We start from the raw sequence: 115,343 nt of genomic DNA on the forward strand, positions 1-115,343 counted from the left end.
CCGCTGGACACCGGCCTGCTGCGGGCGGCCGTCACCGCCCTGGCCGAGCGGCACGAGGTGCTGCGCACCCGGGTGGCCGTCGTCGACGGCACCGCCCGGCAGATCGTCATGGACCGGCTCCCGGACGGGCCGCCGCTGTCCGTCGTCCGCGTCGACCCCACGGACGAGGCGGTCGCCGCCGCGGTCACCGCCGCCCACGACACGCCCTTCACCCTCGCCACCGGACCGCTGTTCGCCGTCCGGCAGCTGACCGGCCACCCCGCCGGCGACGTGCTGGCGATCACCGCCCACCACCTCGTCTACGACGGCGACAGCGCCGCCATCGTCGCCCGCGACCTGCTCGCGGCGTACGACGCCCTCGAGGCGGGGGCGCGGCCCTGGGACGGCCGCCCCGCCCGCCCCTACCGCGACTGGGTGGCCGAGGAGGCCGCCTGGCTCGAGGGCCCCGAGGCCGCGGGCCAGCGCGCGTACTGGACCCGCACCCTCGCCGGGCCGCTGCCCCGGCTCGACCTGCCGGGCACCGGATCCCGCGAGGGCGCCGGACGCCAGGGCGCGGGACTGGTCCGGCGGGCGCTGCCCGCCGCCGTGCTGCACGCCGCGGCCGAAAGCGGCGCCGCCACCCCGTTCACCGCCCTGCTCACCGCCTGGGCGCTCGCACTGCACCGCCGCTCCGGCAGCGCAGAGGTGGTCATCGGCTGCCCGGCCGGCACCCGCGACCGGGCGGACATGGCCGAGGTGGTCGGCTGCTTCGTCAACGCCCTGCCGGTGCGGCTCGCACCCGGCACGGCACACAGCACCGCCGAACTGCTGACCCAGGTGCGCGACCGGCTCGCCGAGGCGTACGACAACGCCCGCTTCCCCTTCGACACCACCGTCGTGGAGATCGCGGAGCGGCCGGCCCCCGGCCGCCGCCCCGTCTACGACGCCGGACTGAGCTGGGAGACGGCCGAACGCTTCGAGGACGGGCCCGAGTTCCTCCCCGCGGACCCCTCGCAGGCCCCGCTCAGCGATGACCTGCGGATCTACGCGAGCGAGCACGACGGCCGGGTCCTGCTCGAACTCGTCCACGACCGGGCGCTGTTCACCGAAACCACCGCACGCGAGCTGCTCGACGAGGTGGTCGGCATCCTGCGATGCCACCCGAACTGGTACCTCGCCGCCGCGCAACGGCCCGCGGCGCACCGCGAAACCTCCTGCACCGAGGAAACCGACAGACTGCAACCCGCAGGGAGCGTACGGTCATGACCGCAGCACCCATCAGTTTTCCCGTGACGCGGGACCCGGCCACCGCGGCCACGGCGCTGCGGCCCCGGCTGACCCGCGGGGGCGTCCCCGGGCACACCAGGCGCAGCCTGCCCCTGCCCGCCGCCTCCCGTACCGCCCTGCGCGGGGCCGGCGGGCACCCCGTGGACGAACTGGTGCTGCTGTGCGCGGCGGCGGCCCTCGCCCTGGCCGCCGCGGAGGACACCGACACCCCGGCCCTGACGGTCACCGGCCCCGCCGGGCCCGTCGGCGTCACCGTCACCACCGCCCCGGCCGGCGGCCAGGACGACGGCACCGCCGGAGCCCTGCTGCGGCGGATCCGCGACGAGCTGCTCGTCGCCCGCCCCGCCGGAGCCCGCGCCGGGACCCTCACCGTCGCCGCCGAGGGGACGGCCCGGCCCGCCCCGGCCGGCGAGGCGCTGCTGCTCACCCTGGAGGGCGCCGGCGAGGACCGCACCCTGCACGCGGACGTGGACACCGGGCGCTGCGAGACCTGGTTCGCGGACGCCGTGCTGCGGGTCGTCGCCCACCTGCTGGCCCAGCTCGGCGACCCCGGCCGCGAACTCGCCGCCCTCACCCTGGCCGACGCCACCGACCGGGAGACCGTCAAGGGCTGGGGCCGGGCCGGATTCTGGCCGCCCGCCACACCGGCCACCCTGCTGGAGCGCCTGGACCGCGGCCACCAGGCGGGCGGCGACAGCCTGGCCGTCGTCACCGGCGGGGGAGCGGCCGAGGGCCCCGCCGAACTGGGCCACGCCCAGCTGCGCGCCGAGTCCGTGCGCGCCGCCCGCCGCCTGCACCACGCGTACGGGGTCGGCCGCGGCGACCGGGTCGCCCTGCTGGTCGGCAAGGGCCGCCACGCGCTCACCGCGCTGCTCGGCACCGTCCGGACCGGCGCCGCCTACGTACCGCTGGACCCGGCGCAGCCCGAGGAGCGGCTCGCGGCCGTCCTCGCCGACGTCGGCGCGGCCGCCCTGGTGGCCGAGCCCGAACACCTCGAACTGGCCCGCGCGCTGGCCGGGCGCACCGGCCTGCGCCTGCTGTCCGCCGCCGACCTGGCCGCGGACACCGCCGACCTGGCCGCCCTGCCGGAGGAGGAGCCCGAGCCGCCGCGCCCCGAGGACACGGCGTACGTCATCTACACCTCCGGGTCCACCGGGCAGCCCAAGGGCGTCGTCATCCGCCACTCGGCGATCGACAGCTACCTCGCCTGGAAGCACGACTACCACCGGCTCTCCCCCGACACCTGCCTGCTCCAGGTGCCCGCGCTGTCCTTCGACAGCTCCGTCTCGGACGTCTTCTCCGTGCTCGGCGCGGGCGGCGCCCTGGTCCTGGTCGACGGCGTGCGCCGGCTCGACGGGGCCCACCTGCGCGGGCTCGCCGAGCGGTACACGGCCACCCACGTCACCCTCGTGCCCAGCCTCTACGCCGCCGTGCTCGACGAGCTGGCCGCCGCGCGCACCCTGCGCGTGGTCACCGTCGCGGGCGAGGCCATGCCCGGCGAACTCGTCGCCCGCCACCAGCTCCAGCTGCCGCGCACCCGGCTGATCAACGAGTACGGGCCCACCGAGAACTCCGTCGGGGCCACCGCCTTCGACTACCCCGCGCACCCGCTGCCCGGCACGCCGATCGGCTGGCCGCTGTCCCACACGGTCGTCGAGGTGCTCGACGGCGCGGACCGGCCGGTGCCCCCCGGCTTCCCCGGCCAGCTGCACTTCTCGGGCCCCGGCCTCGCCGACGGCTACCTGCACCGGCCGGAGCTCACGGCGGCGGCCTTCCCCGCCGCGCCGGAGCAGCCCGGCGGCCGGCGCTACCGCTCCGGCGACCGGGGCTGGTGGCAGCCCAACGGCACCCTGCAGTTCCTCGGCCGCGCCGACGACCAGGTCAAGATCCGCGGCAACCGGGTCGAACTCGGCGACGTGGAGGCCGCCCTGGCCGCGCTGCCCGCCGTGGAGGCGGCCGTCGCCGTCGTCTGCCGGGGCGCGGGCGACCGGCCCTCGCTCGTCGCCTTCGTCACCGGCCCCGCCGCCGCGACCACCGCGGACGTCCACGCGTACGCGGGCACCGTGCTGCCCGCGCCCCTGGTCCCGGACCGCATCCTGCCGCTGGACCGGGTGCCGCTCACCACCAACGGGAAGATCGACCGGCGGGAACTGGCCGAGCGCGCCCAGGCGGCCGCGCCGGCCGACGAGCCCGTGCCGGCCGAGGCGCCCGAGTCCCCGCAGAGCCTGGAGGAGCGCGTCGGCGCCGTCTTCCGGGAGATCCTCGGCGTCGACGAGATCGGCCCCGACGACAACTTCTTCGCCTGCGGCGGCCACAGCCTGCTCGCCATCGACGTCATCGCCGCCCTCGAACAGCGCCACGGCCTGGTCCTGGGGATCGACGAACTCCTCGACGGCCCCTCGGTCAACGAGGCCTGCGCGGCCCTGCGCGGCCGCGGGGCGGACGACGGCGGCCCCGGGGCGGCCGCCACGGCCGAGGAGGGCGAGGACCACCCGCTGTCCGCCGCCCAGCACCAGCTGTGGACCCTCGCCCGGCTCGACGACGGCGCGGACAGCATCCACCACCTCACCGACGTCTTCCGGATCGACGGGCCGCTGGACGAGCGCCAGGTCGCCCAGGCCCTCGCCGACGAGGCCGCCTGCGCGCAGCTGCTGCGCGCCCGCTTCTTCGTCCGCGACGGCGAACCCCGCCAGCGCTTCGTCTACGGGGACCGGCCGCCGCTGACCGTCCTGTGGCCCGCACCCGGCACGGACACCGCCGCGACGCTGCGCGGCGAGGCCCAGCGCCCCTTCGACCTGGAGCGGCAGCCGCCGCTGCGCGCGGTCCTGCTGCGGCTCTCCCCGACCAGCGCGCTCCTCGCGCTGACGGTCCACCACATCGCCTGCGACGGCGAGTCCGCCGTCCTGCTGGCCGACCGGGTCTTCGCCCGGCTGCGGGCGCTGCGCACCGGCGCGGCCGCCCCCGGCCCGCCGACGGCAGCTACCTCACGCACATCGCCCGCGAGGCCGCCGCCCTCGCCGGCCCCGAGGCGGAGCGGGCCCGCGCCCACTGGCACACCGAGCTGGCCGGCCCGCTGCCCTTCCCGCTGCTGCCGGCCGACGGCGAGCGCGGCGCCGCGCCCGGCCCCGGCGGCTCGAGCCGGATCCGGCTCTCCGCAGGCGACAGCCGGGCCGTACGGACGCTGGCGCGCACCTGCGGCACCAGCATGTACGGGACCGGGCTGACCGCCCTGGCCGAGCTGCTCCAGCGGTTCACCGCGGAGCGCCGGATCCTCGTCGGCACGCCCGTCACCCGCCGCGACGATCCCTCGTACGCGGGCGTGATCGGCCCCTTCCTCAACACGGTGGTGCTGACCTGCGAGGTGGCACCGGACCTCGGCTTCGCCGAGCGCGCCGCCGCCACCCGCTCCGCCGTGGCCTCGGCCATGGCCCACCGGTCCCACCCCTTCGAGCGGCTCGTGAACGAGCTGCCGGGAGCCCGCGACGGCGGCCGCACGCCGCTGTTCACGGTCATGTTCACCGCCGACGAGCGCGGCGCGGCCGGCACCGGCGACGGCAGCGAGCTGGACGCCGGACCCGGACTGACCGTACGGCGGGAGCAGTACGCCGATCACGCGGCCGAGTTCGAAATCAGCTTCCACCTCGACAACTCCGCCGAACTCCTCGAGCTCACCGCCGAGTACGACGGCGCGCTGTTCAGCGCCGCCCGCGCCACCCGGCTGCTGCGGCACTGGGCCGACCTGCTGCTGCGCGCCGCCGCCGACCCCGGCCGCACCCCGGCCGGTACTCCGCTGCCCGACGCGGAGAGCGCGGAACTGGCCGCGCTGGCCGACAACTGCGCGGACCGCCCCGGCGCCCGGATCACCGACGCCGCCGGGCGGCCCGTACCGGTCGGCGTCCCCGGCGACCTGAGCACCGGAGCCGGGGCGACCGGGCTGCGGGCCCACTGGTCGGAGCGGGGCGAGCTGGTGCCGCGCGGCCGCGCCGGGCGCCTGGTGCCCGACCCGGACCGCCCCGGCACCCACCTCGACCCGGCCGAGGCCGAACTGCTGCTGCTGGCCCACCCGTCGGTGCGCGCCGCCGAGGTCCGCGCCGCGGCTCCCGGCGAGCCGGGGCCCCTGACCGCCCACGTCACCGCGCATCCCGGGCACACCGTGAGCCCCGGCGCGCTGCGCACCCTGCTGCGCCGGGCGCTGCCGCTGCGGCTGACCCCGGCGACGGTCCACGTCACGACGGAAGCGGACCGGCAGACGCAGACGCAGACGCAGACGCAGACGCAGACGCAGACGCAGGCGCCCGCCCCGGCTCCGGCGCCGGTCGCGCAGCCCGCCGCCGGTCCCGTTGAACTCGTCGCGCAGGCCGTCGCCGAGGCGCTCGGGCACGCGCGGGTGGGGCCGGACGAGGACTTCTTCGACCTCGGCGGCGGGTCCCTGGACGCCGTCGCCGTGGCCGCCCGGCTGCGGATCGCCCTCGGCAGGGACGTGTCGCCCCGGCTCGTCTTCGACTCCCGCACCCCGGCGGCCATCGCCGAGGCCATCGCGGCGGTCGCCCCCGCCCCCGGCCAAGCCGCCGCCCCCGATCAGGCCACTGCCGTCGGGCACGACGACGGGCCGGTGCGCGGATCGGTCACCGGCCCAGCACCGCTCAGCGCCGAACAGACCGAGATCTGGCAGGCCCTGCAAGGCGGCGCCGCCCCGGCCGCGTTCGTCGTGTTCGAGGCGCTGCGCGTCACCGCCCGGACCGTCGACCCGCACGCCCTGCGGCAGGCGGTCGAGCACACCGCCGCCCGCCACGACGCCCTCACCTCCCGGCTCGTCGTCACCGACGCCGGACCCCGGTGGCAGCCGCTGACCGTGCCCCGCACCGGCTGGGCCGAGGACGACCTCTCGGCGCTACCCGAGGCGGAGCGGGCGGCCGCACTCGACGCGCTGGCCCAGCGCCACCTGGAGCAGCCCTTCGACCTCGCGGCCGGACTGCTGCTGCGGGCCCGGCTGGTACGCCTGGCCGACCACGAGCACGTACTGCTGCTCGCCGTGCACCACATCGCCGTCGACGGCCGCTCCATGGAGCTGCTGGTGAACCAGACGGCCGCCGCCTACGAGGAGTTCGCCGCCGGAGGCTGGCCCGCGGACCCCGCCGGTGAGCCCCCGCTGCGGCTGGCCGACGTGGCCCGCTGGCAGCAGGAGCGCACCGCGGCCGGCGCGGACGGCGACTGGCGCCGTGCGCTGGCCGCCGGCCCGCCGCCGCAGCTCCCGCTGCCGTACGACCGGCCCCGCCTGGTACGCGGCGCGCTGATGCCGACGGAACTGCCCTTCGCGTTCCCGGCCCCCGGTGCCGGGTCCTTCGGCCGCGCCGACGGCCTGAGCCCGTTCACCCTCGGCCTCACCGCGCTGGTCGCGGCCCTGGCCCGGGGCGGCGGGGACACGGGCGGGACCCCGGACGAGGTGTGGCTCGCCACCGTCCTGAGCACCCGGTCCCGGCCCGGCCTCGCGGACGTCGTCGGTCCGCTCACCGGCACCGCCCTGCTGCGCGTGCCGATCGCGGGCGCCCGTACCCACCGCGAGCTGGCCCGCGCCGTCGGGCACGCCCTGCTCGCCGCCCACGACGACCCCGCCGCGGCCCTGGGCGCCGTGGCCGGCCTCGCCGAGGGCGAGTTCGGCGTGGACCGGGCCCGGCTCAGCCAGATCCTCGTGGTCGCCCAGGAGGACGCGGCCCCGGCCGCCGGCGCCCTGTTCACCCCGGACGGTTCGATCGCCGCCACCCGCCCCACCGCCACCGCCTTCGACCTCGTCTGGTCGCTGCGCACCGGTGAGGACGACGCGGACGGCGTCCTCACCTACAAGGGGGAGCTCTTCGACGACGCGACCGCGCAGGGGCTCGTGGACCGCACCCGGCAGGCCCTCGAGGCCCTGATCGCCCATCCCGACGAGCCCTGGCAGGAGCAGCGGTGACCACCTGGCGGCAGACCCTGGAGACGCTCAACGACACGGCCGCGCCCGTCCCGGACGGCCCGGTGGCCGAGCTGCTCGCCGCCCGGGCCCGCCCGGTCGCGGACCGGCCCGCCGTACTGGCCCGCGACCGGACGCTCACCCACGGGGAGCTGCACGGCCTCGCCGAGGCGCTCGCCGTGCGGCTGCGCGAGCACGGCGCGGGGCCGGGGGTCCTGGTGCGGGTCTGCCTGCCGCGCTCCGCCGAACTGGTCGTCGCCGTCCTCGCGGTGCTGCGCGCGGGAGCCGCGTACGTACCGCTGGACCCGGACCATCCGGCCGAGCGGCTCGCCCAGCTCGTCGACGGCGCCCCCGCGCCGATCACCCTGACCACGGCCCGGCTCGCCCACCTCCTGCCGCCCCAGGGCCTGATGACGGTGGACCTCGACGAGCTCGACGCACTGTCGCCGCTCGTGACCCCCGCCCGGTCCGTACCGCCGCCGTCCGGCCCGGCGCCGGGCCCGGCCGATCTCGCCTACGTCATCCACACCTCGGGCTCCACCGGCCGCCCCAAGGGCGTGGCCATCGAACAGCGCTCCCTGGCCAACCTGCTGGAGGCCACCGCCGTTCCCTTCGGGCTCGGCCCGGACCGGCGCGTGCTGCAGTTCGCGAGCCCCGCCTTCGACGTCTCGGTGTGGGAGATCCTCGCGCCGCTGTGGGCCGGCGCGGCCGTCGTCGTCTTCGACGAGCCCGTCGCCTCCGCCGAGGCCCTGGCCGCGCTCGTCCGCGAACGCCGCGCCGACACCGTCTTCCTGCTCGCCGCACTGCTGGCCCAGCTCGACCCGGCCGCCTTCCCGGACGTACGGACGGTCGTGACCGGCGGCGAGTCCTTCAGCCGGGCGCTGGTGGACCGCTGGGCCCCGGGCCGCGTCCTGATCTACGTCTACGGGCCCACCGAGGCGACGGTGTTCCAGTCCTGGCACCGCTGCCCGCCCGGAGTCCCTGGGGAGCCGCCCACCATCGGCCGTCCCATGGCGAACCTGCGCTACTTCGTGCGCGACGCCTCGGGCGCGCAGGTCGGCCCCGGCGTCGAGGGCGAGCTGTGGATCGGCGGCATCGGCGTGGGCCGCGGCTACCTGGGCCGCCCCGACGCGGGCGCGGCACGCTTCGTGCCCGACCCCGGCGACCCCCGCCCCGGGGCCCGGCTCTACCGGACCGGAGACCTTGCCCGCCACCGCCCGGACGGCACCCTCGACTTCCGCGGGCGCGCCGACCGGCAGGTGAAGATCCGCGGCTTCCGCATCGAGCCCGGCGAGGTGGAGACGGCGCTCGCCGCACTGCCGGGCATCGCGGCCGCCGCCGTCGTCGTACCCGAGGGGACGGCGCAGCCGCTGCTCGCCGGATACGTCGTCACCGACGGCCCGCTGCCCGCCGACTGGCGGGCCCGGCTGGCGCAGCGGCTGCCCTACTACATGGTGCCGGCGGCCGTGATCCCCGTGGAGCGGATGCCCAGCACCCCCAACGGGAAGATCGACCGCCGCGAACTGGCCGCCCGGCCGCTGTCGGACACCCCCGCCGGGCAGCCGTCCGGTGACGCCGGGGGCGAGAGCGGCGAAGAGGCCGACGAGGTACGGACCGTGCTGCGCGCCCTGTTCACCGAGGCGCTCGGCCGGCCCGTCGCGGACGACGGCGACTTCTTCCTCCTCGGCGGCACCAGCCTCAAGGCCGCCTCCCTGGCCGCGGCGGCCGCACGGCGGCTGTCCGCGCCGGTGCGGATCCGCGACGTGTTCGACTGCCCTAGCGTCGCCGCCCTCGCGGCGAGGCTCGCGCCCCGCGTCGGCACCGACTCCGGCTCCGGCTCCGACTTGCCGGCCGGGACCGCCGGGGCTCCGCAGCGCGCCTCCGCGGTCCAGCGCTGGCTCTGGCTGGAGGACCGCAGCCGGGGCGCGGGGACGGCGGGCACCGCCGCCTACCACGTGCCGATGCTGCTGGACTGCCACGGCGCCGCCGATCCCGCGGCCCTGCGCGCCGCCTTCGCCCGGCTCCAGGAACTCCAGCCGCAGCTGCGCACCGTGTTCCGCGAGGAGCGGGGGGAGCCGGTACCCGGCCCCGCGCCCGAGCCGGCCCGCCTGGAGGTCCTCGACCTGCCCGACGAGCCCGCCCGCGAGGCCGTCGTACGGGAGTGGTCCCACCGGCCCTTCGACCTGGCGGCCGGGCCGCTGGTGCGCGCGGCCCTGCTGCGCCGCCCGGGCGGCCGCGACCGGCTGCTCGTCGTCCTGCACCACATCGTCGCCGACCAGACCTCGCTCGAGGTCGTCGCCCGCGCCCTGGCCGGGGCCGGGGGGCACGCGGCAGAAGCCGCCCCCGAGCTGCCCGTCCCCGGGCCGCACGAGCAGTCGTACGACATGCAACTGGACTACTGGAAACGGCAGTTGACCCCGGCATCCGATCCGCTCCCGCTGCCCGTGGACCATCCGCGCACCGGCCCGGCCGGGCGCGGCACCGCCGTCACCTCCGTCCGTCTCGGCCCTGAGGAGCTCGGTGCGCTGGAGGAGCTCGCGCGCGGCCACCGCACCGGCCTGTTCGGCGTACTGGCCGCCGCCGTGGCCGCCACCCTGCACGAGGCGACCGGCGCCGCCGACATCAGCCTCGGCACCGCCGTCAGCCGCCGCCCCGCCCTCGGCCGGGCCGACGCGGTGGGCTGCCTGGTCAACACCGTGGTCCTGCGGACCGCAGTCCACGGGGAGCTGCCCTGCGCGGAGCTGATCGCGGACCTCGCCGACAAGACGGTCGGCGCGCTGGACCACGGCGGGCTGCCCTTCAGCGAGCTGGTCGGCGCCCTGGACCCGCCGCGCCGCCCGGGGCGCAACCCGCTCTTCGACGTGTGGGTGACCCTCTGGGACGAGATCGACACCGGGCCGGGGGAGCTGCGGCTGACGGGCGGTCCGATCCCGCTGGACGAGGGACTTTTCGACCTCTCGTTCCAGTTCGCGCGTTCCCCGCGCGGCCTGAGCCTGCTTCTCCAGTACGACCGCGCACTCTACGAACCGGGCACGGCCCGGGACCTGGCCGAGAAGGCCGCCGATGCCGCGCGCCGGCTCACAACGGCCGGTCCGCAGGCCCGGGTCTACTCGCTCGTACCCCCGGCCCCAGCGCCGCAGAGCCCCACCGGCGGCCCGGCGTTCGCGGGATTCTCCTGGGGCGCTCCCCGGCCCTGAACCCCGGACTCGGCCGTGTGGCGCGCCCCGGGTCAGCCGGTGCGGCGGTAGCTGGTCAGCAGCATGTCGCGGTAGCCGTACGCGCGGCCGGCCGCCGGGTCCAGGCGCACCGGTTCGGTGCCGTGCAGGATGCGGCGGTCGTCCGCGTACAGCGAGTCCAGCGGCGCGGCCAGCAGCGGCCGGGCCAGCGGGCGCTCGGCCGGATCGCAGATGATGCTGCGCCCGCCGGTCACCCCGGACCGGCCGATCAGGTGCAGCGAGATGTAGTCGAAGCCGTCCCGGTGCACGCCCTCGGGGGAGGGCAGCCCCTCCTCCTGGGCGCTGGCCCGGATGCGCACCAGATGCACGTCCAGTTCCCAGTCCAGGGTCCGCCCGGCCTCCGCGCCGGCCAGCTCGGAGAACACGCCGACGCCGTGCAGCAGCAGCCGCTGCAGGAACGGGTTGACCCGTACCGCCCCGGTGACGGGTGCGAACCAGCGCGGCGAGCCGCCCGCGAACGGGTTCACCTCGGCGCTCTGGTGGTAGGGGCCCGGCGGATGCGCGCGCAGCACCCCCGCCGAGGCGGCCCGGTGGGAGTAGCGGACATGGCGGCGGAAGCGGTACGCCCCGCCGTCGGCCAGGTATCCGTCCGGCTCGAGGTTCTCGTAGGCCTGGCTCAGCTGCCGGAACGCCTGAGCCCCGGAGCCGGTGTCGACAGCGGTCCCCGGGGCGAACACCCAGCCGTGCTTGCGGATCCCCTCCCCGATGTCCGTGCGGGTCAGCGGGCCGGGAAGAACTGCGGAGGGCATGTGAGGTCTCCTTGCGTCAGCCTCGTCGAATACGGAGAAATTCGGCCGGACGGCATGGGAAGTCGACCCTGAGTCGCCCGTCGGCCGGTTTCCCGATGGATTCCGGCTCGCCGCCGAGAGTCGTGTTCTGTATCTTCGGTGGGTGCGAGTCGAGCGTGTTGCCGTAGCCGCTGTAGGCCGGTGAGCTGCATCGACTGGCTCCCTTCGCTCGCTCTCGGTCCTGCCCGAAGAAATGGAAAAGGAATGCACAAAACGCAGGGACGGCGTCGTGGGAATTTCGCCCGCTGCCCTGTGGCTCGAATTGGATATTCGCTCTTCCTAGGCCTGTAGGTCATCTGCATAATGGCCTGGTGACTTTCTATACTGCGGCGCTCGAGTCGGAGTCGAGACCGGTGGACCGGTGCACCGCACCCGCCGTCGAGCTCCCCTTCTGGGGCCGGCTGCGGCCCGAGGTCTGCGCGCTGCGGGGCAACGCCACCGGCACCGCGCAGTTCTACCTCTGGGACCGGGCCGGCGGAGGGATCCGCCAGCTCACCGACGCCCCGCACGGTGTCGAACTCGGCCTGCTCGACCCGGCCGGACGCTGGCTGTGGTGGTACCACGACGAGGACGGCACCGAGCACGGCACCTGGATGCGGGCCCCGCTGCGCGGCGGTCCCGCCGTCCCCGCCCTGCCCGGCGTCCCGCCCGGCACCCCCGAGGGCCTGGCCGTCGGCGCCTCGGGCCTGGCCGTCGCCGGGGTCACCGCCGCGGACGGCCGTACGGACATCCACCTGCTGCGGGCCGGCGCGGACCGGGCCGAGGTGCTGTACGGCGCGGACACCCCGCTCTACCTCGGCGGCCTCAGCGACGACGAGGCGTACGTGCTGGTGCTGCACGCCGAGTACGGCGATCCGCAGCGGCCCTCGCTGCGCGTACTGGACCAGGGCGGCGCGCTGGTGGGGGAGCTCCGCGACTGGCCGCACAGCGGGCTGCACGTCGTGCCCTACGGTTCCCCCTTCCTGCCCGGCGGCCGGCTCGTGCTGGCCACGCACACCCGGGGCGGGCGCCCCGCCCCCCTGCTGTGGGACCCGGTCACCGGTGAGGTGCGGGAGATCGCCACCGGCCTGCCCGGCGACGTACGCGCCCGGTTCGTGCCCGACGGCACCGCGCTGCTGCTCCACCACCGCACGCACGGGCGCAGCGAGCTCTACCGCTACCGGCTCGCCGACGGGCACCTGGAGCAACTGCCCGTGGCGCCCGGCACCGTGCACGCCGCCGTGGCCCGGCCCGACGGCGACTGCTGGTACACCTTCTCCTCGGCCTCCACCCCGCCCGTCCTGCGCGACCTCGCCGGCAAGGAGCTGCTGTCCGTTCCCGGCCCGGTCGTCCCGGCCGCCCCGGTCACCGAAGTCCCCGTGCCGCACGGGGAGCTGACGGTCCCGGTCTTCCTCAGCGTGCCGGCCGCCGGCGAAGCCCCGTACCCGACGGTCTTCCTGCTGCACGGCGGCCCGCACATCGCCGACGGGGACGAGTACAACGGCCCCGCCGCCGCCTGGAACGACGCCGGCTACGCGGTGGCCCGCGTCAACTACCGGGGCTCCGCCGAGAACGGCACCGCCTGGCAGTTCGGCCACCGCGAGGCCGTCGGGCACACCGAACTCTCCGACGTCGCCGCCGTCCGCGCCCACCTGGTCGAGGCCGGCGTGGCCGACCCGGACCGCTGCGTACTCGCCGGCAGTTCCTGGGGCGGCTACCTGACCCTGCTCGGCCTCGGCACCCAGCCCGGGCTGTGGGCCTGCGGGCTCGCCGAGGGCGCCGTCGGCGACTACCCGGCCGCCTACCGCGAGCAGTTGCACAGCCTGCGCTGGGTGGACCGGGCCATGTTCGGCGGCACCCCCGACGAGGTGCCCGAGCGCTATGCCGCCGCCTCCCCGCACACGTACGCCGACGCGGTCCGCGCACCCCTGCTGGTGCTGGCCGGCGACCACGACGCGCGCTGCCCGGTCGGCCAGATCGAGTCGTACGTACGGGCGCTGGCCGCGCGCGGCGCGGACGTCGACCTCCGGCTGCGCTCCACCGGCCATGCCAGTGCCCGCGCCGAGGTCGGCGCGGACGCCATGTCAGCACAGATCGCCTTCGTGCGGAGCCGCATCGGCGGCGCCGCACCCACCGGAAAGCAGGACGCATGACCGAGCAGACCACCCCCAACGACGGCGCCGCCACCCCCGACGAGACCGCCGCCCCGGCCGCCCCGGCCGCCGCCCCGGCGCCGCGCCGCCGCTTCACCGTCCAGCGCGGCGGCTGCGGCTGCGAGGGCAAGCCCTCCCCGACCGCCCAGTCCAAGCCCACGCAGGACAGCCGATGACGCCGGAACCCGACTTCGCCGCACTCGCCCCGCTCGGCTGGCGCGGCGACCTCGCCGAGGCCTGGCCCGATCGGCTGGCCGCACTCGACCGGGCCGCACCCGGCCAGACCCGCTTCGCCGGCCGCGTCGGCCAGGTCGACCGCGGCGCCGCCACCGTGCTGACCCCCGACGGCGAGCTGCGCGCCCAGCTCGGCCCCCGGCTGTTCCGGGACGGCGAACCCCCGCTGGGCGGGGCCCAGCTGGCCACCGGCGACTGGGTCGTGGTGGGCGGACCCGCCCCGTACCTGATCCTCGACGTCCTGCCGCGCCGCTCGGCCTTCGTCCGCGGCACCGCGAACCGCAGGACCGAGTCCCAGATCGTCGCCACCAACGTCGACACCGTCTTCGTGGTCGCCGCCCTCACCGGCGAGCAGCGGCTGCGCCGCATCGAGCGCTACCTGGCCGTCGCCTGGCAGAGCGGCGCCCAGCCCGTCGTGGTGCTGAGCAAGGCCGATCTGCACCCCGATCCGGCCGCGGCGGCCGAGGAGGTGGAGCGCATCGCGCTCGGCTCCCCCGTCCACACCGTCTCCTCCCGCACCGGCGAGGGCCTCGACGCCCTGGACCGGTACGTCGAGCCGGGCCGCACCGTCGCCCTCGTGGGCCTGTCCGGCGTGGGCAAGTCCACGCTGACCAACCGGCTGCGCGGCGAGGAGGTGCTGTCCACCCAGGAGGTCCGATCGGACTTCAAGGGCCGGCACACCACCACGCACCGCGAGCTGGTCCCGCTGCCCGGCGGCGGCCTGCTCATCGACACCCCCGGCATGCGGGCGCTGGCCGTGTGGGACGCCGAGGAGGGCATCGACAAGGCCTTCGCGGACGTCGAATCCCTCACCGGCGACTGCCAGTTCCGCGACTGCGGCCACCAGGACGAGCCGGGCTGCGCGGTCCGGGGCGCGGTCGTCACCGGCTCCCTGGACGCGGACCGGCTCGGCAACTGGGAGAAGCTGCGCCGCGAACAGCGCATGCTGGAACTGCGCCAGGACGCCCGCGCCCGTTCCGAGGACAAGCAGCGCATCCGCACCCGGGCCCGCGCCCTGAAGAAGCGCCCCCACCGCTGACCCGGTCCCGGTTCACGGTTCCACGGCCGGGGCTCGAGCGTCCCTCAGGCCGCCCACCAGCGGCTCTTCCCCGGACCCCGGCACACTGCCGGGAGCGGCACCGCACGGGGGGAGAGCCGATGACACCGAGGCCGCAGGAACTTGTGCGGCGGGACCGGGAGCTCGGCAGGCTTCGGGAGCTGCTCGCGGTGACCCGGCGCGGCGAGGGCCGGGCCGCCCTGGTCACCGGCAGCCCCGGCACCGGCAAGACCGCGCTGGTCCGGGCGTTCACCGCCGAGGCGGCGGCCGCCGGAGCCTTCGTGCTGCACGCTTCCGCCTCCCCGGCGGAACAGGGCATCCCGCTCGGCGTCGCCGGGCAGCTGCTCAGCGCCGTACCCGGATTCACCGGGCCCGATCCCGATCCCGACGCCGCCCTGCCGGTGGTACGGGACGTCCTGGTGGAGCTGGCCGCCACCGCCCCGGCCGTCGTCATCGCCGTCGACGACATCGAGTACACCGACGAACTCTCCGCACGCTGCCTGCTCCACCTGTGCGGCCGGATCGGAGCCGCGCGCATCATGCTGCTCGGCGCGGGCTCCACGTACCAGCCGCCCCACCCGCCGGCCGCCGCCCTGCCGGTCGCCGAACTCGCCCGCCACCCCCGGTGCCTGGCCATCGCCCTCACCACCCTCGACGAGGACGGCGTCGCCGGGTTCCTGCGCACCCCGTACGGCGGGGCCGTGGACCCGGCCGAGGCCCGGCTGCTCGCCCCCGCCTGGCACCGGGCCACCGGCGGGAACCCCCGGCTGCTGCACGCCCTCGCCGAGGACCGGTCCCAGTGCGGACCGCTGCGCTCCGCCCGCCCGGTGGCCTCCGCCGCCTTCAAACGGGCCGTCACCGGCTGCCTGCGCCCCGGCGGAACCCGGGACGCGGCCCGGGCGCTCGCCGTACTCGGCCGCTCCGCCACCCTCACCACGCTCGCCCGGCTGCTCGGTGTCCACGAACGGGCCGTGGGGCCGCTGATGGACGTCCTCACCGACACCGGGCTGCTGGAGTCGGGACGGTTCCGCCACGAGGCGGCGCGGGCCGCCGTACTGGAGGAACTCCCGCCCCGCGAAAGCGCCCGGCTGCACACCGAGGCCGTCGAGCTGCTGCGCGCCGACGGAGCCGGAGCCGAGACCGTCGCCCGGCACCTGGTCGCCGCCGACGGGCCGGGTCCCGCGTCCGCGCAGCCGTGGGCCGTCGACGTACTGGCCGAGGCGGCCGAGCAGGCCCTGCGGGCCGTCCGGCCCAAGGCGGCCGCGGGATTCCTCGACGCCGCGCACCGCCGCTGCCCCGACCCGGTCCGCCGGGCAGCCCTGCTCGACGCACTGGCCGGCGCCGAATGGGAGAGCGACCCCGCCGCCGTGACCCGCCACCTCCCGGCCCTCGAACAGGCCCTGGACGCGGGGAGGTTCGAAGCGGACCGGGCCGCGGGCCCGCTCGGGCTGCTGCTGTGGCACGGCCGCCCGGACGCCGCGGCCCGCGCGCTCGACACCCTCGACGCCGTCGGCGCGGGCGAGCGGGCACGCGGGCTGAGGGCCGGGGCGGCGTACGTCTACCCGGAACTGGGCCCGGCGGACGGGCCGGCCGCCGAAGCCGACCGCACGGCCGCCGTGGAACGGGCCGCCGAGGCCCTCGTATCGCGCCAGCACCCGGCTCCCGGTGTGACGGCGGCCCTGTGCGCCCTGCTGTACGTGGGCGAGAGCGACCGGGCCGAGCACTGGCACGCCCTGCTGCGCGAGACGCGGACCACGCCGGGAGCCCTGGACACCCCGGCCCGCCGGGCGGTGACCGCGGCGGCCGCCGCCCTGGTGCACGGCCGGCTGGGCCGGCACGCGGAGGCGGCCGGCGAGGCGGAGCGGGCACTGGGCCTGCTGGCGCCGGAGGCCTGGGGGATCGCCGTCGGGATGCCGCTGGCCGCGGCCGTGCTGGCCGCGACCGGGCTCGGCGACCACGAGGAGGCGGCCCGGCTGCTGCGCATCCCCGTTCCGGAGGCGATGTTCCGCACCCGCGCCGCTCCCCACTACCTGCTCGCCCGCGGCCGGTTCCGGCTCGCCGCGGAGCAGCCGGTGGCCGCCCTCGGCGATCTGCACGCCTGCCGGGACCTGATGGCCCGCTGGGGCATCGAACCCTGCGAGGCCCTCGACTGGAGCACACCGGCGGCCCGGCACCAGGACCCCGTCGCACGGCTGAGCCGGGCGGAGCGGCGGGTGGCGGTACTGGCCGCCCAGGGCTGCACCAACCAGGTCATCGCCGCCCGGCTGTTCGTGACCGCGAGCACGGTCGAGCAGCATCTGACGAAGGTCTACCGCAAGCTGCGCGTGCGCTCGCGGACCGACCTCGCCGAGCTGGTCGGCCCGGGCCGCCCGGCCCAGGGAGTGCCGTCGTAGGGGGTGTCGTGCCGGTCCCTCAGCCGCGGCGCTCCCCGGTACGGAAGCCCCGCCGGTTCTTGCGGCCCAGCGCTCCCGCCGCGACCAGCTCGGCCAGGGCCGGCGAGGGCGCCAGCTCCGGCATCTCGAAGCTCTCGAAGAGCCGTTCCTGGATGGCGAGCGAGACGTCCAGCCCGATCGTGTCCAGCAGGGCGAACGGCCCCATCGGGTAGCCGTACCCCTCCTCGACGGCCGCGTCCGTCGCGGCGATGTCCGTGTCGGCACGCTCCAGCAGGTCCAGCGCGTCACCGAGGTACGGGAACAGCAGCCGGTTGACGATGAACCCGGTCCGGTCCGGGCACTCCACGGCCGTCTTGCCCAGGTCACGGCAGAGCGCCCGGGCGGTCGCCAGCGCGTCCGCATGCGCGTCCGGCGTGTGCGCCAGCTCCACCAGCCGCATCACCGGGGCCGGGTTGAAGAAGTGCAGGCCGATTACGTCGGCCGGGCGGCCCGACGCCTCGGCGCAGGCGGTGACGGACAGGCTCGAGGTGGTGGTGGCCAGGACCGTGCCCGGTGCGCAGACCTCACCGAGGCGCCCGAACAGCGCCTGCTTCGCGTCGAGCTCCTCGACGATGGCCTCCACGACCAGGTCGCGGTCGCCGAGCGCCGCCAGGTCGTGGGACGTCTCCAGCCGACCGAGCGCCGCCTCCCGCTCCGCGGGAGTGATCCGGCCCCTGCGCACCCGGCGGGTCAGCGAATCGCCGACCGCTTCCAGGGCCCGCGCGGCCTGTTCCGCGCCGCGCGCCACGAGCACCGTGTGCCGGCCGCCGACCGCCATGACCTCGGCGATGCCGCGGGCCATGGCGCCCGAGCCGACCACGCCGACGCGGGTGACCGGCCGGGCCGTGCCCGCGCTCGCGCCGCCTGCCGGCGGCGTCACCACGGCGCCCAGTTCGTCGTACGCGGCGAAGCCCTCGCCGCTCTTGCGGCCCAGGCGGCCGGCCGTGACCATCCGGCTGAGCAGCGGCGACGGTTCGAACGCGCAGTCCCCGGTGCGCCGCCAGCGGGAGAGGAGCGCCGCGTGGACCGAGTCGACGCCCATGAGGTCGAGCGTCTCCAGCGGGCCCAGCGGAAGACCGCAGCCCAGCCGCATCGCGGTGTCGATGTCCCGGGCGCTCGCGTAGCCCTCGTCGCACAGGATCGCGGCGCGGTTGAGGTAGGCCAGCACCAGGTCGTCGGCGTCCGCCGCCGACGGGACGGTGACGGGGACGGGCCGCAGGCCGAGCTCCGCCACGAGGGCGTCGAGCGCCGCCGCGGTGGCGGCCGAGGCCAGCGGGGAGTGGACGGGGCGGACGGGCCCACCGGAGGCGGGCGGAGTGAAGAACCGCAGGCCCGCGACCGATCCCGGGCTGCCCGAGGCGATGGCCAGCCGGGGCACGGACAGCGTCGTGGTGGTGGTCAGTACGGGCACGCCGGGCGCGCACCGGGCGACGATGTCGCACAGCACGGCCTTCTTGACGGCCTCGTCCTCGGATACGGCCTCGATCACCAGCTCCGCCCGGGAGAGGGCGGCCGGGTCGGTGGTCAGGGTGACGGCGGGCCGGGCGGGCCCGTCGGTCTCGTCCGTCCGCGCGGCGTCGGCGGCCTTGAGCCGCCGGGCGGTGCGGTCCAGCGCGTCCAGGGTCGTGTCGACCGCGATGACCTCGTGCCCGGCCTCGTGGGCCAGGCGCAGCAACGCCTCGCCGACCGTGCCCAGTCCGACGATCCCGGTGACCGGCTTGCGCTCCGTGGTCACTGGCCGGCCTCCTCGGTGTCGGTACGGAACCGGTTGATGGCGTCGAGGTGCGTGGCGCGCAGTTCGTGGTTCCGTACGCCCAGGCCTTCCCCCGGGGCCAGCGCGAGGACGCCGACCTTGCCGTGGTGGAGGTTCTGGTGGACCTCGTACGCGGCCTGGCCGGTCTCCTCCAGGGAGTGGACCTTCGAGAGGGTCGGGTGGATCTTGCCCTTGGCGACCAGGCGGTTGGCCTCCCACGCCTCGCGGTAGTTCGCGAAGTGCGAGCCGACGATCTTCTTCAGGGACATCCACAGGTAGCGGTTGTCGAACTCGTGCCGGTACCCGGAGGTCGAGGCGCAGGTGACGATCGTGCCGCCCTTGCGGGCCACGTAGACGGAGGCGCCGAAGGTCTCACGGCCCGGGTGCTCGAAGACGATGTCCACGTCCTCGCCGCCGGTCAGCTCGCGGATGCGCTTGCCGAAGCGCTTCCACTCCCGCGGGTCCTGGGTGTCCTCGTCCTTCCAGAACCTGTAGCCCTCGGCGCTGCGGTCGATGATCGCGGTCGCGCCCATCCTCCGGCAGATCTCGGCCTTCTGCGGACTGGACACCACGCACACGGGGTTGGCGCCGCCCGCCAGGGCCAGCTGGGTGGCGTAGGAGCCGAGTCCGCCGCTGGCGCCCCAGATCAGGACGTTGTCGCCCTGCTTCATGCCGGCGCCGTTGCGGGAGACCAGCTGGCGGTAAGCCGTGGAGTTGACCAGACCGGGGGAGGCGGCCTCCTCCCACGTCAGGTGCTCGGGCTTGGGCATCAGCTGGTTCGACTTCACCAGCGCGAGCTCCGCCAGGCCGCCGAAGTTGGTCTCGAAGCCCCAGATGCGCTGCTCGGGGTCGAGCATCGTGTCGTTGTGGCCCTCGGCGGACTCCAGCTCCACGGACAGGCAGTGGGCCACCACCCGGTCGCCGGGCTGCCAGCGGTTCACGCCGGGGCCGGTGCGCAGCACCACGCCGCAGAGGTCGGAGCCCAGCACGTGGTACGGGAGGTCGTGACGCCTGGTCAGTTCGCTGAGCCGGCCGTAGCGCTCCAGGAACCCGAAGGTCGGCAGCGGCTCGAAGATCGACGACCACACGGTGTTGTAGTTGACGGCACTCGCCATGACCGCGACCAGCGCCTCGCCCGGCCCCGGTTCGGGGGTCGGCACGTCCTGGAGGTGCAGGGACTTGCGGGGGTCCTTGTCCGCCGTCGCCATGCCTTCGAACATGCCGGTGTCTTCCTTGCGGACCACATTGCCGCGGTAGCTCTCCGGCAGCCGGAGGTTCCGGAAGTCACCCGGGGCCGCTTCCTCGGAGAGCAGAGCACTGATGATCTCGTCCACGTGATGTCCCTTGAAGTCGAGGAGCGCCTCAGCCAAACGTAGGAACGGGCTCCGGGCCCCGGCACCCCAGACGTTCCCCTAGGCCCGGACGGCGCCGGGGCCAGGGGGGTCCCAGGGGATCCGGACCCGGCCGCCGCACCCGCAGGCTGGGTATCGAGCTCTGTCCGGGAATGAGGAGATCCGATGACGCGAACGACCGACGGAAGTCCCTGGTTCAGGAACTACCGGCCCGCCCCGCAGGCGCCCGTCCGGCTGTTCGCCCTGCCGCACGCGGGCGGATCCGCAAGCTACTTCCACCCCATGGCCACCGTGCTCTCGCCCGCCGTGGACGTGCACGGCGTCCAGTACCCGGGCCGCCAGGACCGCCGCTCCGAACCGGGCGAGACCTCCCTGGAGCGGCTCGCCGACCGGGTCACCGCCGAGCTGCTGCGGCTCGACGACGGCCGCCCGTACGCGCTGTTCGGGCACAGCATGGGGGCGATGCTGGCCTTCGAGGTGGCCCGCAGGACGGAGGCGGCCGGGCAGGGCCCGGCCCACCTGTTCGTCTCCGGCCGCCCGGCCCCCTGCCAGGACAGCTACGAGGCATGGTTCCCCCGCACCGACGAGGAGGTCGTCGAGGAACTGCGTGCCCTGAACGCGACGGACGACGGACTGCTCGACGACCCGGAGGTGAGGCGGATGCTGCTGCCGCCCCTGCGCACCGACTACCGGGCGGTGCGCGAGTACCGCTTCCGGCCCGGGCCGCCGCTGCGCACCTCGATCACCGCCCTCACCGGCGACGACGACCACATGGCCCAGGTCGGCGCGGTGGACGCGTGGCGCACCCACACCGACGCCGGGTTCGAGCTGTGGGTGCTGCCGGGCGGCCACTTCTTCCTGAGCGACCGCCTCGAGGAGGTGGCGGCCGCCGTCACCGACGCGCTGGCGCGGCCCTCGGCGGTGGCCGCGTGAGCGTCCACTCGCCCGTCCTGGGATCCGTCGGCATCCTCGGCACCGGCTCGTACCTGCCCGAGCGGATCGTGCCCAACGAGACGATCGCCGCCCGCGTCGGCGTGACCCCGGCGTGGATCGAGCGCAAGACGGGGATCAGGGAACGGCGGTACGCGGCCCCGCACGAGGCCGCCTCCGACCTGGCCGTCGAGGCCGCCCTGCGGGCACTGGAGGACTCCGGCACCGACCCGGAGGACCTCGCCTGGATCGTGGTCGCCACCTCGACGCCCGACCACACCCAGCCGGCCACGGCCGCGCTGGTGCAGCACCGCCTCGGCGCCCACCGGTCGGCCGCCTTCGACGTGAACGCCGTGTGCAGCGGCTTCGCCGTGGCCCTGCACACCGGCGCCCGGCTCCTCGCCGCCCCCGAGGCGGACGGCCGGCGCCGCCCCGTGCTGGTCGTCGGAACCGACGTCTACTCCCGCATCGTCGACCCCGCCGACCGCAGGACCGCCCCCCTGTTCGGCGACGGCGCGGGCGCCGTCGTCCTCGGCCCGGTGCGCGAGGGGTACGGGCTGCTCGGTACCGGCCTGCGCACCGACGGCAGCCTGCACGGGCTGATCGGGGTCGGCGCCGGCGGCAGCCGCAAGCCGGCCGCCCTGAAGACGGTCGCCCGCGGCGAGCACTACTTCGCGATGCGGGGGCGCGACGTACGGGACTTCGTCGTACGGGAACTGCCCGGTGCGGTCGAGGAGACCCTTCGCACCTTCGGGTTCGGGCCCGAGGAAGTGGCCCACTTCGTCCCGCACCAGGCCAACGGCGAGATGCTCCGCTCCCTGGCGGGATCGCTCGGCCTGACCCGGGCCACCGTCCACCTGCCCGTGGAGTTCCACGGCAACACCGGCGCCGCCTCCATCCCGCTGGCGCTGGACCACGCCGTGCGCGGCGACGGGGGACCGGCCGACGGGGACCTCGTGCTGCTCGCCGGATTCGGCGGCGGCATGAGCGTGGGGACCGCGCTGGTGCGCTGGGGTGGCTGATCGCCGCTTTGCACGGATCTTCTAGCCGTGCTCCAGACCGAGCGGGGAGGCTCGCAGGACGGAAGCCGTTCCGCGGTGCGAGCCCGCCCGGCGCCGGGGGCCTGGAGGAAACACAGTGAAGGACAGTCGATGAGACGGGTAGTCATCACCGGAATCGGGGTCGTCTCCCCAGGCGGAGTGGGCACCAAGGAGTTCTGGGAGCTGCTCACGGCCGGCCGGACGGCGACCCGTGCCATCACCCTCTTCGACGCCTCCTCCTTCCGGTCCCGGATCGCGGCCGAGGCCGACTTCCACCCCGCCGCCCACGGGTTCGACGCGCAGGAGGCCGCCCGCCTGGACCGCGCCGCCCTGTTCGCGCTCACCAGCGCCCGCGAGGCGATCGCCGACAGCGGCGTCACCGACGGGCTGGACCCGCTGCGCACCGGTGTCAGCCTCGGCAGCGCCGTCGGCTGCACCACCGGGCTCGACAACGAGTACGCGGCCGTCAGTGAACTGGGCCGGCTCTGGAACGTGGACCACACCCGGGCCGTCTCCCACCTGTACGACTACTTCACCCCCAGCTCCCTGGCCGCCGAAGTGGCCCGGGACAGCGGCGCGCAGGGACCCGTCGCGCTCGTCTCCACCGGCTGCACCTCCGGACTCGACTCCATCGGCCACGCCGTCGAGCTGATCCGCGAGGGCACCGCCGACGTGATGGTCACCGGCGCCACCGAGGCGCCCATCTCGCCGATCACCGTGGCCTGCTTCGACGCGATCCGCGCCACCTCGACCCGCAACGACGACCCGGCGACCGCCTCGCGCCCCTTCGACCGCACCCGCAACGGCTTCGTCCTCGGCGAGGGCTCCGCCGTGCTGGTGATCGAGGAACTGGAACGGGCCCGCCGCCGCGGTGCCCGGATCTACGCCGAGATCTCCGGTTTCGCCAGCCGCAGCAACGCGTACCACATGACGGGACTGCGCTCCGACGGCACGGAGATGGCCGAGGCCATCACCGCCGCGCTCGCCGAGGCCCGGCTGGACGCCTCCGCCATCGACTACGTCAGCGCCCACGGCTCGGGCACCAAGCAGAACGACAAGCACGAGACCGCGGCCTTCAAGCGCAGCCTGGGACAGCGGGCCTACGAGGTGCCCGTCAGCTCCATCAAGTCGATGATCGGGCACTCGCTCGGCGCCATCGGCGCCCTGGAGGTGGCCGCCAGCGCCCTGGCCATCGTGCACAACACCGTGCCGCCCACCGCCAACCTGCACGAGGCGGACCCGGACTGCGACCTGGACTACACCCCGCTCACCGCCCGCGAGCAGCGCACCGACGCCGTCGTCAGCGTCGGCAGCGGCTTCGGCGGCTTCCAGAGCGCCATGGTCCTCAACCGCCCGCGCCTGAAGGAAGCCGCATGACCACGCCCACGCTCGACCCGTCCGGTGCCCCGGCGCGGACCGCCACCGCCGTCTTCACCGGCATCGGCGTCACCGCCCCCAACGGGCTGGGCGCCGAGGCCTGGTGGGACGCCGTCCTGCGGGGCGAGAGCGGCATCCGGCCGGTGACCCGGTTCGACGCGAGCGGCTACCCCGTACGCCTCGCCGGCGAGATCCCGGGCTTCGTCGACGCGGACCACGTCCCCAGCCGGCTGCTGCCGCAGACCGACCGCGTCACCCGGCTCTCGCTCGCCGCCGCCAAGGAAGCCCTCGACGACGCGGGCGCCGACCCCGAGCAGCTGCCCGCGTACGGCGCCGGCGTGGTCACCGCCTCCGCCGCCGGCGGCTTCGAGTTCGGCCAGCGCGAGCTGGAGGCCCTGTGGAGCAAGGGCGGCCAGTACGTCAGCGCGTACCAGTCCTTCGCCTGGTTCTACGCCGTCAACTCCGGCCAGATCTCCATCCGCCACGGGCTGCGCGGCCCCAGCAGCGTCATCGTCACCGAGGGCGCGGGCGGCCTGGACGCCGTCGCCCAGGCCCGGCGCCAGCTCCGCAAGGGCGCCTCCCTGATGGTGACCGGCGCCGTCGAGGCCACGATCTGCCCGTGGGGCTGGGCCGCGCACCTGGCCGAGGGCCGGATGAGCCAGGTCCCGGACCCGGCCCGCGCCTATCTGCCCTTCGACGCCGAGGCCTCGGGCCACATCGTCGGCGAGGGCGGCGCCCTGCTCGTCCTGGAGGACGCCGAGGCGGCCCGCGCCCGCGGCGCACGTACGTACGGCTCCTTCGCCGGATACGCGGCCACCTTCGACGGCCCGGACACGCCCCGGCTCGCCGACGCGGCCCGCCTCGCGCTCGCCGACGCCGGCCTGGACGCCGCCGACGTCGACGTCGTCTTCGCCGACGCCGCGGGCGAGCGCGCGGCGGACCGCGCCGAGGCCGAGGCGATCACCGCCCTGTTCGGCCCGCGCGGGGTCCCGGTCACCGCCCCCAAGTCGATGACCGGACGGCTGCTCTCCGGCGGGGCCTCCCTCGACCTCGCGGCCGCCCTGTTCACCCTGCGCGACCAGGTGGTCCCGCCGACCACCGGCACCGTGCGGCCCGCCGACGACTGCCCGCTCGACCTGGTCACCGGTGCCCCGCGGACCGGTACCGCCCTGCGCACCGCCCTGGTACTGGCCCGCGGCCGGGGCGGCTTCAACGCCGCCGCCGTGGTCCGCGCCGCCTGACACCGCACGCCGCGTGCCGCCCCGCCCGTCACGAACCCCGAACCGCCAAGAGGAGATCCCCATGCGGCACCTGGAGCTGACCGACCTGACCCGCCTGCTGCACGACTGCGCCGGTGCGGAGGAGGGCGTGGACCTGGACGGCGCCGACGTCCTCGACACCCTCTTCTACGACCTCGGCTACGACTCGCTGGCCCTCCTGCAGACCACCGGGCTCATCGAGCGCAAGTACGGGATCACGCTCGACGAGGAGGCCATGGACGAGGCCGAGACCCCCCGCAAGTACCTCGAGCTCGTCAACCGGGTGCTCTCCGCCCGCGTCAGCGCCTGAACCCGCCGGGCCCCGGGCCACCCCCTCGCGCCCCGTACCCACCTCACCAAGGAGAACTGACATGCCACGCATCCAGGCCATCAAGGAGTTCATGGTCCGCGAGTTCCTGCCGGACGTCCCCGCCCGTGAGCTGGACGCGGACCTCGACTTCCTGGAGGCGGGCATCGTCGACAGCCTCGGCCTGCTCAAGGTGATCGCCTGGCTGGAATACGCCCACCACATCAACACCGACGAGTTCGACCTGCACCCGGAGGCATTCCGCTCGGTCGCGGCCATCGACGAGTTCATCACGGACGCGTCCCGGCAGCAGGCGGAGGCCGCGTAACCATGCACGACGCCCATGCCTGAGCCGGACGCCGCCACCGCGGAGATCGCGGACGGCGTGTACGCGTACGTCCAGGGCGACGGCGGCTGGTGCCTGAACAACGCGGGCCTGGTCACCGGCGGGAACGGGCAGAGCCTGCTCGTCGACACCGCCGCCACCGAGCGGCGCGCCCGGAACCTGCGCGACCAGGTGCTGCGGCTGGTCCCCGAGCCCCCGCGCCTCCTGGTCAACACGCACTTCCACGGCGACCACACCTTCGGGAACCACCTCTTCCCCGAGGCCGTCGTCATCGCCCACGAGCAGACCCGCACCATGATGGACCTGGCCGGACTGCACCTGACCAGCCTGTGGCCGGACGTCTGCTGGGGCGACCTGGAGCTCGCGCTCCCGGACGTCACCTACCGCGACGCGCTGACCCTGCACATCGGCGGCGTACGGGCCGAACTGCTGCACCTGGGACCGGCCGCGCACACCACCAACGACACCGCCGTGTGGCTGCCGGAGCAGCGGGTGCTGTTCGCCGGCGACCTGGTGATGTCGAATGCCGCCCCCTTCTGCCTGATGGGGTCCGTCTCGGGGTCCCTCGCCGCGATGGAGCGGCTGCGCGCCCTGGGCGCAGAGACCGTGGTCCCCGGCCACGGCCCGGTCGGCGGACCCGAGCTGATCGACGCCAACGAGGCCTACTTCCGCTGGATCGCCGAGCTCGCCGAGGGCGGCGCGGCGGCCGGGCTGACCCCGCTCGAGCTGGCCGCCGAAGCGGGGGAAAGCCCGTTCGCGGACCTGCTCGACGCGGAGCGCCTCGTACCGAACCTGCACCGGGCGTACGCCGAGCTGGCCGGGGCGGCCCCCGGGGCCCCGCTCGACGTGGGCGCCCTCTTCCGGGAGATGGCCGAGTTCAACGGCGGGCTGCCCGCCTGCCACGCCTGATCTTCCCGCGCCACGGGAACAGACCGGCGGGGCCGCAGCCGCACACCGCGGCTCCGGCCCCGCCGGTCTGCTTGTGTTCGCGGACCGGGCCAGGTCCGGTCAGGTCAGGCCAGGTCGTCGCGGGTCACCCGGCGGGTCGCGACCTGCAGCGCGCCCTCGACGCGCACCAGGACGTCCTCGCAGACGCACACCCGGTGCACCTGGGAGCCGCCGCCGATGGCGGAGGCGTAGACGATCGCGTACGAGCGGACGTCCACGGCGCCGTCCGGGCGCTCGGAGACGTCGAACATGCCCATGAAGTGACGGTGGCGCAGGCCGGCCTCGGCCAGCTGGTCGGCGGTGCGGCTGGTGGCGGCGACCAGGCCCGCCCGGCCGCGCACCGGCTCCGGCAGCGTCGGCACGTCGAAGACGGCGTCCTCGGTGAACGTCTCGGCCCAGCGCTGCGACTCACCGAGGTCCAGCAGCTGCATCTGGTGGGCGTAGAACTGCTGGACCTCGGCGTAGAGGGCGCCGAAGGCCACGGCGGCCTGCTGTCCGATGCCGGCCTGGACGGTCATGGAGGACTCCGATCTGGTCGATGGCCCCACCGTCACCGCTCAGGGTCGAGCGGGATTCGAGGACACCTCGAACCGACCGCCGCACCGCGCCGTCCACGACCGGTCCTCAAGCGGCGTTCGTGCGGGCGTCAAGGGGGCCAGGACACGGTCGGAGCATCAACGCCGTTCTGGAGGTTCACCGATGACGACCGAGACGAAGCGCGTAGCCCTGGTCACCGGGGGTACGAGCGGGATCGGACTGGCCGTGGTCCGCGATCTCGCCCGCCGCGGACACCGCGTCTTCCTCTGCGCCCGTACCGAGCAGAAGGTCAAGCAGACGGTCGAGGACCTGCGGGCCGAGGGCCTGGAGGTCGAGGGCGCCGCCGCCGACGTCCGCGACGCCGCGTCCGTCAAGGCCCTGGTCGCCGCCGCCGTCGAGGCCTTCGGACCGATCTCCGTCCTCGTCAACAACGCCGGCCGCAGCGGCGGCGGCCCGACCGCCGACCTCACCGACGAGCTCTGGTACGACGTCATCGCGACCAACCTCAACAGCGTCTTCCTGCTGACCCGCGAGGTGCTCAAGAACGGCGGCCTCGAGGGCGCCCCGTACGGCCGGATCATCAACATCGCCTCCACCGCGGGCAAGCAGGGCGTGGTGCTCGGCGCCCCCTACTCCGCCTCCAAGCACGGCGTCGTCGGCTTCACCAAGTCGCTCGGCAACGAGCTCGCCCCCACCGGCATCACCGTCAACGCGGTCTGCCCCGGATACGTCGAGACCCCGATGGCCCAGCGCGTGCGCACCGGCTACGCGGCCGCGTACGACACCTCCGAGGACCAGATCAAGCAGAAGTTCATCTCGAAGATCCCGCTCGGCCGGTACTCCACCCCCGAGGAGGTGGCCGGCCTCGTCGGCTACCTGACCACCGACGTGGCCTCGTCCATCACCTCGCAGGCGCTCAACGTCTGCGGCGGCCTCGGCAACTTCTGAACCGGAAAGCAGGAACTCCACGATGTCCGCTGAGCGTGTGCACCGCACGACGCACGAGGTGACCGTCGCCGCCCCCGCCGGAGTGGTCTACGGCCTCATCGCCGACGCGGCCAAGTGGCCGCTGTACTTCCCGCCCAACGCCCACGTCGAGCAGCTGGAGTCCGACGGCACCCGCGAGCGCCTGCGCATGTGGGCCACCGCCAACGGCGAGATCAAGTCCTGGACCTCGCGGCGCACCCTGGACGTGGCGCAGCGCCGCATCGAGTTCCGCCAGGAGGTGCCCGCCTCCCCGCTGGAGTCGATGGGCGGCACCTGGATCGTCGAACCGCGCGGCGCGGCCACCTGCCGGCTGGTCCTGCTGCACGACTTCACCGTCGCCGGTGACGACGCCGCCTCCGTCGCCTGGGTCGAGAGCGCCACCGACACCAACAGCCGCGCCGAGCTCGGCAACATCAAGCAGCTCGCCGAGGGCTGGGAGCGCCTCGACGACCTGGTGATGTCCTTCGAGGACTCCGTACGCGTCGACGGCCCGGCCGAGCTCGTCTACGAGTTCCTGCACCGCGTCCAGGACTGGCCCACGCTGGTCCCGCACGTCTCGCGCCTGGACGTGGCCGAGCCCGAGCCGGGCGTGCAGGTGATGTCCATGGACACCCTGACCGCCGACGGCAACTCCCACACCACCGAGTCGGTCCGGGTCTGCTTCCCGCACGCCCGGCGCATCGTCTACAAGCAGACGGCGACGCCCCTGCTGATGTCCGCCCACACCGGCGAGTGGTCGCTCGTCGAGGACGAGACCGGCGTGACCGTCACCTCGCAGCACAGCGTCGTGCTGCGCGAGGAGAACATCACCCGGGTACTCGGCCCCGAGGCCGGCGTCGCAGAATGCCGCCGCTACGTCCGCGAGGCGCTCGGCCGCAACAGCACGGCGACGCTCAACCTCGCCAAGGCCTACGCCGAGTCCAAGGTTCCGACCCGCGCCGCATAGCTCCCGGTGGCCGCGTCCACCGCTGCTCCGGCTCTGCTCAAGCAGTCCTGACCAGGCTGGTCACGACGGAATCCTCGGACAGATACCAGGGCGGCACGCGGGGCGCTCCTCACACATGTGCAGCCCCGGTCACCCAGGCCGGGGTTGCTTTGCGTGCACCTGCGGCACCCGCTGCTTTGGCCTGAGCGGCCGCGCGTCGGCCGTTCACCCGGTTTTCCGACACACCCAAGGAGAGGTATGACCCCCAACACGATCACCGCCGAGGAGAGGCACGGAGCGGCGGTTGCGCCGACCGGTCCGCTCCCGTTCCACCTCGACCTGGTCAGCGGGACCAACGGTGCCTCCCTCGACGCGGGACTCGCCACCCTCAAGGGCGCGAGCGCCGCGGCCCCGGCCACCGCCGCCCCGGTCACCCGGCGCACCATCGGCGCCGGCTCCGGCACGCACCGCGGCGCCGTCCTGACCGGCCCCGAGGGCCCGGCCGAACTGGGCGCCAAGGAGACCGGCGCCACCGCCGCGCCGCTGGCCTTCCTCTTCCCGGGCCTGGGCGACCACTACCTCGGCATGGGCCGCGACCTGTACCGGGACTTCCCCGTCTTCCGCGCCGAGGTCGACCGCTGCGCCGAACTGCTCGCCCCCGACCTCGGTCTGGACCTCCGCGAGGTGATCTTCGCGGCCGCCGCCGAGCCGGCCGCCACGGAGCCGGCCGGCGCGAAGGCGCCCGCCATGGACCTGCGCCGCATGCTCGGCCGCGACAGCGGACCGGTCAGCGCCGAGGAGCGCCGGCTGAACGCCACGAAGCTGGCCCAGCCCGCGCTCTTCGTCATCGAGTACGCCCTCGCCGGACTCTGGCGCAGCTGGGGCGCCCGCCCGGCCGTCCTGACCGGCTACAGCCTGGGCGAGTACGTCGCCGCGACGCTGGCCGGGGTGCTCTCCCTCAAGGACGCGCTGACCCTGGTCGCCCGCCGTGCCGCGCTCATCGACGCGCTGCCGCAGGGCGCCATGCTCGCCGTCATGCTGCCGGAGCAGGACGTACGCGCCCTGCTCGGACCGAACCTCTCGCTGTCCGCCGTCAACGGCGACGCGTTCTGCGTGGTCGCCGGACCCGAGGAGGACATCGCCGCGCTGGAGACCTCCCTGCGCACGCGCGAGGTCATCAACCGCCGGGTCACCACCACGCACGCCTTCCACTCCACGATGATGGAGCCGATCGCGGGCGAGCTGACCGCGCTCGCGCGGACCCTGACGCTGAACGCGCCGAGCATCCCGTACGTCTCGAACGTCACCGGCGCGCTGATCACCGACGAGCAGGCCACCGACCCCGGCTACTGGGCCCGCCACCTCGTCAGCCCGGTCCGCTTCGCCGACGGCCTGCGCGCCATCGGCGAGGACCACGTCCTGGTCGAGGCCGGCCCCGGCCAGACCCTCGCCAGCCTCGCCACCGAGGTCCGCGGCGTCGGCAACGGCGCCGTCGTCGCCTCGATGCGCCACCCGCTGGAGCGCCGCTCCGACACCGCCGTCGCGCTCAAGGCGCTTGGCCGGGTGTGGCTGGCGGGCGGCGCCGTGGACTGGACGGTCCACCCCGCCGAGAACCTCACGGCCGACGGCGCCGCCGCCCCGGCCGCGGCGCCCGCCGCCGAGGGCGAGCCGAGCGCCACCGAGCAGGAGCTGCACGCCCTGTGGGCCCGGCTGCTGAAGACCGAGGAGCAGCTCCCGCGGGACGTCTCCTTCTTCGAGCTGGGCGGCAACTCGCTGCTGGCCACCCGGCTGATCCTGCGCATCACCCGCGCCTTCTCCGTAGAGCCGACGCTGCGCCAGATCTACGAGTGGGCCACCCTCGCGCGGACCGCGACCGCCGTCGACGCGCTGCGCGCCGGCCGGGACCCGCAGGAGGCGCTGGCCGGGGACGGGTCCGGCTCCTCGCACACCGGAAGCTCGCTCGCCCGCTTCCAGCTCCCCAACGGCCTGATGATCTCCCACCAGAACGAGGCGGAGACCCTCCACTTCTACGAGGACATCTTCGACCACCGCGTCTACGCCAAGAACGGGATCACCCTCCCCGACGGCGCCACCGTGGTCGACGTCGGCGGCAACATCGGCCTGTTCACGCTCTTCGCGCACTACGAGGCCAAGGACGTGACGGTCTACACCTTCGAGCCGGCCCCGCCGCTGTTCGAGCTGCTCAGCCGCAACGCCGCCGAACACGGCGCCGACGCCCGGCTGTTCAACATCGGCATCTCCGACACCGAGTCCGAGGCGCAGTTCACGTTCTACCCGCGCAGCTCCGGCATGTCCTCCTTCCACCCCGACGAGGCGGAGGAGAAGCACAACCTGCGCACCATCATCGCCAACCAGCGCGAGGCCGGCGGGGACGAGGCGGCCGACCAGCTCGCCGAGTACACCGAAGAGCTCATGGACGTGCGCTTCGAGGCCATCGAGTTCACCGCGAAGCTGCGCCCGCTGAGCGCGGTCATCCGCGAGCAGAACATCGAGCGCATCGACCTCATCAAGATCGACGTGCAGAAGAGCGAGCGCCAGGTCATCGACGGCATCGCCGACGAGGACTGGCCCAAGATCCAGCAGATGGTGCTGGAGGCGCACGACGCGGACGGCGAGGTCGCCCGGCTCGTCGCGCTCCTGGAGAGCCGCGGCTTCACCGCGCACGCCGAGCAGGACGAGCTGTACGCCGGCACGGACATCCACAACATCTACGCCGTACGCGGCGCACGCTAACGGAGTCGACCACCAATGGAATTCACGACAGCAGGAGTCGTCGGAGCCGGCGTCATGGGCGTCGGCGTCGCGCAGAACCTCGCCCAGACCGGCCACCGCGTCGTCCTGGTCGACGTCTCCGAGGAGATCCTCGAGAACGCGCGCAAGGAGCTGCGCAGCAGCCTGCGGGCCTTCGCGATGTTCAACCGCAAGGCCGCGGTGGACCCCGCCGAGGTCTTCGAGAAGATCGAGTTCACGACCGACTACGAGCTGCTCGCCAAGGCGGACTTCGTCGTCGAGAACGTGACCGAGGAATGGGCGATCAAGGAGAAGGTCTACAAGGAGCTCGACCGGATCTGCCGGCCCGAGGTCGTCTTCGCCGTCAACACCTCCGCGATCTCCATCACCCGGGTCGGCTCCGTCACCAGCCGCCCCGAGCGCGTCGTCGGCATGCACTTCATGAACCCGGTGCCGCTCAAGCCCATGGTCGAGGTCATCCGCGGCCACCACACCACCCCCGAGACGATCGACACCGCCCGCCGCTTCCTCGCGGAGCTGGGCAAGGAGTGCATCGTCGTCGAGGACGTCCCGGGCTTCGTCTCCAACCGCGTCCTGATGCTCACCATCAACGAGGCCGTCTTCCTCGTGCAGGACGGCGTCGCGCCCCCGGCCGACGTCGACCGCATCTTCAAGACCTGCTTCGACCACAAGATGGGCCCGCTGGAGACCGCCGACCTGATCGGTCTCGACACCATCCTGAAGTCCGTCGAGGTGCTCTACGAGAGCTTCAACGACAGCAAGTACCGTCCGGCGCCCCTGCTCAAGAAGATGGTCGCCGCCGGCCTGCTGGGCCGCAAGAGCGGTCAGGGATTCCACACGTACCGCTGACCGGGCGCGCGTACGCACCGACCGCCCCCGCCCCCCCCCGCATCGAAGACGACAGGACGGAACGAGATGAGCACGGACAACAAGGCCAGGATCGCGGAGTACCTCTCCCGCTTCATCCCGGTGCAGGACCTCAAGGACGACCAGGACATCTTCGAGCTCAGCTTCGTCAGCTCGATGTTCGCGATGCAGCTCGTCTCCTTCGTGGAGCACGAGTTCGGCATCACCGTCGAGAACGAGGACCTGGAGCTGGAGTACTTCCGCTCCATCAGCGCCCTCGACGCGTTCGTCAGCCGCAAGCTGGCCGCGTCGGTCCCCCAGTAGGCCGAGCGGAGCCGACCCCAGATGACGACGATGCTCACCGCGGAGCAGGCGCAGGCCCAGAAGGAGTTCCGGGCCTTCGCCGACACCCGTGTCGCCCCGTACGCCGATGCCTGGCACCGGGCCCAGCGCACCCCGCCCGAGGCCGTCCGGCTGCTCGCCGACGAGGGCCTGCTCGGGCTGCCGGTCCCGGCCGAGTACGGCGGTGGCGGCTGCGACGCGGTGACGCTCGGCCTGCTCGCGGCCGAGCTCGGCCGCGCCTGCTCCTCGCTGCGCAGTCTGCTGACCGTGCACACGATGGTGGCGCACGCCGTCGCCCGCTGGGGCACCCGCGCCCAGAAGGACACCTGGCTGCCCCGGCTCGCCCGCGGCGAGCGCATTGCCGCGCTCGCCGTGTCCGAGCCGGGCACCGGCAGTGACGCGTCCGCCGTCACCACCCGGGTCACCCGTGACGGCGAGGACTGGATCCTCGACGGCCACAAGAAGTGGATCACGTACGGCGAGACCGCGGACCTGTTCCTCGTCGTCGGGCGCGGCGAGCAGGGCCCCACCGCCCTGCTCGTCGAACGGGACACCCCGGGCCTGCGCACCGAGCTGATCGAGGACATGATCGGCATCCGCGCCTCGATGACCGCGCACGTGTACTTCGACAACTGCCGCGTCCCCGGCACGAACCTGCTGGCCCGGCCGGGCCTCGGCGTCTCCCACGTGACCGGCGCGGCCCTCGACCTCGGCCGGTACACGGTGGGCTGGGGCTGCGTCGGCATCCTCGACGCCTGCCTGGACGCCGGCACCGACTACGCGTCCGAGCGGGTCCAGTTCGGCGTCCCCATCCGGGAGCACCAGCTGGTCCGCCGCATGATCAGCGACATGTACACCTCCGCCCGGGCGGCCCGGCTGCTGTGCCTGGAGGCGGGCCGGCTGCGCGACGCGCGCGACCCGGGGGCACTGGCCGCCACCTCCATGGCCAAGTACTTCGCCTCCACCGCCGCCGCCCGCGCCGCCACCGACGCCGTGCAGATCCACGGCGCCAACGGCTGCGGCCCCGACTACCCCGTTCAGCGCCTGCTCGGTGACACCAAGGTCATGGAGGTCATCGAGGGCAGCTCCCAGCTCCACCAGGTCGGCCTCGCCGAGTACGCCTTCCAGGAGCGGGCCCCGTTCCGCCGCACCCCCGCCGCCGCAGCCCGTGGAAGTGAGTGACCGATGACGACGACCACCGAGACGACCACCACCGAGACGACCATCACCAAGACGACCACCGTCAAGTGCGTGGTGTGGGACCTCGACAACACCGTCTGGGACGGCGTCCTGCTGGAGGACACCGAGGTCACCCTGCGCCCCGAGGTCGTGGAGACCCTGCGGATCCTCGACGAGCGCGGCATCCTGCACTCCGTCGCCAGCCGCAACGACCACGGCGCGGCCATGGCCAAGCTGGAGGAGTTCGGCATCGCCGAGTACTTCCTCTACCCGCAGATCAACTGGGGCAACAAGTCCGAGTCCGTGCAGGCCGTGGCCAAGGCGATCAACATCGGCATCGACACCCTCGCCTTCGTCGACGACCAGCCCTTCGAACGCGACGAGGTCGCCTTCGCCCACCCCGCGGTGCGCTGCATCGACGCCGTCGACGCCGCGGGCATCCCCGGCCTGCCCGAGATGCACCCCCGGTTCGTCACCGCCGACTCCCGCGAGCGCCGCCACCTCTACCGCGCCGACGCGCAGCGCAACGCCGCCGAGGAGTCCCACGAGGGCACCTCGGAGGAGTTCCTCGCCTCGCTCGGCATGAGCTTCACCATCAGCCCCGCCGAGGAGCGCGACCTCCAGCGCGCCGAGGAGCTGACGGTCCGTACGAACCAGCTCAACGCCACCGGCTACACCTACTCGTACGAGGAGCTGGACGCGTTCCGCCGCTCCCCGGACCACGACCTGCTGGTCGCCGGTCTGGAGGACAAGTACGGCACCTACGGCAAGATCGGCCTCTCGCTCGTGGAGCGCGGCGAGGACGTGTGGACCGTCAAGCTGCTGCTGATGTCCTGCCGCGTGATGTCCCGCGGCGTCGGATCCGTGCTGCTCGGCCACCTGATCCGCGAGGCCCACCGGGCCGGGGCCAGGCTGCGCGCCGAGTTCGTGCCCACCGACCGCAACCGGACCATGTACATCACCTACAAGTTCGCCGGCTTCCGCGAGATCGCGAAGAAGGGCGACATCTCGGTCCTGGAGAACGACTTCTCCCGGATCCCCGAGTTCCCCCCGTACATGGACGTCACGCTCGGGAACTGACCCGGCGGCCCACCCCCTCCCGCAGACCCCTACCGGCAGTGCCACAGAACGAGACGGATGGCCAAGATGAGCGCCCAGGCGAACGAGGACCGGCTCCGGCGGGCCATGGCTGCGGTGATCCAGCTGCAGCAGCGCAACGCCGAGCTGGAGAACGAGCGGCACGAGCCGGTGGCGGTCGTCGCCATGGCCTGCCGGCTCCCGGGCGGCATCACCACGCCCGAGGAGTTCTGGGACCTGCTGGCCACCGGCCGTGACGCCATCGGCCCGCTGCCCGCGCGCTGGGACGGGCTCGACCTGTACGACCCGGACCCCACGGCGACGGGCAAGAGCTACGCGCGGGAGGGCGGATTCCTCGACGGGCTGGAGGAGTTCGACGCCGACTTCTTCGGCATCTCCCGGCGCGAGGCCGTCTCCATGGACCCGCAGCAGCGGCTCGTCCTGGAGGCCTCCTGGGAGGCGCTGGAGCGGGCCGGGCTGCGCCCCGACACGATGGCCGGCAGCCGCACCGGCGTCTACCTGGGCGCCATGCGCTCCGACTACGACACCGGCAACGCGCCCCTCGAGGTGCTCGACGGCTACCAGGGCACCGGCATCTCCGGCAGCGTCGTCTCGGGCCGGATCAGCTACGCCCTCGGCCTGCAGGGCCCGGCCCTGACCATCGACACCGCGTGCTCCTCCTCGCTGGTCGCCATCCACTCGGCGGTCGCGGGGCTGCGCGGCGGCGACTGCGAACTGGCCCTGGCCGGCGGCGTCACCGTGATGAGCTCGCCCGCCATGTACGTCGAGTCCAGCCGGCTCGGCGCCATGGCCCCCGACGGGCGCTGCAAGAGCTTCTCCGCCCAGGCCGACGGCGCCATCTGGTCCGAGGGCGTCGGCATCCTCGTCCTGAAGAAGCTCGCCGCGGCCCGGCGCGACGGCGACCCGGTGCTCGCGGTGATCCGCGGCTCGGCCGTCAACCAGGACGGCCGCAGCCAGGGCCTGACCGCCCCCAACGGGCCCGCGCAGCAGCGGGTGATCCGCGACGCGCTCGACTCCGGCCGCCTCACCCCCGCCGACATCGACGCGGTCGACGCCCACGGCACCGGCACCCCGCTCGGCGACCCGATCGAAGCCGGCGCCCTGGCCGAGGTCTTCGGCCCCGGACGCGACGAGGCGCGGCCCGTGTGGCTGGGCTCCTCCAAGTCGAACCTCGGCCACACCCAGGCCGCCGCCGGTGTCGTCGGCGTGATGAAGATGATCCTCGCGCTCCGGCACGAGGCGCTGCCCCCCACGCTGCACGCCGCCGAGCCGAGCGCGCAGATCCCCTGGGAGGACAGCGGCCTGCGGCTCGTTCAGGAACTGCGGCCGTGGCGGCGCGGCGAGCGGGTGCGCCGGGCGGGCGTCTCCTCGTTCGGCATCAGCGGCACCAACGCGCACGTGATCGTCGAGGAGGCCCCCGCCCCCGCCGAGACCGCCCCCGCCGAGCAGGGGCCGGGCCAGGCCCCGGCTCCCGCCGGCCCCCGCCCGCTGCTGGTCTCCGGCTTCGACACGCAGGCGCTGCGCGCCCAGGCCGCCCGCTGGGCCGCCTGGCTCGCCGACCGCCCCGACGCCCACTGGCCGGACGTCCTGCGCACCGCCGCCCTGCACCGCACCCCGCTGGAGGCCCGCGCCTCGGTCCTCGCGGCGGGACCGGCGGAGGCCGCCGAGGCGCTCGCCGCCCTCGCCGAGGGCCTGCCGCACCCGGCCGTGACCTCCGGAGGCGCGCGCGAGCGCGGCAAGGCGGTCTTCGTCTTCCCCGGCCAGGGCTCGCAGTGGCTCGGCATGGGCCGGGAACTGATGGAGCAGAGCCCGGTGTTCGAAGGCGCCGTCCAGGAGTGCGACGAGGCCCTCGCCCCGTGGACGGGCTGGTCCGTCGCCGCCTTCCTGCGCGGCGAGGCCGACCCCGAGCTCACCCTGGAGCGCATCGACGTACTCCAGCCCGCCCTGTTCGCCGTGATGATCGGCCTGGTCGCGGTCTGGCGTTCGCTCGGTGTCGAGCCGGCCGCCGTGGTGGGCTCCAGCCAGGGCGAGGTCCCCGCGGCCGTCGTCAGCGGCGCCCTCTCCCTCGCGGACGGCGCCCGGCTGACCGCGCTGCGCTCCCAGGGCCAGCTGCGCGAGTGCAGCGGCCGGGGCGCGATGGCACTGGTCGAGCTGCCCGTGGCGCGCACCCGCGAACTCATCGAGCCGTACGGGGACGCCCTGTCGGTGGCCGTGGTCAACACCGCCGGTTCGACCGTGGTCTCCGGCGACGTGGACGCCGTCGAACGCCTGCTGGCCGAGCTGGAGGGCAGCGACGTCTTCTGCCGCCGCATCCAGTCGGACACCGCCGGACACAGCGCGCACATCGACCCGATGCTGCCCTGGCTCGCCGAACAGCTGGCCGACCTGCGCCCCGGCGCGTCGGCCGTGCCGTTCTACTCGACGGTGACCGGCGGCGTGGTCGAGGGAACCGGCCTCGACGGCGCCTACTGGTGCCGCAACGTGCGCGAGACCGTCCGAATGGACCTCGCGCTGGCCCGGCTCGTCGCCGACGGCCACGGCGTCTTCGTCGAGATATCCCCGCACCCCGTCCTCGGGATGCCCCTGACCAGCGCCACCGCCGACAGCGACGGCGCCGTCGTCGGCAGCCTACGCCGCGACCAGGGCGGGCTCGACCAGCTGCTGCGCTCCTTCGGCGCCCTGCACACCCAGGGCTACGAGGCGGACTGGACGCGGGTCTTCGGCCCGGCCGACGCCTCCGGAGCCCGGCTCGCGGACCTGCCGACGTACGCCTTCCAGCGCAAGGCCTACTGGACCGACGTCCCCGGCTACCGCCGCCTCGACGAGGCCGAGATCGCCGCCCTCGGCCGCGCCGCCCAGGACGGCGCGGGCGAGGACGCCACCGGCCCGGCCGCCCTGCGCGCCCGCCTCGCCGCCCTCGGCGAGGGCGAACGCCTCGACGTCCTCACCGACCTCGTCCGGCGCGAGGCGGCCGCCGTCCTCGGCGCCACCGAGCCGGTCCCCGCCGAGAAGCGGCTCCAGGAGCTCGGCCTCGACTCGATCATGGCGCTCCAGCTGCGCAACCGGCTGTCCGAGCTGACCACCGCCACCCTGCCGGCGAACCTCGCCTTCCAGCACCCCACCGCGCAGGACATCGCCACGTATTTGATCGAGCACGCCCTGCTCGCGCACGCCCTCGACGCACTGGAGAGCGCGCCCACCACGGCCCTGGAGCGCTCCGAGGCGCGCGGCGCGCACCCGACGACCGACGGCCAGCGCCGGCTCTGGTTCCTGGAGCAGCTGCGCCCCGGCAGCGCCGAGTACCACACCCCCCTCGTGCTGCGCACCGAGGAGCGGCTCGACCCCGCCGCGCTGCGCTCCGCCCTGACCTGGGTGACGGCCCGCCACGAGGCGCTGCGCACCTCGTTGGCGACCCGCGACGGTGCCCTGGCCCAGATCGTCCGGACCGAAGCGGAACCGCAGTTCACCCACGAGGACCTCAGCCACCTCGACCCGCGGGAGCTCGACGCCCGGGTGCGCGAGGAGGAGCGCAGGCCGATGCCGCTCGACGGCCCCGGCCTGCTGCGCTGCCTGCTCGCCGACACCCACGACGGCGGCCAGCTGATCGGCATCTTCCTGCACCACGCCGTCACCGACGGCTGGTCCCTGTCCGTCTTCACGCAGGAACTCTTCGCCGCCTACACCGCGTACGCCGAGGGCCGCACGCCCGAGGCCCCCGAACCCGCCTTCCAGCTCGGCGACTTCGCCGCCTGGGAGCAGCGCGCCCTCGAGGACGGCCACTTCGAGGCCGGCCTGCGGGTGATCGGCGACCGGCTCGCGGGCATGGGCCGCCTCGAACTGCCCGCGTCCGATGGCGATAGCGACGGCGGCACCACCGGTTTCACGCTCCCCGCCGAGCTGCGCACCCGGGTGGAGGAGCTGGCCACCCGCACCGGGGTCACCCCCTACACCGTGTACGCGAGTGCCTTCGCGGTCCTGCTGGCCCGCACCACCGGCGCGTACGACTTCGGCCTGGGCACCGTCTGGGCCAACCGCCAGCTGCCCGGCACCGAGGGCCTGCTCGGCTTCCTCGTCACCACGCTGCCGCTGCGCTGCGAGCTGACCGGCGACCCCAGCTTCGAACAGGTCCTCGCGCAGGCCGCGCCGCGCGTCCTGGAACTGATGGAGCACCAGGACCTGCCGCTGACCGAGCTCGTCAAGGCCGTCGGCGGCGAGCGCACCGGCGAGGACAACCCGCTCTTCAGCGCCGTCTTCAACTACCGGGCGAGCAGCCTGCCCGCGCTCGGCGAGGGACGCGGCGCCTGGGTGCCGTCCGCGGACGCCGCCGTGGGCGGCGGCCCGCGCGGGGTGGCCAAGTCGGCCGTCGGACTGACCCTCGCCCCCGACGGCGAGGGATTGGTCGGCGAGGTGGAGTTCCTCCCCGGCGTCCTCGGCGCCGAAGCGGCCGCCCGCCTCGCGGACAACTTCCGGACCCTGCTGGAGTCCGCCGTCGCCGATCCGGCCCGGCCCATCGGCGCCCTGGAGCTGATCTCCGGCGAGGAGCTGGCCTGGCTGGAGGAGCGCGGCGGCCGGGTGTCCGGCGAGGCCGCCGGCCCCACCGCCCTGGAGCGGATCCTGGCCCAGGCCCGCCGCACCCCCGACGCGCCCGCGCTGGTCGACGGCGGCCGCACCTTCACGTACCGGCAGGTGCTGGCGCGGGCCGCGGCGATGGCCGGGCACCTGCGCTCCGCCGGAGCCGGCCCCGACGAGCTGGTCGGCATCCACCTGCCGCGCTCGGCGGACCTCGTCGTGTCGGTGCTCGCGACCTGGCTCGCGGGCGGCGCGTACGTGCCGCTGGACCCGGAGTACCCCAAGGCCCGCCTGGAGCACGTGATCCGCGACAGCGGCCTGTCGCTGGTGGTCTCCACCCGCGACGGCTCGGCCGAGGTCGCCGCCGACGACGTCGCCGTCCTGCTGGCCGACGCGCTGGCGGAGGAGACGGACCAGGGCGGCATCCCGGACGGCCCGGAGGGGCTCCCCGGGCTTTCCGACCTCGCGTACGTCATCTACACCTCGGGCTCCACCGGCCTGCCCAAGGGCGTCCAGCTGGAGCACGCCCAGTTCGCCACCTTCTGCACCGCGATGGACGAGCGGGTCGGCGGCGGCTCCGGCGACACCTGGCTCGCCGTCACCAGCCTGTCCTTCGACATCTCCACGCTCGAACTGCTGTGGACCCTGACGCGGGGCTACCGCGTCGTCGTGGGCCGCGGCGGCCCGGCCGGCTGGGCCGACTACCTCCCCTACGCCCCCACCCACCTGCAGTGCACGCCCTCCCTGGCGCGCATGCTGCTGGCCGACGCCGACGGCCGCTCCCTCGTCCAGGGCCTGGACCGGATGCTGGTCGGCGGCGAGGCCCTGGACCGGGGCCTGGCCCGCAAGCTGGACCGGCTGTGCCCCGGCGGCCTGATGAACATGTACGGGCCGACGGAGACCACCGTGTGGTCGGCCGCCTGGGACGCGGTCCCGGGCGAGGTCTCGCTCGGGACGCCGCTGCACGGCAACCTGCTGTACGTCCTGGACGCGGCCGGACAGCGGGTGCCGCGCGGCACCCGCGGCGAGCTGTTCATCGGCGGCCTCGCCGTCGCCCGCGGCTACCTGAACCGGCCCGAGCTCGACGCCGAGCGCTTCCTCGCCGACCCGTTCGCCGGGGACGGCGCCCGCATGTACCGCACCGGCGACGTCGTGCGCTACCGGGCCGACGGCTCCCTGGAGTTCTGCGGCCGCGTCGACGCGCAGGTCAAGCTGCGCGGCCACCGCATCGAACTCGGCGAGATCGAGGCCGTCGCCGCCGAGCACGCCGGCGTCGCCGAGGCCGCCGCCGTGGTCCGCGAGGACGTGCCGGGCGACCCCCGGCTGTGCCTGTACCTCACCGCGGCCCCGGGCCGCACCGTCGCCGACGAGGAGCTGCTCGCCGCGCTCGCCGGGCGGCTGCCCGCCTACATGGTCCCGTCCCGGCTGGTCCACCTGGCCGAACTGCCGCACACGCCCAACAAGAAGGTCGACCGGAACGCCCTGCTGCGCCTGGACGCCCCGGCGCCGGCCGGCGTGGCCGCACGCGCCGGCGACGGCCGGGAGGCGGCGGGCGAGGGCGGCCTCGAGTCCCTGGTGTCCGGTGCCTGGGCGGACGTGCTCGGCATCCCCGTCGTCGACCCCGACAAGGGGATCTTCGACCTCGGCGCCAACTCCATGAGCGCCCTGGAAGCCCACAAGATCATCTGCGCGGGCCTGGGCCGGGAGTTCCCGCTCTCCACCCTCTTCCGCTACCCGACCGTCCGCCAGCTCACCGCCTACCTGCGGGACGGCTCCCACGCCACGCTCGCCCGCCAGCAGTCCGCGGCCCGCCGCGAACGCTCCGGCGAGGACGCCGTCGCCATCGTCGGCATGGCCTGCAAGCTGCCCGGCGCACCCGACGTCGACACCTTCTGGCGCAACCTGCGCGGCGGCGTCGAGTCGATCACCCACTTCAGCGACGAGGAACTGCGCGCGGCCGGCGCCACCGAGGAGGAGCTGGCCGACCCGGCCTACGTCCGCTCCCGCGGCCTGATCGACGGCGCCGACCTCTTCGACGCGGCCTTCTTCGACTACTCGCCCGCCGAGGCCGAGGTCATGGACCCGCAGCACCGGCTCTTCCTGGAGGCCGCCTGGCAGGCCCTGGAGCACGCCGGCATCGTGCCGGCCGCGTTCGACGGCAACGTGGCCGTCTTCGGCGGCACCGGCTTCGGCGGCTACCACCAGGACGCCTCGGGCGACCTGTCCTCCTTCTACCGCTCGATGATCGGCAACAAGAACGACTACCTGGCCACCCGCGTCGCCCACAAGCTCGACCTGCGCGGCCCCGCCCTCTCCGTCCAGACCGCCTGCTCCACCGGCCTGGTCGCCGCCCACCTGGCCCGCGAGAGCCTGCTGCGCGGCGAGTCCGACGTCGCCCTGGTCGGCGCCTCCTCGCTGACCATCCCGCTCAAGCGCGGCTTCGTCCACCAGCCGGGCCTGGTCGTCTCCCCGGACGGCAAGTGCCGCGCCTTCGACGAGAAGGGCGCGGGCACCGTCTTCGGCAGCGGCGTCGGCATGCTCGTCCTGCGCCGGCTGTCCGACGCCGTCGAGGCCGGGGACACCGTGTACGCCGTACTGCGCGGCAGCGCCGTCAACAACGACGGCGCCGCGAAGGCCGGATTCACCGCGCCGAGCGTCCAGGGCCAGGCGTACGTGATCGCCGAGGCCCAGGCGTCGGCGGGGGTCACCCCGGACAGCGTCGGCCTGATCGAGGCGCACGGCACCGCCACCTCGCTGGGCGACCCCATCGAGGTCCAGGCCCTCCAGCAGGTCTTCGGATCCGCCGAGCGCGCGGAACCCTGCGCGATCGGCTCGGTGAAGACCAACATCGGCCACGCGGACGCCACCGCGGGCATCGCCGGACTCATCAAGGCCGCGCTGGCCGTGCACCACGGCGAGCTCGTGCCCAGCCTCAACTTCGAGCACCCGAACCCGGAGATGGGCCTCGACCCGAACCTCTTCTACGTCAACACCGAGACCAAGCCCTGGCAGGAGGACGGACCGCGCCGCGCCGGCGTCTCCTCCTTCGGGATCGGCGGCACCAACGCCCACGTCGTCCTCGAACAGGCACCGGACACCGACCCCGCCCCGCCGGAGCGCCCCGCCGGGGAGGTCCCCGTGGTCCTGTCCGCCCGCACCGACGCCGCCCTGCGGGAGCAGGCCGGCCGCTGGGCCGACTGGCTGGAGGAGCACCGGCAGGTCCCGCTCACCGACGTCGCCCACACCGCGGCCCTGCGCCGCACCCACTTCGGCCACCGCGCCGTGGTCAGCGCCGCCACCGCCGACGAGGCCGCCGCCGCGCTGCGCGCCCTCGCCGAGGACCGTTCGCACGCCGGCGTCAGCCGGGCCACTGCCCGCGGCCGCGGCCGCACCGTCTTCGTCTTCCCCGGCCAGGGCAGCCAGTGGGACGGCATGGGCGCCGCCCTGTTCGAGCAGTCGCCCGCCTTCGCCCGGACCGTCCGCGACTGCGACGCCCTGCTGGCACCGCAGCTCGGCTGGTCCGTCACCGACGTGCTGCGCGCCACCGGCGGTCCCGAACTCTCCGCCCGCCGCCTGGACGTCGTCCAGCCCGTCATGTTCACCATGTACGTCGCCCTGGCCGCCGCCTGGCGCGAACTGGGCATCGAGCCCGACGCGGTGACCGGGCACAGCCAGGGCGAGGTCGCCGCGGCCGTCGTGGCCGGCGTGCTCACCCTGGAGGAGGGTGCCCGGATCATGGCCGTCCGCAGCCGCGCCCTGCAGGCGGTCGCCGGGGTCGGCGCCATGGCCGTCGTCGAACTCCCGCTGGACCAGGTGGAGGAGCGGATCGCGCCGTACGGGGAAGCCGTCTCGGTCGCCGCCGTCAACACCCCCACCTCCGTCGCCCTGTCCGGCGACGCCGACGCCATCGAGGACCTGCTCTTCGCCCTCGACGACGAGGACATCGTCTGCGGCAAGCTGGAGGCGCCCGTCGCCTCCCACAGCCACTGGATGGACTCCCTGCTCCCGCAGCTGGAGGCCGACCTGGTGGACCTCGCACCCACCACCGGCCACGTCCCCTTCTACTCCACCGTCACCGGCGCCCTCCTCGACGGCCGCGAACTCGGCGCCGCCTACTGGTGCCGCAACCTGCGCGAACCCGTCCGCCTCGACCTCGCCCAGCAGCAGCTGATCGACGCCGGGCACGACGTGTTCATCGAGGTCAGCCCGCACCCCGTGCTCGCCATGCCGCTCACCGAGGGCAGCGCCGACGCCCTGGTGGCCGGCACCCTGCGGCGCGGCCACGGCGACCGCTCCGAACTCCTGCGTACCCTCGGCGAGCTGCACACCCACGGCCACCGTGTGCCCTGGGAGCGGATCTGGGCCGGCGACGGCGCCGCCCGGGTCGCCGAACTGCCCTCGTACGCCTTCCAGCGCCGCTCCTACTGGATCGACCCGCCCAAGCTCGAGGACGCCCCCCGGGCCGCCGCCGACCAGGCCTTCTGGGACGCCGTCGGCGAACAGGGCCCGGCCCGGCTGGCCGAGCTGCTCGACGCGCCCGAACGCCTGCGGGAGGGCATCGGGGAACTGCTCCCGCTGCTGTCCGCCTGGTGGCAGGGCCAGGAGTCCCGCGAGACCGTCGCGGGCTGGCTGTACGAGGACGCCTGGGAGCTCTCCCCGGCGCCCGCCGGCCGGGCCGCCTCCCTGGCCGGGCCCTGGGCGCTGGTGACCACCGACGCCGAAGCCGGGACGGCCGACGCCGTCGAGGACGCCCTGCGCGCCGCGGGGGCCACCCCCTACCGCGTCGGGGCCACCGCCGACCGGGCCGCGCTCGGCGCCGCCCTGGCCGCCCTGCCCGAGCCGCCCGCCGCGGTCCTCACCCTGGGCTCCCTCGACGGCACCCCGGACGGCTCCGGCTCCACGGCGGGCTTCGCCACCACCCTCACCCTGCTCCAGGCGCTCGGCGACCTCGGGCTCGACGCCCCGCTGTGGGCGCTGACCCGCGGCGCGGCCGACACCGACGGCGCCGGCACCCCCGCACCGCTGCAGGCGCTGGTCACCGGCCTCGGCCGGGTCGCCGCCCTGGAGGACCCGCTGCGCTGGGGCGGCACCGTCGACCTGCCCGCGCAGCCCCACCCGGGCTGGGCCGGCGCCCTGGTGGCCTGCCTCGCCGCGGGCGACCACGAGGACCAGGTGGCGCTGCGCGCCGACGGCCGCCACGTACGCCGCCTGCGGCGCACCGCCCCGCGCCCGGCCGGGCCCACGACGTGGTCCACCCACGGCACCGCGCTGATCACCGGCGGCCAGGGAGCCCTCGGCCTGCACCTGGCCCGGCGGCTCGCCGCACGCGGAGCCGAGCACATCGTGCTCGCGTCCCGCCGCGCCGGGGCCGCCCCCGAGACGGAGCTGCTGCGCACCGAGCTCGCCGCCCTGGGCGTCGAACTCACCCTGGAGCAGGCCGACGTCAGCGACCGCGGGCAGGTCGACGCGCTGCTCGCCCGCACCGGCGACCCGCGGCGCCCGCTGCGGACCGTCGCCCACCTGGCGGGCCTGTCCCGCCCGGCCGCCCTCGGCGGCCTCACCCCCGAGGCCGCCGCCGAGGAGAACGCGGCCAAGGTGCACGGCGCCTGGCACCTGCACGAGGCCCTCGCGGGCCGTGAGCTCGACGCGTTCGTCCTCTACGGCAGCGGCGCCAGCCTCTGGGGCGGCGCCGGGCAGGCCGCGTACGGCGCCGCCAACACGGCGCTCGACGCGCTCGCCCGCCACCGCAGGTCCCAGGGGCTCACCGCCACCGTCCTGCACTGGGGCGGCTGGGCCGGCGGCGGCATGGTCACCGCCGAGGCCGAGCGGGCCGCCCGCTCCCGCGGCCTGCGCACCATGGCACCCGAACTCGCCCTGGACGCCCTCGACATCGCCCTCGGGGCGGGCCTCGCGGCGCTCGGTGTCGCCGACATCGACTGGGCGGCGTTCGCCCCCGCCTACCGGGCGGCCCGGCCGCGCCCGCTGCTCGACACCCTGCCCGAAGCACGGGAACCGGACACCGCGCAGGCACCCGACGCCTCGGCCGGACAGGAACTGCGCACGGCCCTGGCCGGGCAGAACCCCGAAGAACGGCAGCACACGCTGACGGCACTGGTCATGGGCGAGGTCGCCCCCGTCCTCGGGCTGCCCGAGGCGGAGCTGCCGGCGGACCAGCCGCTCCAGCAGCTGGGCCTGGACTCGCTGATGGCCGTACGGGTCCGCAACGAACTGACCCGCCGGACGGGCCTCGCGGTCACCACCGAGGCCATCCTGCGCCACGCGACCTGCGAGGGCATCGCCGCCCACCTCGACGGCAAACTCGCCCCCGAGGGCAGCGCACCCGCGGCCCCGGCAGCAGGCCGCGGCCAGGACAACCCCTGGCTGCGCGTCCTCAAGCCCGCCGAGAACCCGCGGGCCCGGATCGTCTGCGTCGCCGGCATGGGCGGCACCACCGGCGGCCACGTGCCGCTGGTACGCCACCTGCCCGACGACGTCGAACTCCTCGGCGTGCAGCTGCCGGGCCGCGAGGGCCGCTCCGACGAGGAACCCGTCACCGACATGATGGCCCTCGCCGACCAGGTCGTCGCAGCCCTCGCCGGCCGGCTCGCCCCGGACGCCGGCGCGGCGCCCGTCGTCCTGTACGGGCACAGCCAGGGCTCCTGGCTGGCCTGGGAGGTCGCGCACCGGCTCGCCCACCGGCCCGCCGTACCGCCCCTCGCCCTCGTCGCGGCCTGCGCGCTGCCGCCGCTGGCCCCGCTCACCCCCGGTCTCGACCGGCTCGGCGAGCTCACCGGGGACCTGGACGGCGCCGACCCGCGCGAACTGGCCGCCCTCCTGGAGGGGCTGCTGCCCGACGAGGTCCTGGCCAGCGAGGAACTGCTCGCCGAATACGTCCAGCGGCTGCGCACCGACACGGTGCTGGCCGAGAACCACCGGGCGGTGCTGCGCGGCATCGACCGCCCGGCCCTGGACGTACCGCTGTTCGCGGTGTCGGGCACCGCCGACCCGGTGCTGCCCGACGGGTCCATGGAGGTGTGGCGCGAGCTGACCGGCGCCCTCTACGCACCCCGCGCCATCGAGGGATCCCACGCCGCGCCGATCACCAACCCCGAGGCCATGGCGGCCGAACTCATGAACGCGATCGCCACGATCGCCACCAGCCTGGAGGAGAACCATGCCTGAGACCGTGCGCCCGGACGGGGCGCGGATCCACTACGAGGTGCGCGGCACCGGCTTCCCCGTCCTGCTCATCGGCCCCGGCGAGGTCCCCGGCCAGTGCGACACCGAGCGGGCCGCCTTCACCGAGACCGCCGAGGCCCTCGCCGGGCAGTTCCAGGTGATCACGGTCGAGGCCCGCCACAACGGGCGCAGCACCGGCCCCGCCGAGCCCTTCTGCTACGGACGCACCGCCGCCGACCTGCTGGCGGTCCTCGACGAGCTCGGCATCGAGCGCGCCCACGTCGCCGCCTCCGGCGCAGGCACCGCCCAGGCCTGGCGGCTGGTCCAGGACGCCCCCGAGCGGATCGGCGCCGTCGTCGCCCACGCGCCCGTCGGGCTCGCCGAGGGCAACACGCTCGGCGACTTCCTGGCGACCTTCGACGAGGCGATGCGCCTGGCCCGTGCCGAAGGCATCGACGGTGTGATCGAGGAGGCCTCCCTGGGCGGTGGTTTCGCGGCCCGGCCCGGCGCCGGACCGTACGCCCGTCAGCTCCACGAGGTGCCCGACTTCCGCGAGGAGCTCCTCGCCCTGCGCCGGGAGCGCTACATCGTGCGCGTCGTCCGGTTCCGCGACGGCATCTGGCCGCAGGGCTCCGCCTGGTTCTCCGTACCGGAGGAGTCGATGACGCGGTTCCCCGCGCCGCTGCTGGTGCTGCCGGGCAACAGCCCGCTGGCCCCCGCCGCGCTGGCCAAGCGGCTCGCCGCCGACGTGCCCGGCGCCCGCCTGCTCGACGGCGCCGCCGACACCGCCGACCGCCGGACGGAGACCCTCGCGTCGGTCGTCTCCTTCCTCCTCGAGACCACCGCACGCTGAAGGAGACGTACCGTCATGCTCACTCTCGAGAACCTCGACATCACCGATGAGTCCGCGTACGCGGCGAACGGCGGCTACCCGCACGCCGAGTTCGACCTGCTGCGCCGCGAGGAGCCGGTGTTCTGGTACCGGCGCCCCGGCTTCGAGCCGTTCTGGGTGCTGACCCGGCACGAGGACATCGCCTACGTCTCGCGCAACCCGAAGCTCTTCTCCAGCGCCCAGCGCGTCACCCTCGACACCCCCGAAGCCGTGGAGATGTTCGAGGCCCAGCTGGAGGCGCGGGCCGAGATGTTCGGGCACGCCCCGGACATGCCGCCGGCCCTCTCCTACATGGACGCGCCGCGCCACCGCCACCTGCGCCAGGTCATGGCGCCCTGCTTCACGCCCAAGGCGATCAACGAGCTGGAGGAGCGGTTCCACGAGCTCGCCGGCGAGTACGCGCAGGCGTTCACCCGCCTGATCGACGAGAACGGCACCGCGGACGTGGCCAAGAGCCTGTCCGCGCGGCTGCCCGTCGCGGCGATCTGCGAACTGGTCGGGGCGCCGCTGAAGGACTGGGACGACATCTTCGAGTGGACCGAGGGCACCACGGGGGCCGCCGACCCGGACAACCAGCGGGACGGCGAGGACGCCGAGGCCACCTTCAACCGCAACATGGGCGCCCTCAACGGCTATGTCGCGGGCCTGGTCCAGCAGCGCATGGCCGAGATCGACGGCACCGGCACGGACGTGCTCAGCCGTCTGGCCCGGGCGCGGATCGACGGCGAGCCGCTGTCCTTCCACGAGATCCTCTACACCATCTTCAACCTGCTCGTCGCGGGCATCGGCACCACCCGCAACGCGACGACCGGCGGCATCCAGGCCCTCCTCGAGAACCCGGACCAGGTACAGAAGCTCATCGAGGACCCCTCGCTGATCGACGGCGCCGTCGAGGAGATCCTGCGCTGGACGTCGATCGCGGTGAACTTCGTGCGCACCGCCACCCAGGACACCGAGATCGGCGGCAAGCTCATCCGCAAGGGCGAGACCGTCGCGATGTGGTACCCGGCGGCCAACCGCGACGAGGCGGTCTTCGAGGACCCGCACCGCTTCGACGTCACCCGGGACGCCACCGCCCAGATCGCGTTCGGCGGGCACGGCGAACACGTCTGCCTCGGCCACCACCTGGCCCGGCTGGAGCTGCGGGCCATCCTGCGCGCCGTCCTGCCGCTGCTCCCGGAGCTGGAACTCGTGCGCAAGCCCGAGTTCGCCGTGCTCCACCTCCAGGCCGCGGAAATCAAGCGGCTTGTCGTACGACGCAAGGAACGGTGAAAAACCCATGTCCGAGAATTCAGTACCGGAATCGCGGACGGTACCGGCCTCCCTTCGGGAATTCGCGGCCGGGGACGAGTCCGACCTCAACGTGGTCGCACCGTGGGTGGGCCCCGCGGTCGACGAGGAAACCGGCCGGCTGAAGGAACCGATCCGCAAGCGGCACCTCATCGCCACTTCCGTCGGCTGGCCGAAGCCCGGACACGAGCCCGCCGCCATCGCGCTGAACGAGGCCATTCTCGCCGAGCTGTACGTCCGCCCCGGTCTGCTGGCCGTGACGCTGGCGATATCGGAGAACAACTTCAACAGCACGCGAAGCCTCAGCATCTGGGAGGACGAAGAGGCGCTGAAGGGCTTTTTGAAATCCGGTCCGCACATTGCGGCGGCGCGCCGGGTGAAAGAGCTCATGTACGACTGGGAAGGCGCGAACTGGGAGTCCGAGGAAACGCTGGAACTGCCGACCTTCGACGAGGCGAAAGCGAAACTCGACGCCGTCCGGGCGCCCGGCCCGAGCGGATTCGAGTCGTATGACGCGGACCGTTCCGCCTGACATCACCGAGGACCGCTCGAGAACGCCTCGAGCGTCGCTCGAGAAACCAAGAGAAGGAGCAACCGCATGACCGTGACCGCCGAGGCGCCGTCCCAGCCGCTGACCACTCACTTCCTGCACCATTTCGACCTCGCCTACGGCATGGTGCTCGAGCTTGCCGAGGACTTCGACAACGAGACCGCGCGCCTGGCGCCGGCCCCGCACAAGCCGCTGGTCTGGTTCCTCGGGCACCTCATCTGTGCCACGGACTACTTCTCCACCCTGCACCAGGGCACCGAGTCCCTCGTCACCGAGGAGTTCTCCCGGCACTACGCGGGCAACGACAACAACGACTGGTCCTGGGGGCCTTCGCTGGCGGAGATGATCGAGCTCTACCAGCAGGTGCACGCGCGGATGCGGGCCTTCGTGGCCGGGCTGCGCCCCGAGGACCTCGACAGCGAGTCCCCGCTCGAGCCGTTCGGCGACGACCGCCTGAAGAACCTCGGCAAGGCGCTGTCCATCATCCAGATGCACGACGCCTACCACTGCGGGCAGATCGGCTGCCTGCGCGTCGCGCTCGGCAAGTCGGTGCCGTTCTAGCCATATCTCCTCCGGCTGGCCGGAAAGCTCCGGTATCCCGGATCCGTGCGGATTCGGGATACCGGAGCCACTGCTACCGTGGCACACGGTTCGCCCGTACCGCGGTTCCAGGAAGAGGGGTTTTCATGCCTTCGCACATTGCGTTCTTCAATTTTCCGGCCATCGGCCACGTGAATCCGACGCTCGGCGTCGTCGAAGAACTGGTCAAGCGGGGGCATCGGGTCACCTGCACGGTGACCGACCACTTCGTGCCCGCAATAGAGGCCGTCGGCGCCGAGGCCGTCCGCTTCGAGTCCGTATTCGGTGAGTTCTACCGCTCCCCTTACACGGAGGAGGCCAACGCGGGCGAGGGAATGCGTTGTCTCGATGACGCGACCGGCCTCGTCGAGCAGGTCAGCCCCTTCTACGAGAAGAACCGCCCCGACGTCATCGTCCACGACTTCATGTCGTGGGGCGGGCGTTTCTACGGCGGTAAGCACGACATTCCGCTCGTCCGTCTCTACCCCACCTACGGGGCCAACGAGCACTTCTCCATCCAGGAGAAGTTCCCGCTGGCCGAATATGCCGACCCGCAGGTCATGGAAATGATCGGCAAGCTCGCCGGTCTCCTTCCGGAATTCAACCTGCCGGCCGACCCGATGGCCTTCTTCCAGAACATCGAGAAGCTCGGCGTCATCTTCCTGCCGCGCGACTTCCACTACGACGGCGACACCTTCGACGACCGCTTCGTCTTCGCCGGCCCCTGCCTGGGCGACCGCTCCTTCCAGGGCTCGTGGGAGCCCGCCTCCGCGGACCGCCCGGTCCTGCTGATCTCCCTCGGCACCGCCGCCACCGGCTGGGCCGAGTTCTTCCGCACCGCGGTCACCGCGTTCGGCGACACCGAGTGGGACGTCGTCATGGCCGTCGGCGACCACATCGACGCCGCCGACCTCGGCCCGCTGCCCGCCAACTTCGACGTGCGCCGCCACGTGCCGCAGCTCGAAGTCCTGCGCCACGCCAAGCTGTTCGTCACCCACGGCGGCATGAACAGCGTCATGGAGTCCCTGTACAACGGCGTGCCCATGGTCGTGATCCCCCAGATGAACGAGCAGAAGGCCAACGCCCTGCGCGTCGACGAGCTGGGCCTGGGCCGCCACCTGACCAAGGACGACACCACCGTCGAGAGCCTGCGCGCGGCCGTCGCCGCCGTGGCCGGCGACAGCGCCACCACCGACCGCGTGGAGCGCATGGGCGAGGCCATGCGCCAGGTCGACGGCCCCGCGGTGGCCGCCGACGCCATCGAGAAGTTCCTCGCGCAGAACGCCGGCTGACCCTCCCGGTCACACCCGAACCAGACGCGACGCGAAAGACCCGCGCCCCCGGCCACCCGGCCGGGAGCGCGGGTCTTTCGCGCTGTACGGCGCCTCCAGCGCCTTTCGAGACGGTCTCACGAGGGTGGGGGCGGACGACTCAGCCCTCGGCCCCCTCTGGAAGGCATCGTGAAACGACTGTTGCAGACCGCGGCGGCGGTGATCCTCACCGCAGGACTCCTGGTTCCCACGGCGGCCGCCGAGGAAGCCTCCTCCCTGACCCAGCGAACGGCGAGGTTCGCCCAGCCGGGCTCCCTCTCCTCGCCGTTCGGCAAGGGCAGCTTCCGGTTCGGTGTCTCGAGCTCCGCCACCCAGATCGAGGACCAGAACACCAACACCGACTGGTACAAGTGGACCCAGCCCGTCTCCGAAGGCGGCATGGGCAAGAGCCCCGCCGTCGGTGAGGGCGTCGACGGCTACACGCTGGCCATCGAGGACATCGACCTCATCGCCGCCCTGAAGGTGGACTCGTACCGCTTCGGCATCGAGTGGGCGCGCATCGAGCCCCGCCGCGGCCAGCTCGACGAGCAGGCGATCGCCCACTACAACAAGGTGATCAACGCCCTCGTCGCCCGCGGCATCCGCCCGGTCGTCACCATCCACCACTTCGCCAACCCGGTGTGGGTGGACAACCCCGACGACATCACCTGCGCCAACGGCCCCTCGGACACCAACCTGTGCGGGCTCGACCACCCCCAGGGCGGACCGCTCGTCGTCAAGGCCATGGCCGACCACTCCAAGCTGCTCGCCGAGCGGTTCGGCGACCGGGTCCACGAGTGGGTGACCCTCAACGAGCCCGGCGTCTACATGATGTTCTCGCACGCCTTCGGCGCGGGCCCGCCGGGCAAGGCCAACCTGCCCACCAACTTCGACACGAAGTTCGCGCCCGCCGTGCGCACCTACATCGACGCCCACGCCGCCATGTACAAGGCGATCAAGAAGGTGGACCCGGGCGCCAGCGTCGGACTGACCGCCAGCGTCAAGCAGTACGAGGCCGTCCGCGACGGCAAGATCAGCACCGAGCCGCGCGACATCGCCGCCCGGGACCGCTTCCGCCGCTTCTTCGAGCTGAACTTCCTCGACTCGCTGCGCAACGGCACCTTCGACGCCAACTACGACGGCACCCCCGACGAGCAGCACCCCGAGTGGAAGAACACCCTCGACTGGCTCGGCATCCAGCTCTACGACCGCACCGGCGTCACCGACCCGACCACCCCCGGGCCGACCACCCTGCCGGTCATCAACGTCGACGTGTGCGGCGCACCGCCCTGCTTCCCGCTCAAGGACCCGACCTACTTCATCCCCGACATGGGATACGAGTCGGACCCGCAGGGCCTCTACCCCGTCCTCAAGGACTTCAGCCGCCGCTACAAGGGCCTGCCCCTGCTGGTCTCCGAATCCGGCATGGCCACCGCCTCGGGCAAGCGCCGCGCCGAGTTCATCGTCCGCGCCCTGGAGCAGATCCAGCGGGCCCGCGCCGAAGGCGTCGACGTCCGCGGCTACTACCACTGGAGCCTGATGGACAACTTCGAGTGGCTCGGCGGCTACAAGCCGCGCTTCGGCCTCTACGCCGTCGACCGCACCACCATGAAGCGCACCCCCACCGAAGCGGTGGGCGTCTACGCCCAGATCGCCGGGTCCCGGAACCTGAGCCCGGCCCTGCGCGCCCAGTACGGCGGCAGCGGCCCGCTCACCCCGGAGCCGGGCAACTCACCCGCCTCACCCCCGGCCGGCACCGCCGGCCCGGCCGTCACCGGCCGCCGGGACTGACCCCCACGGCCGGGCGCACACCGCGCCCGGCCCTCCCGTCTTCTGCCGAGGCCTCGGTTCAACGATCTCCAAGGATGCCCAGATGAGCAACGCCCAGGTGAACAGCGGCACCGCTGCCGCACCCGTGCCCGTCGCCGCGGACATAGCCGCCCGGCTGCGGGAGACGATCGCCGGACTCCTGGAGATCGGCCCCGGCTCGGTGGACGAGAACCGCTCCCTCCGGGACCTGGGCATGACCTCCGTCTCGATCGTGGCCATGCTGGAGAGCGTCTCCGCCTGGCTGGGCCGCCCCGTCCCCGCCTGGGTCGCCTGGCAGTACCCCACCGTGGCCGCCCTCGCCGGCCACCTCGCGGGCGACGAACGGCCCGCCGCGCCCGGCGCCGCAGCCGCCCGCGCCCGCGGCCGCGCGCACGCGCAGGAACCCATCGCCGTCGTCGGCCTCGGCTGCCGGCTGCCCGGCGGCATCGAGACCCCCGACGCGCTGTGGCAGAGCCTCCTGGACGGCGTCGACGCCGTACGCGAGGTCCCCCGCGACCGCTGGAACGCCGACGAGTGGCTCGACCCCGACCCCCGCGCCCCCGGCCGGATGACCACCCGGTGGGGCGGCTTCCTCGACGACGTCGCAGGCTTCGACGCCGAACTGTTCCGCATCTCGCCCGCGGAAGCCCGCCAGATGGACCCCCAGCAGCGCATGGCCCTCGAAAGCGCCTGGGCCGCCATCGAGGACGCCCGGATCGTCCACGGCGACCTCGAGGGCACCCGCACAGGCGTGTTCATGGGCACGATGGCGCAGGAGTACCACCTGGCCACCGGCGCCGACCCGCAGAACATCGAGACCCACTCCGCCACCGGCTGGGACAACTCGATCATCCCGGCCCGCATCGCCTACACCCTCGGCCTGCACGGCCCCGCCCTCGCCGTCGCCACCGCCTGCAGCTCCTCGCTGACCGCCACCCACCTCGCCGTGCAGAGCCTGCGCTCCGGCGAGTCCGACCTCGCCCTCGCGGGCGGCGTCAACGTCATGCTCAGCCCGAACACCACCGTCGCCATGACGAAGTTCGGCGGCATGAACCCCGACGGCCAGTGCCGCGCCTTCGACGCCGGCGCGGGCGGCTACGTACGCGGCGAGGGCTGCGGCGTCGTCGTCCTGCGCCGGCTGTCCGACGCCCTCGCCGAAGGCGACCGCATCTACGCCGTCATCCGCGGCAGCGCCGTCAACAACGACGGCGCCTCCAACGGCCTCACCGCGCCCAACCCCCGCGCCCAGGCCGAGGTGCTGCGCGCCGCCTGGCAGGACGCCGCCGTCGCCCCCCGGCACGTCTCCTACGTCGAGGCCCACGGCACCGGCACCCTCCTCGGCGACCCCATCGAGGCCGAGGCGCTGGGCACCGTGTTCGCGAAAGGCCGCGAGGAGCCCCTGCGCATCGGCTCGGCCAAGACCAACTTCGGCCACCTGGAACCCGCCGCGGGCGTCGTCGGCCTGATGAAGACCGCCCTCGCCCTGCACCACGGCGAACTCCCCGCCAGCCTCCACTTCGAGACCCCCAACCCGCACATCGACTTCGAGGCCAACCGCCTCGAGGTCGTCGCCGACCGCCGCCCCTGGCCGCACGCCGGCCGCCGGTACGCGGGCGTCAGCGGCTTCGGCTTCGGCGGAACCAACGCCCACGTCGCCCTCGAGGAGGCCCCCTACCGGCGGCGCCTGCTCGTACCGCTGGCCGCCGACACCGACGAGGAGCTGCACGAGGCCGCCGAGGCCCTGGCCGCCCGCGCCCGCGGCGGCCACGGCTGGTACGCCCCCGAACTCCTCGCCCGCGCCACCGGAGCCCAGCGCATCGTCGCCGCCGTCACCCACCCCGACGAGCTCGCGGACGCCCTGCGCGAGGGCCTCGACACCCGCACGCCGCGCACTTCGGGCACCCGCCCCTCCCTGGCCTTCTTCTTCTCCGGCCACGGCTCCCAGTGGCTCGGCATGGGCCGCGACCTGCTCGCCGAACCCGCCTTCCGGACCGCGCTGGACGCCTGCGACACCGCGATCTCCGAGGCCACCGGCTGGTCCGTCACCGAGGAACTGCTCGCCGGACCCGACACCTCCAGACTGGACCGCACCGAGGTCATCCAGCCCGTCCTGTTCGCCGTCCAGGTCTCCCTCGCCCGCACCCTCGAAGCATGGGGCCTGGAGCCCTGCACCGTCTTCGGCCAGAGCATCGGCGAGGTCGCCGCCGCCGTCGTGGCGGGCGCCCTGCCGCTGACCGAAGGCGCCCGCCTCATCGGCACCTGGTCGCAGCTCATCGCCGAACGCGCCGCCGGCCAGGGCGCCCTGCTGCTGTGCGAACTCCCGCTGGAGGGCGCCCGCGAGCTCGTCGCCCGCCACCCCGGCCGGATCTCCCTCGCCGGCCACCTCGCCCCCGGCCAGACCGCCCTGTCCGGGCCGCTGGACGCCGTGGCCGCCGTGGAACGCGAGCTCGCCGACGCCGGAGTGCGCTGCCAGCGCGTCCACATCGACTACGCCTCCCACAGCGAGCAGCTCACCGCGCTCGCCCCCGAACTCGAACGCCGGCTGGGCGCCCTGCGCACCGCCCCGGCCGCCATCCCCTTCTGGTCGACCGTCACCAACGGCTTCACCGACGGCACCGCCCTCGACGCCGCGTACTGGGCCCGCAACATGTGCGCGCCCATGCTCATCGCCGAGGCCGTCACCGCCCTCGCCGACGAACGGGGCCTCGCGATCGTCGAGATCGCCCCGCACCCCGTCGCCCGGCACTCCCTCAAGCGCACCCTGACCGCCCTCGCCGAGGCGGACGCCGCCGGGAGCACGACCCCCGCCCCCGGCCCCTCCTCGGTGCTGGTCACCGGGCGCCGCGACCGGCCCGCCCGCCGCTCCCTGGAGGACATCGCCGTCCGCCTGTGGTGCGAGGGCTACGACGTCGACTGGGGCGCCGTCACCGGCCGGCCCCAGCGCCCCGCCCCCACCGCGCCCGTCGCCCTGACCGTCTCCGGCAAGAGCGCCGCCGCCCTCGCCGCGAACGCCGCCGCCCTCGCCGACCACCTGGCCGGCGCCTCCACCGCCGCCCTCCTCGACACCGCGTACACGGCCGCCGGCCGCCGCTCGCACCTGGAACACCGGGCCGTGGCCGTCGCCACCACCGCCGACGAGGCCGCGGACGCGCTGCGCGCCCTGGCCCAGGGAGCGCCGCACCGGGCCCTGACCGAGGGCACCGCCCGCCAGGGCGACCTGGCCGTGCTGTTCACCGGGCAGGGCAGCCAGCGTCTCGCCATGGGACGCGTCCTGTACGGGGCCTTCCCCGCCTTCCGCCAGGCCTTCGACGAGGTGTGCGCGGAACTCGACCGCCACCTGCGGATCCCGCTCGTCGCCGTCCTGTTCGCCGACCCCGACGGCGCCGACGGCGCGCTCGTCCACGAGACCGAGTTCACCCAGCCCGCCCTGTTCGCCGTCGAGGTCGCCCTGTTCCGGCAGTGGCAGGCCTGGGGTGTGGAGCCGCGGGTCCTGGCCGGCCACTCGGTCGGCGAGCTCGCGGCCGCCCACGCGGCAGGGGTGCTCGGCCTGACCGACGCGGCCCGCCTGGTGGCCGCCCGCGGCCGCCTCATGCAGGCCTGCGAGCCGGGCGGGGCCATGGCCTCCGTCGAGGCGTCCGAAGCCGAGGTGCTGGCCGTCCTCGCGGACGTGGACGGCCGCATCGCGGTCGCCGGCCTCAATGGGCCGGCGCAGACCGTCGTCAGCGGCGACGCCGCGGCCGTCACCGCCGTCATCGGCCGGTTCGCCGACCGGGGACGCCGAACGCGCAGGCTGGAGGTCTCCCACGCCTTCCACAGCCCGCACATGGACGCGATGCTCGACGCCTACCGGGACGTGGCCCGCGAGTGCGCGTTCGACGCACCGCGGATCCCGCTCGTCTCCACCGTCACCGGCACGTGGACGGACACGGACCTCGCACCGGGCGAGGGCATGCGCTCCGCGGAGTACTGGGTCCGCCAGGTCCGCGAACCCGTCCGCTTCCTCGACGCCATGGCCACCCTGGAGCGGGCCGGCATCGCCCGCTACCTCGAATGCGGCCCCGCCGCCGTGCTGTCCGCGACGGGCGCCGGCTGCGTCGAGCGCGAGGTCCCCTTCATCGCCTCCCAGCGGGCCGACGAGAGTGACGAGGCCCGCACCCTCGTCCAGGCCCTCGGCGCGCTCCACGTCAGCGGCCAGGACGTCGACTGGTGCAAGGTGTTCACCGGCACCTCCGCAACCGTCACCGATCTGCCCACGTACGCCTTCCAGCGCGAACGCCACTGGATCGACGCCCCCGAGCGGGCCCGCGGCGGCCGGTCGGCCGCCGACGACGCGCTGTGGCAGGCCGTCGGGAGCGGCGCGGCCGAGCGCGTCGCCGAACTCCTCGGCGTCGGCGACAGCGTCACCGACAGCACCGCCGTCGCCGCCCTGCTGCCCCACCTGGCCGCCTGGCGCGAACGCCAGGACCACGCCGACACCGTCGCCGACTGGCTGTACGAGCAGACCTGGGAGCCCGCCCGGGCGCCCTCCGCGACCCCCGCCGCCTCCGCAGGCGACTGGCTGCTCGTCGCCCCCGCCGCGGCGCAGGAGCTGGCCGCCGCCGTCGCCGAGGCGCTCACCGCCGCCGGCGCCACCGTCCACCGCCTCCCGGCCCACGACGACCGCACCGCCTACGGGGCCCCGCTGGCCGCGCTCACGGCGGAACTCGGTGACCGGCACTTCACCGGCGTACTCGCCCTCACCCCCGCCGACACCACCGCCCACCCCGTCCACCCGGCCACCACCACGGGCGCAGCCCAGAGCCTGGCCCTCGTCCAGGCCCTCGGCGACGCCGCCGTCCGCGCCCCGCTGTGGCTCGTCACCCAGGGCGCCGTCCACGCCGCACCCGCAGACCCGGCCCCCCGGCCCGAGCAGGCCCTCGCCTGGGGCCTGGGCCACGTCATCGCCCTGGAACACGGCACCCGCTGGGGCGGCCTCGTCGACCTCCCGGCCGACCCGGCGCAGGCCCTGGCCGAGGCCCCGCGTCTCGCCGCAACTGTTAACGGCGTTAACGCCGTTAACGCTCCGGGCACCGGCTCCGCCGGGGCCGAGGAGCACCTGGCCCTGCGTCCCACCGGCGTGTACGTCCGCAGGCTGCGCCGGGCCACCGCGCCGGCCGCCACCCCCTGGACCCCCCGCGGCACCGTCCTCATCACCGGCGGCAGCGGGGCCCTGGCCGGCCACCTCGCGCAGCGGCTCGCCGAGCGCGGCGCCGAACACCTCGTCCTCGTCTCCCGGCGGGGCCCCGCGGCCGAAGGCGCCGCCGAGCTCACCGCCCGCCTCGAAGCCACCGGCGCCCGCGTCACCTTCGCCGCCTGCGACCTCACCGACCGCGGCCAGACCCAGCGGCTGCTGGACGCCCTCGACGCCGAGCAGCCGCCCCTGCGCGCCGTCTTCCACACCGCGGGCATCCTCGACGACCGGCTGCTGGACCGCCTCGACACCGAGGCCCTGGCAGCCGCCGCCGCGCCCAAGCTCGGCGCGGCCCGCCTGCTGGCCGAGCTCACCCGCGACCACGCCCTCGACGCGTTCGTCCTCTACTCCTCCGTCGTCGGAGTCCTCGGCAACCTCGGCCAGGCCAACTACGCCATGGCCAACGCCGCCCTCGACGCCTTCGCCGACACCCTGCGCGCCGACGGCGTCCCCGCCCTCAGCCTCGCCTGGGGCCCCTGGGCCGACGGCGGCATGACGCACGGCGCCGCCGAAGCCCAGCTGCGCGCCGCCGGACTCGCCCCCATGGCCGTGGCCCGCGCCCTGACCGCCCTGGACTCGGCCCTCGCCTCGGGCCGCTCCCTCGTCGTCGCCGACATCGACTGGCAGAAGGCCGCCGCCGGCTACGGCGAAGCCCGCCCGCGCCGTTTCCTCGACGAGATCGCGGAGGCCCGTACCGCACCGGACACCGCCGCCGCGGGCACCGCCCCGGCCGGAACCGAGACGAACCCGTTCCTGAGCAGCGTCCTGGCCCTGCCCGAGGCCGACCGCGCGGCCCACGTCACGGCCGTGCTCGCCGCCGAGGCCGCCGCCGTCCTCGGCATCAAGGACCCGCAGGCCCTCGACCCCGAACGCGGCTTCAAGGACCTCGGCTTCGGCTCGATGATGTCCATCGACTTCGCCGCCGGCGTCCAGAAGCGCACCGGCGTCACCACCCCCAAGACGCTCGCCTTCGACTGCCCCAACCTGCTCACCGCCACCGACTGGCTGCTCGCCAAAATCGCCCCCGCGGCCCCCGCCGCCGCCCCGGCCGGCCCTCAGGCCGCCCCCCGGTCCGGCCGCGGCGACGAGCCGCTCGCCATCGTCGGCGTCGGCCTGCGCATGCCCGGCGGCGCCCACGACCTCGACAGCCTGTGGACCGTCCTCGCCGAAGGCCGCGACACCGTCGGCACGGTGCCCGCGGACCGCTTCGACATCGAGGCCTTCTACGACGCCGACCCGGACGCGGAGGGCCGTACGTATGCCCGCCACGCCTCCTTCCTCGACGACGTCGCCCACTTCGACGCCGCCTTCTTCGGCATCAGCCCGCGCGAGGCCGAGCCGATGGACCCCCAGCACCGCCTGCTCCTCGAAGCGGCCTGGACCTCCCTCGAGGACGCCGGGATCCGGCCCCGCGAGCTGCGGGACTCCCGTACGGGCGTGTTCGTCGGCGCCGGCGTCGGCGAGTACGGCAAGTACCGGCAGGGCGGCGCCCCCGACACCTACACGCTGACCGGCACCCTGCCCAGCTTCAACGCGGGCCGCCTCTCCTACCACCTCGGCCTCCAGGGCCCCGCGCTGTCCGTGGACACCGCCTGCTCCTCCTCCCTGGTCGCCCTGCACCTGGCCTGCGAGGCGCTGCGCAGCGACGAGTGCGAACTCGCCCTGGCCGGCGGCGTGCAGGTGCTCGCCGACCCTGGTGCGTTCATCGCCCTCAGCCGTTCGCACGCGCTGTCCCCGGACGGCCGCAGCAAGACCTTCTCCGCCGAGGCGGACGGCTACGGCCGCGGCGAGGGCGTCGGCGTACTCGCCCTCATGCGGCTCTCGGACGCGCAGGCCCAAGGCCGCCCCGTCCTCGGCGTCATCCGGGCGACCGCCATCAACCACGACGGCGCCAGCAGCGGCATCACCGCCCCCAACGGCACCTCCCAGCAGAAGGTCATCCGCGCCGCCCTCGCCTCGGCCGGCCTCGCGCCCGCCGACGTCGACTACGTCGAATGCCACGGCACGGGCACCTCGCTGGGCGACCCGATCGAGGTACAGGCGCTGGCCGCGGTCTACGGCGAAGGCCGCACGCCGGGGCGCGAGCTCGGGCTGGGCACGGCCAAGAGCGTCATCGGGCACCTGGAGTCGGCGGCCGGTGTCGCGGGCGTCTGCAAGATGCTCGCCTCCTTCCGGCAGGACGCCCTCCCGGCGACCCTCAACAGCTCCCCGCGCAACCCGAACATCGCCTGGGACGAACTCCCGGTCCGGGTCGTCGACTCGCACACGCCGTGGGAGCGGGACCTGTCGCGTCCGCGCCGCGCGGGCGTCTCCTCCTTCGGCCTGAGCGGTACGAACGCCCACGTGGTGCTGGAGGAGCCGCCGGCCGCCGCGCCGACCGCCGCCCCGGACACCGAGGTGACCGCGTCCTTCCACCCGGTGGTGGTGTCGGGGCGTGACGAGGCCGCGCTGCGGGAGCAGGCCGGCCGTTGGGCGGACTGGGCCGAGGAACGCCCCCAGGTTCCGGTGACCGATGTGGCGGCCACCGCCGCCCGCCACCGTTCGCACTTCGAGTCGCGGGCGAGTGTGGTCGCGGCTGATTCCGCCGCTCTGGTGGAGGCGCTGCGTGCGCTGGCCGAGGGCGTCTCGCACGACGCGGTGGTGACGGGCTCGGCCGCACGGCGCGGCAAGGTCGTCTTCGTGTACCCGGGCCAGGGCTCGCAGTGGGTGGGCATGGGCCGTGCGCTGCTGGCGGAGAACGAGGCCTTCCGTCAGGCGATCGACGCCTGTGATGCCGCTCTGCGTCCGTTCACGGGTTGGTCGGTGCGTGAGGTGCTCTCCGGTGAGGAGGGTGACCACCCGCCGTTCGACCGGGTGGACGTGGTCCAGCCCGCCCTGTTCGCCATGGGAATCGGCCTCTCGGCGCTGTGGCGTTCCCTCGGTGTCGAGCCGTCGGCGGTGGTCGGCCACTCGCAGGGCGAGGTCGTTGCCGCTGTGGTGAGCGGTGCTCTGACTTTGGAGCAGGGCTCGCAGATCGTGGCGCAGCGTTCGCAGGCGGTTCTCGCCTGTGCGGGTCAGGGCGGTATGGCTCTGATCGAGCGTCCGGTGGCCGAGGTCGAGGAGTTCCTCGCCCCCTACGGTGATGCGCTGTCGGTGGCCGCGGTGAACACCTCCGGCTCGACGGTGATCTCCGGGCAGGCCGACGCGATCACGAAGATCGTCGCGGACCTGTCGGACCAGGGCGTCTACGCCCGCAAGATCAACGTGGACTACGCGTCCCACAACGCCCAGATGGACCCGCTGCTCCCCGCCCTTGCGGAGGGCTTCAAGGGGATCCGTCCGCAGTCCGCAGAGATCGCCTTCTACTCCACGGTGACCGGTCAGGTGGCCGACGGCGCCGAGCTGGACGGCACGTACTGGTGCCGGAACCTGCGTGAGCCGGTCCGCTTCGACCGGGCCCTGAACCAGCTCCTCGACGACGGCCACGGCGTGTTCGTCGAGATCAGTGCGCACCCGGTCCTGTCCATGCCGTTGACCGACGGCAGCGCGGAGCGCGGCGGCATCGTCGTCGGCTCGCTCAGCCGCCGCGACGGGACCCCGGCCCAGCTGCTGCGCAACCTCGGCCTCCTCCACGTCCAGGGCCACGACCTCGACTGGGACCGGGTCCTCGGCGCCGGAAGCCTCGTACCGCTCCCCTCGTACGCCTTCCAGCGCGAGCGCTTCTGGCTCCCCGTCTCCCAGGCCTCCGGTGACGCCGGCTCCCTGGGCCTGGAAGCGTCCCGGCACCCCTGGCTCGGCGCGGGCATCGAACTCGCCGACGCCGACGGCCACGTCTTCACCGGCCGCCTCTCGCTCACCGACCAGCCCTGGCTGCGCGACCACGGCGTCTTCGGCTCGGTCATCGTCCCCGGCACCGGCCTGCTCGAGCTGGCCACGGCCGCCGCCCACGAGGCCGGGGCCGTCGGCATCGCCGAACTCACCCTCGCCGAGCCGCTGGTGATCGAGGACGCCGTACGCCTCCAGATCACCGTGGGCGCCCCGCACAACGGACGCCGCCCGATCACCCTCCACAGCCGCCCCGACGCTCCCGGCCGCGCCTGGACCCGCCACGCGAGCGGCGAGCTGCTGCTCGACCCCGCCGGCCTGGATGCCCCCAGCACCCCGGACGGGTTCGCCGACCTCCGCAGCTGGCCGGTGGCCGGCGCCGAGCAGGTCGGCCTCGACGGGTTCTACGACCGCTTCAGCGCCCAGGGCATCGACTACGGCCCGGCCTTCCGGGGCCTGACCGAACTCTGGCGCAAGGGCAGCACGGCGTACGGGCTCGTACGTCTCCCCGACCCGGCCGCAGGCGCCGAGTACAACGTGCACCCGGCCCTGCTCGACACCGCCCTGCACGTGATGAAGGGCGCGACGGCGGGACAGGACGAACCCGAGGGCGCGCTGCTGCCGTTCGAGTGGACGGACGTCGAGCTGTTCGCGGCCGGCAGCGGAGAGCTCCGCGTCCGCATCGACGTGGAGCAGTCCGCCACCGGCCAGTCCGTCCAGGTCTGGGCCGCCGACGCGGCGGGCTCGCCCGTCGTCCGCGTCGGGGCGCTCCACCTGCGGCGGGCCACCGCGGACCAGCTGCGCGCCGCCCGTTCCACCGGCGCCCAGGACCTGCACCGGCTGGCCTTCCAGCCCGTACCGGCGGCCGCCGCCACCTCCGGGCGCCGCACGGCCGACCTCGTGGTCGGCGGCACCGGGGAACTCGCCTCGCTGCTCGGCATCGAGGCGGTGTCCGGCGTCGAGGCCCTGTCCGTCCGGCTGGCCCAGGGTGGCCCGGCACCCGCCCGAATCGTCGTGGACACGACCGGCCGGGCGCCCGCCATGAGCCCGTCCGAGGCCGTGTTCCGCGGCGGCGAGTACGCACTCGTCCTGCTCCAGGCCCTGCTGGCCGACGAGCGGCTCGCCGGCACCGAACTCGTCTTCGTCACCCGCGGCAGCATCGGCGCCGCGGAAGGCGACCTGCTCGACGGACTGGCCTACGCACCCCTGTGGGGCCTGGTCAGGTCCGCCCGCGCCGAACACCCGGGCCAGAGCCTGCGCCTGGTGGACCTCGGCCAGGAGAGCACCAAGGACGCCGTCGAGACCGCCCTGGCCTGCGCCGGCGAGCCGGAACTCGCCCTGCGCGGCGGACAGCTGCTGGCGGCCCGCCTGGTCACGGCCGACCGGCCCACCGCCACCAGCACCGGCGCCGGCGAGATCCGCACGCTCGATCCGCAGGGCACCGTCCTGATCACGGGCGGCGTCGGGGAGCTCGGCCGCGAGGTCGCCCGGCATCTGGTCCGCCGGCACGGCGTCCGGCACCTCGTACTCACCTCACGGCGCGGCGCCGAGGCGCCCGGAGCCGCGGAACTCATACACCAGCTCAAGGAAGAAGGCGCGGAATGCGTGCGGGTAGAGGCCTGTGATGTCGGTCGTCGCGATGACGTGGAGAAGGTGCTCGGTCTTGCTGAGGAGGGTCGGCCCTGGACGGCCGTCCTGCACCTCGCGGGCGTCCTGGACGACGGTGTACTCCTCGGCCAGGACGCACAGCGGCTCGCTCATGTGATGGAGCCCAAGATCACCGGCGCCGTCCACCTCGACGAGCTGACCGCCGACCTGGGCCTGGACCTCGCCGCCTTCGTGTTCTTCTCCTCCGCCGCCGGCACCGTCGGCACGGCGGGACAGGGCATCTACGGCGCTGCCAACGCCTGCCTCGACGCGTACGCGGCCCGCCGCCGCTCCCAGGGCCGCCCGGTCACCAGCCTCGCCTGGGGCCTGTGGCACCAGGCCGGGGTCGGCATGACCTCGCACCTCGGCACGGCGGAACTGGACCGGATGCGCCGCCAGGGCATCGCCCCGCTCAGCTTCGAGCACGGCCTGGACCTGCTGGACGCGGCGCTCGCCCGCCCGGCCGGCAACTTCGTCCCCCTGCAGCTCGATCTGCGGGCCGCGCAGAGCGAGGTGGACCAGGGCAGGCCCGCCCCCGCCCTGTTCCGGTCCCTCGTACGGGCCCGGCCGCGCCGTGCCGAAGCGCCCGCCGCCGCCTCCGGCGGCCCGGCCGGTCTGCGGGAGCGCCTGCTGGCGGTGCCCGACGACCAGCGGGCCGACCTGGTGACGGAGCTGGTGCTGCGCGAGGTGGCCGCCGTACTGGGCCTGACCTCGACCGGCTCGCTCTCCCCGCAGGAAGTGCTCAAGGGCCTCGGCCTCGACTCGCTGATGGCCGTCGAGCTGCGCCGGCGCCTGGCGACGGCGAGCGGGGTACCGCTGCCCGCGACCCTCGCCTTCGACCATCCGACGCCCGAACACATCACGCGGCTGATCCTGAGCCGGCTGGACCTCCCGGCTCCGGCCTCGGCGGCGACGGAGACGACGGCGGCGGATGCGGATGCGGCGGCGACGATCGGGGATCTCGGCGGCGCTGACAACGGCGCTCACAACGGCGCGGACGACGACGAACGGTCCGTCGACGACCTCAACGCCGAGCTCGACGCCCTGTTCGCCGCCGAGGGATTCGGCCTCGAGTAGGCCCCTGCACCAAGGCCTCACGGCCGCGCCACCGGGCACACCAGGCCTCGTTGACCCGGGCTCAAGTGTTTGCCGATTGGCTGATCCGGTCCCCGTGTTGTGTCCGCGGGGACCTGAAAGCTCGCGGTGGCCGCGCAGAGAGGCTCGATGGTGTCGAATACAAACCAGGACCGGATGCAGGCTGCCTTGCCGGCGATCCGCGCGTTGCAGAAGCGTGCGGCGGACCTCGAGGCGAAGCAGTCCGAGCCGATCGCGGTCGTGTCGATGGCATGCCGCCTCCCTGGTGGTATCGACACCCCGGAGGGCTTCTGGGAGCTGCTCGCCTCCGGCGGTGACGCCGTCGGCGGCCTGCCCTCGCGCTGGACCGGCCTGGACCTCTACGACCCCGACCCGGAGGCCGTCGGCAAGACGTACTCCCAGGACGGCGGATTCCTCGACGGAGCCGAGGACTTCGACGCCTCGTTCTTCGGCATCTCGCCGCGCGAGGCCGTCTCGATGGACCCGCAGCAGCGCCTCGTCCTGGAGGCCTCGTGGGAGGCCCTCGAACGGGCCGGCATCCGCCCGGACTCGCTGATGGAGAGCCGTACCGGCGTCTACCTCGGCACGATGAGCTCCGACTACGGCCACCTGGGCCGCGATCTGGACGCCCTCGACGGTTACGTGAGCACGGGCAAGGCCTCCAGCGTGGTCTCCGGCCGCGTCTCCTACACGCTGGGCCTCCAGGGCCCGGCCGTCACCGTCGACACGGCCTGCTCCTCCTCGCTGGTCGCCCTGCACCTGGCGGTGCAGGCCCTGCGGCAGGGCGAGTGCGAACTCGCCCTCGCGGGCGGCGTCACCATCATGAGCGCCCCCTCCCTCTTCGTGGAGTTCTCCCGCCTGAAGGGCATGGCGGCCGACGGCCGCTGCAAGTCCTTCTCGGCCGGCGCCGACGGCGCGGGCTGGGCCGAGGGCGTGGGCGTGATCGCGCTCAAGCGCCTGTCGGCCGCGCAGCGGGACGGCGACCGGGTGCTGGCCGTGATCCGCGGCTCGGCGGTCAACCAGGACGGTCGCAGTCAGGGCCTGACCGCGCCGAACGGTCCCTCGCAGCAGCGGGTGATCCAGGACGCGCTGGCCGCCGCCCGGCTGACCCCGGCGGACATCGACGCGGTCGAGGCGCACGGCACGGGCACCTCGCTGGGCGACCCGATCGAGGCGGGCGCGCTGGCCGAGGTCTTCGGGCCGGGGCGCGAGGCGGACCGGCCGGTCTACCTGGGCTCGTCGAAGTCGAACATCGGGCACGCGCAGGCGGCTGCCGGTGTCATCGGTGTGATCAAGATGGTTCTGGCGCTGGAGCACGGTGTGCTCCCGAAGACCCTGCACGCCGAGGAGCCGACCCCGCTGATCGAGTGGGACCGCAGCGGGCTCGAGCTGCTGAACGAGGCGCGTGCGTGGGAGCGGGGCGCGGAGCGCACCCGCCGCGCGGGCGTCTCTTCCTTCGGCCTGAGCGGTACCAACGCCCACGTGGTGCTGGAGGAGGCCCCGGCCCGGGAGGCCGCCGAACCGGCTGCCGACGTGCCGGCCGGTCCCCTTCCGGTGGTCGTCTCCGGCCGTGACGAGGCTGCCCTGCGCGAACAGGCGGGCCGTTGGGCGGACTGGCTGTCCGGGCGCACCGAGGTCCCGCCGGCCGATGTGGCGATCACTGCCGCCCGTCACCGTTCGCACTTCGAGTCGCGGGCGAGTGTGGTCGCGGCCGACACCGAGGGCCTGGTGGAGGCGCTGCGCGCGCTGGCCGAGGGCACTGCGCACGACGCGGTGGTGACGGGCTCGGCCGCGCGTCGCGGCAAGGTCGTCTTCGTCTACCCGGGTCAGGGCTCGCAGTGGGTCGGCATGGGGCGTGAACTCCTCGCCCGGAATCCGGTCTTCGCCGAGACCATCGACGCCTGTGATGCCGCGCTGCGCCCGTTCACGGGCTGGTCGGTGCGTGAGGTGCTCGCCGGTGAGGAGGGTGACCACCCGCCGTTCGACCGGGTGGACGTGGTCCAGCCCGCCCTCTTCGCCATGGGCGTGGGCCTTTCCGCCGTCTGGCGTTCCCTCGGTGTCGAGCCCTCCGCCGTTGTGGGTCACTCGCAGGGTGAGGTCGTCGCCGCTGTGGTGAGCGGTGCTCTCACTCTGGAGCAGGGCTCGCAGATCGTGGCCCAGCGATCCCAGGCGGTTCTTGCCTGTGCGGGCCAGGGCGGTATGGCTCTGATCGAGCGCCCGGTGGCCGAGGTCGAGGAGTTCGTGGCACCGTACGGTGAGGCCCTTTCCGTAGCCGCGGTGAACACCGCTGGTTCGACGGTGATCTCGGGCCAGGCCGACGCGATCACCAAGATCGTCGCCGAGCTGTCCGAGCAGAACGTCTACGCGCGCAAGATCAACGTGGACTACGCGTCCCACAACGCCCAGATGGACCCGCTGCTGCCCGGTCTTGCACAGGGCTTCGAGGGGATCGCTCCGACCGGTACGGACATCGCCTTCTACTCGACGGTGACCGGCCAGGTCGCCGACGGCACGGACCTGAACGGCACCTACTGGTGCCGCAACCTGCGTGAGCCGGTCCGCTTCGACCGCGCCCTGAACCAGCTCCTGGACGACGGTCACGGCGTGTTCGTCGAGATCAGTGCGCACCCGGTCCTGTCGATGCCGTTGACCGACGGCAGTGCGGAGCGCGGCGGGATCGTCGTCGGTTCCCTCGCCCGTCAGCACGGCGAGCCGGCCCAGCTCCTCCGCAACCTCGGCCTGCTCCACGTCCAGGGCCACAACCTGAACTGGGACCGGGTACTCGACGCCGGCAGCCTCGTACCGCTCCCCACCTACGCCTTCCAGCGTGAGCGCTACTGGCTCGAGTCCGACGAGCGGGCAGGCGACGTCCGTTCGCTGGGCCTCACCGCCTCGGCGCACCCCTGGCTCGGCGCGGCCACCGCGCTGGCCGACGGCGAGGGATACCTCTTCACCGGCCGGCTCTCCTCCGCGCAGTACCCCTGGCTCCGGGAGCACGCGGCCTTCGGTACGCCGCTCGTCCCCGGCACCGGCCTGCTCGAGCTCGTCCTCACCGCCGCCCACCACGTGGGCGCCCCCGGCGTCTCCGAACTCGTCCTCACCGAGCCGCTGCTGCTCGGCACGGACGGGGCGATCCGCCTCCAGGTCGCCGTCGGCGCCCCCGACAGCACCGGCCGCCGCCCCGTCGCGGTCTACAGCCTCCCGGAGAACGCCGCCGACGACGCCCCGTGGCGCCGGCACGCGGCCGGCTCCCTCTCCCACGCGCCGACCGCCGACAGCGACACGTTCGCCGAGCTGGCCCAGTGGCCCGTCCCCGGCACCCAGCCCGTCGACCTCGAAGGGTTCTACGACCGCCTGCGCGCCCGCGGCCTCGACTACGGGCCCGCCTTCCAGGGCCTGACCGAGCTCCACCGCGCCGGCGACACCGCGTACGCCCGGGTCCAGCTGCCGGAGGGGCTGAAGGCCGACGAGTTCGGCATTCACCCCGCCCTCCTCGACGCGGCCCTGCACGCCCTGGTCGGCGTCCAGGACACGAGCACCGGGACCGACGCCTCGCAGGTGCTGCTCCCGTTCGAGTGGACGGGCGTCGAGCTCCTCGCCGCCGGAGCCACCGAGCTGCGCGTACGCGTCGCACTCGACCCCCGGCAGAACAGCGTGCGCGTCACCGCCACCGATCCGTCCGGCCGGCCCGTCGCCCACGCCGACGGACTCCAGCTGCGCGCCGCGGGCGCCGAGCAGCTCAAGGCCACCGAGACCGTCGACCACCTCTACCAGGTCGCCTTCCAGGCCCCGCCCGTGCTGGAGGAGGCCCCGCAGGACGGCCCGACCTGGGTCCTGGGCGACGACACGCTCGGCTTCGACGCCGCCCACCCGGACGCGGACGCACTGCTCGCCGCCGTCTCCGCCCTCGACACCGACGAGGACGCCCCGGACCGCCTCCTCGTCGACGCCACCCGCCTGATCGGCACGACCGCCCTTGCGGAGGCCACCGCCGGGCTGGAGCTGCTGCAGCGCCTCCTCGCCGAGCCCCGCCTCGAACGGACCGAGCTGATCTGGCTGACCCGGGGCGCGGTCCACGCCGACGGCCCCGTACGCGACCTCGTCCGCGCGGGCCTGTGGGGACTGCTGCGCACGGCCCGCAGCGAGCACGCCGACCGGGTGATCCGCCTCGTCGACATCGACGCCGAGCCGTCCGCCGTGGCGGCGGACGTGGCGCGCGCCCTGTCGGTCACTGGTGAGCCGGAGCTGGCGGTGCGCGGTGGTGAGATCCGGGTGGCGCGTCTGGTGCGTGCGGAGACCGGCGGGGAGCTGCCGGAGTTCGCGGCGGACGGATCCGTTCTGGTGACGGGTGGTACCGGTGAGCTGGGTCGGGCGGTTGCCCGTCATCTGGTGTCGGTGCATGGCATACGTCATCTCGTACTGACGTCCCGGCGCGGTATGGAGGCTCCGGGGGCCGGTGAGCTGGTGGCCGAGCTGGAGTCGGCCGGCGCCGAGAGCGTACGGATCGTCGCGGCTGATGTCTCCGACCGCAGCCAGGCGGAGGCCCTCCTGGCGGCGCCCGAGCGCCCCTGGACGGCCGTGTTCCACCTGGCCGCGGTACTCGACGACGGTCTGCTGGTCTCGCAGGACGCGGAGCGTCTGGCCCGGGTCTGGCAGCCGAAGGCCGAAGCCGCGCTCCACCTCCACGAGCTGACGCAGGGTCTGGACCTGGCCGCGTTCGTGCTCTTCTCCTCCGCCGCCGGCGTCCTCGGCGGCGCGGGCCAGAGCAACTACGCCGCCGCGAACACCTTCCTGGACGCCCTCGCCGCCCACCGCCGGGCGAACGGACTCCCCGCGACGAGCCTGTCCTGGGGACTGTGGCAGCAGGCCGGGCAGGGCCTCACTGCCACCCTCGGCCAGGCCGAACTCGCCCGGCTCCGCCGCCAGGGCGTCGCCGCTCTGAGCGAGGCACAGGGCCTGGCGGCCCTGGACGCGGCCCTGGCTTCGGCCCAGCCGCACCTGGTCCCCGTACGCCTCGAACTCACCTCGCTCCAGCGCGAGCTGGACGGGGGCGCGGCGGTTGCGGCGCTGTTCCGCGGTCTGCTGCGCGCCCGACGCCAGCGGGCCGGGCAGTCCGCCGGCACGCCGACCGGCCTGCGCGACCAGCTGGCCGCCCAGCACGAGGCCGAGCGGCTCACGTCGCTGATCCGGCTGGTGCAGCGCGAGGCGGCCGTGGTCCTCGGTGTCGCGACCGCTGACGGGATCGGTGCGCAGCAGGTCCTCAAGGAGCTCGGGATCGACTCCCTGATGGCCGTGGAGCTGCGTCGCCGCCTGTCGTCCGAGACCGGGGTCACGCTGCCCTCGACGCTCGCGTTCGACTACCCGACGCCGACCGCCATCGCCGGCCTGCTGCTCGACAAGCTGGACCTGACCACCGGCAAGGCCAAGGCGAAGGCCAACGCGCTGCGCCACACCGCGACCGCCCCGGCGGCCGACGACCCGATCGCGGTCGTGTCGATGGCCTGCCGCCTGCCCGGCGGGATCGACACCCCGGAGGGCTTCTGGGAGCTGCTCGCCTCCGGCGGCGACGCCGTCGGCAGCCTGCCCTCGCGCTGGGACAGCCTCGGCGTTTACGACCCCGACCCGGAGGCCGTCGGCAAGAGCTACTCGCGCGAAGGCGGCTTCATCCAGGACGTCGAGCGCTTCGACGCCTCGTTCTTCGGCATCTCGCGGCGCGAGGCCGTCTCGATGGACCCGCAGCAGCGCCTGGTCCTGGAGACCTCGTGGGAGGCCCTGGAGCGGGCGGGCATCCGCCCCGACTCGCTCAGCGAGAGCCGCACCGGCGTCTACCTCGGCGCCATGACCTCCGACTACGGGCACATGGGCCACGACCTGGACGCCCTCGACGGCTACACCAGCACGGGCTACGCCTCCAGCGTGGTCTCCGGCCGCGTCTCGTACGCGCTGGGCCTCCAGGGCCCGGCCGTCACCGTCGACACCGCCTGCTCCTCCTCACTGGTGGCCCTGCACCTGGCGGCGGGCGCGCTGCGCCAGGGGGAGTGCGAACTCGCCCTCGTCGGCGGCGTCACCGTCATGAACAGCCCCGCTCTCTTCGTCGAGTTCTCCCGTCTGAAGGGCATGGCTCCGGACGGCCGCTGCAAGTCCTTCTCGGCGCAGGCCGACGGCGCCGGCTGGGCCGAGGGCGTCGGCATCCTCGTCCTCAAGCGCCTGTCCGCCGCCGAGCGCGACGGGGACGAGGTCCTGGCCGTGATCCGCGGCTCGGCCGTCAACCAGGACGGCCGCAGCCAGGGCCTGACCGCGCCGAACGGTCCTTCGCAGCAGCGCGTGGTCCAGGAAGCCCTGGAAGCGGCCCGGCTGACCCCCGCCGACATCGACGCCATCGAGGCGCACGGCACCGGCACCTCACTGGGCGACCCGATCGAAGCCGGTGCGCTGGCCGAGGTCTTCGGCCCCGACCGGGAGGAGGACCGGCCCGTCTACCTGGGCTCCTCCAAGTCGAACATCGGCCACGCACAGGCCGCCGCGGGCGTGGTCGGCGTGATGAAGATGATCCTCGCCCTCCAGCACGAGACCCTGCCCAAGACCCTCTACGTCGACGAGCCCAGCCCGCACATCGCCTGGGACGGCAGCGGCCTCGAGCTGCTGAACGAGGCGCGCCCGTGGGAGCGGGGGGCGCGGCGCACCCGCCGTGCGGGCGTGTCCTCCTTCGGCCTGAGCGGTACGAACGCCCACGTGATCGTGGAGGAGCCGCCCGCGGCGGCCCCCGCTCCGGGCGCCGCGGCTGCCGCTGACGGACCGCTCCCGGTGGTCGTCTCCGGCCGTGACGAGGCTGCGCTGCGCGAGCAGGCGGGCCGTTGGGCGGACTGGCTGTCCGCGCGCACCGAGGTCCCGCCGGCCGATGTGGCGATCACTGCCGCCCGGCACCGTTCGCACTTCGAGTCGCGGGCCAGTGTCGTGGCCGCGGACTCCGCCGGTCTGGTGGAGGCGCTGCGGTCGTTGGCCGAGGGCGGCTCCCACGACGCGGTGGTGACCGGGACCGCGCGTGAGCGCGGGAAGGTCGTCTTCGTGTACCCGGGCCAGGGCTCGCAGTGGGTGGGCATGGGCCGGGAACTCCTCGCCTCCAGTGCCGTGTTCGCGGAAGCCGTCGACGCGTGTGACGCCGCTCTGCGTTCGCACACGGGTTGGTCGGTGCGTGAGGTGCTCGCCGGTGAGGAGGGTGACCACCCGCCGTTCGACCGGGTGGACGTGGTCCAGCCCGCCCTGTTCGCCATGGGAATCGGCCTCTCGGCGCTGTGGCGTTCCCTCGGGGTCGAGCCGTCGGCGGTGGTCGGCCACTCGCAGGGCGAGGTCGTCGCCGCTGTGGTGAGCGGTGCTCTGACTTTGGAGCAGGGCTCGCAGATCGTCGCCCAGCGCTCGCAGGCGGTTCTCGCCTGCGCCGGCCAGGGCGGTATGGCCCTGATCGAGCGCCCGCTGGCCGAGGTGGAAGGATTCCTCGCCCCCTACGGCGACGCCCTGTCCGTCGCCGCGGTCAACACCACCGGCTCGACGATCATCTCCGGTGTGGCGGACGCGATCACCAAGATCGTCGCGGAGCTCTCCGACCAGAACGTCTACGCCCGCAAGATCAATGTGGACTACGCCTCCCACAACGCCCAGATGGACCCCCTCCTCCCCGATCTCGCCGCCGGCTTCGAGGGCCTGGTCCCGTCCCGGACGGACATCGCCCTGTACTCGACGGTGACCGGCCAGGTCGCCGATGGCACCGAGCTCGACGGCACGTACTGGTGCCGCAACCTGCGTGAGCCGGTGCGCTTCGACCGCGCCCTGAACCAGCTCCTGGACGACGGTCACGGCGTGTTCGTCGAGATCTCCGCCCACCCCGTTCTGTCCATGCCGTTGACCGATGGCAGTGCGGAGCGCGGCGGGATCGTCGTCGGTTCCCTCGCCCGTCAGCACGGCGAGCCGGCCCAGCTCCTCCGTAACCTCGGCCTGCTCCACGTCCAGGGCCACACCCTCGACTGGGACCGGGTACTCGGCACCGGCACGGGAGACCTCGTACCGCTCCCCACCTACGCCTTCCAGCGCGAGCACTACTGGCTCGAGACCGCCAAGCCCACCGGCAACGTGCGGTCGGTCGGCCTCGATGTCCCCGACCACCCGTGGCTCGGCGCGGTCACCGCGCTGGCCGACGGCGAGGGACACGTCTTCACCGGCCGGATCTCCCTCGCCGAGCACCCCTGGCTGGCACAGCACGCGGCCTTCGGCACCGTCCTCGTCCCCGGCACCGGCCTGCTCGAACTAGCCCTGACCGCCGCCCACCACGTCGGCGCGGAGTCGGTCGGGGAACTCACGCTGCTGGAGCCGCTGACCCTGACCGAGGACTCGGCCGTCCGGCTTCAGGTGGTGGTCGGCCCGTCCGACGCCACCGGCCGCCGCCCGGTCACCGTCTACAGCCGTCCGGACGAGGCCTCCGACTCCGGCTGGCGCCGCCACGCCACCGGCGAACTCGCGGAATCCGCGGAGGCACCCGCCCCCGCCGACGCCGAGGCGTTCGCCGAGCTGGCGCAGTGGCCGGTCGCGGGCGCCGAGTCCGTCGATCTGGACGGTTTCTACACGGGCTTCCGTGAGCGCGGCCTGGACTACGGTCCGGCGTTCCAGGGTCTGACGGAGCTGTGGCGCAAGGGCGACACCGCGTACGGACTCATCCGTCTGCCCGAAGGCTTGGCCGCCGACGACTTCGGTGTTCACCCGGCCCTTCTCGACGCCGCGCTGCACACCCTCATGGGCGTACGCGGCCAGGACGAGAACGACCGGCAGGTACTGCTCCCGTTCGAGTGGACCGGCGTCGAACTCCTCGCCGCCGGTGCCACCGAGCTCCGCGTGCGCATCGACCTGGACGACACCCGCACCAACACCCGCATCTGGGTCGCCGACCCGGCCGGGCAGCCCGTCGTCCGGGCCCGCGGCCTCGCGATCCGAGAGGCGAGCGCCGAGCAGATCCGGGCCGGCGAGCGGGCCGAGCACCTGTACCGCGTCGACTTCGCCGCCCGCGGCGCGCTGGCGCACGAGGACGCCCCGGCGGGCGGCACATGGATTCTCGGCGAGAACGCCGGGATGTTCGCAACATTGGAGGCCGACTATGTGGCTGATGTGGATGTACTCCTTGCCCAGATCGATGAGCGGGCCGAACTACCCCTTCGACTGGTACTGGATGCGACGCGAGGGATAGGGCACGGCGCGCAGCAGCAGACCGCATCCGCCCTCGGAACGCTCCAGCGTCTGCTCGCAGAACCCCGGCTGGCCTCGACCGAGCTCGTCTGGGTGACCCGCTCGGCCGTGGACACGGGCGACGGTGTAGCCGACCTGGCCCACGCCCCGCTGTGGGGCCTGGTCCGGGCGGCCCGCGCCGAGCACGCCGACCGTGTGATCCGCCTCATCGACCTCGGCACCGACGGCGCGGCAGACGACGCCCTGCTGCCCCGGGCCCTGTCGGTCACCGGTGAGCCGGAGCTGGCGGTGCGCGGTGGTGAGATCCGGGTGGCGCGTCTGGTGCGTGCGGAGACCGGCGGGGAGCTGCCGGAGTTCGCGGCGGACGGATCCGTTCTGGTGACGGGTGGTACCGGTGAGCTGGGTCGGGCGGTTGCCCGTCATCTGGTGTCGGTGCACGGCGTACGTCATCTCGTACTGACGTCCCGGCGCGGTATGGAGGCTCCGGGGGCCGGTGAGCTGGTGGCCGAGCTGGAGTCGGCCGGCGCCGAGACCGTACGGATCGTCGCGGCTGATGTCTCCGACCGCAGCCAGGCGGAGGCCCTCCTGGCGGCGCCCGAGCGCCCCTGGACGGCCGTGTTCCACCTGGCCGCGGTACTCGACGACGGTCTGCTGGTCTCGCAGGACGCGGAGCGTCTGGCCCGTGTCTGGCAGCCGAAGGCCGAAGCCGCGCTCCACCTCCACGAGCTGACGCAGGGTCTGGACCTTGCGGCGTTCGTGTTGTTCTCCTCGGCTGCCGGTGTTCTCGGTGGTGCGGGTCAGAGCAACTACGCGGCGGCGAACACCTTCCTGGACGCCCTGGCCGCGCACCGCCGGGCCGATGGCCTTCCCGCGACGAGCCTGTCGTGGGGTCTGTGGCAGCAGGCAGGCCAGGGTCTGACCGCCACTCTCGGACAGGCCGAACTCGCCCGCATGCGCAGGCGCGGCATCGCCGCGCTCAGCGAACCGCAGGCCCTGGCGGCCATGGACGCGGCCCTGGCTTCGGCCCAGCCGCACCTGGTCCCCGTACGCCTCGAACTCACGCCGCTCCAACGCGAGCTGGACAACGGTGGCGACGCCCCCGCCCTGCTGCGCGGCCTCCTGCGCGCCCCGCGCAAGCGCGCGGGCGGCGAGGCGGCGACCGGCGGGAACGGACTGCGGGATCAGCTGACCGCCCTGCCGGAAGGCGAGCGACTGCCGCGGCTCGCCCAGCTCGTGCAGCGCGAGGCAGCCGTGGTACTCGGCGCCTCCGGCACCGCAGGCGTCGGCGCGCAGCAGGTACTCAAGGAGCTCGGCATGGACTCCCTGATGGCCGTCGAGCTGCGCCGCCGCCTCTCCGCCGAGACCGGCATCTCGCTGCCCTCCACGCTCGCCTTCGACTACCCGACGCCCACCGCCATCGCCGGCCTGCTCCTCGACAAGCTGGCCGTGGGAGCCGGGGGAGCGGCACGGACCGGACAGCGCGTGACGAAGAACCAGATCGACAACCTCGTGGAACTCCTGCGTTCCGCGACACCGAAACAACTCGAGGAGCCGGGCCTGGCCGCCGGGCTGCTGGCCCTGCGGGACGGCCTGGCCAAGGCCTCCGCCGCGTCCGGACCGGCCGACGCAGCAGAAGCCGCCGAGACCGAAGCCGAACTCGGCGGCGACAGCACCGATGACCTCCTTCAGTTCCTGGATCGCAAGCTTGGAGTGAGTGAATGAGCGCGTCCGAAGTCGAGAAGCTCGAAAAGCTCGAGGCGTACCTGCGGCGCACGGCGAACGCGCTCGTCGAGACCGAGAAGGAGCTCAACGCCGAGCGGGCCTCGCGTACGGAACCGATCGCGGTCGTGTCGATGGCCTGCCGCCTGCCCGGCGGGATCGACACCCCGGAGGGCTTCTGGGAGCTGCTCGCCTCCGGCGGCGACGCCGTCGGCGGCCTGCCGTCCCGCTGGGACAGCCTCGGGGTTTACGACCCGGACCCGGAGGCCGTCGGCAAGAGCTACGCCCGCGAGGGCGGCTTCATCGACGGAGCCGAGGGCTTCGACGCCCCGTTCTTCGGCATCTCGCCGCGTGAGGCGCTGTCGATGGACCCGCAGCAGCGGCTCGTCCTGGAGACCTCGTGGGAGGCCCTCGAACGGGCCGGCGTCCGCCCCGACTCGCTCAGCGAGAGCCGTACGGGCGTCTACCTCGGCACGATGAGCTCCGACTACGGCAACCAGCAGGGCCACGACCTCAACGCCCTCGACGGATACAGCACCGGCAACGCGAGCAGCGTCGTCTCGGGCCGCGTCTCCTACACGCTGGGCCTCCAGGGGCCGGCCGTCACCGTCGACACCGCCTGCTCCTCCTCGCTCGTCTCCATCCACCTGGCCGTCCAGGCCCTTCGCCAGGGCGAGTGCGAGCTCGCCCTGGCCGGCGGCGTGACCGTGATGAGCACCCCGGCGCTGTTCGTGGAGTTCTCCCGCCTGAAGGGCATGGCAGCCGACGGACGCTGCAAGTCGTTCTCGGCGGGCGCCGACGGCGCGGGCTGGGCCGAGGGCGCGGGCGTGATCGTCCTGAAGAAGCTGTCGGCCGCGCAGCGAGACGGCGACCCGGTCCTGGCCGTCATCCGCGGCTCCGCCGTCAACCAGGACGGCCGCAGCCAGGGTCTGACCGCCCCGAACGGTCCTTCGCAGCAGCGCGTCATCCACGACGCCCTGGAAGCGGCCCGGCTGACCCCCGCCGACATCGACGCGATCGAGGCGCACGGCACCGGCACCCCGCTCGGCGACCCGATCGAGGCGGGCGCGCTGGCCGAGGTCTTCGGCCCCGACCGGGACGGGAAGCGTCCCGTCTACCTGGGCTCCTCCAAGTCGAACATCGGGCACGCGCAGGCGGCTGCCGGTGTCATCGGCGTGATCAAGATGGTCCTCGCGCTCGAGCACGGCGTGCTCCCGAAGACCCTGCACGCCGAGGAGCCCAGCCCGCACATCGAGTGGAAGAGCAGCGGGCTCGAGCTGCTGAACGACGCGCGTGCGTGGGAGCGGGGCGCGGAGCGCACCCGCCGCGCGGGCGTCTCGTCCTTCGGCCTGAGCGGTACCAACGCCCACGTGGTGCTGGAGGAGCCCCCGACGGCCACCCAGGCCCCGTCCGGCGAACCGACCGGAGCAGCACCGCTTCCGGTGGTCGTCTCCGGGCGTGACGAGGCTGCGCTGCGCGAGCAGGCGGGCCGTTGGGCGGACTGGCTGTCCGGGCGCACCGAGCTTCCGCTGGCCGATGTGGCGGTGACGGCTGCCCGTCATCGTTCGCACTTCGAGTCGCGGGCGAGTGTGGCCGCGGCGGATTCCGCCGGTCTGGTGGAGGCGCTGCGCGCGCTGGCCGAGGGCGACTCGCACGACGCGGTGGTGACCGGGAGCGCGCAGGAGCGCGGCAAGGTCGTCTTCGTCTACCCGGGTCAGGGCAGCCAGTGGGTGGGCATGGGCCGTGAACTCCTCGCCCAGAACCCGGTCTTCGCCGAAACGATCGATGCGTGTGACGTGGCGTTGCGTCCGTTCACGGGCTGGTCGGTGCGTGAGGTCCTGGCGGGGGAGGAGGGTGACCACCCGCCGTTCGACCGGGTGGACGTGGTCCAGCCCGCCCTCTTCGCGATGGGTGTGGGCCTCTCGGCGGTCTGGCGTTCCCTCGGGGTCGAGCCTTCGGCCGTCGTCGGTCACTCGCAGGGTGAGGTCGTCGCCGCTGTGGTGAGCGGTGCTCTCACTCTGGAGCAGGGCTCGCAGATCGTGGCCCAGCGATCCCAGGCGGTTCTTGCCTGTGCGGGCCAGGGCGGTATGGCTCTGATCGAGCGCCCGGTGGCCGAGGTCGAGGAGTTCGTGGCACCGTACGGTGAGGCCCTTTCCGTAGCCGCGGTGAACACCGCTGGTTCGACGGTGATCTCGGGCCAGGCCGACGCGATCACCAAGATCGTCGCCGAGCTGTCCGAGCAGAACGTCTACGCGCGCAAGATCAACGTGGACTACGCGTCCCACAACGCCCAGATGGACCCGCTGCTGCCCGGTCTTGCACAGGGCTTCGAGGGGATCGCTCCGACCGGTACGGACATCGCCTTCTACTCGACGGTGACCGGCCAGGTCGCCGACGGCACGGACCTGAACGGCACCTACTGGTGCCGCAACCTGCGTGAGCCGGTCCGCTTCGACCGCGCCCTGAACCAGCTCCTGGACGACGGTCACGGCGTGTTCGTCGAGATCAGTGCGCACCCGGTCCTGTCGATGCCGTTGACCGATGGCAGTGCGGAGCGCGGCGGGATCGTCGTCGGTTCCCTCGCCCGTCAGCACGGCGAGCCGGCCCAGCTCCTCCGCAACCTCGGCCTGCTCCACGTCCAGGGCCACAACCTGAACTGGGATCGCGTACTCGGCGCCGGAAGCCTCGTACAGCTCCCCTCGTACGCCTTCCAGCGCGCGCACTACTGGATCGACACCCCGAAGACCTCGGGCGACGTGCGCGGGGTCGGTCTCGACGTCTCCGACCACCCGTGGCTCGGCGCCGTCACCTCCCTCGCCGGCGGAGAAGGGCACCTCTTCACCGGCCGGATCTCGCTCGCCGAGCACCCCTGGCTGGCCGGCCACGCGGCCTTCGGCACGGTCCTCGTCCCCGGCACCGGCCTGCTCGAACTGGCCCTCACCGCCGCCCACCACGTCGGCGCCCCCGGGGTTGCCGAACTCGTCCTCACCGAGCCGCTGCTGCTCGGCACGGACGGCGCCGTCCGCCTCCAGGTCGCCGTCGGCGCCCCCGAGGGCACCGGCCGCCGTCCGGTCACCGTCTACAGCCGGCCCGAGGGCAGTGACGAGGAATGGCGCCGTCACGCCACCGGCGAACTCGCGGAAGCGGCTGACCTCACCGCCCCCGCCCCCGCTGACGGCGACACGTTCGCCGAGCTGGCCCAGTGGCCGGTCCCGGGCGCCGAGTCCGTCGACCTCGACGGCTTCTACGACGGTTTCCGCGAGCGCGGCCTGGACTACGGTCCCGCGTTCCAGGGCCTGACGGAGCTGTGGCGCAAGGGCGACACGGCGTACGGTCTCATCCGTCTCCCCGAAGGCCTGACCGCCGACGACTTCGGCGTTCACCCGGCCCTTCTCGACGCCGCGCTCCACACCCTCATGGGCGTACGCGACGAAGAGGCACGGCAGCGCGTGTTCATGCCGTTCGAGTGGACCGGCGTCGAACTGCTCGCCGCCGGTGCCACCGAGCTCCGCGTACGCATCGACGTCGCGTCCGGCGCGGACGAGCACCTCACCCTCACCGTCGCCGACGGCGCCGGCCACCCCGTCGTCCGCACCCGCGGCCTCGCCATCCGCGAGGCGAGCGCCGAGCAGATCCGGGCCGGCGAGCGGGCCGAGCACCTGTACCACGTCGAGTTCCGCCCCACCCGGACCCCGGGCGACGCGGAGCCGGCCGGAGAGACCTGGGCCCTCGAGGCCGACGCCGCGATCGCCGCCGCCCTCGGCGCGCACGTGTTCGCGGACGTCGACGCGCTCCTCACCCACCTCGCCGAAAGAGTCGACGCCCCGGCCCGCGTCCTCGTGGACGCCACCGGCGACGCTCCTGCCGCCGACGCCCGCGAACTGACCGCCTCCACGCTCGGAACCCTTCAGCTCCTGCTGGCCGAGCCGCGCCTCGAACAGACCGAGCTCGTCTGGCTGACCCGCTCGGCCGTCGACGCGGGCGACGGCGTGGCCGATCTGGCCCACGCCGCCCTGTGGGGTCTGCTCCGGGCGGCCCGCGCCGAGCACGCCGACCGCGTGATCCGCCTCGTCGACCTCGGCAACGACCGGGCCCGGGACGACCTCGCGCTGGCCCCGGCCCTCACCCTCACCGACGAGCCCGAAATCGCGCTCCGAGACGGGGAGATCCGTACCGCCCGCCTCGTCCGCACGGCCAAGGCGTCCGACGCCCCGCGCCTGAACCCCGACGGTTCCGTTCTGGTGACGGGTGGTACGGGTGAGCTGGGCCGGGCGGTGGCCCGTCACCTGGTGACCGTCCACGGCGTACGTCATCTCGTCCTGACGTCCCGGCGCGGCCCGGACGCTCCGGGGGCCGCGGATCTCGTCGCCGAGCTGGAGGCGGCGGGGGCCGAGAGCGTACGGATCCTCGCGGCCGATGTCTCGGACCGCAGCCAGGCGGAAGCCCTGCTGGCGGATACGGATCGCCCCTGGACGGGCGTGTTCCACCTGGCCGCCGTACTGGACGACGGTCTGCTCGTCTCGCAGGACGCGGAGCGTCTGGCCCGTGTCTGGCAGCCCAAGGCGGAAGCCGCCCTTCACCTCCATGAGCTCACGCAGGGCCTGGATCTGGCTGCCTTCGTGATGTTCTCCTCGGCTGCCGGTGTGCTTGGTGGTGCGGGTCAGAGCAACTACGCGGCGGCGAACACCTTCCTGGACGCCCTGGCCGCCCACCGCCGGGCCGATGGACTTCCCGCGACGAGCCTGTCGTGGGGTCTGTGGCAGCAGGCAGGCCAGGGTCTGACCGCCGCCCTCGGCCAGGCCGAACTCGCCCGCATGCGCCGCATGGGCATCGGTGCGCTCACCGAGCAGCAGGGCCTCGCGGCCCTCGACACCGCCCTCGGCTCCCCGCACCCGCACCTGGTCCCGGTCAAGCTCGACCTGGTCACCCTGCAACGGCGCCCCGACGAAGTGCCCGCCCTGCTGCGGGCCCTCGTCCGCGCCCCGAAGAAGCGCGTCGGCGGGGCGGGAACCGCTCCCTCCGGGCTGCGCGAGCAGCTGGCGGCGCAGCCGGCGGCCGAGCGGCTGTCGTCGCTGGTCCGGCTGGTGCAGCGCGAGGCCGCCGTGGTCCTGGGCGTTGCGACCGCCGACGGGATCGGCGGCCAGCAGGTCCTCAAGGAGCTCGGCATCGACTCCCTGATGGCCGTCGAACTGCGGCGCAGGCTGTCCTCCGAGACCGGCGTCCCGCTTCCGTCCACGCTCGCCTTCGACTACCCGACGCCCACCGCCATCGCCGGCCTGCTCCTCGACAAGCTGGACCTGACGACCGGCAAGCCCAAGCAGAACCAGAAGTCGAAGACGCTCAGGCACGCCCCCGCCCCGGCGGCCGACGACCCGATCGCCGTCGTCTCCATGGCCTGCCGCCTCCCCGGCGGCATCGACACCCCCGAGGCGTACTGGAACCTCCTCGTCTCGGGCGGCGACGCGATCGGCGAACTGCCCTCGCGCTGGGACAGCCTCGGGGTCTACGACCCGGACCCGGAGGCCGTCGGCAAGAGCTACGCCCGCGAGGGCGGCTTCATCGAGGCCGCCGCGGACTTCGACGCGGCCTTCTTCGGCATCTCGCAGCGCGAGGCGCTGTCGATGGATCCGCAGCAGCGCCTGGTCCTGGAGACCGCCTGGGAGGCCCTGGAGCGGGCCGGTATCCGTCCCGGCTCGCTCAGCGAGAGCCGTACGGGCGTCTACCTCGGCGCGATGAGCTCCGACTACGGCGAGCAGGGCCGCGAACTCGACGCCTTCGACGGGTACGTGAGCACGGGCAACGCCTCCAGCGTCGTGTCCGGGCGCGTCTCGTACGCGCTGGGCCTCCAGGGGCCGGCCGTCACCGTCGACACCGCCTGCTCCTCCTCCCTCGTCTCCCTGCACCTCGCCGCGAGCGCCCTGCGCCAGGGCGAGTGCGAACTCGCCCTCGTCGGCGGCGTCACCGTCATGAGCACGCCCCGGCTGTTCGTGGAGTTCTCCCGCCTCAAGGGCATGGCCCCCGACGGCCGCTGCAAGTCCTTCTCCGCCCTGGCGGACGGCGCGGGCTGGTCCGACGGCGTCGGCATCCTCGTCCTCAAGCGGCTGTCCGCCGCCGAGCGCGACGGCGACCGCGTGCTGGCCGTGATCCGCGGCTCGGCCGTCAACCAGGACGGCCGCAGCCAGGGCCTGACCGCCCCCAACGGCCCCGCCCAGCAGCGCGTCATCCTCGACGCCCTGGAAGCGGCCCGGCTGACCCCCGCCGACATCGACGCCGTCGAGGCGCACGGCACGGGCACCCCGCTCGGCGACCCGATCGAAGCGGGCGCGCTGGCCGAGGTCTTCGGCCCCGACCGCGACGAGAACCGTCCCGTCTACCTGGGCTCCTCCAAGTCCAACATCGGGCACGCGCAGGCCGCCGCCGGTGTCGCGGGCGTCATGAAGATGATCCTCGCCCTCCAGCACGAGACCCTGCCCAAGACCCTCTACGTCGACGAGCCCAGCCCGCACATCGCCTGGGACGGCAGCGGCCTGGAACTCCTCCGGGACGCCCGCCCCTGGGCCCGGGAAGCCGCGCGCACCCGCCGCGCGGGCGTCTCCTCCTTCGGCCTCAGCGGCACCAACGCCCACGTCGTCCTCGAAGAGCCCCCGGCCGCCGTTCCGGCCCCGCCCGCCACGGCGACCGGAGCAATCGCAGCGACCGGAGCGACCGAAGCGACCGAAGCGACGGAACCGGCCATAGCGACCGAAGCGACTCAAGCAACCAACGCACCTCTTCCCCTGGTCCTCTCCGGCCGCGACGAGGCGGCCCTGCGCACGCAGGCCGCCCGCTGGGCCGACTGGCTCGAGGGCCACCCCGACGTGCCGCCGGCCGACCTCGCGTACACGGCAGCCCGCCACCGCACGCACTTCGAGCACCGCGCCGCCCTCACGGTGACCACCACCGCCGAGGCGGTCACCGCGCTGCGCGCCCTCGCCGACGGCCGCACCCCCGCGGGCGCCGCCGAAGGCACCGCCGCCGACAGCCCGCTCGCGGTGCTGTTCACCGGACAGGGCAGCCAGCGCCCCGGCATGGGCCGCGCCCTGCACGCCGCCCTCCCGGTCTTCCGGCAGGCCTTCGACGCGGTCTGCGCCGCGCTCGACCCGCACCTGAACCAGCCGCTGGCCGAGCTCGTCCTCGGCGGCTCCGAACTCGTCCACGAGACGGAGTACGCCCAGCCCGCCCTGTTCGCCGTCGAGACCGCGCTGTTCCGCCAGTGGGAGGCCTGGGGCGTGCGCCCCGCCGCGGTCGCCGGGCACTCCATCGGCGAACTCGCCGCCGCCCACGTCGCCGGAGTCCTCACGCTGGACGACGCGGCCCGCCTGGTCGCCGCCCGCGGCCGCCTGATGCAGGCCTGCGAGCGCGGCGGAGCCATGGCGTCCGTGGAGGCCTCGGAGTCCGAGGTCCTCGAGGTCCTCGACACCCTGGAAGTCCGCGCGGGCGCCGCCCAGCGCATCTCGATCGCCGGCATCAACGGGCCCGAGCAGACCGTCGTCAGCGGTGACGAGGCCGCCGTGGCCGCCGTCACCGGCTGGTTCACCGAACTCGGCCGCCGCACCCGCCGTCTGACGGTCTCCCACGCCTTCCACTCCCCGCACATGGACGCCATGCTCGACGCCTACCGCCAGGTGGCCGAGGAGATCACCTTCGCGGCCCCGCGGATCCCGGTCGTCTCCACGGTCACCGGCACCCGGATGGGCCCGGACCTCGCACCGGGCGAAGGCATGCGCGCCGCCGCCTACTGGGTCCGGCAGGTCCGCGACGCCGTGCGCTTCCTCGACGCCGTGCGGACCCTCGAGGCCGACGGCATCGGCCGCCACCTCGAATGCGGCCCGGGCGCCGTGCTGGCCGCCATGGGCGCCGCGTGCGTCACCGACCCCGCCGTGTTCGTCGCCTCCCAGCGCGCCCCCAAGGACCCCGACCGGGCCCCGGACGAGGTCCGCGCACTCGTCGAGGCCCTCGGCGCGCTGCACGTCAGCGGCCAGGAACCCGACTGGGATCAGGTCTTCACCGACCGGCCCGCCCCGGCCCGCGCGGCCGAACTGGCCGCCGGCCTGCCCACGTACGCGTTCCAGCGCGAGCGCTTCTGGCTCGAGCCCGCCCGCGGCACCGCCCGCGGCGCCCGCGACACCGGTCTCGTACCGGCCGGGCACCCCTGGCTCGCCGCCGTCCTGACGCTCGCCGACGGCGAAGGCCAGCTGCTCTCCGGCCGGCTCTCGCTCGCCGAGCACCCCTGGCTGGCCGACCACGCCGTCTTCGGCAGCGTCCTCGTGCCCGGCACCGGCCTGCTCGACCTCGCGCTGGCCGCCGCCCGGGCCGTCGGCTCCGAGCGGGTCGCCGAACTCACCCTCGCCCAGCCGCTCGTCCTCGCCACCGGCGAACCCCTGCGGCTCCAGGTCAAGGTCGGCGCCCCGGATGCCGAAGGACGGCGGAAGATCGCCGTCCACAGCCAGCCGGAAGCCTCCGCCGACCCGGCCGCCTGGACCCTGCACGCCTCCGGCGAACTCGCCGACGACCCCGCCGCCGAGACCCCCGAGGGCCTCGCCGAACTGGCCCACTGGCCGGTCCCGGGAGCCGAGCCCGTCGCACTCGACGGCTTCTACGAGCAGCTCGGCGGCGAGGGCCTCGCCTACGGCCCCGCCTTCCGCGGCCTGACCGCCCTCGCCCGCCAGGGTGACGTCGCCTACGGCCACGTCACCCTGCCCGAGCCGCTGCGCCAGGGCGTCGACGGCCACGGAGTGCACCCCGCGCTCCTGGACGCGGCCCTGCACGTCCTGGCCGGCGTCACCCCCGGATCCGAGCAGCCCGAGGGCACCGTGCTGCTCCCCTTCGCCTGGACCGACGTCACCCTGTACGCCACGGACAGCACCGAACTGCGCGTCCGCATCGCCCTGGACCCGCGGGAGCCCGCGGACGACGCGCGGTCCGCCGCCGCCGGCCTCGGCGCGACCGTCCTGGTCACCGACGCCACCGGCGAGCCCGTCCTGTCGGGCGCGCTCCAGATCCGGCAGGCCTCCGCCGAGCAGCTGAAGGTCACCCGCTCCGAGGGCGACCACCTCTACCGCGTCGACTTCCAGCCGGTGGCCGAGCCCGCCCAGGCCGCCGCCCCGCAGCCCGCGACCACCCTGGTGATCGGCGGCACCGGAGCCCTCGCCGAGTCCCTCGGCGCCACCTGGTCGGCGGGCCCCGAGCCGCTGCTCGCCGACGGGCCCGCCCCCGAGCGCATCGTCGTCGACGCGACCACCACCGGGCCGGCCGACGCCGCCGAGCCGGCCACCCTGGCCGCGCTGGACCTCGTACAGCACCTGCTCACCGAGAAGACCGCGGAATCCGAGCTGGTCTGGATCACCCGCGACGCCGTCGCGGCCCGCCCCGAGGACACCGTGTCCGATCTCGCCCACGCCCCGCTGTGGGGCCTGGTGCGGGCCGTGCGCGGCGAGGTCCCCGACCGCACCCTGCGCCTGGTCGACCTCGACACCGCCACCCCCGACCGGGAGGCCCTCGCCGCCGCCCTCGCGACCGGCGACGAACCCGAACTGGCCCTGCGCGGCGGCGCCCTGTTCGCCCCCCGCCTCGTGCGCACCACCCGCGCCGCGGCCGCCCACGGCGGCGAGGCCCTCACCCCGCCCGCCAGCGACGGACCCTGGCACCTGGACATCCGCGAGAAGGGCAGCATCGACAGCCTCGAACTCGTCACCGTCCCGGCAGCCGGCCCGCTCGGCCCCCACGAGGTACGCGTCGCCGTCCGCGCCGCGGGCATGAACTTCCGCGACGTCCTCAACGCGCTCGGCATGGTCGCCACGCCCAAGCTGGGCCTGGAGTTCGCCGGCACCGTCCTCGAGACCGGATCCGCCGTCACCCACCTGCGCCCGGGCGACCGGGCCATGGGCCTCGCGCTCGGCGCCTTCGGCACCGAGGTCCGCGGCGACGGCCACCTGATGGCGAAGCTGCCCGACACCCTCACCTTCGAGGAGGGCGCGACGATCCCGCTCGCCTTCCTCACCGCGTACTACGCCCTCACCGACCTCGGAGCGCTGCGCCCCGGCGAGAAGCTCCTCGTCCACGCGGCCGCCGGCGGCGTCGGCATGGCCGCCGTCCAGCTCGCCCACCACCTGGGCGCCGAGGTCTACGGAACGGCCAGCCACCCCAAGTGGGACGCGCTGCGCGCCCTCGGACTGCCCGACGAGCGCATCGCCTCCTCCCGCGACACCGCCTTCGAGCAGCGGTGGCTGACCGCCACCGGCGGCGCCGGCTTCGACGCCGTGCTGAACTCCCTCGCCGGGGAGTTCACCGACGCCTCGCTGCGCCTGCTGCCGCACGGCGGCCGCTTCCTGGAGATGGGCAAGACCGACATCCGCGAAGCCGCCGCCGTCACCGCCGCCCACCCGGGCGTCGCCTACAGCGCCTTCGACCTGATGTCGCTGGAGCCCGAGCACCTGCACCGGATGCTCACCGAGCTGTCCACCCTGCTCGCCGACCGGGTGATCGCCCCGCTGCCCTACCTCGCCTACGACGTACGGGAGGCCCCCGCGGCCTTCCGCCACATGGCGCAGGGCCGCCACACCGGCAAGCTGGTCCTGACCACCGGCCGGACCCTCGACCCGGAAGGCGTCGTCCTGCTCACCGGCGGCACCGGCGAGCTCGGCCGCGACCTGGCCGCGCACCTGGTCGCCGAACACGGTGTCCGCCACCTCGTCCTGACCTCCCGCCAGGGCATGGCCGCCCCCGGCGCGCAGGATCTGGTGGCGGACCTCGAAGCCGCCGGCGCGGCCGGCGTGCGCATCCTGGCCTGCGACGTCTCGGACCGCGACGCGGTGGCCGGCCTGCTCGCCGAGGCCGGCAGCGAGCGCCCGCTGACGGGCGTGGTGCACCTCGCGGCCGTGATCGACGACGGCGTCGTGCACAACCAGACGCCCGAGCGGTTCGCCCGCGTCCTCGCCCCCAAGCTGGCGGGAGCCCGGCACCTGCACGAGCTCACCCGCGAGCTGGACCTGGCCGCCTTCGTCCTGTTCTCCTCGGTCGCCGGCACCCTCGGCTCGCCGGGCCAGTCCAACTACGGCGCCGCGAACGCCTTCCTGGACGCCCTCGCCGCCCACCGGCACAAGCTCGGCCTGCCCGCCACCAGCCTCGCCTGGGGCCTGTGGGCGCAGGGCGGCGCCGGAATGACCGCGCAGCTCGGCGAGGCGGAACTCGCCCGGATGCGCCGCCAGGGAGCCCAGGCCCTGACCGCCGCCGAGGGCCTCGCCCTCTTCGACGCGGCCCTGGCCCGCCCCGAACCGCACCTGGTGCCGCTCAAGCTCGACACGGCCCGCCTGGCGTCCGACGACTCCGGGGCGCGCCCGCCGGCCCTGCTGCGGGCCCTGGTCCGTACGCAGCCCAGGAAGGCCAAGGAGGCCGCCGAGCGCGGTTCGGCCTTCCGGGACCGGCTGGCCGCCCTGCCCGGCGAGGAACGCGAGGCGGAACTGCGCAAGTTCGTCCAGCAGGAAGTGACCGCGGTCCTCGGCCTGTCCGGCAGCGTCCCGCTCGACAAGCCCATGCGGGAGTTCGGCTGGGACTCCCTGATGGCCGTCGAGCTCAAGAACCGCCTCGCCCGCCACACGCAGGTGGCCGTCCCCAACACGCTCGCCTTCGACTACCCCACGCCGCGCGCCATCGCCGGATACCTGCACGGCAAGCTCTCCTTCGACGGCTCCGGCGGCGCACCGCAGAGCGCGGCCGTCGCCGACACCCCGCCGCAGGACCCGGCCCAGGCCGCCCAGTGGGCGGTGGCCCGGATCGGCGTCGAACGGCTGCGCCAGAGCGGCCTGCTGGACCGGCTGCTGGAACTCGCCGCACCCGCCACCGCCAAGGCCGAGGCCCCCGCCGACGCCCTGCAGACCGCCCAGGAACTGACCGACGACGAGATGGACGCCGCCCTGGACGCGGTTCTCGGCGGTATCTGACCCCCGGGGGCCGGCCTCCCCCAGGCCCGGCCCCCGGGCCCTCCCCCCACCACGATTCGCCCTCCAAGACCCCGTTTCCAGGAGTTGATCACATGTCATCGTCCTCCTCGCCGGAGCCCGTGGCGGACACCACGGCCGTCGCTCCTCCCCCCACAGCCAGCTCCCGGCGCCGGTGGGTCGCGCTCGCCGTGGTCCTGCTCGCCGCCTTCCTCGACAACGTGGACTCGACGATCGTCACGGTGGCGCTGCCGGCCATCCAGCAGGACCTGCACGCCGAGTTCGCCACCGCCCAGTGGACGCTGGCCGGCTACGCGCTGGCCTTCGCCGTCTTCCTGATCACCGGCGGCCGGCTCGGCGACATCTTCGGCCGCAAGCGGCTGTTCATCACCGGCGTGGTCGGCTTCACCCTCGCCTCGACGGTGTGCGGGCTCGCCACCAGCCCGGGCATGCTCGTCGGCGGCCGCCTGCTGCAAGGGCTGACGGCGGCGCTGATGGTGCCCCAGGTGATGTCCGTCATCATGACGATGTTCGAGCAGAAGGAATGGGTCGTCGCCTTCTCCCTGATGGGAGCGGTCCTCGGGCTGGGCGGGGTCAGCGGCCCGCTGCTGGGCGGCGTACTGACCGACCTCGACCTCTTCGGCCTGGGCTGGCGCTCGATCTTCTTCGTGAACATCCCCTTCGGGATCCTCGCGGTCGCCCTGGCCGCCTGGACCATGCCCGAGAGCAAGTCGGACCAGTCACCCCGGCTGGACATCACGGGCGTCATCCTCGTCACGCTGGCCTCGCTCGGCCTGATGTACCCGCTGGTCCAGGGCCGTGAACAGGGCTGGCCGGGCTGGATGTTCGCGCTGGCCGCCGCCTCCGCGCTGCTCTTCGTCGCGTTCGGCGTCCAGCAGGGCCGCAGGCACCGCCGCGACGGATCCGCCCTGGTCCCGCCGACCCTGTTCGCCCACCGCTCGTTCCGGGTGGGCGTCGTCGTGGTCATGCTGGCCTTCTCCGGCATCACCTCGTTCTTCCTGGTGCTGACCTACCACATGCAGCTCGGCCTCGACTGGTCCGCGCTGCGCACCGCCCTGGTGACGGTGGCGTTCCCGGTCGGCATCATGGCGACCTTCCAGATCGCCTGGCGCAAGGGCACCGCCAACGGGCGCAAGTTCGTCGCGATCGGCACGTCCGTGATGACGCTCGGCACCCTCGCCATGATCCTCGCGGTGTCGAGCCAGGGCGCCGGCATCGGCTGGTACCACGTCGCGGGCGCCGAACTGATCGTGGGCCTCGGCATGGGCCTGTGCTCGCCGATCCTGACCAACGTGGTGCTCGGCGACATCCCGCCGCAGGACGCCGGAGCCGGCTCCGGCGTGGTCAACGCCGTCATCCAGTTCGGCACGGCCGCGGGCATCGCCATCGTCGGCGTCATCTTCTTCAGCCTCACGGGCAGCGAGGTCGCGGGCGCGGACCGGGCCGACCGCTTCAGCGACGCCACCTCCGTGACGCTCTGGTACAACGTCGCCGTCTTCACGCTCGTCGCCCTTCTCAGCCCGCTCCTGCCCGCCTCGAAGACCCCTCAGGCCGAGCCGGAGACGACGTCCACGGAGCCCGCCGCACAGACCGCGGCGCCCGCCGCGAAGGACCGGCTCCTCCTCGACTCCGCCTGACCCCGGAAATGGCGAATTCCATTGCCTCGAGCAGGGAATGCGGGGTCGAAATTCCAGTAATTCTGTGCCAGACTTTTTCTGTCGATTGATTGCAGGAGGTACGTATGACTGACAAGTCGTTCGACGGTGGCGTTGCAGAAGATGCCAAGGAGAAGTTCCGCGAGGCGCTGGAGCGCAAGTCCAACGCAACGCGCGCCCGCACGGCTCACGAAGAGGGCCGCATCAAGGTGAAGAACATGAGCGGTTCGGCCGGCCAGAAGCGGTATTTCCGCAGGAAGACTGGTTGATCAAACCCGACTCCACCCCCCATGGGTCGCCGCGGTCCATTCCACTGGAATGGACCGCGGCGGCTTTTTGCGTGCCCGCAATATCCACTCGAATCACGCTCGAATTCGACTCGAATTGTGCTTGGATGTCAGTGGAGAATTGAACCCGGAGCGATGCGTTCCGGCCATGATCGCAAGTGTTCGCGAGTCATTCCGTACGCATTCCCGTGCGTAACCCGAGGAGGGCTGTAGCGCCCGCGCCGATCCTGGAGTGTCCGGCACCAGGCGCTTCCCGGTGCGACCGTCGAAAGGGGCTCCCCATGATCATCGTCGAGGAACGTCCGCTGCTGACCGCCCCCGCGGTGGGCGTCACGCCCGCAGGGGAACACCCTGCCGACCAGCCGGCGCACACGGACTCCCCGGACCGCGCGGACTCTTCGGGTCTCACGGACCGTGCGGACCGCACGGAGCTTCCCGGGACGACCGCCGCCGAGGACACCTCGACGGCCCTCGCCATGGCCTCGATCCGGATCTCCCGGGGCAACCCCACCGCCGAGGAGACGGCCGCCCTGGCCGCCCTCCTCACGGCCCGCCTGCGCCTGCTCAACGAAGCCCGGCAGCCCGTGCCCTCCACCCCGCGCACCCGCAAACTCCCCACCCAGACCTGCCGGCCGTTCCGCGCACCGGGGGCCTGGGCTTCCTGACTTCCTCCAGCCGGCTGTCTATCCGGGGTCTGAGCCCGGCGTGGCAGCGCTGCCTGAGGTCGTCTCAGGTTTCGTGTGGAGGATCTCGCGGGCCTGCTCCGCGGCGCGGGTGATGCTCTCGGAGACGAAGTCGACGAAGCGGGCGATGTTCTCGAGGCGGGTGGCGGCCTGGGTGTCGGGGCCGAGGATGCCGACGCCCTGCCGTGCGGTCTCGGCGAGTTGGGTGGTGGAGCGTGCGCTGGCGATCATGGACTGGTACCAGACGTCGTCGTCGACGATGTAGCGCTCGCGGCGGCGTTCGTCGCGTTCCCGGCGGATGAGCCCCTGGCTTTCGAGGAACGCGATCGCTTTGGAGATGGACGCCGGGCTGACCTGGAGGCGCTGCGCGAGTTCGGACGCGGTGAGGCTGCCCGCGTCGGTGGTGTAGAGGGACACCAGCACCCGGGCCGTCATCTTGGGCAGGCCAGAGGCCATGAGCAGGGTGGTGAACGTCTCCTCGTACGCGCGCACGGCCTCGGGGTCGCGTCCGTGAGCCTGCACCGGAACCTGCTGCCCTCGGGGTGCGGTCTGCTTGCGCCGGTGGGCGCGGTGTTCGGTGGCGCGGTGGGCCAGATCGGCGCGGTAGCCGGCGGGGCCGCCGTTGCGCATGACCTCGCGCGTGATCGTCGAGGTCGGACGGTCCAGACGTCTGCCTATCTCCGCGTAGGCGAGCCCGTCGGCCACCCCCAGTGCGATCTGCTGACGTTCCTGCTGAGTGAGCCGGCCTCCCGGCATCGCGATCCCCCCTCGTGGTTGCCTGATGCCCCCAGCATAGCGTTCACTCCTACTCCAATGCAACGGTCGAGACGGCTCTCGTTGCGTTGAAATCGAAACTGTTGCAACGATACTTAGCCTCTGACCTGCATTAATACTAATGTTACGCAACGAGTGTGTTGCTCAAATAGTGAAAGCAACGTAGCGTTTTGGGCATCAGAAACAACGAGCCGAAGGACAGCATCATGCAGAAGTTCGCCACCCCCGCCCCGATCGCCACCGTCCTGGACATCCCCGCGGGACTCGTCCGGTTCATCGCCGCCGACCGGGCCGACACCACGGTCGAGGTCCGGCCGGCGAACGCCTCCAAGAGCCGTGACGTGAAGGCGGCGGAGCAGACCACGGTCGAGTACGTCGACGGCGTGCTGCGGATCGAGGCCGCTCCGGCGAAGAACCGGATCCTGGGCCACTCCGGTTCCGTCGAGGTGACGGTCCAGCTGCCCGCCGGTTCCCGCGTCGAGGCGAAGACGGCCGCCGCCGAACTCCGGGGCGTCGGACGGCTGGGCGACGTCACCCTCGAGGCCGCGCAGGGCTCGATCAAGCTCGACGAGACCGCGAGCGCCCGCCTCACCCTCCTCGCCGGCGACATCTCCGTCGGCCGCCTCGGCGGCCCCGCCGAGATCAGCACCGCACAGGGCGACATCCGGATCGCCGAGGCCGTGCGCGGCACGGTCGTGCTGCGCACCCAGGCCGGCGACGTGTCGGTCGGCGCCGCCCGCGGCGTCTCCGCCTCGCTGGACGCGGGCACCGGCCTCGGCCGGATCAGCAACGCGCTCAAGAACACCGACGGCGCCGCGGAGCTGAGCATCCACGCGACCACCGCCTACGGCGACATCACCGCCCGCAGCGTCTGAGCGGCTCCTGCGACCACGACCGCGACCGGCCCGGGCTACAGCCGGCGCAGGAGGGCGGCCCGGTCGACCTTGCCCTGCCTGGTCAGGGGCAGCTCGTCGAGCGCGATGATGCGCGCGGGGACCATGTACGACGGCAGGACGGTCCGCAGGGCGCGTACGACCTCGGCCTTCGAAAGCGGCTCGGCCGTCGGCACGTAGAAGGCGGCCAGCGACCGCCCGCCCCGCCCCGTGGGCGCCACCACCGACGCGGCCCGGACGCCCGGGCACTGGAGGAGGGCGCTCTGCACCTCGCCCAGTTCGATCCGGTAGCCGCGCACCTTGACCTGGTCGTCGAGGCGGCCCAGGAACTCCAGGTCGCCGCCCGCCAGCCAGCGGGCGCGGTCACCGGTGCGGTACATGCGCTCGCCGGGGCGTACGGCTCCCGGGTCGGGCAGGAACTTCGCGGCGGTGAGAGGGGCGGCCGCGGCGTAGCCCAGGGCGACGCACGTGCCGGCGATGTACAGATCGCCCTCCTTGCCCAGGGGGCAGGGCCGCAGCTCGCTGTCGAGCACGTAGTAGCGGGCGTTCTGCATCGGTTTGCCGTAGGGGATGCTCGGCCACGCGGGGTCGACGTCCCGCACCCGGTAGTCGTTGGACCAGACGGTGCACTCCGTGGCGCCGCCGAACGACACCACCTCGGCGTTCGGGAACGCGGCACGGATCTGGTCGGGGAGCGGCACCGGGATCCAGTCGCCGCTGAGCAGGGCCAGGCGGAGCGTGTCGCGCCCGGCGGGCTCGCGGGCCTGGACGAAGGGCATGACCATGGCCAGGGAGGCGGGCGCCGAGTCCCAGATGGTGATGGCCTCCCGTTCGAGCAGGTCCACCAGCGTGTCCGGCTCGGCGAGTTCAGCCGCCGACGCCAGCCGTACGGTCGCGCCGGCGGCGAGCACGCCGAACATGTCGTAGACCGAGAGGTCGAAGCAGAACGACGTGACGAACAGGAGCTTGTCGGCGGGCCCGACCCCGTAGGTGCGGTTCACCCAGTCGATGAGGTTCACCGCCGACCGGTGGGAGACGCAGACGCCCTTGGGCGTACCGGTCGAGCCCGACGTGAAGATGGTGTAGCAGACGTCGTCGGCCGTCGGGCCGGTGGTGAGGGGGTCGGCCGGCCGGAGGCCGACGTGATGGCCGGTCCACAGCGGCTCACGCGGCGGCGCCGCACGGTCGCGGGACACCGCCGCACGGCCGCGCGACGGCTCGACGCGGATGACGGCGTCGTAGCGCTCGGCCAGTTCGCCGGTGAACTCCCCGGCCCGGCGGCGGTGGACGTCCGCGCGGGCCACCCCGGGCAGCAGTTCGGGCAGCCGCTCGACGAAGCGGGGCGGCACCCGGAGGCCGGAGTGGGCGCCGAGCCCGGGGTCGACGAGGTCGGCGAGGACGATGACGCCGTCGTCGGCGAGCAGCCCCAGGAGCGAGTCGAGGACGCCCGTCAGGTGGTCGAGGTCCGGCAGGAACTGCACCGTACTGGCCAGCACGACGACGTCGAACGGACCGCTCACCCGCTCGGCGGCCTCGTGCGCGAAGCACACCACGCCTTCGACCTCGCCCCCGGCGCGGGCCCCGGTCTCCTGGCTCCTGGCCACGGATACCGGTGAGGGGTCGACGGCGACGTAGCGGGACGCCTGCGGTGCCAGGGCCTCGACGATCAGACCGGATCCGCACCCGATCTCCAGGACCGAGGGCCGCTCGGCGGACGTCGCGGCCCGGACGAACCGTGCCACGTGGTCCTGGTAGCCCCGCAGGTCATCCGCGGTGAAGGGCCGCTGCGAGCGGCGGGTGTTGAAGCCCGCGGCCTCGAGCGGGTCGGGGGAGCCGGACAGGTAGTCGAAGAGGTCCGCGACGGCCTCGCGCCGGAAGGTGGCCGACCAGGAGAACTCCTCGGGGATGCCGGGGCACAGCACGTGCCGGAGCGAGGGCACCTCCCACCGGAACTCCTGTACGGAGGGCAGGGACGCGCGGTCGGTCAGCACGGCCGCCACGTCGAGCTGGTCGAGCAGCCCGACCACCCGGGAGGCCGGCCACGCCGGGTCGAGCGGCACGTAGGAGGCGCCGGCCTTGAGCACCGCGAGCATGCCGACGAGGGCCGAGGCGTCGCGCTCGCCGTACACGCCGACGGCCGAGCCCCGGCCCAGTCCCAGCTCGCGCAGCAGCCGCGCCAGCCGGTTGGAGTGGCGGTCCAGTTCGCCGTGGGTGATGACCTGCTTGTCGGAGGTCACGATCGCCGGCCGGTCCGGGTGGCGACGGGCGGTCTCGGCGATCAGCACGGGGATCGTGGCGTCGTCGCGGAAGGGCCGCGCGGTCTCGTTCCACCTGCTCCAGGGGGCGTCCGTGACGGACAGGGCGCTCACCGGGCCGGTGCGGCCGGTGCGGCCGGCGCCCGAAGGCCCTCGTGGGCCGCCAGCGCGCCGGTCAGTTCGTTCACCGTCGGGTGGTTGAAGAAGAGCCGCAGGGCCAGGCGCACGCCGAGCTCCGCCCCGAGCGCGGCCATGATCTCGGCGACCAGCAGGGAGCTCCCGCCGGCCTCGAAGAAGTCCTCGTCGTCGCCGAAGTCCTCGTGCTCCAGCGCGTCGGCCCACTGGAGCCGCACCCGGGCGCGCAGCAGTTCGAGGTCCGGGCCGTCGTGGCCGATGTGGTCCGGGCTCGCCACCCCGACCGATCCGAAGTCGTTCACCGATCTCTCCCGCGTTCTCTCTCGGTGCTCTGGGGTCCGCGCTCACCCGGTCGAGGGCTCCGACCGGATGCCAGTCTCGCCGCGGTGGGCTGCCGTTGTCCGAGGATCTTTCAGAGGTCAGTCAGGGTTGGCGCCCGTGGGCCACGGCGACTGGTCATCCTCACGTGCATGGGAACTCACACGAAAAGCCGCTGGTTCGTCGGCGTCCCCCACGAAGGCCCCAAGGAGTGCGCGCTGTACGCCTTTCCGCACGCGGGCGCCGGCGTGACCACGGTGCGGCCGCTGTGCGTCGAGCTCTCCGACGCCTTCGACGCCTTCGCGGTACGACTCCCGGGCCGGGAGTCCCGGCTCGAGGAGCCGGCGGAGACCGCCATGCCCGAACTCGCCGACAAGCTCGCCGACGAACTGCTCCAGCACGCCGAGGGACGGCCGGTGGTGCTGTACGGGCACTGCGCCGGCTCGACGATCGCCTACGAGGTGGCACGGCGCCTGGGCCCCGCCCGGGTGCGGGCCCTGGTCGTCTCCTCGAACCCGGCCCCCGGCAGCGTCCGCCGCGAGCCCACGTTCGCGCTGCCGCGGCCGGACTTCCTCCGGCAGGTCGTGGCGGACGGGTACCTCCCGGCGCAGCTCCTCGGCAACGAGGAACTGCTCGACATCGTCGAGCCCGCCCTGCGCGCCGACTACGAACTCATCGAGACCCACGAGCTGGAGCTGTACGAGCGCGGCGGCGCCGAGCCCGTCGCGGTCCCGACGGTGGCCGTGTACGGCCACGACGACCACACCGTCGAACGCGCCCAGCTCGACGCGTGGTCGACGCTCACCACCGGGCCGTTCCGGCTCGTGTCGCTGCCGGGCGGCAACGACCTGCCGACCAGCCGCCCGGCGGACCTGGCGGCGGCCATCGGCGAGGCCGTGGCGGCCCTCGCCTGAGCACCGGCGCGGCGCCCGGCCGGGTCTGGCACACATCTGTCAGACGGCCCGATGACCCGGTGCTCCCCTTCCTAGGGTGGGCTCACGACCGAACCTGCGCACCATGACCGAAAGGGAACAGGAGCATGGCGCCCCTCACGAACGCGCGACAGCGCCCCACCAGCCGGTTCGAGGAGGCCGAGGCCGCGCTCCGCGCGCAGGAGGGCGTGGCGCAGGCGGCCGTGGTCTCCCGCGAGGACCGGCTAGGGGAGCGGCGCCTGGTGGCGTACGTCGTACCCGGGGTGCCGGACGCGGACGTGACCCGGCACGTGGAGAAGTGGCGTGCGGTCTACGACGAGATGTACGGCGACACCGCGGCGGACAACGGGATCGGCGAAGACTTCACCGGATGGAACAGTGCCTACACGCGCGAACCCATCCCCCTGCCGCAGATGCGCCAGTGGCGCGCGTCCGCGGTGGAGCGGGTGCGCGCTCTGGAGGCGCGCCGGGTGCTGGAGATCGGGGTGGGCTCCGGGCTGCTGCTCGGGCCGCTGGCACCGGAAACCGAGGCCTACTGGGCCACCGACTTCTCCGACGCGGTCATCGAACGGCTCGGCGCCCAGGTCGCCGCGGAGCCGCGGCTGAAGGACAGGGTGACACTGCGGTGCCAGCCCGCCGACTCCGCCGACGGACTGCCGGCGGAGTACTTCGACACGGTGCTCCTCAACTCGGTCGTGCAGTACTTCCCCGACGCCGCCTACCTCTCGGCCGTCCTGGACGTCGCGCTCCGGCGGCTCGCCCCGGGCGGCCGGATCCTCGTCGGCGACGTCCGCAACCACGGCACCCTGCGGGAGTTCCTGACGGCCGTCCACCACGCCCAGCGCCCCGGTGACGAGCCGTCCGCCGTGCGGGCGGCGGTCGCCCGCGCCGTGCTCCGCGAGACGGAACTCCACCTCGATCCGGGCTTCTTCACCGAGTGGGCCGACGCGCACGACGAGGTCGCGGCCGTGGACGTCCGGCTCAAGCCCGGACCGGACGGGAACGAACTCACCCGCCACCGCTACGAAGTCGTCCTGCACAAGCGGTCGAGCACGCCGACGCACCTTGCGGACGTCCCCGCCGTCACCTGGGGCTCGGACGTGCACCAGGTGTCCGGCCTGGAGGCCGAGCTGGCCCGGCACGGCGGCCGCCTGCGGCTGACCCGGATACCGAACGCCAGGCTGGTGAGCGAGGCGGCCGAATGCGGGGCCCCCGCCACGGCGGAAGGCACGCCCCTCGACCCGCACGCGCTGGAGACCTGGGGCCGGGAGCACGGCCGCGCCGTCCTGTGCACCTGGTCGGCCGAGGCGCCCGGCTGGTTCGAGGCGGTGATCGTGCCCGCGGACGGCAGGCACTGCTACGGCGGGGTGTACCGGCCCCTGGACACCCGGGCCAGGCCGCTCGCCAACGTGCCCGGGGCCTCCCGCCGGGCCTCGAGGCTGCCGGCGGTGCTGCGGCGGGAACTGGCGGCCGAACTGCCCGGCCACCTGGTGCCGGACGACATCGTGGTCATCGCCCACCTGCCGCGTACCGCCGACGGCACGGTAGACCGCGCCGCGCTCCCCGAACCGAACTGAAGGCAGCGGAGGAAGACATGGCAGTGAACCCGTTCGACGACGAGGACGGCGAGTTCTACGTGGTGGTCAACGACGAGGAGCAGCACGCGCTGTGGCCCACGTTCGCCGTCGTGCCCGACGGCTGGCGCGTCGTGGCCGGGCCGGCGGGGCGGGCGCGGAGCATCGCGTACGTCGAGGAGAACTGGACCGACCTGCGGCCGCGGAGCCTGCGCGAGGCGACGCCGGCGTCCTGACGCGGGCCTGTGCCCACGGACTCGACCGGGGCTCGTCCGTGCCGAGAGGTCCATGGGTTTCGGTGGTTCGGACCGGATGTACGTGGGTTGTACAGGGAGGACGTGCCCGTGGGCGTTCGAAATTCCGACGTCGTCTTCGTCCGTTGGCCGGCGCAGGCGGATCTGAGAACCCGCTGCCGGCAGGAGGGCATGCCGCGCCTGCTCGTCGTTGAGGCGGGCGCGCAGCCGCCGATCAGCAACGATCCGGTCGAGGACTGGGTACGCCCCCCGGTGTCCCGGGACGACCTCGAAGCCCGGGTCACCGTCCTGCAGAGCCGTTTCGACAGCAACCGGGTACCGACGATCGACTCGACCGGGACCCTGAGCTTCGGCCATCACTCCATCACCGTCTCCACCACGCAGACGGAGTTGATGCGCCTGCTCGTCGACCGCTTCGGCGACGTCGTGCACCGCTCCGAGTTCGTGCAGCGCTTCGCCCTGCAGACGCTGACGCTGAACAGGAACGCGCTCGACCTGCACATCATGCGGCTGCGCCGCCGGCTCCTGCCCATCGAACTGTCCATCCGGACCGTGTGGGGGCGGGGCTACATGCTGGAGAACGCGGTGTCCGCCGAGGCCGTCCCGGCGGCGAACGCCTCCGGTGTCTGACCGTGCCGCACCCCACAGAGCGCAGGGACCAACCGACCACTCGACACCGGAGATTACCTTGAACTCCTCGACGACCAGCACCCTCTACGAGGTGGGCGACCTGCCCCCGCTCGGGACCGTCCCCCGTTCCATGTACGCGTCGGTCATCCGCCCGGAACGGTACGGGGCCCCGGCTACGGCCTTCCGGACGGAGGTCGTCGAGACGCCCGAGGTGCCGCCCGGGTTCGTCCTCGTCGCGGTCATGGCCGCCGGCATCAACTACAACAACGTCTGGGCGGCCAAGGGGCATCCCGTCGACGTCGTGGCGGCACGTCAGCGGCAGGGCAGCCCGGAGCCCTTCCACGTCGGCGGATCGGATGCCTCCGGAATCGTCTGGAAGGTGGGAGAGGGCGTACGGCAGGTCAAGGTGGGCGACGAGGTCATCGTCTCGGCCGGCCTGTGGGACGAGCACGATCCCGATGTCCGGCTCGGCGTCGATCCCATGTTCGCGGCATCGCTGAAGGCGTGGGGCTACGAATCGAACTGGGGCTCGTTCGCCCAGTTCGCCCTGGTGGCCGACTTCCAGTGTCTGCCCCGGCCCACCAGGCTGAGCTGGGCGGAATCCGCGGGATTCCTGCTGACCGGTGCGACGGCGTACCGGCAGCTCAACGGCTGGGCGCCCAACACGGTGCAGCCCGGTGACGGAGTCCTCATCTGGGGCGGTTCCGGCGGCCTCGGCTCCATGGCCATCTCCCTGACCCGGCAGATGGGAGGCAGGCCCATCGCCGTCGTGTCCTCGCCGGAGAAGGCCAAGTACTGCCTCGACCTGGGTGCGGCGGGCGTCATCGACCGGACCAAGTTCAGCCACTGGGGACGCGTGCCCGAGGCCGGCACCGAGGAGCACAAGCGGTGGACCGCCGACCTGCGGGCCTTCGGGCGGGAGATCTGGGACATCCTCGGTGAGAAGGCCTCTCCCAAGATCGTTTTCGAGCATCCCGGCAGCGACACCATCCCCACGTCGGTCTACGTGTGCGGCACGGGCGGGATGATCGTGATCTGCGGGGCCACGTCCGGCTTCAACGTGGACGTCGACCTCAGGTACCTGTGGATGAGGCAGAAGCGGCTCCAGGGATCCCATTTCGCCAATCCGCGCGAGTGCCTCGCCGTGACCCGCCTCGTCGACATGGGCCTCCTCGACCCGCACCTGGGGCACACGTACGCCTTCGAGGAGATCGGCCGGGCCCATCAGGACCTGCTGGAGGGCGTGCAGGCACCGGGCAACTCGGCCGTACTGGTCGGTGCGACGAACAATCCCGGTCTCGGGGACCGCTGAGCCGTCGCAGAAATCCTCGGGAAGCACTCGAGGAGCAGTTGTGCCGCAATCGCGAGAAAGCTGCACACTGCATGAATGGACAGATCGAGATCCGGGTTGTCTGGCATCATCGAGTCACGCCAATCCGCGGGGGTTTTTCCCGAAGTCAACGGGAATTCGTTTCCGCGGCCGGGCGTGACCGCATGTCCTCCGAGCGGGGTTCCGCCTGGGCCGGCCGAACAGGCCCTTACAACCACGGAGTCGACTTGACCAGGACCGATCTGCAGCCGGTGGCGTTCCCCACCGAGCGCACCTGCCCCTTCAGCCCTCCCCCGAAGCTGACCGAGCTGCGGGACGAGCACCCGGTGAGCAGACTGGCCTACCCCGACGGCACCGACGGCTGGCTGGTCACCGGGTACGCCGCCGCGCGTGCCGTCCTGAACGACCCCCGGTTCAGCTCACGCGGAGAACACCGCCGGATGGCGGTGGGGGAGGGCGCCCCGGGGCCGACGAGGCCGGGCGTCTTCATCTTCATGGACCCCCCGGAGCACAGCCGGTTCCGGAAGCTGTTCACCGGTGAATTCACCGTACGGCGGACCAGGAACCTGGAACCGAAGGTGGAGCGGATCACCGCGGACCGGATAGCCGCGATGCGGGATATCGGACCGCCGGTGGATCTCGTGCGCGAATTCGCCCTGCCGATTCCCTCACTGGTGATATGCGAGCTGCTGGGTGTTCCGTACGAGGACCACGCGTTCTTCCAGCGGCATTCGGAAACCATGCTCGACTACGACCGCTCGATGGACGAGGTCGTGGAAGCATTTCAATTGATGGCGGAATTCCTGACCCGGCTGGTCCGCCTCAAGCGCGAGCGGCCGCAGGACGACCTGCTGAGCAGGGTCGCCGCGTCCGACCTCATGGACGAGGAAGCCGCGGGCTCGGCGATGCTCGTCCTCACGGCGGGCCACGAGACCACCGCGAAGATGCTGGGACTCGGCACGTACCTGCTGCTCTCCCGGCCGGAGCAACTGGCGCTGCTGCGCAAGGACCCGTCCCTGATCGACGGCGCGGTCGAGGAGATGCTGCGCTACCTGAGCATCGTCCAGTTCGGCATCATCCGCGGAGCCACGCAGGACGTCGAGCTGGAGGGCCGGCGGATCCGGGCGGGCGAGGTCGTGACCGTGGCCCTGTCCGCGGCCAACCGCGACGGCGACGCCTTCCAGGACCCGGACGCGCTCGACCTGACCCGCAGCGCCGGCCGGCACCTCGGCTTCGGCTACGGCGTGCACCAGTGCGTGGGACAGCAGCTCGCCCGGGTCGAAATGCGGGTGGCCTTCGGCCAGTTGATCCGCGAGTTCCCCGGCCTGCACCTGGCCGCCGCGCCCGACGAGATCGAGACGACCCACCTGTCGTCGATGTACGGCGTGCGGCGCCTGCCCGTCGGCTGGTGACGGCGATGAGGGTCGACGTCGACACGGACAAGTGCTGCGGCGCGGGCATGTGCGCGCTGACCGAGCCCCTGGTGTTCGACCAGAGCCGGGAGGACGGGACGGTCGTGCTGCTCAGCGCGCATCCGCCCGAGGAACTGTGGGACAGCGTCGAGGAGTGCGTGCGGGTGTGCCCCTCGCAGGCGATCAGCCTCGACGAGACCGCGTAGGGACCGGGTGGCCGGCAGCGGCCGCCCCCGGACCCCGGCACCGCCGGCGCGGACCACCGTGCCTTTCACCTGCCCCAAGTGAGGATGCGTGATGAACGCCGACGACATTGCCATCATCGGACTCGGCTGCCGCCTCCCCGGCGGGATCGATTCCCCCGAAGCGCTCTGGCAGGGCCTGCTGGACGGGATCGACGCCATCGGCGAGGTCCCCCCGCAGCGGTGGAGAGCCGATGACTGGCATGACGTCGACCCCTCGGCGCCCGGCAAGATGACGACCCGCTGGGGCGGGTTCCTGGACGACGTCGCGGGGTTCGACGCCGCGTTCTTCGGCATCTCGCCCACCGAGGCCGCCCAGATGGATCCGCAGCAGCGGGTGGCCCTGGAGGTCGCCTGGGCCGCGGTCGAGGACGCCAGGATCCGCACCGACCGGCTCGCCGAATCGGCCACCGGCGTGTTCTTCGGCACCATGTGGCAGGAGTACCACCTGGCCACCGGGGCGTCCGCCGGTGAGATCCGCACGCACACCGCCATCGGCACGGACACCTCGATCATCCCGGCCCGCATCGCGTACGCCCTCGACCTGCGCGGCCCGGTGATGTCCGTCGGCACCGGATGCAGCTCGTCCCTCGTCGCCATCCACCAGGCGGTCCGGAGCCTGCGCTCCGGAGAGTCGGACCTCGCGCTGGCCGGCGGGGTCAGCCTCATCCTCCACCCCCACACCACCGTCGCGATGTCCAAGTTCGGCACGCAGAACCCCGACGGGCAGTGCCGCGCCTTCGACGCGGACGCCAACGGGTACGTACGGGGCGAAGGCTGCGGCGTCGTCGTCCTGCGCCGGCTCGGCGACGCCCGGCGCAGCGGCGACCGGATCTACGCGGTGATCCGCGGCAGCGCCGTGAACAACGACGGCACCACCGACGGCCTGGCCACCCCGAGCGCCGACACGCAGGCCGAAGTGCTGCGCTCGGCCTGGCGGGAGGCCGGAACGGACCCGGGCCTGGTGTCGTACGTGGAGGCCCACGGCACGGGGACCCGCCGGGGCGATCCGATCGAGGCCGCGGCCCTGGGCAGCGTGTTCGGCGACGGCAGGAAGACCGGGGAGCCGCTGCGGATCGGGTCGGCCAAGACCAACTTCGGCCACCTCGAACCGGCCGCCGGAGTGCTCGGCGTACTCAAGACCTCCCTGGCGCTCTTCCACGGCGAGCTGCCCCCCAGCCTGCACTTCCGCCGGCCCAACCCGGACATCGACTTCGACGCGGCGAACCTGGCCGTGGTCACCGACCGGCAGCCGTGGCCCCAGGGAGCGCGCCTGGCCGGAGTCAGCAGCTTCGGCTACGGCGGTACCAACGCCCACCTCGCGCTGGCCGGGCCGCCGCCGGCGCGGGCCGCCGAGGTCCGGGAACCCGCCGCGCGGACGCGGATCCCCTGGGTGCTGTCGGCGCGCTCCGAAGAGGCCCTGCGGGAACGGGCCGGCAGGCTGCGCGCCCACCTCGCCGCGCACCCCGGCCTGTCGGCCGCCGACGTCGGCTTCTCCCTGGCCACCACCCGCGCCGACCACGAGTACCGGGCCGTCCTGCTCGGACGGGAGACCGCGGAGCTGAGCCGGGGGCTGGAGGCGCTCGCGTCGGGAGCCCAGGTGCCGGACCTGGTCGTCGGATCCGGCCGCGGGCGCGGCCCGGTGCTGATGTTCGCCGGACAGGGTGCCCAGTGGGCCGGCATGGCCGCGGAACTGCTTAACTCCTCACCGGTGTTCGCCGAACGGTTCGCGCAGTGCGAGGCGGCGCTGGGACCGTTCGTGGACTGGAAGCTCACCGAGGTGATCGGGAACGCGGACGCCCTGGAACGGGTGGACGTCGTACAGCCCGCCCTGTGGGCGATGATGGTGTCCCTGGCCCGGCTGTGGAAGCACTTCGGCGTCGACCCGGACGTCCTGCTCGGGCACTCGCAGGGCGAGATCGCCGCGGCGTGCCTGTCCGGCGCGCTGTCGCTCGAGGACGCGGCGGCCGTGGTGGCGCTGCGGGCCCGGGCCATCCGCCGCGGTCTGGCGGGCCGGGGCGGCATGGTCTCCCTGGTGTGCTCGCGGGCGGACGCGCTGCGGCTGACCGAGCGGTGGCCGGACCGGCTGTCGGTGGCGGCCGTCAACGGGCCCCGCAGCACGGTGGTCTCCGGCAGCCCGGAGGCGCTCGCGGAACTGCTCGCGCACTGCGGATCCGCCGGGATCCGCGCCAAGCGGGTCCCGGTCGACTACGCCTCGCACTCGGCGCAGGTGGAGGCCATCCGCGAGGACATCCTGACCGACCTGGCCGGTATCCGGCCACGCCCCGGGGCTGCGGGCTTCTTCTCCACCGTCGACGTCGGCCGGATCGACACCGCGACCCTGGACGCGGGCTACTGGTACCGGAACCTGCGCTCCACGGTCGAACTCGACGCGTGCGTGCGCGAGCTGGCCGCCGAGGGCCGCAGCGTGTTCATCGAGTGCACCCCCCACCCCGTGCTCACCATGGGCGTGGAGGAGAGCGCCGAGGTGCGCACCGTCGGAACGCTGCGCAGGCAGGAGGGCGACCGCTTCCTGACGGCCCTGGCCGAGGCGTACGCCGCCGGGGTGGACGTCGACTGGAGCCGCGCCTTCGAGCGGGCGAACACCGTGGACCTGCCCACGTACCCCTTCCGGCACCAGCGGTACTGGATCGACGGCGCGGCGGACGGCGGCGGGCCGGCGCAGGACGCGCCGTTCTGGGACGCGGTGGGCCGCGAGGACCTCGACGGGGTGGCCCGCACCCTGGGCCTCGACCGGGACGCCCTCGCCCCCGTCCTGCCCGCCCTGGCCTCCTGGCGCAGGCGGCGCACCTCGGAGTCCGTCGTGGACGGCTGGGAGTACAAGGCCGCCTGGAAGGAGGTTCCCGGACCGGCGGTGCGCCCGGGCGACTGGCTGGTCCTCGCGCCCGCCGGCGACGCCTGGGCGCGCTCGGTGGCCGGGGCCCTGACCGGACAGGGCCTGCGCGTCACCCTCATGGAGCTCGAACCCGGCCTCGACCGGGGTGCGCTCGCCGCGCGGCTGCGCGGCACGGCCTGCGACGGCGTGCTCTGCCTGCCGGCGGCGCAGGACGGGCCGTACACCGGGTACACGGGGGTTCCCGCGGGCTACGCGGCGACCCTGACCGCCGTGCAGGCGCTGGGGGACGCCGGCGTGAGCGCCCCGCTGTGGTGCGTGACGCGGGACGCCGCCGCCGTCGCGGACGAGGCGGTCGACCCGGAGGGGTCGCTGGTGTGGGGGCTGGGGCGGGTCGTCGCCCTGGAGCACTCCGAGCGCTGGGGCGGCCTCATCGACCTGTCCTCCGCGTACGACCCGGGGGTACTGGCCGGGGTGCTCACCGGCGACCACGGCGAGGACCAGGTCGCGATCCGGGGTTCCGTACCGTACGGCCGCCGGCTGGTCCGCGCCGCCGCGGGTCCGGCCCGCGGCTGGAGCCCCACGGGGACGGTGCTGATCACCGGCGGAACGGGCGCGCTCGGCGCCGAGGTCGCGCGCCGGCTGGCCGGTCAGGGCGCCGAACGCCTGGTGCTGGTCAGCCGGAGCGGGCCGGACGCCCCCGGGGCGCGGGCCCTCACCGCCGATCTCCAGCGGCTCGGGGCAGGCGTCGAGATCGTCGCCTGCGACGTCGCCGACCGGGAAGCGGTCCGCGGGCTCGTCGAGCGGACCCGGCCCGACGCGGTGGTGCACGCCGCCGGAGCCCTGCACGACGGGCTCGTCCAGGACCTCACCCCCGACCGGGTCGAAGCGGCGCTGCGGGTGAAGGCGCAGGGAGCCTGGAACCTGCACGAACTCGCCCCCGGACTGGACGCGTTCGTGCTCTTCTCCTCGTGGGGCGCGACCGTCGGCGTCCCGGGCCAGGGCAACTACGCGCCCGGCAACGCCTATCTGGACGGCCTGGCAGCGCTCCGCCACAGCCAGGGGCTGCCCGCGACCTCGGTGGCCTGGGGCCCGTGGGCCGGCGACGGCATGGCGCGGGGGCCGGTGAAGGAGGTCCTCGACCGCCACGGCGTACCCGCGATGGCACCGGATCTGGCCCTGCTGGCCCTGGACCGGGCCGTGGCGTCCGCGGAGCCCTGCGTCACCGTGGCGGACGTGCGCTGGGACCGGTTCCGCACGGTGTTCACGGCCACCCGCCCCAGTGCCCTGCTGGCCGACCTGCCCGACGGCCGGGACGCCTCGGCCGTCCAGGAGCCCGCGTTCCGGCGGCGCCTGGCCGAACTCCCCGCGGACGGCCGGATGCGCGCCGCACGGGAGGAGGTCCGGGCGCAGACCGCCCTTGTGCTCGGCCACCCGACGCCGGAGGCGGTGGACGTCGAGCGGACCTTCAGGGAACTCGCCTTCGACTCGGTCCTCGGCGTCGAACTGCGCAACAGGCTGGGCGCGGTCACCGGCCTGCGGCTGCCCACCACGCTGATCTTCGACCACCCCACGCCCGCGCAGGTCGCCGCGCACATCCTCGACGCGTACCTGCACGAGGAGCCCGACCCGGCCGCCGGGGAGACCGCCCCGGCCGCCCGTACCGCCACCGCCGCCCCGGCGGCCGCCCCCGAGGCCGCCCCCGAGGCCGCCCCGGCGGCCGCCCCCGAGGCCGGCGCCGGCGAGCCCATCGCGATCGTCGCCATGAGCTGCCGGTTCCCCGGCGGAGTACGCGACCCGGAGGGTTTCTGGCGGCTGCTCGCCGACGGCGGGGACGCCATCACGCCGTTCCCCGAGGACCGGGGCTGGGACCTGTCCGCGCTGTACCACCCGGATCCCGACCACCCCGGTACGAGCTACGTCCGCGAAGGCGGCTTCGTGGCCGCCGCCGACTTCGACCCGGAGTTCTTCGGGATCAGCCCCCGCGAGGCACTGACCATGGACCCGCAGCAGCGGATCCTCCTGGAGGGGTCCTGGGAGCTGCTGGAACGGGCCGGGATCGCACCGGCCGCGCTGAAGGGCAGTGATACCGGGATCTACCTGGGCACCAACGGCCAGGACTACGCCTCGCTGGGCACCCCGCACGGCTCCGAGGGGTTCGGGCTCACCGGAAGCGCCGCCAGCGTGGTCTCCGGCCGCGTCTCCTACGCACTGGGCCTGGAGGGGCCGTCGGTCACGGTGGACACCGCGTGCTCGGCCTCGCTGGTCGCCATCCACCTCGCCGCGCAGGCCCTGTCGCGGGGCGAGTGCGCGATGGCCGTCGCCGGCGGCGCCACCGTGATGGCCACACCGAGACTGTTCGTCGGATTCAGCCGGCAGCACGGCCTCGACCCCCTCGGACGGTGCCGCGCCTTCTCGGACGGGGCCTCCGGCACGGCACTGTCCGAGGGCAGCGGACTGCTGCTGCTGGAGAAGCTGTCCGACGCACGGCGCAACGGGCATCCGGTACTGGCCGTGATCCGCGGTTCGGCCGTCAACCAGGACGGCACGTCCAACGGGCTCACCGCGCCCAACGGCCGGGCCCAGCAGCAGGTCATCCGCAAGGCTCTCGCCGCGGCGGGGCTCGAAGCCTCCGACGTGGACGTCGTGGAGGCCCACGGCACCGGCACGACGCTGGGCGATCCCATCGAGGCACGCGCACTGCAGGCCACCTACGGCGCCTCCGGACGGCCGGTGTGGCTGGGCTCGGTGAAGTCCAACATCGGGCACACGCAGGCGGCGGCGGGCGTGGCCGGCGTGATCAAGATGGTGCTGGCCATGAACCACGGCACAGTGCCCCGTACCCTGCACGCCGACACCCCCTCCCGTCACGTCGACTGGTCGGAGGGCTCCCTCCGGCTCGTCACCGACCCCGTCGCCTGGGACGCGGACGGCCCGCGGCGGGCCGGCGTCTCCTCGTTCGGCATCAGCGGCACCAACGCACACCTGATCCTCGAACAGGCCGCCGGGGCCGAGGAACCGCCGGCAGGGGCCGAGGAACCGGCCGCCGGCCCCCGTCCTGCCCTGCTGCCCTGGACCCTGTCCGCGCGGACCCCGGAAGCCCTGCGCGAGCAGGCGTCCCGGCTGGCCGTCCGGGTCGGGACGCACCCCGGCACCGACCCGGCCGACCTGGCGTTCTCCCTGGCCACCTCGCGCACCTCCTTCCGGGAACGCGCCGTCGTCGTCGGCCGCGACACCGGCGACCTGCTCGCCGGGCTGCGCGCGATCACCGACGGGGCGTCCTCGGCGTCCGTGGTGCAGGGTTCGGCGGACGACGGCCGGACGGCGTTCGTCTTCGCCGGGCAGGGAACCCAGCGTGCGGGCATGGGCGCCGATCTGCGCGCGGCGTACCCGGTGTTCGACGCCGCGTGGCGGGAGATCCGCGCCGCACTCGACCCGCACCTGCGCCGTCCGCTCGCCGAGGTCATCGACGACCCGGACGCGCTGCGCCGCACCGAGTTCACCCAGCCCGCGCTGTTCGCCTTCGAGGTGGCGGTGTTCCGGCTCCTCGAGAGCTGGGGGCTCACGCCGGACCTGGTGCTCGGACACTCCGTCGGCGAGCTCTCCGCCGCACACGTGGCGGGCGTGCTCTCCCTGGAGGACGCCTGCGCGCTGGTCGCCGCCCGCGGCCGGCTGATGCAGGCCCGGCCGGACACCGGCGTGATGCTCGCCCTCCAGGCCGGCGAGCACGAGGTGGCCCCGCTGCTGTCCGCGCGGGTGCACCTCGCCGCGGTCAACGGCCCGCGGTCCGTGGTGATCGCCGGTGATGCCGACGCCGTGGCCGAGGTGGCCGGGCGGTTCACCGGACGCCGCACCAAGCGGCTCAACGTGTCCCACGCCTTCCACTCCGCGCACATGGACGGCATGCTCGACGAGTTCCGGAGCGTGGCCGAGCGGCTCACCTTCCACCCGCCGCGCATCGCGCTGGTGACGAACCTGACCGGGCGGACCGTCACCGACTGCGGTCCCGACCACTGGGTGCGCCAGGTGAGGCAGCCGGTCCGGTTCGCCGACGCGATCCGTACCGCGCGCGGCGAAGGCGTCACCCGGTTCCTCGACATCGGCCCCGACGGAACGCCCGCCGCCATGATCGAGGACTGCCTCGACGGCGACGACGCCGTCGTGGTCCCGACCCAGCGTGCCGACCGGTCCGGTCCCGAGGCACTGACCCTCGCGGTCGCCAGGGCGCACACGGCGGGTGCCGGGCCGGACTGGGCCCCGCTCCTGGGCGAGGGCCGCCGCCGCGTCGACCTTCCCACCTACGCCTTCCAGCGCAAGCGCTTCTGGCCGGACGGCTCCGGCTCCGGAGCCGGGCACCCGTGGCTGACCGAGGTCACCGAACTGGCCGACGGCGGCTGGGTGCTGTCCGGCCGGGTGTCGGCGTCGTCCCAGCCCTGGCTGGCCGACCACGTGGTCTTCGGCACCGTCGTCGTCCCCGGCACCGCGCTGCTGGACATGGTCCTCGCGGGCGCCGGCCAGGCCGGAGCGGCCGGCGTCGGCGAGCTGACCCTGTCGCGGCCCATGGTCCTGGAGGACGCGGTACACGTGCAGGTCAGGATCGGCCCCGCCGACGGCGGACGGCGACCGGTGACCCTGCACGGCAAGGCGGAGGGCACGGGCACCTGGAGCACCCACGCCGAGGGCGTGCTGGTGGACGCCTTCGGTCCGGAGCCCACCGACTGGTCGGTGCCCGCGCTGCCCGCCGTGGACCTCGCCGGCTTCTACGAGGGCTTCGCCGCCCAGGGCGTCGACTACGGCGCCGCCTTCCACGGCGTGGCCGAACTGCGCGGGCAGGGCGGGACGGCCTGCGGCGTGGTCCGGCTGCCGGCCGGCGAGCCGGGCGGATTCGGTGTCCACCCGGCCCTGCTGGACGCGGCCCTCCAGGTGATGCGCGCGGCGGTCCCGGCCTCCGCCGAGGCCCAGCTCCCCTTCCAGTTCACCGACGTCCGCCTGTACGCCACGGGAGCCACCGAGCTCCGCGTCCGGGTCGACGTCCGCGACGACGGGATCCGGGCCGCAATCACCGACCCCGCCGGGGCGCCGGTGGCGTACGTCGGCGCCCTGCGGCTGCGTCCGGTCAGCGCCGGCCTGCTGCGTGCCGCGCTCACCGTTCCCGACCTCTACCGCGTGGCCTTCCGGCCCGTGCCGCAGGTGCCCGCGGTGGCGGAGCCGGTCCGGGTCCTGGGCAGCGGCCCGGTGTCCGAGGCCCTCGGCGTGACGCCGTCCGAGACGGTCACGGAAGACGGCCCGCGCCGGATCCTGATCGACGCCACCGCGCACGCCGAGGGCGTCGCCGCCGCCCACGAGTCGGCCGCACACGCGCTGGACCTGCTGCGCCGACTGGTGCCCCGCAGGGGCCTCGAGCTCGTGTGGATCACCCGGGACAGCATCGCCGCACGCCCCGGGGACCGGGTGCGCGGCCTCGCCCAGGCCCCCCTGTGGGGGCTGCTGCGGGCGGCGCGGCGCGAGCACCCGGAGGCGGCCCTCCGGATCGTCGACTGCGACCGGATCGACGCCCCCACCCTGTTGTCGGCGCTGTCCGTGTCCGGCGAGCCCGAACTCGCCGTCAGGGGCGGGGAGTTCCTCGCGCCCCGGCTGACCGCGGCGGGTGCGGTCGGTACGGCCGGTGCGGCCGGCGCCGCGGCCGGCGCCGGCTCCGTGGCCGACGGAACGGTGTTGGTCACCGGCGGCACCGGCGAACTCGGCAGGGCGGTCGCCCGGCACCTGGTGACCGAGCACGGGGTCCGCGACCTGGTGCTGACCTCGCGCAGCGGCCCCGGGAACCCGGATGCCGGAAGCCTGGTCGCGGAACTGACCGGGGCCGGTGCGCGATCCGTCCGGGTGCTGGCCTGTGACGTCTCCGACCGGACCCAGGTGGCCGGCGTACTGTCCTCGGCGGGCGACTGGTCGGCGGTACTGCACCTCGCCGGCGTCCTCGACGACGGCCTGCTGCTCGACTACGACGAGCGACGTCTGCGCACGGTGCTGGCCCCCAAGCTCGACGGGGCCGCGCACCTGGCGGAACTCACCGCGGATCTGGGGCTGTCGGCGTTCGTGCTGTTCTCCTCCGTCTCCGGAACCCTCGGCTCCGCCGGGCAGGGCGCGTACGCGGCGGCCAACGCCTACCTGGACGCCCTCGCCGCCCGCAGCGGCGGGACCAGCCTGGCTTGGGGGCTGTGGGAGCAGGCGGGCTCGGGCATGACCGCACACCTCACGGAGGCCGAACTGGGACGCCTGCGCAGGCAGGGCATCGCACCGCTGCCCGTCGCCAAGGCCCTGCGGCTGCTGGACCGCGCACTGCGCTCGCCGGACGGCAACCTCGTCCCCGTCAGGCTCGACCTCGCGGCGCTGGACGGCGAACCCCCGGCGCTGCTGCGGGGACTGGTCCGGCCGGCGCTGCGCCGCGCCGGCGAGGACCCGGCGGGCGGCGGGCTGCGGAAGCGTCTGGAGGGCCGGACGCCCGAGGAGCAGGCCGCCTCGGTCACCAGGCTGGTCCTGGAGGAGGCCGCCGTCGTCCTGGGGCTGCCCGGGCCCGGAGGGCTCAGGAGCAAGGCCGTACTGAAGGACCTCGGCCTCGATTCGCTGATGGCCATGGAGCTGCGCCGCAGGCTCGCGAACGCCGCCGAGGTGCCGCTGCCCGCGAGCCTCGCCTTCGACCACCCGACCCCGGCCGACATCGCGGAGCTGCTGATGCGGCGCATGGGGATCGCTCGAGCGGAGTCCGGGACGGAGCCGGAACCGGAGGCCTCACCGGACCCGGCCGCGCCGGCGCCGGCCCGCTCGGTCGCCGAGATCGGCGCCGAGCTCGACGCCCTCCTCGAACTCTAGAAGCTTCCACACCCCGCACTTCCCGGAAGGAACTCCTGATGTCTGAACAGAGTCGGCTGGAACTCGCCCTGCCCGCGATCCGGGAGCTCAAGCGGCGGGCGACCGATCTGGAGGCACAACTGACCGAACCGGTCGCGATCGTGTCGATGGCGTGCCGGCTGCCGGGCGGGGTGGGGACTCCGGAGGAGTTCTGGGAGCTGCTTTCCTCGGGTGGGGACGCGATCGAGGGGTTCCCGTCGCGGTGGGACGGCTGGGACGTGTACGACCCGGATCCGGAGGCCGTGGGCAAGAGCTATGCGCGGACCGGCGGATTCCTGCGGGACGTGGAGGAGTTCGACGCGGGTTTCTTCGGGATACCGCCGCGCGAGGCGCGGGCCATGGACCCGCAGCAGCGGGTCGTCCTGGAGACCGCCTGGGAAGCCCTCGAACGGGCCGGGTACCCCTCCGAAGCCGTCGAGAACAGCAACACCGGTGTGTACCTGGGCACGATGAACGGCGACTACGGCAGCCTGGGGCACGGCCTCGGGGACCAGGACGGCTACGTCAACACCGGCAGGGCGAGCAGTGTGCTGTCGGGCCGGGTGTCGTACGCGCTGGGGCTGCGGGGCCCCGCCGTCACGGTGGACACGGCGTGTTCGTCTTCGCTGGTGGCCCTGCACCTGGCGGTGACGGCGCTGCGGCAGCGCGAGTGCGACGTCGCGCTGGCCGGCGGTGTGACCGTGATGTCGACGCCGTCGGTGTTCGTGGAGTTCTCCCGGCTGCGCGGCACCGCGGCCGACGGCCGGTGCAAGAGCTTCTCCGCCGACGCGGACGGGGCCGGCTGGTCCGAGGGCTGTGGCGTGCTCGTACTCAAGCGGCTGTCGGCGGCGCAGGCCGACGGTGACCGGGTCCTGGCCGTGATCCGCGGCTCGGCCGTCAACCAGGACGGCCGGTCCCAGGGACTGACCGCTCCGAACGGGCCCTCACAGCAGCGCGTGATCCGGGAAGCCCTGTCGCGTGCGGGGCTGTCCCCGGCGGACGTGGACGCCATCGAGGCACACGGCACCGGCACCCCCCTCGGCGACCCGGTCGAAGCCGGTGCGCTGGCCGAGGTCTTCGGGCCGGGGCGGTCCGCGGAGCAGCCGGTATGGCTGGGGTCGTCGAAGTCGAACATCGGTCACGCCCAGGCCGCCGCGGGCGTGGCCGGCGTGATCAAGATGGTGCTCGCCCTCCAGCACGAGCAGCTGCCCCCGAGCCTGTACGCCGAGCGGCCCAGCGAGCACATCGCATGGGAGGGCAGCGGGCTCGAGCTGCTGGGCGAGGCGCGCTCCTGGTCGCGGGAGGAGTCCCGGCCGCGGCGCGCGGGCGTGTCGTCGTTCGGCCTGTCCGGGACCAACGCCCATCTGGTCCTCGAAGAGGCACCGGCGCGCACGGAATCCACGGAGGAGCCCGAGGAGGTCTCCGGGCCCGAGGACGGTGCCGCCACCGGTGGGGTGTTCCCGGTGGTGGTGTCGGGCCGGGACGCGGGTGTGGTGCGGGCGCAGGCCCGGCGCTGGGCCCAGTGGTGGCGGCGGCACCCGGAGGTCTCGCTGGACCGGGTGGCGTCCACCGCCCTGTGGAACCGCAGTTGGTTCGACCACCGCGGCGCCGTCCTCGCCACCACCCGCGAAGAGGCCATCGAGCGACTGGAAGCCCTCGCCGAAGGCACCGATGCCATCGGAGTGATCGCTCCCGTCGAGACGCTGGGTGAGGAGGCGCTCCAGGACGCCGGCCCCGGCGGTGTGTGGGTGTTCCCGGGGCAGGGGTCGCAGTGGGAGGGCATGGGCCGGGCCCTGTACGAGCACTCGCCGGTGTTTGCGGAGACCGTGGCCGCTTGCGACGCGGCCCTGCTGCCCTGGACGGGGTGGTCGGTCACCGAGGTCCTCACCGGACGGCGTGCCCTGTCCGGGGTGGAGGAAGTACAGCCGGCGCTGTTCACCATGAGCCTGGGCCTGGCCGCCTGGTGGGAGTCCATGGGCATCACCCCGCAGGCCGTGATCGGGCATTCGCAGGGCGAAGTGGCCGCCGCCGTGGTGGCGGGCATCCTCACCGTCGAACAGGGCGCGAAGATCGTCGCCGCCCGCTCCCGGGCCGTCGCCACCTGCCGCGGGCAGGGCGGCATGGCCGTCGTCGAACGCGGCGTGGACTGGATCACCGAACGCCTCACCGGCACCGAACTGTCCGTGGCCGCGGTCAACACCCCGGGATCCACCGTGATCTCCGGAGACGGCGACGCCCTCGACACCCTCCTCGCCCAACTGCGGGCCGAGGACGTGTTCGCCCGCCGCGTGCAGGTCGACTACGCCTCCCACAGCGCCCACATGGACCCCCTCCTGCCCGCCCTGGCCGAGGAGCTCGCCGGACTCCAGCCCGCAGCCGGACGGATCCCGCTCTACTCCACCGTCCACGGCCGTCTGATCCACGGCACCGAGATGGACGCCGACTACTGGTGCGCCAACCTGCGCCGGCCCGTCCGCTTCGACCAGGCCAGCAACGCCGCCACCGCCGACGGCCACCACACCTGGATCGAGATCAGCCCCCACCCCGTCATGGCCATGGCCCTCGACGAAATCACCCAGCACCACGGCGGAACCACCGTCGCCAGCGCCCACCGGGACCAGGCCGACACCACCGACGTGCTGTCCTCATGGGTCCGCGCGGGACTGGCCCGCGGGAACGGCTGGCCGTGGGAGCGCGCGGTGCCGCGGACGCCGGTGGAAACCGCCCTGCCCACCTACGCCTTCGACCGCCGGCGCCACTGGCTCCCCACCTCCGCCGGCACCCCGGCCGACCCCTCGGCCTGGGGCGCGGACGGGCTCGACCACCCCTGGCTCCCGCTCTCCACCCCGCTCGCCGACGACGACGGCCTCGTCCTCACCGGCAGGATCGACGCAACGGCACCCGGACAGCGCTGGCTGAGCGACCACAAGGTGTTCGGCACCGTGCTCCTGCCCGGCACCGGGATCCTCGACATGGTCCTCGCCGCCGCCGAACGCGTGGGCGCCACCGGGATCGACACCCTCACCCTGACCACCCCCCTGGTCCTCCCCGCGACCGGCGCGCTGCGCGTCCAGGTCGCCGTCACCGGCGCCGACGGCCACGGGGGCCGCCAGGTCACCGTCCACACCCACCCCGACCCCGACACCCACCCCGACGCGCCCTGGACCACCCACGCCACCGCCCGGCTCACCCACCCGACAGCCGGCGACACCCACGGCGACGGCTTCCGGGACCTGCGGAGCGGGCCGGTGGCGGGCACCACACCCGTGGATCTGGACGGGTTCTACGACGGGCTGCGCGAGCGCGGGATCGACTACGGACCCGCCTTCCAGGGCCTGGTGGAGCTCTCCCGCAGCGGCGACACCGCCTACGCCGTGGTCCGCCTGCCCGAGTCGGCGGCCGGGGCCGGGGCCGAGAGCGCGGCGGCAGGCGGCTTCGCGGTGCATCCGGCGCTGCTGGACGCGGCGCTGCACGCGGTCGCCGTACTGGACGCCGACACCGGACGGGTGTCGCTCCCCTTCGAGTGGACCGGGGTGGAGCTGTACGCCACCGGGGCCACCGAACTGCGCGTCCGGATCGAGCGGGACCCCGCGTCGTCCGAGGCCCGGCTGTGGATGACGGACGCCCACGGAGATCCGGTGGCCTACGTGGACGCGCTCGTCCTGCGCCCGGCGACCGAACAGCAGCTGCGGCAGCGCACGAGCGACCACCTCTACCGGCTCGACTTCCGGCCTTCCCCCGCGACCCGCGAGGTACCGGCCGAGACCTGGGTCCTCGGCGGCTCCGGCGACCTCGCGCACGCGACCGGCGGACGGCCCGTCACCGACGTGGCCGGGCTGCGCGCCCTGCTCGACGCCGGCGACGAGCCCCCGGCCCGCCTCGTCGTCGACAGCACCACGCGGGACCCCGGTGACCTGGCGGACGCGGTGCGCACGGCCACCGCCACCGCACTGCACGTGCTGCAGGGTCTGCTGGCCGAGTCCCGGCTGGAGGGGACCGAACTGGTCTGGGTGACCCGGCAGGCCGTACCGGCCGGGCCGGGGGAGGGCGTCGACGGTCTGGTGCACGCCCCGGTCTGGGGCCTGGTCCGTGCCGCGCGCGCCGAGTACCCCCAGCGGTCGCTGCGGCTGGTGGACACCGGTTCCGCGGCCGAGGACACCGCCGTGCTCGCCAGGGCCGTGTCCGTCGCCGACGAGCCCGAGATCGCCGTACGGGCCGGAGGGATACGGGTCGCGCGGCTGGT

Annotated in this window: 51 protein-coding genes (2 of these 51 cut by a window edge); 44 read left to right on the forward strand and 7 right to left on the reverse strand. The window is 74.0% G+C overall.

All coding sequences use genetic code 11. The annotated features are described in order from the left end of the window. The 3 genes from OHA89_RS39540 to OHA89_RS39550 all read left to right on the forward strand — a co-directional run. On the forward strand, positions 1-1,245 hold the 3' portion of the coding sequence (locus OHA89_RS39540) for an amino acid adenylation domain-containing protein (RefSeq protein WP_331762025.1). 4,815 nt of this gene lie to the left of the window's left edge; 1,245 of the gene's 6,060 nt are visible here — the last part of the coding sequence; its start codon lies beyond the left edge, outside the window; the stop codon is at positions 1,243-1,245. 181 nt (positions 1,246-1,426) lie between these two features. Next, entirely contained in the window at positions 1,427-7,216 is a 5,790-nt protein-coding gene (locus tag OHA89_RS39545; protein ID WP_331762026.1) for a condensation domain-containing protein, read from the forward strand. Further along, the gene (locus tag OHA89_RS39550; protein WP_331761716.1) at positions 7,213-10,410 is read left to right on the forward strand and encodes an amino acid adenylation domain-containing protein; all 3,198 of its coding nucleotides are present in this window, start codon (positions 7,213-7,215) and stop codon (positions 10,408-10,410) included. Before OHA89_RS39545 ends, OHA89_RS39550 begins: the two co-directional genes overlap by 4 nt. Positions 10,411-10,442: 32 nt before the next feature. Here the strand turns inward: OHA89_RS39550 and OHA89_RS39555 are convergent, their stop codons facing one another. Beyond that, complete coding sequence (locus tag OHA89_RS39555) at positions 10,443-11,198, reverse strand: 2OG-Fe dioxygenase family protein (RefSeq protein WP_331761717.1); 756 nt, start codon at positions 11,196-11,198, stop codon at positions 10,443-10,445. A 350-nt stretch (positions 11,199-11,548) separates the two neighbouring features. On the opposite strand from OHA89_RS39555, the gene OHA89_RS39560 reads away from it, so the two are divergent. The 4 genes from OHA89_RS39560 (at position 11,549) to OHA89_RS39575 (ending at position 17,053) form a co-directional block, all read left to right on the forward strand. After that, complete coding sequence (locus OHA89_RS39560) at positions 11,549-13,369, forward strand: prolyl oligopeptidase family serine peptidase (RefSeq protein ID WP_266616025.1); 1,821 nt, start codon at positions 11,549-11,551, stop codon at positions 13,367-13,369. Further along, on the forward strand, positions 13,366-13,545 hold the full coding sequence (locus OHA89_RS39565) for a hypothetical protein (RefSeq protein WP_215143754.1): 180 nt from the start codon (positions 13,366-13,368) through the stop codon (positions 13,543-13,545). Before OHA89_RS39560 ends, OHA89_RS39565 begins: the two co-directional genes overlap by 4 nt. Then, positions 13,542-14,642, forward strand: coding sequence for a ribosome small subunit-dependent GTPase A (rsgA, locus tag OHA89_RS39570; RefSeq protein WP_266616028.1), 1,101 nt, complete (start codon positions 13,542-13,544; stop codon positions 14,640-14,642). The genes OHA89_RS39565 and rsgA overlap by 4 nt, the downstream gene beginning before the upstream one ends. 119 nt (positions 14,643-14,761) lie before the next feature. After that, a complete protein-coding gene (locus OHA89_RS39575) occupies positions 14,762-17,053 on the forward strand; it encodes an AAA family ATPase (protein WP_331761720.1) in 2,292 nt (763 codons plus the stop codon). Positions 17,054-17,072: 19 nt separating this feature from the next. On the opposite strand, the gene OHA89_RS39580 is transcribed toward OHA89_RS39575, so the two are convergent. Both OHA89_RS39580 and ccrA (OHA89_RS39585) read right to left on the reverse strand, forming a co-directional pair. Continuing rightward, positions 17,073-18,827, reverse strand: coding sequence for a 3-hydroxyacyl-CoA dehydrogenase family protein (locus OHA89_RS39580; RefSeq protein ID WP_266616031.1), 1,755 nt, complete (start codon positions 18,825-18,827; stop codon positions 17,073-17,075). Then, a complete protein-coding gene (gene ccrA / locus OHA89_RS39585) occupies positions 18,824-20,179 on the reverse strand; it encodes a crotonyl-CoA carboxylase/reductase (protein WP_266616187.1) in 1,356 nt (451 codons plus the stop codon). Before ccrA (OHA89_RS39585) ends, OHA89_RS39580 begins: the two co-directional genes overlap by 4 nt. Before the next feature lie 183 nt (positions 20,180-20,362). Here ccrA (OHA89_RS39585) and OHA89_RS39590 point away from each other — a divergent pair, with 183 nt between their 5' ends. From OHA89_RS39590 to OHA89_RS39620, 7 genes are all read left to right on the forward strand, one after another. Beyond that, entirely contained in the window at positions 20,363-21,130 is a 768-nt protein-coding gene (locus tag OHA89_RS39590) for an alpha/beta fold hydrolase (RefSeq protein WP_331761721.1), read from the forward strand. After that, positions 21,127-22,149 carry a 3-oxoacyl-ACP synthase III family protein gene (locus OHA89_RS39595; protein WP_257559741.1) on the forward strand — a complete coding sequence of 341 codons (1,023 nt, stop codon included), beginning with the start codon at positions 21,127-21,129 and terminating at the stop codon, positions 22,147-22,149. Before OHA89_RS39590 ends, OHA89_RS39595 begins: the two co-directional genes overlap by 4 nt. 129 nt (positions 22,150-22,278) lie before the next feature. After that, entirely contained in the window at positions 22,279-23,544 is a 1,266-nt protein-coding gene (locus tag OHA89_RS39600) for a beta-ketoacyl synthase (RefSeq protein WP_266616032.1), read from the forward strand. After that, positions 23,541-24,785 (forward strand): ketosynthase chain-length factor, encoded by a 1,245-nt coding sequence (locus tag OHA89_RS39605; RefSeq protein ID WP_257559743.1) that lies wholly within the window; start codon positions 23,541-23,543, stop codon positions 24,783-24,785. The genes OHA89_RS39600 and OHA89_RS39605 overlap by 4 nt, the downstream gene beginning before the upstream one ends. A gap of 61 nt (positions 24,786-24,846) precedes the next feature. Further along, positions 24,847-25,113: an acyl carrier protein gene (locus OHA89_RS39610; protein WP_266616033.1), complete on the forward strand. Its 267-nt coding sequence runs from the start codon at positions 24,847-24,849 to the stop codon at positions 25,111-25,113. Between the two features lie 61 nt (positions 25,114-25,174). Then, positions 25,175-25,438, forward strand: coding sequence for a phosphopantetheine-binding protein (locus OHA89_RS39615; protein ID WP_257559745.1), 264 nt, complete (start codon positions 25,175-25,177; stop codon positions 25,436-25,438). A 15-nt stretch (positions 25,439-25,453) separates the two neighbouring features. Then, positions 25,454-26,365, forward strand: coding sequence for an MBL fold metallo-hydrolase (locus tag OHA89_RS39620; RefSeq protein ID WP_266616034.1), 912 nt, complete (start codon positions 25,454-25,456; stop codon positions 26,363-26,365). 104 nt (positions 26,366-26,469) lie between these two features. On the opposite strand, the gene OHA89_RS39625 is transcribed toward OHA89_RS39620, so the two are convergent. After that, a complete protein-coding gene (locus tag OHA89_RS39625; protein ID WP_257559747.1) occupies positions 26,470-26,922 on the reverse strand; it encodes a nuclear transport factor 2 family protein in 453 nt (150 codons plus the stop codon). Positions 26,923-27,103: 181 nt separating this feature from the next. Here OHA89_RS39625 and fabG point away from each other — a divergent pair, with 181 nt between their 5' ends. The 20 genes from fabG (at position 27,104) to OHA89_RS39725 (ending at position 90,594) form a co-directional block, all read left to right on the forward strand. After that, on the forward strand, positions 27,104-27,889 hold the full coding sequence (gene fabG, locus OHA89_RS39630; protein ID WP_257559748.1) for a 3-oxoacyl-ACP reductase FabG: 786 nt from the start codon (positions 27,104-27,106) through the stop codon (positions 27,887-27,889). A 22-nt stretch (positions 27,890-27,911) separates the two neighbouring features. Beyond that, positions 27,912-28,874: an aromatase/cyclase gene (locus tag OHA89_RS39635; RefSeq protein WP_266616036.1), complete on the forward strand. Its 963-nt coding sequence runs from the start codon at positions 27,912-27,914 to the stop codon at positions 28,872-28,874. Between the two features lie 237 nt (positions 28,875-29,111). Then, complete coding sequence (locus tag OHA89_RS39640; RefSeq protein WP_266616037.1) at positions 29,112-31,607, forward strand: FkbM family methyltransferase; 2,496 nt, start codon at positions 29,112-29,114, stop codon at positions 31,605-31,607. Between the two features lie 15 nt (positions 31,608-31,622). Further along, positions 31,623-32,474 (forward strand): 3-hydroxyacyl-CoA dehydrogenase family protein, encoded by an 852-nt coding sequence (locus tag OHA89_RS39645; RefSeq protein ID WP_215143814.1) that lies wholly within the window; start codon positions 31,623-31,625, stop codon positions 32,472-32,474. Positions 32,475-32,540: 66 nt separating this feature from the next. Beyond that, positions 32,541-32,795 (forward strand): acyl carrier protein, encoded by a 255-nt coding sequence (locus OHA89_RS39650; RefSeq protein WP_069924400.1) that lies wholly within the window; start codon positions 32,541-32,543, stop codon positions 32,793-32,795. Positions 32,796-32,816: 21 nt separating this feature from the next. Continuing rightward, entirely contained in the window at positions 32,817-33,995 is a 1,179-nt protein-coding gene (locus tag OHA89_RS39655; RefSeq protein ID WP_257559751.1) for an acyl-CoA dehydrogenase family protein, read from the forward strand. A gap of 3 nt (positions 33,996-33,998) precedes the next feature. Further along, the gene (locus tag OHA89_RS39660; protein ID WP_331761732.1) at positions 33,999-35,072 is read left to right on the forward strand and encodes an HAD-IIIC family phosphatase; all 1,074 of its coding nucleotides are present in this window, start codon (positions 33,999-34,001) and stop codon (positions 35,070-35,072) included. A gap of 57 nt (positions 35,073-35,129) precedes the next feature. Then, positions 35,130-46,841, forward strand: coding sequence for a non-ribosomal peptide synthetase/type I polyketide synthase (locus OHA89_RS39665; RefSeq protein WP_331761734.1), 11,712 nt, complete (start codon positions 35,130-35,132; stop codon positions 46,839-46,841). Continuing rightward, positions 46,834-47,691, forward strand: a complete 858-nt coding sequence (locus OHA89_RS39670; RefSeq protein ID WP_257559754.1) for an alpha/beta fold hydrolase — start codon at positions 46,834-46,836, stop codon at positions 47,689-47,691. The genes OHA89_RS39665 and OHA89_RS39670 overlap by 8 nt, the downstream gene beginning before the upstream one ends. A gap of 15 nt (positions 47,692-47,706) precedes the next feature. Then, positions 47,707-49,002 carry a cytochrome P450 gene (locus OHA89_RS39675; protein ID WP_266616047.1) on the forward strand — a complete coding sequence of 432 codons (1,296 nt, stop codon included), beginning with the start codon at positions 47,707-47,709 and terminating at the stop codon, positions 49,000-49,002. After that, complete coding sequence (locus tag OHA89_RS39680; protein WP_266616049.1) at positions 48,977-49,552, forward strand: antibiotic biosynthesis monooxygenase; 576 nt, start codon at positions 48,977-48,979, stop codon at positions 49,550-49,552. Before OHA89_RS39675 ends, OHA89_RS39680 begins: the two co-directional genes overlap by 26 nt. 66 nt (positions 49,553-49,618) lie before the next feature. Next, complete coding sequence (locus tag OHA89_RS39685) at positions 49,619-50,131, forward strand: DinB family protein (RefSeq protein ID WP_266616051.1); 513 nt, start codon at positions 49,619-49,621, stop codon at positions 50,129-50,131. Positions 50,132-50,256: 125 nt separating this feature from the next. Further along, on the forward strand, positions 50,257-51,441 hold the full coding sequence (locus tag OHA89_RS39690; RefSeq protein ID WP_266616053.1) for a macrolide family glycosyltransferase: 1,185 nt from the start codon (positions 50,257-50,259) through the stop codon (positions 51,439-51,441). 168 nt (positions 51,442-51,609) lie between these two features. Further along, on the forward strand, positions 51,610-53,250 hold the full coding sequence (locus tag OHA89_RS39695) for a glycoside hydrolase family 1 protein (protein ID WP_266616055.1): 1,641 nt from the start codon (positions 51,610-51,612) through the stop codon (positions 53,248-53,250). A gap of 82 nt (positions 53,251-53,332) precedes the next feature. Beyond that, complete coding sequence (locus tag OHA89_RS39700; protein ID WP_331761743.1) at positions 53,333-65,026, forward strand: SDR family NAD(P)-dependent oxidoreductase; 11,694 nt, start codon at positions 53,333-53,335, stop codon at positions 65,024-65,026. 150 nt (positions 65,027-65,176) lie between these two features. Continuing rightward, positions 65,177-75,994 (forward strand): beta-ketoacyl synthase N-terminal-like domain-containing protein, encoded by a 10,818-nt coding sequence (locus tag OHA89_RS39705; RefSeq protein WP_406368971.1) that lies wholly within the window; start codon positions 65,177-65,179, stop codon positions 75,992-75,994. Beyond that, positions 75,991-87,969 carry an SDR family NAD(P)-dependent oxidoreductase gene (locus tag OHA89_RS39710; protein ID WP_331761745.1) on the forward strand — a complete coding sequence of 3,993 codons (11,979 nt, stop codon included), beginning with the start codon at positions 75,991-75,993 and terminating at the stop codon, positions 87,967-87,969. Before OHA89_RS39705 ends, OHA89_RS39710 begins: the two co-directional genes overlap by 4 nt. A 92-nt stretch (positions 87,970-88,061) precedes the next feature. After that, positions 88,062-89,624, forward strand: coding sequence for an MFS transporter (locus OHA89_RS39715; RefSeq protein ID WP_266616062.1), 1,563 nt, complete (start codon positions 88,062-88,064; stop codon positions 89,622-89,624). A 104-nt stretch (positions 89,625-89,728) separates the two neighbouring features. Next, on the forward strand, positions 89,729-89,911 hold the full coding sequence (locus tag OHA89_RS39720; RefSeq protein WP_215141663.1) for a DUF5302 domain-containing protein: 183 nt from the start codon (positions 89,729-89,731) through the stop codon (positions 89,909-89,911). A 299-nt stretch (positions 89,912-90,210) separates the two neighbouring features. Beyond that, on the forward strand, positions 90,211-90,594 hold the full coding sequence (locus OHA89_RS39725) for an acyl-CoA carboxylase epsilon subunit (protein ID WP_266616064.1): 384 nt from the start codon (positions 90,211-90,213) through the stop codon (positions 90,592-90,594). 18 nt (positions 90,595-90,612) lie between these two features. On the opposite strand, the gene OHA89_RS39730 is transcribed toward OHA89_RS39725, so the two are convergent. Next, positions 90,613-91,368 (reverse strand): helix-turn-helix domain-containing protein, encoded by a 756-nt coding sequence (locus tag OHA89_RS39730; RefSeq protein ID WP_266616065.1) that lies wholly within the window; start codon positions 91,366-91,368, stop codon positions 90,613-90,615. Between the two features lie 224 nt (positions 91,369-91,592). Here OHA89_RS39730 and OHA89_RS39735 point away from each other — a divergent pair, with 224 nt between their 5' ends. Continuing rightward, on the forward strand, positions 91,593-92,261 hold the full coding sequence (locus OHA89_RS39735) for a DUF4097 family beta strand repeat-containing protein (protein ID WP_331761749.1): 669 nt from the start codon (positions 91,593-91,595) through the stop codon (positions 92,259-92,261). Positions 92,262-92,296: 35 nt separating this feature from the next. On the opposite strand, the gene OHA89_RS39740 is transcribed toward OHA89_RS39735, so the two are convergent. Both OHA89_RS39740 and OHA89_RS39745 read right to left on the reverse strand, forming a co-directional pair. Next, positions 92,297-94,648 carry an amino acid adenylation domain-containing protein gene (locus OHA89_RS39740; protein WP_331761750.1) on the reverse strand — a complete coding sequence of 784 codons (2,352 nt, stop codon included), beginning with the start codon at positions 94,646-94,648 and terminating at the stop codon, positions 92,297-92,299. Beyond that, positions 94,645-94,971 carry an acyl carrier protein gene (locus tag OHA89_RS39745; RefSeq protein ID WP_266616069.1) on the reverse strand — a complete coding sequence of 109 codons (327 nt, stop codon included), beginning with the start codon at positions 94,969-94,971 and terminating at the stop codon, positions 94,645-94,647. Before OHA89_RS39745 ends, OHA89_RS39740 begins: the two co-directional genes overlap by 4 nt. Before the next feature lie 168 nt (positions 94,972-95,139). On the opposite strand from OHA89_RS39745, the gene OHA89_RS39750 reads away from it, so the two are divergent. The 9 genes from OHA89_RS39750 to OHA89_RS39790 all read left to right on the forward strand — a co-directional run. Next, positions 95,140-95,901 carry a thioesterase II family protein gene (locus OHA89_RS39750; RefSeq protein ID WP_215143700.1) on the forward strand — a complete coding sequence of 254 codons (762 nt, stop codon included), beginning with the start codon at positions 95,140-95,142 and terminating at the stop codon, positions 95,899-95,901. A 125-nt stretch (positions 95,902-96,026) separates the two neighbouring features. After that, the gene (locus OHA89_RS39755; protein WP_331761755.1) at positions 96,027-97,496 is read left to right on the forward strand and encodes a methyltransferase; all 1,470 of its coding nucleotides are present in this window, start codon (positions 96,027-96,029) and stop codon (positions 97,494-97,496) included. Positions 97,497-97,513: 17 nt separating this feature from the next. Further along, positions 97,514-97,729 carry an MbtH family protein gene (locus OHA89_RS39760; RefSeq protein WP_257559774.1) on the forward strand — a complete coding sequence of 72 codons (216 nt, stop codon included), beginning with the start codon at positions 97,514-97,516 and terminating at the stop codon, positions 97,727-97,729. 189 nt (positions 97,730-97,918) lie between these two features. Next, positions 97,919-98,377 (forward strand): winged helix-turn-helix domain-containing protein, encoded by a 459-nt coding sequence (locus OHA89_RS39765; RefSeq protein WP_215143693.1) that lies wholly within the window; start codon positions 97,919-97,921, stop codon positions 98,375-98,377. Between the two features lie 58 nt (positions 98,378-98,435). Next, on the forward strand, positions 98,436-99,689 hold the full coding sequence (ccrA, locus tag OHA89_RS39770) for a crotonyl-CoA carboxylase/reductase (RefSeq protein ID WP_266947313.1): 1,254 nt from the start codon (positions 98,436-98,438) through the stop codon (positions 99,687-99,689). A 245-nt stretch (positions 99,690-99,934) separates the two neighbouring features. After that, a complete protein-coding gene (locus tag OHA89_RS39775) occupies positions 99,935-101,119 on the forward strand; it encodes a cytochrome P450 (RefSeq protein WP_331761760.1) in 1,185 nt (394 codons plus the stop codon). Between the two features lie 5 nt (positions 101,120-101,124). Next, positions 101,125-101,325, forward strand: coding sequence for a ferredoxin (locus OHA89_RS39780; protein ID WP_215143689.1), 201 nt, complete (start codon positions 101,125-101,127; stop codon positions 101,323-101,325). A gap of 91 nt (positions 101,326-101,416) precedes the next feature. Beyond that, positions 101,417-111,082, forward strand: coding sequence for a type I polyketide synthase (locus OHA89_RS39785; protein WP_331761763.1), 9,666 nt, complete (start codon positions 101,417-101,419; stop codon positions 111,080-111,082). A gap of 38 nt (positions 111,083-111,120) precedes the next feature. Then, positions 111,121-115,343 carry the beginning of a non-ribosomal peptide synthetase/type I polyketide synthase gene (locus OHA89_RS39790; protein ID WP_331761765.1) on the forward strand. It continues 19,495 nt past the right edge of the window, so 4,223 of the gene's 23,718 nt are visible here — the first part of the coding sequence; it begins with the start codon at positions 111,121-111,123; its stop codon lies beyond the right edge, outside the window.

This window comes from Streptomyces sp. NBC_01546, from assembly GCF_045208355.1.
Taxonomy (GTDB): Bacteria; Actinomycetota; Actinomycetes; order Streptomycetales; family Streptomycetaceae; genus Streptomyces.

Excerpts from the sequence above, each read along its gene's own strand:
- OHA89_RS39765 (WP_215143693.1), top strand. The coding sequence starts at position 97,919 with ATGCCGCGCCTGCTCGTCGTTGAGGCGGGCGCGCAGCCGCCGATCAGC.
- OHA89_RS39635 (WP_266616036.1), top strand. The coding sequence starts at position 27,912 with ATGTCCGCTGAGCGTGTGCACCGCACGACGCACGAGGTGACCGTCGCC.
- OHA89_RS39760 (WP_257559774.1), top strand. The coding sequence starts at position 97,514 with ATGGCAGTGAACCCGTTCGACGACGAGGACGGCGAGTTCTACGTGGTG.
- OHA89_RS39600 (WP_266616032.1), top strand. The coding sequence starts at position 22,279 with ATGAGACGGGTAGTCATCACCGGAATCGGGGTCGTCTCCCCAGGCGGA.
- OHA89_RS39670 (WP_257559754.1), top strand. The coding sequence starts at position 46,834 with ATGCCTGAGACCGTGCGCCCGGACGGGGCGCGGATCCACTACGAGGTG.
- OHA89_RS39785 (WP_331761763.1), top strand. The coding sequence starts at position 101,417 with ATGAACGCCGACGACATTGCCATCATCGGACTCGGCTGCCGCCTCCCC.
- OHA89_RS39690 (WP_266616053.1), top strand. The coding sequence starts at position 50,257 with ATGCCTTCGCACATTGCGTTCTTCAATTTTCCGGCCATCGGCCACGTG.
- OHA89_RS39725 (WP_266616064.1), top strand. The coding sequence starts at position 90,211 with ATGATCATCGTCGAGGAACGTCCGCTGCTGACCGCCCCCGCGGTGGGC.
- fabG (WP_257559748.1), top strand. The coding sequence starts at position 27,104 with ATGACGACCGAGACGAAGCGCGTAGCCCTGGTCACCGGGGGTACGAGC.
- OHA89_RS39615 (WP_257559745.1), top strand. The coding sequence starts at position 25,175 with ATGCCACGCATCCAGGCCATCAAGGAGTTCATGGTCCGCGAGTTCCTG.
- OHA89_RS39620 (WP_266616034.1), top strand. The coding sequence starts at position 25,454 with ATGCCTGAGCCGGACGCCGCCACCGCGGAGATCGCGGACGGCGTGTAC.
- OHA89_RS39750 (WP_215143700.1), top strand. The coding sequence starts at position 95,140 with ATGGGAACTCACACGAAAAGCCGCTGGTTCGTCGGCGTCCCCCACGAA.
- OHA89_RS39565 (WP_215143754.1), top strand. The coding sequence starts at position 13,366 with ATGACCGAGCAGACCACCCCCAACGACGGCGCCGCCACCCCCGACGAG.
- OHA89_RS39555 (WP_331761717.1), bottom strand. The coding sequence starts at position 11,198 with ATGCCCTCCGCAGTTCTTCCCGGCCCGCTGACCCGCACGGACATCGGG.
- OHA89_RS39735 (WP_331761749.1), top strand. The coding sequence starts at position 91,593 with ATGCAGAAGTTCGCCACCCCCGCCCCGATCGCCACCGTCCTGGACATC.
- OHA89_RS39710 (WP_331761745.1), top strand. The coding sequence starts at position 75,991 with ATGAGCGCGTCCGAAGTCGAGAAGCTCGAAAAGCTCGAGGCGTACCTG.
- rsgA (WP_266616028.1), top strand. The coding sequence starts at position 13,542 with ATGACGCCGGAACCCGACTTCGCCGCACTCGCCCCGCTCGGCTGGCGC.
- OHA89_RS39730 (WP_266616065.1), bottom strand. The coding sequence starts at position 91,368 with ATGCCGGGAGGCCGGCTCACTCAGCAGGAACGTCAGCAGATCGCACTG.
- OHA89_RS39655 (WP_257559751.1), top strand. The coding sequence starts at position 32,817 with ATGACGACGATGCTCACCGCGGAGCAGGCGCAGGCCCAGAAGGAGTTC.
- OHA89_RS39645 (WP_215143814.1), top strand. The coding sequence starts at position 31,623 with ATGGAATTCACGACAGCAGGAGTCGTCGGAGCCGGCGTCATGGGCGTC.
- OHA89_RS39780 (WP_215143689.1), top strand. The coding sequence starts at position 101,125 with ATGAGGGTCGACGTCGACACGGACAAGTGCTGCGGCGCGGGCATGTGC.
- OHA89_RS39660 (WP_331761732.1), top strand. The coding sequence starts at position 33,999 with ATGACGACGACCACCGAGACGACCACCACCGAGACGACCATCACCAAG.
- OHA89_RS39675 (WP_266616047.1), top strand. The coding sequence starts at position 47,707 with ATGCTCACTCTCGAGAACCTCGACATCACCGATGAGTCCGCGTACGCG.
- OHA89_RS39715 (WP_266616062.1), top strand. The coding sequence starts at position 88,062 with ATGTCATCGTCCTCCTCGCCGGAGCCCGTGGCGGACACCACGGCCGTC.
- OHA89_RS39605 (WP_257559743.1), top strand. The coding sequence starts at position 23,541 with ATGACCACGCCCACGCTCGACCCGTCCGGTGCCCCGGCGCGGACCGCC.
- OHA89_RS39610 (WP_266616033.1), top strand. The coding sequence starts at position 24,847 with ATGCGGCACCTGGAGCTGACCGACCTGACCCGCCTGCTGCACGACTGC.
- OHA89_RS39665 (WP_331761734.1), top strand. The coding sequence starts at position 35,130 with ATGGCCAAGATGAGCGCCCAGGCGAACGAGGACCGGCTCCGGCGGGCC.
- OHA89_RS39625 (WP_257559747.1), bottom strand. The coding sequence starts at position 26,922 with ATGACCGTCCAGGCCGGCATCGGACAGCAGGCCGCCGTGGCCTTCGGC.
- OHA89_RS39755 (WP_331761755.1), top strand. The coding sequence starts at position 96,027 with ATGGCGCCCCTCACGAACGCGCGACAGCGCCCCACCAGCCGGTTCGAG.
- OHA89_RS39685 (WP_266616051.1), top strand. The coding sequence starts at position 49,619 with ATGACCGTGACCGCCGAGGCGCCGTCCCAGCCGCTGACCACTCACTTC.
- OHA89_RS39575 (WP_331761720.1), top strand. The coding sequence starts at position 14,762 with ATGACACCGAGGCCGCAGGAACTTGTGCGGCGGGACCGGGAGCTCGGC.
- OHA89_RS39640 (WP_266616037.1), top strand. The coding sequence starts at position 29,112 with ATGACCCCCAACACGATCACCGCCGAGGAGAGGCACGGAGCGGCGGTT.
- OHA89_RS39720 (WP_215141663.1), top strand. The coding sequence starts at position 89,729 with ATGACTGACAAGTCGTTCGACGGTGGCGTTGCAGAAGATGCCAAGGAG.
- OHA89_RS39650 (WP_069924400.1), top strand. The coding sequence starts at position 32,541 with ATGAGCACGGACAACAAGGCCAGGATCGCGGAGTACCTCTCCCGCTTC.
- OHA89_RS39590 (WP_331761721.1), top strand. The coding sequence starts at position 20,363 with ATGACGCGAACGACCGACGGAAGTCCCTGGTTCAGGAACTACCGGCCC.
- OHA89_RS39700 (WP_331761743.1), top strand. The coding sequence starts at position 53,333 with ATGAGCAACGCCCAGGTGAACAGCGGCACCGCTGCCGCACCCGTGCCC.